Source organism: Curvibacter cyanobacteriorum (assembly GCF_028649475.1).
Lineage (GTDB): Bacteria > Pseudomonadota > Gammaproteobacteria > Burkholderiales > Burkholderiaceae_C > Curvibacter > Curvibacter cyanobacteriorum.
Genome location: NZ_JAQSIP010000006.1, coordinates 227,337 through 312,276 on the forward strand (window position 1 = coordinate 227,337; position 84,940 = coordinate 312,276).

At 67.5% G+C, this 84,940-nt stretch carries 69 protein-coding genes, 1 tRNA gene and 1 pseudogene (1 of these 71 running past the window's edge); 39 read left to right on the plus strand and 32 right to left on the minus strand.

Annotated features, from left to right (window positions below):
- Positions 1–467: the 3' portion of a chemotaxis protein CheW gene (locus PSQ40_RS14365; protein WP_273952273.1), read on the plus strand. The gene continues 2,137 nt to the left of window position 1, outside the view; only the last 467 of its 2,604 coding nucleotides appear in the window; its start codon lies beyond the left edge, outside the window; it ends in the stop codon at positions 465–467.
- A gap of 49 nt (positions 468–516) precedes the next feature.
- Here the strand turns inward: PSQ40_RS14365 and PSQ40_RS14370 are convergent, their stop codons facing one another.
- Entirely contained in the window at positions 517–1,392 is an 876-nt protein-coding gene (locus tag PSQ40_RS14370) for an MOSC domain-containing protein (RefSeq protein WP_273952275.1), read from the minus strand.
- A 121-nt stretch (positions 1,393–1,513) separates the two neighbouring features.
- On the opposite strand from PSQ40_RS14370, the gene PSQ40_RS14375 reads away from it, so the two are divergent.
- The 4 genes from PSQ40_RS14375 to PSQ40_RS14390 all read left to right on the plus strand — a co-directional run bounded on the left by PSQ40_RS14375 (position 1,514) and on the right by PSQ40_RS14390 (position 6,191).
- A complete protein-coding gene (locus PSQ40_RS14375) occupies positions 1,514–2,668 on the plus strand; it encodes an FAD-dependent monooxygenase (RefSeq protein WP_273952276.1) in 1,155 nt (384 codons plus the stop codon).
- A 55-nt stretch (positions 2,669–2,723) separates the two neighbouring features.
- Complete coding sequence (locus PSQ40_RS14380; RefSeq protein WP_273952277.1) at positions 2,724–3,473, plus strand: DsbC family protein; 750 nt, start codon at positions 2,724–2,726, stop codon at positions 3,471–3,473.
- Between the two features lie 100 nt (positions 3,474–3,573).
- Positions 3,574–4,038 carry a DUF3429 domain-containing protein gene (locus PSQ40_RS14385; protein ID WP_273952278.1) on the plus strand — a complete coding sequence of 155 codons (465 nt, stop codon included), beginning with the start codon at positions 3,574–3,576 and terminating at the stop codon, positions 4,036–4,038.
- A gap of 209 nt (positions 4,039–4,247) precedes the next feature.
- Entirely contained in the window at positions 4,248–6,191 is a 1,944-nt protein-coding gene (locus PSQ40_RS14390) for a M61 family metallopeptidase (RefSeq protein WP_273952280.1), read from the plus strand.
- On the opposite strand, the gene PSQ40_RS14395 is transcribed toward PSQ40_RS14390, so the two are convergent.
- Entirely contained in the window at positions 6,131–6,955 is an 825-nt protein-coding gene (locus tag PSQ40_RS14395; RefSeq protein WP_273952281.1) for an enoyl-CoA hydratase-related protein, read from the minus strand. The genes PSQ40_RS14390 and PSQ40_RS14395 overlap by 61 nt on opposite strands.
- A gap of 224 nt (positions 6,956–7,179) precedes the next feature.
- Here PSQ40_RS14395 and PSQ40_RS14400 point away from each other — a divergent pair, with 224 nt between their 5' ends.
- Positions 7,180–7,959, plus strand: a complete 780-nt coding sequence (locus tag PSQ40_RS14400; RefSeq protein WP_273952282.1) for an enoyl-CoA hydratase — start codon at positions 7,180–7,182, stop codon at positions 7,957–7,959.
- 92 nt (positions 7,960–8,051) lie between these two features.
- Positions 8,052–8,128, plus strand: a tRNA-Met gene (locus tag PSQ40_RS14405).
- A gap of 234 nt (positions 8,129–8,362) precedes the next feature.
- Here PSQ40_RS14405 and PSQ40_RS21375 read toward each other — a convergent pair.
- Positions 8,363–8,596, minus strand: a complete 234-nt coding sequence (locus PSQ40_RS21375; protein WP_409338595.1) for a DUF3732 domain-containing protein — start codon at positions 8,594–8,596, stop codon at positions 8,363–8,365.
- 347 nt (positions 8,597–8,943) lie between these two features.
- Between PSQ40_RS21375 and PSQ40_RS14410 the strand changes: the two genes are divergently transcribed.
- Positions 8,944–9,774: a DUF4198 domain-containing protein gene (locus PSQ40_RS14410; RefSeq protein ID WP_273952285.1), complete on the plus strand. Its 831-nt coding sequence runs from the start codon at positions 8,944–8,946 to the stop codon at positions 9,772–9,774.
- Between the two features lie 42 nt (positions 9,775–9,816).
- Here PSQ40_RS14410 and PSQ40_RS14415 read toward each other — a convergent pair whose 3' ends face one another.
- From PSQ40_RS14415 to PSQ40_RS14470, 11 genes and pseudogenes are all read right to left on the minus strand, one after another.
- Positions 9,817–11,364: a PepSY domain-containing protein gene (locus tag PSQ40_RS14415; protein ID WP_273952286.1), complete on the minus strand. Its 1,548-nt coding sequence runs from the start codon at positions 11,362–11,364 to the stop codon at positions 9,817–9,819.
- Between the two features lie 12 nt (positions 11,365–11,376).
- Positions 11,377–13,593 (minus strand): TonB-dependent receptor, encoded by a 2,217-nt coding sequence (locus tag PSQ40_RS14420; protein ID WP_273952288.1) that lies wholly within the window; start codon positions 13,591–13,593, stop codon positions 11,377–11,379.
- 1,144 nt (positions 13,594–14,737) lie between these two features.
- Positions 14,738–15,901 (minus strand): PepSY-associated TM helix domain-containing protein, encoded by a 1,164-nt coding sequence (locus PSQ40_RS14430; RefSeq protein ID WP_273952290.1) that lies wholly within the window; start codon positions 15,899–15,901, stop codon positions 14,738–14,740.
- A gap of 4 nt (positions 15,902–15,905) precedes the next feature.
- Positions 15,906–18,119, minus strand: a complete 2,214-nt coding sequence (locus tag PSQ40_RS14435) for a TonB-dependent receptor (RefSeq protein ID WP_273952292.1) — start codon at positions 18,117–18,119, stop codon at positions 15,906–15,908.
- Positions 18,120–18,381: 262 nt separating this feature from the next.
- Positions 18,382–18,750, minus strand: a complete 369-nt coding sequence (locus PSQ40_RS14440; protein WP_337961832.1) for a DUF2946 family protein — start codon at positions 18,748–18,750, stop codon at positions 18,382–18,384.
- A gap of 81 nt (positions 18,751–18,831) precedes the next feature.
- The gene (locus PSQ40_RS14445; RefSeq protein ID WP_273952295.1) at positions 18,832–19,044 is read right to left on the minus strand and encodes a hypothetical protein; all 213 of its coding nucleotides are present in this window, start codon (positions 19,042–19,044) and stop codon (positions 18,832–18,834) included.
- 49 nt (positions 19,045–19,093) lie between these two features.
- A pseudogene (locus tag PSQ40_RS14450) lies at positions 19,094–20,477 on the minus strand (tyrosine-type recombinase/integrase).
- 314 nt (positions 20,478–20,791) lie between these two features.
- The gene (locus PSQ40_RS14455; RefSeq protein ID WP_273952297.1) at positions 20,792–21,931 is read right to left on the minus strand and encodes an FIST signal transduction protein; all 1,140 of its coding nucleotides are present in this window, start codon (positions 21,929–21,931) and stop codon (positions 20,792–20,794) included.
- 194 nt (positions 21,932–22,125) lie between these two features.
- A complete protein-coding gene (gene bioB, locus PSQ40_RS14460) occupies positions 22,126–23,190 on the minus strand; it encodes a biotin synthase BioB (RefSeq protein WP_273952299.1) in 1,065 nt (354 codons plus the stop codon).
- A 300-nt stretch (positions 23,191–23,490) separates the two neighbouring features.
- Positions 23,491–24,756, minus strand: coding sequence for a methyl-accepting chemotaxis protein (locus tag PSQ40_RS14465; protein WP_273952300.1), 1,266 nt, complete (start codon positions 24,754–24,756; stop codon positions 23,491–23,493).
- 8 nt (positions 24,757–24,764) lie between these two features.
- The gene (locus PSQ40_RS14470) at positions 24,765–25,130 is read right to left on the minus strand and encodes a response regulator (protein WP_273952302.1); all 366 of its coding nucleotides are present in this window, start codon (positions 25,128–25,130) and stop codon (positions 24,765–24,767) included.
- Positions 25,131–25,661: 531 nt separating this feature from the next.
- On the opposite strand from PSQ40_RS14470, the gene PSQ40_RS14475 reads away from it, so the two are divergent.
- From PSQ40_RS14475 to PSQ40_RS14545, 15 genes are all read left to right on the plus strand, one after another.
- Positions 25,662–26,093 (plus strand): response regulator transcription factor, encoded by a 432-nt coding sequence (locus PSQ40_RS14475; RefSeq protein WP_273952304.1) that lies wholly within the window; start codon positions 25,662–25,664, stop codon positions 26,091–26,093.
- Positions 26,094–26,155: 62 nt separating this feature from the next.
- Positions 26,156–28,078, plus strand: a complete 1,923-nt coding sequence (locus PSQ40_RS14480; RefSeq protein WP_273952306.1) for a methyl-accepting chemotaxis protein — start codon at positions 26,156–26,158, stop codon at positions 28,076–28,078.
- 14 nt (positions 28,079–28,092) lie between these two features.
- Positions 28,093–29,658 (plus strand): chemotaxis protein CheW, encoded by a 1,566-nt coding sequence (locus PSQ40_RS14485; RefSeq protein WP_273952308.1) that lies wholly within the window; start codon positions 28,093–28,095, stop codon positions 29,656–29,658.
- Between the two features lie 23 nt (positions 29,659–29,681).
- Positions 29,682–30,752, plus strand: a complete 1,071-nt coding sequence (gene cheB, locus PSQ40_RS14490; protein ID WP_273952310.1) for a chemotaxis-specific protein-glutamate methyltransferase CheB — start codon at positions 29,682–29,684, stop codon at positions 30,750–30,752.
- Positions 30,753–30,764: 12 nt separating this feature from the next.
- Positions 30,765–31,388 carry a HEAT repeat domain-containing protein gene (locus PSQ40_RS14495; protein WP_273952311.1) on the plus strand — a complete coding sequence of 208 codons (624 nt, stop codon included), beginning with the start codon at positions 30,765–30,767 and terminating at the stop codon, positions 31,386–31,388.
- Positions 31,389–31,394: 6 nt separating this feature from the next.
- Complete coding sequence (locus PSQ40_RS14500) at positions 31,395–32,228, plus strand: CheR family methyltransferase (RefSeq protein ID WP_273952313.1); 834 nt, start codon at positions 31,395–31,397, stop codon at positions 32,226–32,228.
- 3 nt (positions 32,229–32,231) lie between these two features.
- The gene (locus tag PSQ40_RS14505) at positions 32,232–32,603 is read left to right on the plus strand and encodes a response regulator (RefSeq protein WP_273952315.1); all 372 of its coding nucleotides are present in this window, start codon (positions 32,232–32,234) and stop codon (positions 32,601–32,603) included.
- Positions 32,600–35,416, plus strand: a complete 2,817-nt coding sequence (locus PSQ40_RS14510; protein WP_273952317.1) for a chemotaxis protein CheA — start codon at positions 32,600–32,602, stop codon at positions 35,414–35,416. Before PSQ40_RS14505 ends, PSQ40_RS14510 begins: the two co-directional genes overlap by 4 nt.
- The gene (locus PSQ40_RS14515; RefSeq protein ID WP_273952318.1) at positions 35,416–35,673 is read left to right on the plus strand and encodes a hypothetical protein; all 258 of its coding nucleotides are present in this window, start codon (positions 35,416–35,418) and stop codon (positions 35,671–35,673) included. The genes PSQ40_RS14510 and PSQ40_RS14515 overlap by 1 nt, the downstream gene beginning before the upstream one ends.
- Before the next feature lie 2 nt (positions 35,674–35,675).
- The gene (locus tag PSQ40_RS14520; protein WP_273952320.1) at positions 35,676–36,050 is read left to right on the plus strand and encodes a response regulator; all 375 of its coding nucleotides are present in this window, start codon (positions 35,676–35,678) and stop codon (positions 36,048–36,050) included.
- 15 nt (positions 36,051–36,065) lie between these two features.
- The gene (locus PSQ40_RS14525; RefSeq protein WP_273952322.1) at positions 36,066–37,331 is read left to right on the plus strand and encodes a methyl-accepting chemotaxis protein; all 1,266 of its coding nucleotides are present in this window, start codon (positions 36,066–36,068) and stop codon (positions 37,329–37,331) included.
- Between the two features lie 3 nt (positions 37,332–37,334).
- Positions 37,335–38,090: a ParA family protein gene (locus PSQ40_RS14530; RefSeq protein WP_273952324.1), complete on the plus strand. Its 756-nt coding sequence runs from the start codon at positions 37,335–37,337 to the stop codon at positions 38,088–38,090.
- 57 nt (positions 38,091–38,147) lie between these two features.
- Positions 38,148–38,789 (plus strand): response regulator, encoded by a 642-nt coding sequence (locus PSQ40_RS14535; RefSeq protein ID WP_273952325.1) that lies wholly within the window; start codon positions 38,148–38,150, stop codon positions 38,787–38,789.
- On the plus strand, positions 38,786–40,996 hold the full coding sequence (locus PSQ40_RS14540) for an ATP-binding protein (protein WP_273952327.1): 2,211 nt from the start codon (positions 38,786–38,788) through the stop codon (positions 40,994–40,996). The genes PSQ40_RS14535 and PSQ40_RS14540 overlap by 4 nt, the downstream gene beginning before the upstream one ends.
- A gap of 12 nt (positions 40,997–41,008) precedes the next feature.
- Entirely contained in the window at positions 41,009–43,879 is a 2,871-nt protein-coding gene (locus tag PSQ40_RS14545; protein ID WP_273952330.1) for a CHASE domain-containing protein, read from the plus strand.
- 9 nt (positions 43,880–43,888) lie between these two features.
- On the opposite strand, the gene PSQ40_RS14550 is transcribed toward PSQ40_RS14545, so the two are convergent.
- Positions 43,889–45,388, minus strand: coding sequence for a putative bifunctional diguanylate cyclase/phosphodiesterase (locus PSQ40_RS14550; RefSeq protein WP_273952331.1), 1,500 nt, complete (start codon positions 45,386–45,388; stop codon positions 43,889–43,891).
- A gap of 225 nt (positions 45,389–45,613) precedes the next feature.
- On the opposite strand from PSQ40_RS14550, the gene PSQ40_RS14555 reads away from it, so the two are divergent.
- Together PSQ40_RS14555 and PSQ40_RS14560 are read left to right on the plus strand one after the other, a co-directional pair.
- On the plus strand, positions 45,614–46,075 hold the full coding sequence (locus PSQ40_RS14555) for a hypothetical protein (protein WP_273952333.1): 462 nt from the start codon (positions 45,614–45,616) through the stop codon (positions 46,073–46,075).
- Between the two features lie 164 nt (positions 46,076–46,239).
- Positions 46,240–47,187: a DUF2145 domain-containing protein gene (locus tag PSQ40_RS14560; protein ID WP_409338598.1), complete on the plus strand. Its 948-nt coding sequence runs from the start codon at positions 46,240–46,242 to the stop codon at positions 47,185–47,187.
- A gap of 20 nt (positions 47,188–47,207) precedes the next feature.
- Here the strand turns inward: PSQ40_RS14560 and PSQ40_RS14565 are convergent, their stop codons facing one another.
- The 5 genes from PSQ40_RS14565 to PSQ40_RS14585 all read right to left on the minus strand — a co-directional run bounded on the left by PSQ40_RS14565 (position 47,208) and on the right by PSQ40_RS14585 (position 52,502).
- Complete coding sequence (locus tag PSQ40_RS14565; RefSeq protein ID WP_273952336.1) at positions 47,208–47,744, minus strand: cytochrome b/b6 domain-containing protein; 537 nt, start codon at positions 47,742–47,744, stop codon at positions 47,208–47,210.
- A gap of 4 nt (positions 47,745–47,748) precedes the next feature.
- Positions 47,749–48,042, minus strand: coding sequence for a PepSY domain-containing protein (locus tag PSQ40_RS14570; protein ID WP_273952337.1), 294 nt, complete (start codon positions 48,040–48,042; stop codon positions 47,749–47,751).
- Positions 48,043–48,051: 9 nt separating this feature from the next.
- The gene (locus tag PSQ40_RS14575) at positions 48,052–48,744 is read right to left on the minus strand and encodes a Fe2+-dependent dioxygenase (RefSeq protein ID WP_273952339.1); all 693 of its coding nucleotides are present in this window, start codon (positions 48,742–48,744) and stop codon (positions 48,052–48,054) included.
- 26 nt (positions 48,745–48,770) lie between these two features.
- Positions 48,771–51,011, minus strand: coding sequence for a TonB-dependent receptor (locus tag PSQ40_RS14580; RefSeq protein WP_273952340.1), 2,241 nt, complete (start codon positions 51,009–51,011; stop codon positions 48,771–48,773).
- A 207-nt stretch (positions 51,012–51,218) separates the two neighbouring features.
- A complete protein-coding gene (locus PSQ40_RS14585; protein WP_273952341.1) occupies positions 51,219–52,502 on the minus strand; it encodes a gallate dioxygenase in 1,284 nt (427 codons plus the stop codon).
- 209 nt (positions 52,503–52,711) lie between these two features.
- Between PSQ40_RS14585 and PSQ40_RS14590 the strand changes: the two genes are divergently transcribed.
- From PSQ40_RS14590 to PSQ40_RS14600, 3 genes are all read left to right on the plus strand, one after another.
- Positions 52,712–53,647 (plus strand): LysR substrate-binding domain-containing protein, encoded by a 936-nt coding sequence (locus PSQ40_RS14590; protein ID WP_273952343.1) that lies wholly within the window; start codon positions 52,712–52,714, stop codon positions 53,645–53,647.
- A 195-nt stretch (positions 53,648–53,842) separates the two neighbouring features.
- Complete coding sequence (locus tag PSQ40_RS14595) at positions 53,843–54,940, plus strand: porin (RefSeq protein ID WP_409338599.1); 1,098 nt, start codon at positions 53,843–53,845, stop codon at positions 54,938–54,940.
- Between the two features lie 310 nt (positions 54,941–55,250).
- The gene (locus tag PSQ40_RS14600) at positions 55,251–56,246 is read left to right on the plus strand and encodes a Bug family tripartite tricarboxylate transporter substrate binding protein (RefSeq protein ID WP_273952345.1); all 996 of its coding nucleotides are present in this window, start codon (positions 55,251–55,253) and stop codon (positions 56,244–56,246) included.
- A 191-nt stretch (positions 56,247–56,437) separates the two neighbouring features.
- Here PSQ40_RS14600 and PSQ40_RS14605 read toward each other — a convergent pair whose 3' ends face one another.
- Positions 56,438–56,800 carry a peptidoglycan-binding domain-containing protein gene (locus PSQ40_RS14605; RefSeq protein WP_273952347.1) on the minus strand — a complete coding sequence of 121 codons (363 nt, stop codon included), beginning with the start codon at positions 56,798–56,800 and terminating at the stop codon, positions 56,438–56,440.
- A 91-nt stretch (positions 56,801–56,891) separates the two neighbouring features.
- Positions 56,892–59,342, minus strand: a complete 2,451-nt coding sequence (locus tag PSQ40_RS14610; RefSeq protein WP_273952349.1) for a sensor domain-containing protein — start codon at positions 59,340–59,342, stop codon at positions 56,892–56,894.
- 426 nt (positions 59,343–59,768) lie between these two features.
- Here PSQ40_RS14610 and PSQ40_RS14615 point away from each other — a divergent pair, with 426 nt between their 5' ends.
- The 7 genes from PSQ40_RS14615 to PSQ40_RS14645 all read left to right on the plus strand — a co-directional run bounded on the left by PSQ40_RS14615 (position 59,769) and on the right by PSQ40_RS14645 (position 69,084).
- The gene (locus PSQ40_RS14615; RefSeq protein WP_273952350.1) at positions 59,769–62,216 is read left to right on the plus strand and encodes a methyl-accepting chemotaxis protein; all 2,448 of its coding nucleotides are present in this window, start codon (positions 59,769–59,771) and stop codon (positions 62,214–62,216) included.
- 13 nt (positions 62,217–62,229) lie between these two features.
- The gene (locus PSQ40_RS14620; protein ID WP_273952352.1) at positions 62,230–63,717 is read left to right on the plus strand and encodes a chemotaxis protein CheW; all 1,488 of its coding nucleotides are present in this window, start codon (positions 62,230–62,232) and stop codon (positions 63,715–63,717) included.
- 159 nt (positions 63,718–63,876) lie between these two features.
- Positions 63,877–64,473 (plus strand): malonic semialdehyde reductase, encoded by a 597-nt coding sequence (locus PSQ40_RS14625; RefSeq protein WP_273952353.1) that lies wholly within the window; start codon positions 63,877–63,879, stop codon positions 64,471–64,473.
- A 72-nt stretch (positions 64,474–64,545) separates the two neighbouring features.
- On the plus strand, positions 64,546–64,761 hold the full coding sequence (locus tag PSQ40_RS14630) for a TOBE domain-containing protein (RefSeq protein WP_273927701.1): 216 nt from the start codon (positions 64,546–64,548) through the stop codon (positions 64,759–64,761).
- 549 nt (positions 64,762–65,310) lie between these two features.
- Positions 65,311–65,757 carry a hypothetical protein gene (locus PSQ40_RS14635; protein WP_273952354.1) on the plus strand — a complete coding sequence of 149 codons (447 nt, stop codon included), beginning with the start codon at positions 65,311–65,313 and terminating at the stop codon, positions 65,755–65,757.
- A 122-nt stretch (positions 65,758–65,879) separates the two neighbouring features.
- Positions 65,880–66,569: a hypothetical protein gene (locus tag PSQ40_RS14640; protein ID WP_273952355.1), complete on the plus strand. Its 690-nt coding sequence runs from the start codon at positions 65,880–65,882 to the stop codon at positions 66,567–66,569.
- 22 nt (positions 66,570–66,591) lie between these two features.
- Complete coding sequence (locus PSQ40_RS14645; RefSeq protein ID WP_273952356.1) at positions 66,592–69,084, plus strand: hypothetical protein; 2,493 nt, start codon at positions 66,592–66,594, stop codon at positions 69,082–69,084.
- A gap of 129 nt (positions 69,085–69,213) precedes the next feature.
- On the opposite strand, the gene PSQ40_RS14650 is transcribed toward PSQ40_RS14645, so the two are convergent.
- The gene (locus PSQ40_RS14650; RefSeq protein WP_273952357.1) at positions 69,214–70,239 is read right to left on the minus strand and encodes an ABC transporter substrate-binding protein; all 1,026 of its coding nucleotides are present in this window, start codon (positions 70,237–70,239) and stop codon (positions 69,214–69,216) included.
- Positions 70,240–70,364: 125 nt separating this feature from the next.
- On the minus strand, positions 70,365–71,756 hold the full coding sequence (locus PSQ40_RS14655) for an LLM class flavin-dependent oxidoreductase (protein ID WP_273952359.1): 1,392 nt from the start codon (positions 71,754–71,756) through the stop codon (positions 70,365–70,367).
- Between the two features lie 235 nt (positions 71,757–71,991).
- Here PSQ40_RS14655 and PSQ40_RS14660 point away from each other — a divergent pair, with 235 nt between their 5' ends.
- A complete protein-coding gene (locus PSQ40_RS14660; RefSeq protein WP_273952360.1) occupies positions 71,992–73,002 on the plus strand; it encodes an aliphatic sulfonate ABC transporter substrate-binding protein in 1,011 nt (336 codons plus the stop codon).
- A 70-nt stretch (positions 73,003–73,072) separates the two neighbouring features.
- Here PSQ40_RS14660 and PSQ40_RS14665 read toward each other — a convergent pair whose 3' ends face one another.
- The 7 genes from PSQ40_RS14665 to PSQ40_RS14695 form a co-directional block, all read right to left on the minus strand.
- Entirely contained in the window at positions 73,073–74,218 is a 1,146-nt protein-coding gene (locus PSQ40_RS14665; protein WP_273952362.1) for an acyl-CoA dehydrogenase family protein, read from the minus strand.
- Complete coding sequence (locus PSQ40_RS14670) at positions 74,215–75,027, minus strand: class II aldolase/adducin family protein (protein ID WP_273952364.1); 813 nt, start codon at positions 75,025–75,027, stop codon at positions 74,215–74,217. The genes PSQ40_RS14665 and PSQ40_RS14670 overlap by 4 nt, the downstream gene beginning before the upstream one ends.
- A gap of 21 nt (positions 75,028–75,048) precedes the next feature.
- Positions 75,049–76,152: an LLM class flavin-dependent oxidoreductase gene (locus tag PSQ40_RS14675; RefSeq protein WP_273952366.1), complete on the minus strand. Its 1,104-nt coding sequence runs from the start codon at positions 76,150–76,152 to the stop codon at positions 75,049–75,051.
- Between the two features lie 319 nt (positions 76,153–76,471).
- Positions 76,472–77,659, minus strand: a complete 1,188-nt coding sequence (locus PSQ40_RS14680) for a c-type cytochrome (protein WP_273952368.1) — start codon at positions 77,657–77,659, stop codon at positions 76,472–76,474.
- A 10-nt stretch (positions 77,660–77,669) separates the two neighbouring features.
- Complete coding sequence (locus PSQ40_RS14685; protein ID WP_273952371.1) at positions 77,670–78,476, minus strand: ABC transporter ATP-binding protein; 807 nt, start codon at positions 78,474–78,476, stop codon at positions 77,670–77,672.
- Positions 78,470–79,546, minus strand: a complete 1,077-nt coding sequence (locus PSQ40_RS14690) for an ABC transporter permease (RefSeq protein ID WP_273952372.1) — start codon at positions 79,544–79,546, stop codon at positions 78,470–78,472. Before PSQ40_RS14690 ends, PSQ40_RS14685 begins: the two co-directional genes overlap by 7 nt.
- Before the next feature lie 15 nt (positions 79,547–79,561).
- Positions 79,562–80,584, minus strand: coding sequence for an ABC transporter substrate-binding protein (locus tag PSQ40_RS14695; protein ID WP_273952374.1), 1,023 nt, complete (start codon positions 80,582–80,584; stop codon positions 79,562–79,564).
- 254 nt (positions 80,585–80,838) lie between these two features.
- Here PSQ40_RS14695 and PSQ40_RS14700 point away from each other — a divergent pair, with 254 nt between their 5' ends.
- Positions 80,839–81,456: a cysteine dioxygenase family protein gene (locus PSQ40_RS14700; protein ID WP_273952376.1), complete on the plus strand. Its 618-nt coding sequence runs from the start codon at positions 80,839–80,841 to the stop codon at positions 81,454–81,456.
- A 190-nt stretch (positions 81,457–81,646) separates the two neighbouring features.
- Positions 81,647–83,254: a rhodanese-related sulfurtransferase gene (locus tag PSQ40_RS14705; RefSeq protein ID WP_273952378.1), complete on the plus strand. Its 1,608-nt coding sequence runs from the start codon at positions 81,647–81,649 to the stop codon at positions 83,252–83,254.
- A gap of 163 nt (positions 83,255–83,417) precedes the next feature.
- Here the strand turns inward: PSQ40_RS14705 and PSQ40_RS14710 are convergent, their stop codons facing one another.
- On the minus strand, positions 83,418–84,374 hold the full coding sequence (locus tag PSQ40_RS14710) for an ABC transporter substrate-binding protein (RefSeq protein WP_457851495.1): 957 nt from the start codon (positions 84,372–84,374) through the stop codon (positions 83,418–83,420).
- A 326-nt stretch (positions 84,375–84,700) separates the two neighbouring features.
- On the opposite strand from PSQ40_RS14710, the gene flhD reads away from it, so the two are divergent.
- A partial coding sequence (gene flhD / locus PSQ40_RS14715) for a flagellar transcriptional regulator FlhD (protein WP_273952381.1) occupies positions 84,701–84,940 on the plus strand: 240 nt, incomplete at its 3' end.

The window sequence follows — 84,940 nt, forward strand, 5'->3', positions numbered from 1 at the left end:
CGGTGTCCTTCCGCGAGGTGCGCACCACCTCGATGGGCTTGCACGCGGGCCAGGTCGGCATCCTGGGGCTGCGCGACAGCCAAAGCCCGCAGGGCAAAGCCAGCTTCATCTGGGTGTTTGACCTGGGCCAGTTGCTGCACGGCCGGCGCTCCGAGATCAGCAGCAACAGCCAGGTGATGATCCTGCGCCACGGCACCCAGGCCCTGGGCCTGCTGGTGGACGAGCTGCACGCCGTGACGCCATTCGAAGCCAGCGCACTCGAGCCCAGCCCGCTCGCATTGCAGAGCCAGTCGATGCTGACGCGCCAGGTGATCAAGGCCAACGAGGGACGCCTGTTGATTCAGGCCGTCGACGCGGACCGCCTGTTCAGCTGGCTGATGGATGGCATCGACCCGAACGGCGCGGAACCAACCGACGCCCCCGCGGGCGACCTGGCGGACGACCCAGCCGTGTCCGTGGTGGCCTGAGTCAGGGCCCCGGCCGGGCCAGGCCCGGCCCGCCCCAGGCCAAGGGGGCTCAGTCGAAGCGGTAACGCCCCCACACCGGCTGCCCCACCCGGACCCGGCGCTCGGCGCCTTCGGTGACGATGGCGTTCATGCCGAAGGTGATGGCGCCCCCCACGCGCTCGTCGCGGCGAAAGCCCATCAGCGTGTCGCCGACCTCGGGGCTGCTTTCCGCGCTCAGCGGGTCGATGTTGGGGATCGGGCAGCGCGCGCAGGGCTTGACCGGGCGCAGCACCAGTGGGCCGTCGTCGGTGCCGATGTGGATGTCTTCCAGCCGGTCTTCATCAAACGCCTCGACCCCACCCAGCACCACATTGGCACGAAAGCGCTCCACGCCCACCGGCGCATGGCCCGCGGCCACCAGGCGCTGGTTGAGGTCGGCCACCGAGGCCTCGCTGCTGACCAGCACCGGGTAACCGTCGCTGAACTGGTTGGGCGCCTCCAGCCCGCCGGTCCAGCGCAGGCTGGACAGGCGCTTTTGCTCGGGGTCAAAGCGCACCAGGCGCAGCGGGCGCCCCAGAAAATCGGTGAACCACTGGGCCGCCACCGCGCCCATGTCGTAGGCCTTGACCTGGTCGTCCCAGACCCGCACGCTGACCGGCGCCTCGACCTCGTCGATCGCCACATGCAGGGCCAGCATGCCCGGGGCGCGCAAGATCATTTCGTAGGTTTTGAGCTGGGGCCGGATCAGCGCCATGCGGGGCAGTTCGCGCTGGCTGACAAATACACCATCGGCGTCGACCACCATCCAGGCGCGGTCCAACTCGAGCCCGGTGTCCAGCACCCAGGCCTCTTGCACCTCGACCGCCGCACACGACTTCACCGGGTGCACAAACAAACGGGCGACCACGCCCTGCACATCGCCCTCAGCGGGCGTCCAATCAGCCATGCTCCCCTTCCCGGGCGCCCCGGCCCTCTGACAAGTGGCCCCGACCCCATGCCCCTTGAAGGCGATGAAGTGTTGGCGCAGGTTAAAACGCCATTGTGCCTGGCTCCTACAATCCCAACCCATGACGCAAGCCTTTGATGTGTGTATCCGTGGTGCCGGCGTGGTCGGCCAGACGCTGGCCCTGCTGTTGGCCCGCGAACGCCTGCGCGTGGCCCTGGTGGCCCCGCCCCGCCCCGCCGACGCCGCGCCGCCGGCCGCCGATGTGCGCGCCTATGCGCTGAACAGCGCCTCGCAAAAGCTGCTGGCCTCGCTGCGCTGCTGGCCCGAGTCCGACGCCGCGACCCCGGTGACCGACATGCGGGTCTATGGCGACCAGGGGGGCAGCGTCCACTTTTCGGCCCAGGCCCAGCAGACCGAGGCCCTGACCTGGATCGTCGACGTGCCCGCGCTGGAGGCCCGGCTGGCCGACGCGGTGGGGTTTCAGCCCCAGATCGAACGCGTGGACAGCCCCCAGAACGCGGCGCTGACCGTGGTCTGCGAGGGCCGCGCCAGCCGCACCCGCGAGGAGTTTGGCGTCAACTACCAGACCACGCCCTACCCGCACACCGCGATTGCGGCCCGCCTGGAGCTGCCCGCGCCGCACCAGCAATGCGCCCAGCAGTGGTTCCTGCCGGGCCAAGTGATGGCTTTTTTGCCGATTTCGGGCCCGCAGGGGAACTCTGTGGCGCTGGTGTGGTCAGTGCCTCATCACGAAGTGCCCGAACTGATGTCCCTGTCCCCAGCTGACTTTGCCAACCGCGTCGCCGCGGGTGCCGGCCTGCCTGCCGATTCGCTGCGCCTGAGCAGCGAACGCGCGAGCTGGCCGCTGCAGCAAAGCCGCGCCGACCACTGGACCGGCACGGTGCCGACGCCAGAAGGTCAGGCCGCCCCCCAGACGACACGCCGCTGGGCCCTGGCCGGTGATGCCGCGCACGCCGTGCACCCACTGGCAGGCCAAGGCCTGAACCTGGGGCTGGGCGATGTGGCCGCGCTGGCCCGCATCCTGCGCGAGCGCGACTACTGGCGCAGCGTGTCCGACCCCAAGCTGCTGCGCCGCTACGAGCGCGAGCGCAAGGCCGGCATCTGGGCCTTGGGCCTGGCCAGCGACGGTCTGCAGTGGCTGTTTGACCACCCGCTGACCCCGCTGCCCACCGCACGCAACTGGGGCATGAACCAGTTCGACCGCAGCGGCCCCCTCAAAAACTGGGTCACCCGCCTCGCGATGGGCCTGAACTGAGCCGGTCCACCGGCCCACCCAACGCGCCTCTCCCCCACCCCTCCCGACCCACACCATGACCTTTTCTCCCTTGTCCCGCCGGCTGCTGACCTCGCTGGCCCTGGCTGCAGCCTGCGTCGGCGCGCAGGCGCAGGACGCCGTGATCCGCAAGAACCTGGCCGCGCGCCTGCCCCAGCTGCAGAACATCGAGGCCATCCGCAAGACGCCCATGGCCGGGCTGTACGAGGTGCAGGTGGGCAACGACCTGTTCTACACCGACGCCAAGGGCAATTACCTGATCCAGGGCGAGCTGATTGACACCGTCCAGCAGCGCAACCTCACCGAGGAGCGCGTTGCCAAGATCACCGCGGTCGACTTCAGTGCACTGCCCCTGGCGGACGCCTTCACCATCGTGCGCGGCAACGGCCAGCGCAAAATTGCGGTGTTTGAAGACCCCAACTGCGGTTACTGCAAACGCTTTGAAAAAGACCTGGCCAAGGTCGACAACGTGACGGTCTACCTGTTCCTGTACCCGATCCTGGGCCCGGACTCGGCCGACCGCTCGCGCAACCTGTGGTGCGCCAAGGACAAAGCCGCCGCCTGGCTGGACTGGATGGTGCGTGACAAGGCCGCGCCCGCTGCCGGCAACGGCTGCGACGTGACCGCGCTGGGCCGCAACGTCGAGTTCGGCCGCAAATACAAGATCACCGGCACCCCCACCGTGATCTTCAGCGATGGCAGCCGCGTGCCGGGGGCCCTGAACACCCAGCAGATCGAGCAACGCCTGGCCCAGGCCAGCAACCCCGGCGCCCCCAGCAAGGAATGAGCGCCGCGCGCGGGCGGACTGAGTCCGCCACGCAACACCCCTGAGGCCAGAAAGCCCCGGCGCCGCGTGGGCGTGGCCAAACGCGGCCACAATTCAGGCCATGAACACCTCTGTCCCGACTCCCCATCCGGCGGGCGCGACCCCGCTGTCAGTCACCATCGAGCGCCTGGGCTACGCCGGCCTGCTGCCTTTTGTGCTGCTGGCCTTGCTGATGTGGCTGGTGACCCCCGATCTGATGCCCTTCGTGGCGCTGGCCTTGATGGGCTACACCGCCACCGTGACCTCTTTTTTGGGGGGCATCCACTGGGGCATCGCCTTCCAGCAAGGCGAAGACGCGCCGCGCTTCCATGTGCTGTGGGGCGTGGTGCCGTCGATCGTGGCCTGGATCGCGGTGGTGATGCCGGTCTATGCGGGCCTGCCCTTGCTGGGCTTGCTGCTGATCGTGTGCTACCTGGTGGACCGCAAGACCTGGACCTCGGCCCAGCTGCGCCCCTGGCTGACCCTGCGCTTTCGCCTGACCGTGGTGGCCACGCTGAGCTGCCTGCTGGCCGCCGCCAACACCTGAGCCCCGCCGCGCGTGGACAAGCACGGCCCGCCCGCGGCCCCCGCCCCGGCCGCCCCCACAGCGGCAACGCCGCCGCATCATCGCCTGAAGCGGCTCGATCGCCGGGGCCATGCCCCAGCGCGGCGTGACCTCGCCCCTGCGGCCTGCGGGCGCCTGGCGGCCCGCCCAGCCCCCTTTTCTCCCGGGCGCCGACCACGCCCCACCTGCCCATGAAACGCACCACCCCCACCGCCCTGCTCTACCGCATTGACGCCAGCGAGCCCAAAGCCCACCTGTTCCAGGTCACCTTGACCATCGCCCAGCCCGCGGACCAGCAAACCGTGTCGCTGCCGGTGTGGATCCCGGGCAGCTACCTGGTGCGTGAATTTGCCAAGCACCTGCAAAAGCTGGAGGCACGCCAGAACGGCCGCCGGCTCGCGGTGCAGCAACTCGACAAATGCCGCTGGCAAGTCGCGAGCCAAGCCGGCCAGCCGCTGGAACTGCGCTACGAGGTGTATGCCTTCGACAACTCGGTGCGCACCGCCTGGCTGGACGAACAGCGCGGCTTCTTCAACGGCACCAGCCTGTGCCTGCGCGTGCACGGGCAAGAAGAGCAGCCGCACCACCTGGCGCTGGTGGCGCCCGAGGCCACCACCGGCCCCGCCTGGCGGGCCGCCACGGCGCTGACGCCGGTCAAGGTCAACCGGCGTGGCTTTGGCCTGTACCAAGCGGCGAACTACGACGAACTGGTGGACCACCCGGTGGAGCTGGGCGACTTCTGGCAGGGCGAATTCCAGGCCTGCGGCATCACCCACCAGTGGGTGGTGGCGGGCGCCACGGCCTCGTTTGACCGCGAACGCCTGCTGCGCGACAGCCAGCAGATCTGCGAGACCGTGATCCGCTTCTGGCACCCCGACATCGACCAGAACCCCCAGGCCGCGCCGATGCAACGCTATGTGTTCATGCTCAACGCCGTGGACGACAGCTATGGCGGCCTGGAACACCGTGCCAGCACCGCGCTGATCTGTGGCCGACGCGACCTGCCACGGTTGGGCGAAGCCCGCAGCAGCGAGGGCTACACCACCCTGCTGGGCCTGATCAGCCACGAGTACTTCCACACCTGGAACGTCAAGCGCCTGCGCCCCGCCGAACTGGCCCGCTACGACTACAGCCAGGAGAACTACACCGAACTGCTGTGGTTCTTTGAGGGCTTCACCAGCTACTACGACGACTTGCTGCTGCGCCGCGCCGGCCTGCTGGACGATGCGGCTTACCTGAAGCTGCTCAACAAGACCTTGAACCAGGTGCTGCAAACCCCTGGCCGCGAGGTGCAGAGCGTGGCCCAGGCCAGCCATGACGCCTGGGTCAAGTACTACCGCCAAGACGAGAACACCGCCAACGCCACGGTCAGCTACTACACCAAGGGGTCGCTGGTGGCCCTGGCCCTGGACCTGAGCCTGCGCCAGCAAGGCCACCACCTGGACGAGGCGATGCGCCGCGTCTGGCAGCGCTGCCAGGGCGGCCCGATGAGCGAGGCCGACTTTGCCAGCGTGCTGCACGAGCTGAGCGGCCGCAGCTGGGGCCCCGAACTGCAGGCCTGGGTGCACAGCACCCGCGAACTGCCACTGCAAGCCCTGCTGCAACACCATGGCGTGGCCTGGCACGACGACCCGGCCCAACTGGCGCAACGCCTGGGCTTGCGCGTGGCCGAGAAGAACGGCAGCGTGCAGATCAAAACCGTGATGCGCGGCGGCGCGGCCGAGAAAGCCGGCCTGGCGGCCAACGACGAGTGGCTGGGCATCGAGGTGGGCGCCCAAGGCTGGCGCCTGGGCAAGCTCGACGACGTGGTGTTCTACGCGGGCCAGGCCAAGCGCGTCACCGCGCTGGTGGCGCGCGACCAGCGCCTGCTGCGCCTGCCGCTGACGCTGCCCGCCGCCAACACCAGCACCACGGTGCGCCTGGCCATTGCGCAGGCCGACGCGGTGGCCGCCTGGCTGAAAGCGCCGCCGGTGGCGCCCCCAGTGGCCAATGCCGATGCCGATGCCGCGGGCACGGGCACGGGCGACAACGCCAACGCCAAGGCCCAGCCCGTCGCCAGCGCGCGCCAGCCGCGTCAACGCCCCTTGAAAACCGGCGCCCGCTTGGTCAAGAAGGCTTCCACGCCCTCGAAGTAATCGTCGGTGGCGCCCATGGCCGACTGGGCGTCGCGCTCGGCCGCCAGCTGGGCGTCCAGCTCGCGCGTGGTGGCGTCACGCAGCAGGCGCCGCGTCTGCACCAGGGCCGCGGTGGGCATGGCGGCCAGGCGGCGGGCCAGCGCCAGGGTGCTGGCCAGACAGTCGTCGGCCACATCCCAGATCAGCCCCCAGTCGCGGGCCTGTGCGGCCCCCAGCTTGTCGCCAGTCAGCGCCAGCCCCAGGGCCCGGGTCAGGCCCACCCGGCGCGGCAACAACCAGGTGCTGCCCGCATCGGGGATCAGCCCGATCTTGCTGAAGGCCTGGATGAAGCTGGCCTGCGGCGAGGCAATTGCCACATCGCAACTCATCACCAGCGACATGCCCGCTCCGGCCGCCACCCCGTTGACGGCCGCCAGCACCGGCATGCGCAGCGCCTGCATGCGGCGCGCCGTAGGGTTGAAGGACTGGTCAATCAGCGGCCCCGGGTCGGCCCGCTTGACGCGGTCGGGCCCGGGCGAAAAATCAAAACCTGCCAGGTCGGCGCCCGCACAAAAGCCCCGCCCGGCCCCGGTCAGCACCACGGCCCGCACCGTCGCGCTGGCCTCGGCCTGGTCCAGCGCGGCCCACAGGGCCCGGTGCATCTCGGGCGTGAAGCTGTTCAGGGACTGGGGCCGGTTGAGGGTGATCACGGCCACGGCCCCGCCGCTGGTCTCGTCGAGGGCATACAACACAGAGGGTTCGGCACTGGCGCTGGGCTCGGTCATGAAACGGTCTCCTGGTGGTGATTCAAACAAAGGGGCACGGGGCCCGGTCTGCGCCGGCTCGGGGCCTGGGTGGCCGATGCCCTGGGCCATTCTGCCCGCAGCCCCGGCCGCTGGCACGTCCTGCACGCGACGGTTGCAGGCATTGCAACCCCGGTGTCAGCGGGCGCCGGGTCGGCTTGGGTATAGTGCGCCCAGCCCCCTTTTTGACGATGGAGATAAGAGACATGGCCTACGAAACCATTGAAGTGCGCACCGAAGCCGAGAAAGTCGGCATCATCACGCTGAACCGCCCCAAGCAGCTCAATGCACTGAACGACCAGCTGATGACCGAGCTGGGCCAGGCCCTGCGCGCCTTCGAGGCCGACGACGCCATCGGCTGCATCATCATCACTGGCAGCGAACGGGCTTTTGCCGCCGGCGCCGACATCGCGGCCATGGCCAAGTACAGCTTCCAGGACGTCTACAAGGGTGACTTCATCACCCGCAACTGGGAAACCATCCGCAGCATCCGCAAGCCCGTGATCGGCGCCGTGGCCGGCTTTGCACTGGGCGGCGGCTGCGAGCTGGCGATGATGTGTGACTTCATCATCGCCGCGGACAACGCCAAGTTCGGTCAGCCTGAGATCAAGATCGGCGTCATCCCCGGCGCCGGTGGCACGCAGCGCCTGCCGCGTGCGATTGGCAAGTCCAAGGCCATGGACATGGCCCTGACCGCCCGCATGATGGACGCGACCGAGGCCGAACGCGCGGGCCTGGTCAGCCGCGTGGTGCCGCTGGACAAGCTGATGGAAGAAACCCTGGCAGCCGCGCTGGTGATCTGCTCGTTCTCGCCCATCGCCGTGATGGCCGCCAAGGAGACCGTCAACCGCTCCTTCGAGAGCGGCCTGTCGGACGGCCTGATGTACGAGCGCCGCGTGTTCCACGCGCTGTTCGCCACCCAGGACCAGAAGGAAGGCATGGACGCCTTCCTGAACAAAAGAACGCCAAATTTCACGGCCCAGTGAAAAAACTCGAAAAAATGTGGCTATAATCGTGGGCTCAGACAGCGACGTTGTCTGAGACAACACCTCAATCGCAAGGTGTTGCGACCCAAGTTGGCGCTTTAGCTCAGTCGGTTAGAGCGATGGAATCATAATCCACAGGTCCGCGGTTCGAATCCGTGAAGCGCCACCAAAATTTCTTCAAGTGCGACAAGCACTTGGACGCGAAAGCCACCTTCGGGTGGCTTTTTTGTTTCTAAGCCTTACATCCGATGTAACGGCGGATGTAAGTGGATTTTTGAGATCGGCCCGTCCGCGCCGATCCAAATCTGAGCCACCAGGGGTTAGTGGGTCACTTCTGCGTGGAAATCCACAACGATTGATTGTGGCGGGAATCGCGGGAACGCGTCACCGCACGTCTGAGGGTTCAAGGACTGGCCGCGACGACTCGGACTCGGGGAGTTGCACCATCGCCGTTGTCTGAAAGCCACTTCATCGGCACAAGCTTGACGCCCTCACGCCACTCCCTGAGGCCAACAACGCCGGGAATCTCTCCCCAAACATCACGTCCTGCATGGTCCAGCACGATGACTTGCAGCTTGCCGTGCGCCTGCAACACTACCTTGCCCAGAGTCTCGAAGACCTTCCGAACCGCGTCCAACTCCAGACAGCGCCCATGTGTCGGAAAATCCGGTGCTCCTGGTGCCCCGTTGACGATGCTTAGGGTGAGTCACCTTCTCCCTCTTTGACCATGACCGCCCGGGGAATGGCGGCCCCGAGCGGTGGGTCGCCAGAGCGGCCCGTCGCGCTCGGATGGTGCCGTCGAACGTCGGTTGACCAAAGGGGCTGGCGCTGAGCGCGGACTGGCCTCGCGGCGCAACCGCCGCCAATGGCCACCTGAAAAGGAATCACCGTCCAAGGCGGAGCAGGTCGCTGGTGACGGCACAATCCATGATGGCCCTGACGCGTCCAAAGCCGTGGTCCAGCGCTTGCTCGCAGCCCCAACACATGCCTACATTTGCCTTAACCTGCCGCTCCCTCACCTGGTTGACTACCCTGTCGCTGGCGGCTTCCGTCTCCGCCCATGAAACCTGGCTCACGCCGCAAAGCGAGCCGCCGCAACAGGGCAAGCCCTTTGTCCTCACCATGACGTCGGGGGATCGATTTCCCGCGCTGAGCCTGGGCATCGCGCGCGAGCGCGTGGGCCTCGCCGAATGCAGGGAAGCCGGCGCTGCATTGCCTCTGCTGCCACAGAAGCGATCATCGAACGCCTTGCAACTCACGGTGCAGCGCGGCGCCCCAGCCCCGTTGATGTGCTGGGTCACGCTGCATCCACGCGAATTGGTGTTGACGGCGAACAAGATCAATCTGTACTTGGACGAGATCGATGCCACACCAGCCCTCCGGCAAGCCTGGGCCGAGGTGCCAGCGCCAAGGGTTTGGCAGGAAACCTACGCCAAACATGCCAAGGTGATCGTGCCTTCGCCTCGCACGCCCGCAGACACCACCCTGTCTCAACCAGTGGGCATGCCGCTGGAGGTGGTCCCCGAGACAGATCTGTCAACAGGCAGGCTCGATGGGCCGCTTCGTGTCAGGGTGCTGGCCCAGGGGCGACCGGTCCCAGACCTTTCAGTGGTGCTGCACGGCGAGCGCCGAGGCCCCCCCGCGCGCCGACGGACAGATGAGGAGGGACGGGTCACCTTCGCTGCGCCTGCCGCCGGGCGCTGGATGCTCAGCACGACCGATTTGCGTCTGGCCGATGCGAAGACCGGTCAATGGACGAGCCAGTTCGCGACCTTGACCTTCGAGGTGTTCAAGGCGGCGCAGCCCTCTCACTGACGTCAGCCAGCCACCCGCCCCCGCAGGTGGCTGGACGCCCACTCAATGGCGCGCGGCCCACTGGCTGGTCTTGCGTCCCAGCCGTCGCCACCCGATCACCACCCCGGTCAGGCTCAGCGCAGCACCTCCCGCACTCAGCAGTACCAGCAAGAGGTCCCACAGCGGTCGGCGCTCCAGCAGCGGCAGCCAATCCCAGCTGTGCAGCATGGCGAACAGCCAGCGACCGATCCGACGCGTCCTGTCGGTCCGGCCCAGCACGGCGCCGGTGGCTGGGTCCACGTGCACCCAGGTTTCGTAGGGATCGTCGAACACGAGGCGCAGCACCGGCAGGGGCTTGTCGCCGCCGCCTGACATGGTGTGCGCCTCCCGCTGGTAGTAGTAGAGGTCGTAGGCGGCCAAGGTCTCGACGCGTTTGACAGGGGCCTCGACCAACCGGCTGGCGGCGGCCACCGTGTGGGCCGGGTCCAAGGTCCGGGCAGTGGCGGTGGCCGCGTCCAACACGGCAGGCCGGCCCGCCGGGCGGCTGGCCAGCACCAGGTCCTGACCGGTCGCACGGGTCCATCGCAACTCGCGCACCGAGCTGCCGGCTGCCGCCAGCAGGGCTGCAGGCGAAGCCGCCGTGGGCGCGATCCGCAACGGCCCGTCATCCATGGCCTGGGTGCGCAAGGGCGGGGCACCGCTGTCGAGCACTTTCCAAGGGTTCATGGACATCAGCCCGCTGAAGATCCAGGTCAGCGTGATCAGCGCAAACAGCAGCCCCGTGATGTGGTGCCAGCGCATCATGAAGCCCTGGTAAGGCGATCGTGAACCGCTTTTGTAGCGACCGTTGAAGCGCCACCGCCACAGGCCGACGACGGTGCCCGTCAGGGTGAGCGCGATGCCAGCGATGGACAGCCAGTTGACGATGTCGGTCCACCAGGCGTCAAAGACATTGCCCCGGAAGGGGTAGAGCCAGTGGATCCAGGCACCGACGTAGTTCCACCAGCGCTCTGCCCTGGGCGCATCCCGCACCACTTCGCCGGTCTTGCCCGAGATGTAGAGCAGGGTATGTTGCGGGTCTTGCAACTGCACCCGATGCAGCGGTCGGTGCGCGTCGAGGCCGCGAGAGTGCGTGAATGCATCCTCGTTGATCGTGCCCTCATACTGCATGGGCACCGGCTGCGTGCCAGCGTAGGCTGCGGCACTGGCCAGGGCCTCCGTTGGCCCAACTTCGCGCAAGACCGTGCCGGTGAGTGCATCGATGACGACGGTGCCCGCACCGGGCGGTGGACGGCGTTTACCGCCCCCCGCCGCGCTGGCGCCCCCCGCGGGCACGGCCAGGTAAACAGGCTGTCCTGCCCGCGAAGCCAGTAAGCGCAAGTCTTTCAGCGGCCCTGCGATGCCAGCCCGGTCCAGCGCCTCCCGGGGGCTGAGGTAAGCCGCCCCGCGCTCCAGTGCAGGCAGGTGCTCGAGCCGTTCCGACGCTGTGAGCTTGGGGTAGCCCACATACATCATCACGACGCCGGACACGAACCACATCGCGAAGAACGCGCACAACACGACCCCGAGCCAACGGTGGATCAGGAACAAGCAGCGTTTGGCGCTGTGCATGGCGTGCCGAGGTCAGAAGGACGCGCGCAGCGTGATGTCCGCGGTGCGCGGCGCCCCCAGGTAGACCTGGGTGCTGCCTGCATTGGCCGCATAGATCTTGTCCGTGGCGTTGCGCAGGCGCCCCACCACCGACACCGACTTGTTGACCTGGTAGCTCAGACCCAAATCCAGCAAGGTGTAGCTGGGCCAGGTCAGGGTGTTCGCCGCATTGGCGTAGACCTGCCCCACATGCCGCATGCCCACGATGGCCGACCACTGCGGGGTAAAACGGTACGAACTCCACAGGTTGGCCACCCGCGACGGCGTGTTGGTCGGCGTTTTGCCGGCCAGGGAGACACCGCTTTGCACGAACTGCTCATATTGGGCATCCACCAAGCTCACATTGCCCTGTACCGACCAGCGCTGCGTGGGCTGCAGTCCAACGGCCAACTCCACCCCCTTGGACGATTGCTCGCCCACCAACACCGTCAATGCTGAGTTGTTTGGGTCCTGTGAGGCGATGTTTTTACGTGTGATGTTGTAGACCGCCAGCGTGGCGCTGCCCTTCTTGCCCCAGAAGTCAACCTTGCTGCCCACTTCGATCTGGCGGCCCGTGGTCAGGCTGCTGTTGTTCGCAACGTCAGCGAAGGAGGCCGTTGACAGGATGCCGGACGGCGGGTCGGCTGCGGTTGCAAACTGGGCGTAAAGGTTCGCATCGGGCGAGAAGTCCCACACCAGGCCGATGCGGCCAGTCGTCGGGCTGTAGCCGCGGCTGAAGCTGGCCGGTGTGGTGGCGGTCACGGCTCGGCGATTGGTCAGATCGAGATCGATGCGTTCATGCCGCAACGCCGTCACCAGGTTGAGCTGGGGTACGAGGGTGGTGCGGTTCTCCAGGTAGGCGGCGATGGTGGTGACCTTGTTATCGCGATCCGGATTGAAGTTGGGCGAAGTCCCTGCGATGGAGAAAAAATTCTCGGTCGTGAAGTTGTACGGGTTGACCGTGCTCACGGTGCTGGAGATGCTGTTCGGGAACCGAGTCTGGCGGTTGCGGCTGATGTCAACCCCAGCGGCCCAGTCACTATTTCTGCCGGCCAGCTGGCCCTTGTAGACGGCTTCCAGGCGATTGCCGACCATCTCTTGGTCGTGACGCTGCAGCAGCGTGCTGGAGCGGATCACCCCCGTGTTGGTGGCGTTGAAGCGGTAGGCCTCGACGTTGCGGTAGTCCCGCAGCGCGTCGTACACGTAGAAGGTGTTCTTGAGTTGCAGCGCATCGCTCACGCGCCAGTCTGCCACCGACCGCAGCCACTGTACTTTCTGGGCATAGATACCATCAGCGGAGTTGTAGTTCTTGAAGCGGGTGCCCGGATCGATGCGAAGTTGTCCGGCGACGGGATTAAGGACCGGCGTGCCCCAGTAGGGCCGATCGACGTGCTCGTCCTGGTTCTCGTAGGCCAGCAAATGAGAGAAGCCCCCCCCCAGGTCCGACAGCAGCGACGCAGCAAGCTGCGTCGAGCGTGATTGGGTGCCATCGGTCCAGCCATGGGTGTTGCGGTGGTTCACATCCAGACGCACGTAGTGGCTGCCGGCCTGGATGCCATCGCCCACGATCCGCCGGTTGATGCCAAACGAGGCCTCCTTCAGGCCATAGCTGCCCAGGCGCAACTGGGCTTCAGTGAAGTCGTTGCGCTCTGCCACTTTGGTGATGTAGTTGATCGTGCCACCCACCGCACCCGCGCCATAGAGGAAGCTTGAGGCACCGCCAATGGCTTCCACGCGGTCGTAGATCCAGCTGTCGACGGGACGCGCCGCGATCGTGTACTGGACGTTGATGCCATTGAACAGTTGACTCAGCGAGGCCCCACTGAAACCTCGGTAGCTCACGCCGATGCTGCCGGGCGCGTTGTGCGCGGTCACGCCGGGGATGGCGCGCAGGATCTCCTGCGTGTCCTGGGCGCCCCGGGCGTCGATGGTGGCGCGGTCCACCACAGTCACGGCCGCCGGGGTTTCGCGCGCGGTGAGTCCCAGTTTGCTGGCGGTCTCGGAGGGCGCGTCCAGGTTCAGGCGCCCGGTCGGGGTGTGGCGGTCGCCCAGCACACTGACCTCAGAAAGTGAGGGGGCTGCTGGGGTCTGGGCCTGAGCCGGTGCAGCCTGCAACAGCGAGGCCAGCAAGGCGGTGGTCAAGGCGGAAAAGACGAATGGAGGCGTGGTCCCAGCGCGTGCTGCGCTGAGGCCGACAAAAAAATCAGACATGAAAATAACCGTGCGAATGCACCCGCACACCCACCCCGCACCTAGCAGTGGCAGGTGGATCAGGCGCGTTGAATGAAGGGTCGCCCGAACGCCAATCGCGTTCAAGCGCTAGGTGGCTTCGTTCAAGAGTGCACGGGGGGACCGCGCGCGGGCAATGGCGCAGCAGTCGCTGCCGCGATTCGGGCTGCCGGTATGGACTGTGCAGCGTAAGCCAGAGGCGATGGGGCCGCAGCCGAAGGCCACAGCGGATGGGGCGGCGGAGCCCCGGTTGGCATGCACAGCGCGCAATACATGGCGGTCGTGTCCAGCTCGACCATGCCTTCATCAGTAGACTGAACCAGCTTGATGATGGTGCCGCCGCCGCAGATCATCTCCACCCTCTGTGGGTGGACCAGGGGCGCGGCGCTGACGACGCCAATGGACAGCACGAACCACACCAACGCCAGCCAGGGCAGAGCGGTAATGGTTCGTAACTTATCCATCCAAAGATTATCTACCAAGGCGATAGGTCCGCAAGGCTGTTTGGTGGTGGATGGTTTGGGTGGCGGTCACTGCACCAAAGCCAAACGGGTGCCTGACGGACCGGGACCACGGCCCCCCCGGCCCAGCCCCCCTGAAGACGGCGCAACATCGCTCGCACCGACGCAACGCAGGGCCATTCAGAGCCGTCGCGGGTGGTCCCAACCACCGAAGTTCACTCGGCCAATAGGTGGGTTGGTCACAGCCAAAAGAGGCCGCCCATGGTGGGCCTCGCCCGCGCGAAAGTCCGCGTTCACACGCCTGGCGAAGCTGACGACTTGGGGGGCCGACGGTGTGACCGATGCACTGAGGCCTGCGAACGGCGGGCGGGCATGGAGAACTCAGGTGGCACAGACCGCCCGGGCGCTGACGACCGCCAAGTGACCACCCAGAACGCTCCGACAGCAGCTCGGAGGAGCGGCATGCCAACCGCCCCAGGGAAGCGGGCGGGTTTCCAGAGGGGTTCTGTCGGCATTGCCGGTGGCGGTGCGAGCGACCTCCCGTCCGTTGGTCGAGATAAAAGACCTGCCTCACTGTCGGGTTCATGCGCTGACACCCTGGAGAAACTGAAAAACGAGGTGGCGGGAGCATGCAGTGAGGCAGGCGAAAAACCAGGCGATCGGCGCTAGCCAGGGTGCGAAAGTTGAGGCCGCCCCCCGGCAGTAGCCGCGCCCCGGGCAGCGGCTCGCCGCACCAGCCGCCACCGCCAAAGGCCGGTGAACCACAGCAGCGCCGGCACGAAACCCAGGCCACAGACCAGCAGCCGGCCGGCCAGTCCGCCAGCTGATCCATCGTGCAGCGGGTGCAGCCAATTGAGGACCCGATTGGAGACCCCGAACTGAGACTGGTCTTGCTGCGCCAGCAAACCACCCGTCGAGGGATCGAAGTAAAGGTAACTGTGCGGAAACCGGTAACTTGGATCCCCGGGCTGCTGGAGCCGCACCATGTAGCGCCCCTCGGTCCCCGCGGGCACTTCAAACCACGCTAGGCGCGCCAGGGGCATCTGCACACGGGCCTGCTGCAGAATGCGGTCCAGAGGCACCCTGGTGGCGGGAGAAGCAGGGGCCAGTGCCGATGGTGGACGCAAAGTGGCCACAGGGTCCAACACCGCCGTCAGCAGGTTGCGCGTCTCGGTCGGCCAAGCGAGCATCCAACCGGTCACCGTCAGCAGCAGGAGCAAGGCCAAGCTGCCCAAGCCCAGCAGCTTGTGCACGTCGCGCCAAGTGCGAATCGGATGCGCCCCCGCCTTGAACTGAAAGGCATGGCGCCAGGCTCCCTGCGGCCACCAGGCGGCCAGGCCGCTGAGCAACAAGACCGTGCAAAGGAGCCCAGCCCAGCCCACCCAGCGCCGCCCCCCATCTCCCAATTGCAAGGCCATGTGCAAGTCGTACACCCAGGTCATCAGGTAGGCACCCCAAGGGTCCTCACGCAGGACACGTTGGCCGTCGGCACTCAGCCACACCATGATGCGCTGGGTCGCGTGCCCCCCATGGGTCTCCTGGTAGCGCACGGCCAGCGGGCCCGGCTCACCACTGACTTCAAAGCGCCAGAGGCCCTGCCGCTCGGGCCACTGGCGCTTCAGCGTGCCGAGCGCGACGTTCCAGACCGGCGAATCCCAGCCCGGCGCCTCGCCCTGCGCGGGCTCGGCGATCTCCGGGTGCAGGGCCCGATCGATTGCCTGGTAGAACACCAGCGCTGAGCCAGTCAGGCCAAAGACCAGCAACAAGGCCCCCACCCCCAGTCCAAGCCAGAGGTGGCATTGACGCAGCAACACCCGCGGACGCAGCATGGGCTCAGAACTGAGAACGCAGCGACAGCTCGACGCTGCGCGGTGCCCCGATGTAAATGTTGGTCGTCGGGTAGCCGGAGTACTCACCATAGAACGCATTGGTGAGGTTGCGACCGCGCAGCGTCAGTGTCGATTGTTTGTTCAACGACCAAGAGACCGCTGCATCCAGGGTCGAGTGGCCCCGCACAAATATGGTGTTGGCCGTGTCGGTGTAGAAGCCCGACACGTGACGCAGGACCGCGCTCACCGTCACCGGGGTGTTGGGCACCTGGTAGCTGGTGTGGGCGCTGGCCGTGGTGGTCGGCGTGTTGATGGGCCGGTTGCCGGTGCGCACCGCGCCGCCAGCCTCGATCAACTGGTCGTACTTGGCGTCCACCAGCCCCAGGTTGGCCCCCAGCAACCACTGGCGCGTGACGGCGGCCCCAACGCTGAGCTCCAGCCCCCTCGACGACTGGCTGCCGCCCTGCACCGTCAGCGAGGCATTGGCGGGGTCACGGGTCAGGATGTTGTCTTGTTTGATGTAGAAGGCCGACGCTGTGAGCGTCAGACGCTTGTCCAGCGCGTTCATCTTCACACCGGCCTCCACCGAATGACCCGTGGTCAGCTTGAAGCTGGTGTTAACAATCGACTGCACCAACATCGACGACACCGGGGTGGCCGCGGTGGTGTAGAGCGCGTACAGCGTCGTGTCGGGGTTCAGGTCGTAGGTGCTGCCCAGGCGCCACGATGTGGGCCGGTACCGTGGGTTGGCCGTCTGCACGCTGTTGGGGGTGACGTTGTAGTTGGTGACACTGCGCTGCAGGTCGATGTCGTCGTAACGCAGGCCGCCCACCAACAACCAGTGGGGTGCCAGGTTCAGTGCGTCTTCGACAAACACCGAGGTGGTCTGCTGCTTCGAGTCAAAGTTGACGTTGCCAGCACTGTAGGCACTGGCCGCCGTTGGGATGGTCCCCACCACCGGGTTGTAGGGGTCCACGGCAGTCACCGCCGTGCTCGAGGAGGTCTGACGCAGGCTGGCGAAACGGGTCTGGTTGTACTCAGCGCCGACCGTGAAGCGGTTCTTCAGGCCCCACCAGGTGCCTTCGTGGGACAGGGCTGTGCGAGCGTTCCAAAATTGGTGATCGTGATAGAAGCGCTGCACCGTGCGCAGCAGACGGCCGTTGGGGAAGGCCGTGGTCGGCGCCGCGAAAGTCTGGGTGTCGCTGAGCACAAAGTCGCGTTGTGCGGTGTAGGCCGTCAAATCGGTGGCCAATGACCAGCCTGGCTGAAACTGCCAATCCACCTTGGCCCGCAAAGTGGTCTCCTCTGCCCCGGAGTAAGAGCCCTCTGGGTTGTAGTTGATCCGGCGCAACGCTTCGTCTACCACCAAACCATTGCCGGTGCTGACGATGTTGCTGGGGTTCTTGGCCACCGCCGACGAGACCAGCGGAATCCCCTGGTAGGTGCCGTTGTAGCGGTCGCGGTAGTAGTCCAGGCCGACCAGCACAGACAGATCACGGTGGGGCTTGAGCAGGATGCTTCCTGTCAGACCTTGAGATTTGGTCGCGTTGCTGTTGACGTCGTAGAGGCTGTTGGACTGCAGGCTGCTGGCATCCAGTCGGAGGGCCGCAGTGTCATTCAGTTGCAGGTTCAAGCCCCCCGCTGCCATCGTGGTACCAAAGCTGCCGATGCTGAGCAAGGTCTCGCCGTGGTGGCCATCCAGACTGGGTTTCTTACTGACCTTGTTGACCACGCCGCCCAACGCCCCTTCGCCATACAGGACGGAGGCCGGGCCCTTGATGACCTCGATGCGGTCGAAATGCCAGGTGTTGGTGTCGCGCTGAACGATGGTCGAGGTGGAGACCCGCACACCGTCCTGCAGGATGGACACGGCGTTGCCCGAGAACCCCCGCATCATCAAGGTCGCGGGGTTGCCTGGCACATTGCCAGCCACCACCCCAGGGATGTCGGCAAAGGCCTCGCGGGCAGTGCGCAGGCCACGCTGCTGCATGTCCTCCTGGGTGATGACCTGGACCGTGGCCGGGGTCTCGCGCGCAGTCAGACCCAGCCGGCTGCCCGTGGTGCTGGGCTCATCCAAGGCCAGTTGGTCCTGGCGCGCGTTGACGTCCACCGACTTCAGGGTGGGGGTGGGGTGGGCGTTCTGGGCCCACACCGCGGCCGTAGCCGACAGGGAGGTCACGGCCAGTGCGATGACAGACAAAGAGAAAGAAGGCGTCATGGTGAATCAAAAAACAAAAGAGGTCCGCAGGCCCGGTGACCAGGGCGCCTGGGTGACAACGCACAGGCCATCAACCGCGGCACGCTCGTGGACGAGCAACGTCCCAACAGGGACGTCCCTGGTTGCGGAGGAAACAGATCGAATGAGCCGCGGCAATGCGCTGGCTACCGTTGCCAGGCTGAGGTACCAACCACCACGACGACCCGGGGGCTGGCAAACGACGCAACGGTTCAGAACGACGGGGTGATGAGCGCCGAAGAGCTCAGCGCAAGGCGTGAGGCGGGCCGCGTGAAGGCAGGGGTGGGGCCGTGAGCACCGCAATGCGAGCGGCCGGAATGGCGCGCAGAGCGTGGGCCAATGGCGCCGGAACAGGCGCGGTGTCAGACAGCAGCGGTGGTGGTGGCGCGCCGACGTTGACGCAGAGCGAGCAGTCCATGGTGCCATGCTCGGCACTGAGCATCGGGCCGTCGTTGTCGGGCAGCGGCACCAACTCGATGGCGCCGGCACCAGAGCAAATCAACGTCATGGCTTTGGGGGCCACCAACGGTGAGGCCACAGCACAGCCCAAAGTCAACGCGAACCAGAGCAGCACAAGCTGCACAAATGTTCTGGACGGTTTGGTACTCTGCATGGGCGGCATTATGCGGTAGAAAGAAACCCGCTTCATCCGATAGACACCCAGTTGCCCAACACCGTCGCCATGGGCCCAAGATCACCGCAGGCGGACACCATGCTTGAGGCGGTCGATCTGACCACTGCAGCCACCGACGGCCCAGGCCTCAAGATTCCCCAAGACATGACAGGCATCGATCAAAGGCCGAAAGAGCTCATGAATGCTTGATTTCTTGTCTTTCAGCGCTGAACCTAACGACAAAAAGAACAGGTCAGAACCACGCGGTAGCATCATTGAGCGATGAGGATTCATGCAATCGAGGTGGCTGGGGCTCACCCATTTCTCACATCCTTTGAACTGGTCAGAACCGCACCTTACCTTGCTCAAGAATCCAGGACTCGATCCGCTCATGATGGAGGCGCAGCAGGTCCAGCGGCCGCACGGTGGAATGCTTCTCGGCCGTGGCGCTCGGCTTGTGGCCCATGATCTGCGCCACCACGCCAGCCGGACAGTCCAGCCACTCGGTCAGCGACTTGAACGACCGGCGAAGGCCATGCAGGGTGAGGCCGTCAATGCCCGCCACAGAGCAGGCGCACCCATGGTGGCTGCGGGGTTCGTTGATGTGGCCCGACTCGCTGGCCTGTACCACCTCGCCCAACTGGAGCGACTCGCCCTTTTCGTTGGCCCGGCGCTCACGCCGGCGGATGTTCTTTTCGTCCAGGCTCACAGTGCGAGTACTGGCGAACACCCACTCATTGCGGCGCGGCAGCGCGGCCAGCAACTGGGCGACGTAGGGAGTCAAGGGAATGACACGTTCGCCCTCCACCTTGTCGCGGATGGTCAGGCCTCGCCATTGGGTGTTCAAGTCCTCCCATCGCATCGCAAGAATCTCACCAGGCCGCGCGCCGGTCAGCAGGACAGTTTGCAGGTAGGCCGCCACGGTCTGATTTTGGATGTTGCGGACGGCAGCGAACCACGCGGGCAACTGCTCCCGCAGCAAGGCGTCTTGCTTCACCCTGGGCTTGCCCAATACCTCGCGGGCCTTGCGGGTGGCAGCCACGTTCTTCGGCGCCAGGAGGTGGGCATATTCCGGCTGCTCGGCGCACCAGTTCAAGAACACCTTGAGCAGGCGCCAGGCCAAGCGGGCCGACGTGGGCCGGGTCTTGGCCTGCTCTGCCGCCCATGCCTCCACGGTGGGGGCGTCCAGGCTGCCCAACGGGCGGCCCATCAGCGGGTACAGCGGCATGTCGATGGTCGTAGCCCTGCCCCGCGTGCCCCGGGTGGCCTTCTCGCCCCCTGCCCGCGCCAGCTTCACATGGTCCTTGTAGTGGGTCTCCCCCCAAGAACGGACGACGGGCCTCAAGGTAGACGGCCCAGACTTCACCCACGGTGACGGCCTCGGCAATGGCGGCGGCGGCCTGGGCTGCCTCTTCGGCTTTCCGCTCATCAACTGCAGCGACAGCATCGCGCTTCAGGTCACGGGGGTCTTTGCCTTCGTCAATCAGGCGCTGCAGTTCTCTGGCCTTGGCCTGGGCGTCCGAGATGCTCCAGGCGGTCGGGCTGCCAATCGTGATGCGGACGGATCGGCCCTGGTAGGCACCTTGAAAGATGCAGGCCGGCTTGCCGTTGGGCGTTGCGCGCAATGCCAGGCCGGGAGCGGTCGCATCCCACAGGAAAGCCTGCTGCTTGCCCGCCGGGCACTTGAACCCTGCGACGCGCCCTGCGGTGAACGATACCTTTGCCATGCCTGCCCCTGGTGAGACTGACATCGGCCAGGATGTAATGGCGGATGTCAGAGAATTTCCTGAAAGCGGATGAACTCAGATCAACACAGCGGCTCATGAAATTTGCCTAAGTTGTTGATTTTCATGGATTGCACCAACATCAATCAACACAGGGAAATACAAAAAAGGTGGAATCATGATCCACAGGTCCGCGGTTCGAATCCGTGAAGCGCCACCAAAATTTCTTCAAGTGCGACAAGCACTTGGACGCAAAGCCACCTTCGGGTGGCTTTTTTGTTTTGCGACCGCGCTGACTGCGCCAGGCCGCCAGCCGCTCAGCCCAGCACCAACACACAGGCGTTGTGGAACCGCGGCACGGCCGGGAAGCCTTCAGACTGCAGCGTGTCGATCTCACCCAAGGAGAGCGCACCGATCAAGCCGCCCTGGCCTGACAGCGCGTTCAAGGCCTGCAGTTCCTGGGCGGCCTGCTCGCCCAAATGCATGCGCCGGCCGGCGCAATAAAAGGTCAGCCAGGGTTCGGGCGGGCGCGCGTGCTGCTGCACCAGCATGAACTCCACCAACTCGGGCAGGGCGGCGCCCTCCCCCACATGAGGCGCGCGCAGCACCCGCATCAGGTTGCCTGGCGGGATCTCGCCCACGCACAGCAAGGAGCCGTCTTCGTTGAGCGCCACCGGGATGCGCACCAGCACATCCACCACGGTCACCAGACCAAACGGAAAATGCACGGCATAGTCGTAGAAGTTCTCGCGGGTCAGCACAACCCCGAACTCGCGCTGGATCAACTCCTGGTAGACCTCGAACGCGGGCCGGTGATCGATGGTGTCGATGCGGTTTCCATGGCCCGAGGTGGCGGTCAGCAAGGCCCGGCTGACGGGGTAGCCGTGGCGCGTGCAGGCGTCCACCCCGGCCGGCGCCAGCCACGACATCACGCCGCCGCGCACGCAGCGCTGGCCGTCGAACAGGCAGTCCATGGGTTGGAACGATTCGCTGCCCGCATTGACCCCGCTGTAGCGCAGGGGCGAAGGCAAGGTGGCGTAAAGCTCGTCCATCAAGGCCCCGACATTGGGCACCATCGCATCGAAAATACTGAACAGCAGGGGGGGCTTGGGGGCCGGCGCGGCGCGCGACTGCATGGCTTGCACGGCGGCTTGCCAGGCCTGCACGCCGGCCTCGTCAAGCTCGGCCTGCAACACCCACTCGGGCATGTGTTCAAAGCACAGCAAGGCGATGTGGTCGTCCACAAAGCCCTGCTCGGTCAGCAACTGGGGAAAGATGGCCCCGATCAGCGGACAGGCCACGCGGGCACAGCCCTGCTGCAAGGCGGGCACCTGGGCCGCCAAGGCCTCCGGCACCAGGGCCAGCACCCCCGCCTTGGGCCAGCGCTGGCGCCAGTCAGACAGGGTGGTGGACAACTCGGACAAGTCCGCACTGAGGAGGCGTTGGGCAATGAACATGGGGCAGGTCGATGCGGCGTTGAGGCTTCACTGTAGCGGCAGCCGGCGCCCATCACTTGACGCAAGTCAAGCAAGGCCGGAGCACGGCGGCGGGGGCTGCCCAGCGCGGGGGGCCCGTCGGGCACGCGGCCAGACCACCTGGGCCCTGCCGGGGTCGTCGGCGGTCTGACTGCGTCCCCATGCGCGGCCCTGCCTCAGGCCGCCACGGGCACGGCGCCCTGCGCGGCATGGGCGCCCGAGCCCGCGTCCACCGGGGGGCGCTGGGTCTGCGATTCGGGGGCGCAGTGCATGCCCAGGCGCTGCAACAGATCACGGTCTTTTTGCGCCTGCGGGTTGCTGGTGGTCAGCAGCTTGTCGCCATAAAACATGCTGTTGGCGCCAGCCAGGAAGCACAGCGACTGCAAGGACTCGGGCATCTCTTCGCGCCCGGCCGACAGGCGCACCATGGCGCGCGGCATGCAGATGCGGGCCACCGCGATCATGCGCACAAACTCGAACGGGTCCAGCGCCTGGGTCCCGGCCAGCGGCGTGCCCTCGACCTGCACCAGGTTGTTGATGGGCACCGACTCCGGGTACGGGGCCAGGTTGGCCAGTTGCACGATCAGGCCCGCACGCTCGCGCCGCGACTCCCCCATGCCCACAATGCCGCCCGAGCACACCTTGAGGCCCACATCGCGCACCCGCTCCAGGGTGTCGAGCCGGTCCTGGTAGGTGCGGGTGGTGATGATCTGGCCGTAGAACTCGGGCGAGGTGTCGAGGTTGTGGTTGTAGTAATCGAGGCCGGCGTCGCGCAGCTGCTCGGCCTGGCCGTCGTCGAGCATGCCCGCGGTCAGGCAGGTTTCCAGCCCCAAGGCCTTGACCTCGCTGATCATGTCGCCGATTTGCGCCAGGTGGCGTGGCTTGGGCGAGCGCCAGGCCGCGCCCATGCAAAAGCGGGTGGCGCCGTTGGCCTTGGCAGCGCGCGCAGCCTCCAGCACCTCGGCCAGCGGCAACAGCCTGTCGGCCTTCAGACCGGTGTCAAAGTGGGCTGATTGCGGGCAGTATTTGCAATCCTCCTCGCAACCACCGGTCTTGATTGACAGCAGCGACGACAGCTGGATCGCGTTCGGGTCGAAGTGCTCACGGTGCACCGACTGCGCCCGGAACATCAAGTCGTTGAACGGCAACTCGAGCAAGCTCAGGACCTCGGCCACCGTCCAGGGCTTGGCGTTGACACGCTGGGCGTCCAGGGTCGGGGTGCGGGTCTGATTCGGGTTCATGGGCTCTCCACCGCCTGGCCCATCGGGCCCAGGCGCAAAACAGCGGCCAGGGCCGCGGGACCTGGGTGGCACCCGTCTGGCGACGGCCCACCCAACGGGGGGCGCCAGCCTATCACCAGCCGCCACCCGGGGCCGGCAAAGCCCCCGCGATCCGTTGGGCCACCCGAGCGGCCGGTCCCAGGCCGTGGCGGACACCGCGCCCCAGGTCCCCCACGCCAGCCCCGCCACCCCGCGGCAGACCCAGCGCCGCGACAGGGGCCTGCGCCCAGGGCGCGTCGGCGATCCCGACCCGGGCCTGACTCAGAACAACTCGATGCGGGGGCCGTTGGCCGTGGCCAACTCCAGGCCCCGCGGCTCGTGCTCGCTGGCCTGCGACGAGAGGCCCAGGGTCTCGGTGCCGGTGCCGTGCGCGTGCGCCACGCGCTGGGAATGCATCACGTAATCACTGGTCCAGCGGCGCAGCAGGTCCTCCAGCAGCTGTGGCGGCGGTGGGGCGCGCCCATCGATCAACTGGTAGAGCTGCGAGAAGTGCTTGGACAGGCTGGCCAGCGCGCTGTTGATCTGCTCCAGCAGCTGCCGGTTGATGTCCTGGAACTGCATGTCACCGAGCGTCTCCACGATGTCGGCGGTGACCTGCTGCATGCTGACTTCCATGTGGTTGGACAGGCCCGCGAGGTAGGGCACCACCTCGCCCAGGGTGTTGCTGAGCAAGCGCATGTGCTCGGCGATCTCGTGCATCTGCACCGCCGAGGTTTCGACCAGGCCTTCTTCGAGCCGCTGCAACTCGGCGTCCACGCCCTCGGCCGCCATTGCGATGCCGTGCGAGATCTTCAACGCCGCCTCGGAGGTCTGGGCCGACAGCCGACGCACCTCGGTGGCCACCACCTTGAAGCCGGCCCCGGCCTCGCCGGCGCGCGCGGCTTCGATCGAGGCGTTGACTGAGATCAGGTTGGTCTGGCGCGAGATGTCAGTGATCAACTGCGCCAGCGGCGTCAACTCACGCACCTGCGCGGCCACGGCACGCACGCGGTCCAGGCTGCCCTGGCGCAGCGTCTCGAACTCGCGCTGGTGGTCGGCCAGGTGTTCCAGCGCCTGGCTGTGGCGCGCCGCCTGCGCCAGCGAGTCCTCGGACAACGCTTGAGAGCGCCCCACCGCTTCGCCGATGCGGTCGCGCAACTGCATGGTGTTGCCATGCACGCGGGTCATGCGCTCCATCATCGAAAACACCGCGGTCTCCGAGGTCTGGATGGTGGCGCTGACCTGCTGACGCAGCACCGCAAAAGCCTGCTGCGAGGTGTTGATGTCCTGCGCGATCACCTCGTTGGTGGCCGGCGCGTGGCGTGCGCCCGCGCGCCCCAGCCAAAGCTGCAAACCACTGCCAGCCACCAGGCCCAGCATCAGGCCCAGCACCATCTCGGGGGCCAGCCACTGGGTCATCACGGCCAAGGTGACGGCCATCGTCAGCAACACGCGCTCATGGGCGCGCCAGCCGCGCCACCAGAGTTGCAGCCAGGCCCGCAGCGACAGCCTGGAGGACGCGGAATCGTTGATCGGGTCAGTGTCCATGTTTCACCTCACACACCAGGCAACACCTGCTTGATCACTTTCAGAAGATCGGCCCCACCCACCGGTTTGACCAGCCAACCCGTGGCCCCGATGCGCTTGGCTTCCTCGCGTTTGGCCTGCTGACTTTCGGTGGTCAGGGCAAGGATGGGGGTGAAGCGCAGCAGCTTGCGCACCTCGCGGATCAGACCGATGCCGTCGAGCTTGGGCATGTTGATGTCCGTGATGATGAGGTCGGGCTTCAAGCCCGCCTTCACCTTTTGCAAGGCGGCCTCGCCATCGGCGGCGACCTCCACCTGGAATCCGCTGATCTCCAGCGTGTTTTTCAGACTCATCAGCATCGTGGCGGAATCGTCAACAAGAAAGATGCTTTTCATGGGGCAAGGCTCCTCGCGGTTTCGGGCCGACGGCCTCCCTGGGCAGACCCCCGAGCCCGGCGGGCCCAGCGGTCGGCCAGGACAACCGACAACGGACAGGTTAGTGCCTCAATAGTCGCACAAATGATTCAAAAGATAAAGAGCAACGCGCAAATTTGATTAAATTTGATCAAACGAAGGGGTGAGAGTCGCCTGCAGGGCGGCGCGTCTCAGCCCGTAACAGAGCCTCCTCCCTCTGAAAAGCCAGATTCCAACGCCATATCTGAGCATTTGGCACGCAAAAGCCCCCAAAAAATGCTCAAGCAATGGCGCCAGAACGGTCGCATCCCCGATCAGCAAATTGCATCAAATTATCAATTTTCTCAAAATTCAAAGCCAAACTGCCGGGAAAGTTCTAATTTAGAACAAATTCAACCCAATTGGCGGCAAATTTGCTCACAAATCAGATTAATGAATCACTTAATTTGCTTTTTTTGATTGTTTTGATAGCATTTGTGACGAATTTGATCAGACGCATCCCGAGAGGGCCCCATGAAAAAAACCATCCTCACCATCGACGATCAGGCCGACATCCGGCGCCTGGTGCGCATGACCTTGGAGTACGACGGCTACACCGTGCTGGAGGCCAGTGAAGGCGCCGAAGGCCTGGCCCTGGCACGCAGCCGCCGCCCCGACTTGATCCTGCTCGACGTGATGATGCCGGGCGTCGATGGCCTGATGGTTGGCAAGACCCTGCAAGCCGACCCGGTGCTGAGCCGCATCCCCGTGATCATGCTGACCGCCCTGGACCGCGACGCCGACATCGACGCGGGCTTGGAAGTGGGCGTGCGCGCCTACCTCTGCAAGCCCTTTGGCCCGGTCGAGCTGCTGCAGATGATCGAGTCCTTCATCCAGGAAGCCGACGGCGCCGCCACGGCGCCCTCGGCCACCGCCCCGACCACCCCCCATTTCCCGTCCCGCTGACCCCGTTCGGGCCAGCTTTTTTGTACCGCAGTCAAGTCCATTACTTCCCTGAGGAATCCGCCATGGCACTCGTGAAAAAAGCCCCTACCCCCTCCGTCAGCGCCGAACCCGCTGCCGCCACCCGCAGCTCGGCCAGTGCCGCACGCGAAGCCGAAGTCCAGCGCAAGCGCGCCCGCACGCTGGCCAAACAACAGCAGGCCGCCGAGCGCATTGCCGCCGCCACCGGCCAGATGTCCTCGGGCATCGCTGAAGCCGCCTCCGCGGCCGAAGAACTGCGCCGCGCGGCCGACCAGATCGCCACCGGCGCCGAAGAAGCCTCTGGCGCCGCCCAGGAATCGCTGGCCGCCTTCAAGCAAGTCGAGGCCTCGGTGACACGCCAGATGCAGAACGCCGAACTCAGCCGCGTGCGCACCGACGCCATCCAGACCCTGGTGCAGCGCACCAGCGCCGAGGTCAGTGGTCTGGTCAGCAATGTGGGCGTCTCGGCACAACGCCAGATCGCCTCGGTCGGCATGGTGGCCGAGCTGGAGAAGCAAGCCGCCAACATCGGAGACATCGTCAAGGCCGTGGCCCGCATCGCTGACCAGACCAATTTGCTGGCCCTGAATGCCGCCATTGAAGCGGCCCGCGCCGGTCAACACGGCAAGGGCTTTGCCGTGGTGGCCGACGAAGTGCGCACCCTGGCCGAGACCTCGGAGAAGAGCGCCAAGCAGATCCAGGACCTGGTGGGCCAGATCCAGCAAGAGGTCAAGGTCATTGCCGAAGGCATCGGGGCCTCGGCCAAGACCGTGGAAGGCGAAGTCGAAAACGGCCGCCTGATCACCCAGCAGCTGGAGCAAGTGCGCCGCGACACGCTGGAGATCGTCAAGGGCGTGCAGGAGATCTCGGCCGGGGCCCAGCAATCCGCCGCCGCCACCAAGCAAGCGCTCAAAGGCTCGGAAGACATCGCCGCCGCGGCCGAAGAACAGTCTGCCGCCGCCGAAGAGTCCGCCAAGACCGTGGCCGAGCAAGCCCAGGCCCTGTCGCAAAGCGAGCAGACCGCGGCCAGCCTGTCCGAGCTGTCCGAGGACCTGAAGAACTCGACCGACGTCGCCAAGAGCGCCGAAGAGGTGGCCTCGGCCGCCGAGGAGCTGTCCGCCGCGGTGCAGGAGATCAGTCGCTCGGGGGCCCAGATCATGGCCGCCATCGACCAGATTCGCAAAGGCGCCGAAGTGCAGTCGGCCGGCACCGAAGAGGCGTCCGCCGCCATCAACCAGATTGAGCGCGGCGCTCAACTGGCCATTGAGCGCGGCAAGGTCAGCGCCGAGAAGGTGACCGCCATCCGCCAGCTGCTGGCCACCAACAAGGCCGCGGTGGACAGCCTGATCGCCAATGTGTCGACGTCGGCCGAGGCGTCGCGCAACAGCATCCGCCAGGTCAAGGAACTGGAACTGGTGTCGCGCCGCATCGACAAGATCGTCGACGCCATCACCACGGTGTCGATCCAGACCAACATGCTGGCCGTCAATGGCTCGATCGAAGCGGCCCGCGCGGGCGAGTTCGGCAAGGGCTTCGTGGTGGTCGCCACCGACATCCGCAACCTGGCCCAGGACTCGGCCGAGAACGCCGACCGCATCAAGGACCTGGTCAAGTCGGTGCAGGACCAGATCGGTGTGGTGGGGCGCGACCTCGACGAGATCGTCGGCATCGCGTCGGCCGAAGTCGAGAAGGCCAAGTCCACCACCGAGAACCTGAACCAGATCGAAAGCGACATCCAGGAGGTGGCACGCAGCTCGGACGAAATCCTCAGCGCCTCGACCGAGATCGGCGCCGCGGTGGCCCAGGTCAAGCGCGGCGTCGAACAGATCGCAGCGGCCGCTCAGGAGGCGGTCAAGGCTTCGGAGGAAGCGGCCGCAGCGGCCCGCCAGCAAGCCCAGGGGGCCGAAGAGCTGTCCGCCGCCATCGAGGAGATCTCCTCGCTGGCCGATGAACTGCAAAGCGCCTGACCCAGGAGCGTGCCATGAGCAGCGAATCCAACAAGGAACTCGGCCTGGCCGAGCCCGGCCCGGAGACCGCCGAGGCGTCGGACACCCGCCAGTACGTGACCTTCACGTGCGGCGACGAGGTGTTCGCCGTCGAGATGGCCCCGGTGCAGGAAATCATCCGTGTGCCCGAGGTGGTGCGCGTGCCCCTGTCCCCCCCGACGCTGGAAGGCCTGGCCAACCTGCGCGGCAAGGTGTTGCCCATTGTCTCGCTGCGCCGGGCGCTGGGCTTTGACGAGCGCGACACCGACGACAGCTCGCGGGCCGTGGTGATCGACATCTGCCAACCCATGGGCTTTGTGGTCGACCGCGTGGCCAGCGTGGTGGGGGTCGATGTGGCGCAGATCGAAGGCGTCGACGGCATTGGCGGCACGGTCAACACCGAGCTGCTGTCGGGCCTCATCAAGGACATTGGCGGCCACGCCATGGTGATGGTGCTGAACTTCGAAAAGCTCATCGAGCAAGAGTTCGCCCAGCTCAACGACCTGCAGGCCCAGCGCAGCCAGCTGGGCGCGCAGGCCCTGCTGGGCAGCGGTGCCGCCAGCAGCGACAGCGCCCGCCAAGGCAGCGAAGAGGAGCTGCACCTGGTCAGCTTCGACGTGGCAGAGCAGGAGTACGCGATCGCCATCGAGGACGTGCAGGAGATCGTGCAGGTGCCCGATCAGATCGTGCAGGTGCCGCATGCCCAGTCCCATGTGCTGGGCGTGATGACGCTGCGCAACCGCCTGCTGCCTCTGGTGGCGCTGCGCCGCATGTTCGCCCTGCCCGAGCGCTCGGCCGACGAGCAGAGCCGCATCGTGGTGGTGGCCCTGGGCGGGGCCTCGGTGGGCATCGTGGTCGACAACGTCAATGAGGTGCTGCGCGTGCCGCGGCGCGGCGTCGAGACCATGCCCAGCCTGCTGGCACGCCAGAACGACATGGCCGACATCACCGACATCTGCCGCCTCGACGGTGGCAAGCGGCTGGTCTCGGTCATCTCCACCCACAACCTCTTCCGCCAATCTTCGATCAGGGAGGCCTTGAACACCGTGAACCAGCAGGACGACCGCGCCCACCCGACCGAGCGTCACCACGACCACGGCGGCGACGACGAGCAAGTGGTGGTGTTCCGCCTGGGCACCGAAGAGTTTGGTGTGCCCATCGACAGCGTGCAGGAAATCGTGCGCGTGCCCGAGGTGCTGACCCATGTGCCCAAGGCGCCGGCCGCCGTGGAGGGCGTGATCAACCTGCGTGGCTCGGTGCTGCCGGTGATTGACCTGCGCCGCCGCCTGGGCCTGGCCACGGTGGCGCGCAACGATGGCCAACGCATCGTGGTGTTCCTGATCCGCGGCGTGCGCACCGGCTTCATTGTCGATGCCGTGGCCGAGGTGCTGAAGGTGCCCCGCCAGGCCATCGAACCGGCCCCCCACCTGTCGGCAGAACAGGCCACGCTGCTGGCCCGCATGGCCAACCTGGAGAAGCAAAAGCGCATGTTGCAGCTGATCGAACCCGACCACCTGCTGCTCGACAGCGACCTCCACTCGCTTGCCGGCATGAACGCCTGAGCAGGCTGCGCAGAGACACGACCATGATCAAGCTCCTGATTGTTGATGACTCGGCGCTCATGCGGCGCCAACTGACCCAACTGTTCCAGGCGGCGGGTGGCTTTGAAGTCCGCCAGGCGCGCAACGGCGTCGAGGCAGTGACCGAGAACCGCGAGTTCCAGCCCGACGTCGTGACACTGGACATCAACATGCCCGAAATGGATGGCATCACGGCCCTGTCCCTGATCATGGCCGAGCGCCCAGTGCCCGTGATCATGGTGTCGTCGCTGACCGAGAAAGGGGCCCTGGCCACCTTCGAGGCGCTCAACCTGGGGGCGGTCGACTATGTGGCCAAACCCGGCGGCACCATCTCGCTGTCGCTGGACGTGGTCAAAGCCGACCTCCTGGCCAAGGTGCGCGCGGCCGCCAAGTCGCGCCCCGCCAAATACCGCAGCCTGGGCCTGGGCAGCAGCCGCCCGACCCGCACCAGCCCCGACCTGCAGCCGGTCAAGACGCTGCCCAGCCGCAGCGGCCCGGCCTCGGACGGCTTGCTGCTGATCGGCGTCTCCACCGGTGGGCCGCGGGCGCTGGAACAGGTGCTGCCCTTGCTGCCAGCCGACTTCCCATGGCCGGTGCTGGTGGCCCAGCACATGCCCGCCAGCTTCACCGCCCCGTTCGCGGCCCGCCTGAACGGGAGCTGCGAGCTGGAGGTGGTGGAGGCCGCCTCCCCCATGCCGGTGCAGGCCGGCCGGGTCTACATCGGCAAAGGGGGGGCGGACATGGTGCTGACGCGGCGCGCCAATGTGCTGACCGTGCTGCCCAAGCCCGAGGACAGCCAGCAACTGTGGCACCCCTCGGTCGAGTTGCTGGGCCGCAGCGCCCTGCAGCACTGTGCCCCGCGCCACCTGGTGGGCGTGATGCTCACCGGCATGGGCTACGACGGGGCCGAGGCCTTCAGCGACATCAAGCGCCTGGGCGGCCGAACCATCGCGGAGGCGGAGTCCACCGCCGTGGTGTTCGGCATGCCCGCCGAGTTGATTGCGCGCGGCGGTGCCAGCCTGGTGCTGCCGCTGGACAAGATCGCCGCCCAGGTCAAAGCCTGGGCCCAACGTTGACAAGGAACCGACATGGCTCTCATCAAACCCCAGTCCAGCGCGCCCGTCCCGGACCTTGACACCGCCTCGGCGCCGCGCAGCGCCGAGCTGCTGCAACAGCTGGGCTCGGCCTCGGCCGAGGACCGCCGCTGGGCCGCCCGCGACCTGGTCGACTGCCCGGGTGTGAGCGCCGAGCTGGTGCGGCACCTGCAAACCGAAACCGAAAGCTCGGTGCGCGAGGTCATCCTGACCACCCTGGTGCGCCTGGGCGACGCGCAGGCGGTGTCGGGCCTGGTGGACTGCATGCGCAGCGAAGAAGCGTCGCTGCGCAACGAAGCCATCGAGGCCCTGAAACAACTGCCCACCGAGGTGGCGCCCATCATGCGCCAGCTGCTCAGCGACGCCGACAGCGACATGCGCATCTTTGCCGTCAACGTGCTCGAATCGCTGCGCCATCCGCTGGTGGAGTCGTGGCTGGCCGAGGTGATCGAGAAGGACCCGCATGTGAACGTCTGCGCCACCGCCGTGGACCTGCTCGGCGAGGTCGGTTCGCGCGAGGTGCTCGAACCCCTGCTGCGGCTGAAGAACCGCTTTGCCCGCGAACCCTACATCCAGTTTGCGGCCGACCTGGCCATCAAACGCATCCTGGAAGGATGAGTCGCCATGCCCTCCATCATCACCGACGAAGACTTCCAGAAGTTCCGGGAGTTCTTCTACCGCAAGACCGGGATCCAGTTTGAGAACACCAAGCGCTACTTTGTCGACAAGCGCCTGCTGGAACGCATGGAAGCCACGGACAACAAGCTGTTCCGCAACTACTTCACCATGCTGCGCTTTCAGGCCTCGGGCGAGGAGCTGCAGACGCTGACCAACCTGATGACGGTCAACGAGACCTACTTCTTTCGCGAAGAGTACCAGTTCAAGTGCCTGGTCGATTCGATCCTGCCCGAACTGGTGTCCCGCCGCCGCAACGACAAACCGCTGCGCATCTGGGTCATCCCCTCGTCCTCGGGCGAAGAGCCGTACTCGATCGCCATCTACCTGCTGGAACGTTGGGCCGACATCAACCGCTACGACGTCGAGATCATTGCCTCCGACATCGACACCCGCATCCTCGAGTCGGCCCGCGCCGGCCTGTATGGCGACCGCGCGGTGTCCCACCTGCCCGAGGCCTACCGCCAGAAGTACTTCAAGCGCAGCGCTGCGGGCTACCAGTTGATCGACGACGTGCGCCACGCGGTGGAGTTCTCCCGCGTCAACCTGTCGGACCGCGCCGACACCCGCGCGTTCCGCCACTTTGACGTGGTGTTCTGCCGCAACCTGCTGATCTATTTTGACGACGTCTCCCGCAAGGCCGCGGCCGAGACCTTCTTCGACGCCCTCAACCCAGGCGGCTTCATCTGCCTGGGGCACTCCGAGTCCATGAGCCGGATCTCCTCACTCTACCGAGTCCGCAAATTCCCGGAGGCCATCGTTTACCAGAAACCCACGGAGTGACCCATGAAACGGATTCTCATCATTGACGACGCTGCCACCGTGCGCATGTTTCACCGGGGCATCCTGGAAGGGGCCGGCTACCAGGTCGAAGAGGCCGTCAACGGCGTCGAGGCCCTGGAAAAAGCCTTGCTGACGCCGTTTGACCTCTACATCGTGGACGTCAACATGCCCAAGCTCGACGGCTACGGCTTCCTGCGCGAACTGCGCAACCAGAACCTGCCCCAGGTGCCGGCCATCATGGTGTCCACCGAGGCCACCGCCGACGACCGCCGCCGCGCCTATGCGGCCGGGGCCAACCTGTACCTGGTGAAGCCCACCCGGCCCGATCAGCTGGTGGCCCCGATCGCCTTGTTGTTGGGAGAGGTCAGCCCATGAACCCCTTGCTCGAGCAATTCCTGTCCGAAGCCCGCGACACGCTGGAGGCCATTGGCGTCCAGTTGATGGAGCTGGAGAACGCCCCCGACGACACCGAGCTGATGACCCAGCTGTTCCGGCTGGTGCACACGCTCAAGGGCAACTCGGGTCTGTTCGAAGTGCCCGAGATGACCCGTGTGCTGCACGCGGGTGAAGACCTGATGGACGCCGTGCGCCACCAGGAGATCGCCTTCTCGGACGCGCTGGCCGACCGCCTGCTCGACGCCATGGACTATGTGGCCCGCCTGTGCGACGACATGGAAGCCGAGCGCCCCTGCCAGGCCGACACCGTCAGCGAAGCCCAGCGCCTGGTGGATGCCCTGCGCGCCCTCATGCCGCAGCGCCCGAGCGAGGAAGAGGCGGTCGCCGACGCCCCCACCCAAGCCCCGCTGGCGGCCCCGCGCGCCGAGCAACTGCTGGCCTTGCCAGAGGCCCTGCGCATGGGCGTCTGGCGGGCCGCCCAGTCGCCGGCCCCGGGCCTGCAATTGCTGTGGGGCGAGTACCAGCCCGACGAGCAATGCTTCTTCCAGGGCGAAGACCCGCTGTACCTGGTGCGCCAACTGCCCGGCCTGGTGTGGGCCGAGGTGCAGTCGCGCCAGCCCTGGCCCGAGCTCGCCAGCCTGGACGCTTACCAATGCCAGCTGGCCTTCCACTGGCTGGCCCTCAGCGATGTGGACACGGTGGCCAGTCACTTCCGCTACGTGCCCGACCAGGTGCGCTGGCGCGCCCTGCCGCCGCTGTGCCTGGCCCTGCCGCAGGGCGACCCCAATGGCGGCCCGGTGTACGAGGACTTCGTCACCGACGCCTTGAACCTGCTCAACGCCGGGGACACCGCGTCCCTGGCCCGCGCCGTGCGGTCGATGCTCGAGCTGTCGAACGGCCAGCTCTGGCTGTCCTCGGCCCTGCGCTGGCTGCAGCTGCTGCTGGACAGCCCGGACACCCCGCCGGCGGCCCTGCGCCAGCTGGTGCTGTCGCTGCGCCAGCTGCAAGTGCCCGACTGGGCGGTCGACACACCCACCCCGCGGCCCCCCGCCAATCTCGCCGAAGCCGAAGCCGACGCCAGTGACGCGGCCGCCAGCACGCCCCCCGACGCCGCCCCCGCCACCGCGGTGGCGCCCGTGGACGACTCGCCCGAAGCCCAGGCCTTTCGCGACCTGCTCGCCGTGCAGCGCGAAGTGCTCGCCATGCCCGACGACGCGCAGTGGCTGGCCGGCCGCATCAAGGCCGCCTCGGGCGCCCTGGCCGCCTGCCTGCGCGCCAACCAGCGCGAAGACGAGCTGCCCCAGTTGGCCGCCGTCACCGCCGAGGCACTGGCCAGTGGCCGCGCCGCCCCGCTGGCCGAGTGGCTGGACCTGGCCTTCGCAGGCGCCCAGGGGGAGCTGATCCGCCCCGCCGCGCCCCCGGCCGACGAGACCGCCCCGGCCACTGGCACCGAGCCCGCCACCGCCGCGACCAGCGGCACGGTCGGTAACGCCGTCACGGCCGCCACGGCCGCCCCGCTGCCCGCCCCTGCGGCGCTCGCGCCCGCGGCCCAGGCGGCCACCGCGGCGGGCCCCGACACCGAAGCCCGTGCCGACCGCCGCACCGACGACCACGTCAGCGCCAAGAGCCTCAAGGTGGACCAGGTCAAGATCGACCGCCTGATGAACCTGATCGGCGAGATGGTGGTGGCCAAGAACGCGATCCCCTACCTGGCCAACCGCGCCGAAACCCTGTACGGCATGCGCGAACTGTCGCGCGAGATCAAGGCCCAGTACGCGGTCATCAACCGCATCTCCGAGGAGATGCAGGACGCCATCATGCAGGTGCGCATGATGCCGGTGTCCTTCGTGTTCCAGCGCTTTCCGCGCCTGGTGCGCGACCTGTCGCGCCGCCTGGGCAAGGAGGTGCACCTGGTGCTCGAGGGCGAGGACACCGCGGCCGACAAGAACATCATCGAGTCGATCAGCGACCCGCTGGTGCACATGGTGCGCAACAGCCTGGACCACGGCCTGGAAACCCCCGAGCAACGCCTGGCCGCCGGCAAGCCGGCCCAGGGCCAGCTGCGCATCGCAGCGCGCCAGGAGGCCGACCGCGTGGTGATCGAGATCAGCGACGACGGCGCCGGCATCGACCCCGAGGTCATCAAGTTCAAGGCCTACGAGAAGGGCCTGATCGACGAAGCCACGCTGGAGCGCATCACGCCCCAGGAGGCCATCAACCTGGTGTTCCTGCCGGGCTTCTCGACCGCCGAAGCCGTGTCCGACCTGTCGGGCCGCGGCGTGGGCATGGACGTGGTGCGCACCGCCATCGAGCGCGTCAACGGCAGCCTGGCGCTGGACAGCGTCAAGGGCCGAGGCACCACGGTGCGCCTGTCGCTGCCGCTGTCGATGGCCGTGACCCATGTGATGACCATCGAGACCGATGGCCAGACCTTCGGCATCCCGATCGACATGGTGATGGAAACCGTGCGGGTGCCCCGCAGCGCCGTGCGCGGCATCAAGGACAACCTCGTGACCGTGCTGCGCGGCCGCGTGGTGCCCCTCAAGTCACTCAACCGCCTGCTGGGCCTGTCGGCCCCGCCGCTGTGCAACGACAACGACGAACTGGCGGTGCTGGTGGTGCGCATCGGCGACGAGGTGCTGGGCCTGCTGGTCGACGCCTTCAAAGAGTCCACCGACATCATCCTCAAGCCCCTGGCCGGGGTGCTGGGGGGCCTGAGCCTGTACAGCGGCTCGGCCCTGCTCGGCGACGGCTCGGTGCTGATGGTGCTCAACGTCAAGGAGATGGTGTGATGGGCCTCGAATACCAAAAAAAGCAAGTCGTCTTCAGCGGCTTGGTCGGCGTCGAAGAAGCCGAGAACCTGCTCGCCTGGCTGCAAAAAAAGCCCAGCGCCAGCGCCGACCTGTCGGCCTGTGAACACCTGCACCCGGCCAACCTGCAGGTGCTGATGGCGGCCCGCACCCCCATCAAAGCCTGGCCAGCCGATCCGCTGCTGGCCCTGATCCTTCAATCGGCGCTGAGCGCTTCCCCGTCCTCTTTGGAGCAATGAACATGGCTAAAAACATCCTGGTGGTCGACGACTCCGCGACCATGACCCTGAGTCTCAAATCCAGCCTGGAACTCAATGGCTTCAAGGTGGACAGCGCCTCCGATGGCTTCGCCGCGCTGGACAAGCTCAAGCGGGGCTTCAAACCCGACCTGATCATCACCGACATCAACATGCCGCGCATGGATGGCATGGAGCTGATCCGCCAGGTCAAGGCGCTGCCCGGCATGCGCTTCACCCCGATCCTGACGCTCACCACCGAGAGCGATGCGCGCAAACGCGACGAGTGCAAGAAGCTCGGCGCCACCGGCTGGCTGGTCAAGCCGGTGTCGGGCCCAGACCTGGTGAAGATCGTCAAACAGGTCGTGATCGGCGCCTGACCCCAAGGAGCCCCCATGAACGCGGATTCCACCCTCACGCCACCCCGCCCGCCCCGGGCCAGCGCAGGTCGCCCGGCCTGGCTGGGCCAGCTGGTGTTGTGTGGCGCCAGCGCCGCGGGCACGCTGGGCGTGCTGCTGTCGCAGGGAACCCCCATGCCCTGGAGCACCGTGGCCCTCTGCGGGCTGGTGGCCGGGGCGGTCGTGCTGCTGGCTCAGCTGGGTGCCCGCCTGCGGGGTTCGGACCCGCACGCCCCGTCACGCGGTCGCCTGCCCGTGACCGAGGCAGTGGCCGAGGTGCGCGAGGTCGCGCCCTACCTGCGCGTCATCAGCGGCCAGCTCGACGGCGCCTTGCAGCAAACCGAAGAGGGTGTGTTGTCGCTGATCCGCCTGCTCAACCAGATGGAGCAGGCCTCCTCGCAGCAGATGCACAGCATCCAGGACTCGCAGCGCAACGGCGAAGAACTGCTGACCGTGATCCGCGAGAAACTGCTGATCGACAAGCAGCTGGGCGCCATCCTGCAGATGTTTGTGGACCGCCAGGAGGAAGAGATCGACGCCAACCTGCACCGCATCCAGCGCCTGCAGGAGGTCAAGGCCCTGGGCCCGCTGGTGGACGTGATCGCCAGCGTGGCGCAGCAGACCAACTTCCTGGCCATCAACGCGGCCATCGAGGCGGCGCGCGCCGGCCCCCTGGGGCGGGGCTTTGCGGTGGTGGCCACCGAGGTGCGCCAGCTCTCCACCCGCACCGCCGCGGCCGCGCAGGAGATCGCCAGCCGCATCAACGCGGCCACCGCCAACATCGACGTCGAACTGCGGCGCGCCAATGAGGCCTCGGAGCGCAACGCGTCGACCGGCAACATGCGCAACGTGCTGGCCGACATCCGCGCCATGCAGTCGCGCTTCGAGGACGCCTCCACCGGCAACCGCATGCAGGAGATGATCGATGCCGTGGACGCCGGCCACCGCCACATGTCCGACCTGCTGACCCAGGCGCTGGGGCACATCCAGTTCCATGACGTGATGCGTCAGCGCGTCGAACAGTCGCAGGAGGCCATGCTGGAACTCGACGAACACCTGCAGGCCATGGCCAACCAGATGCACGACCAGCCCTGGGACCCGGCCAGCCTGCAGTCGCTGCGCCAGCGCCTGGAGTCGCAGATCGAGCGCTACGTCATGCACAGCCAGATCGAGACCCATGTCGCCGCCACGGGCGCCTGCGGCGACGCCGCACCGGCCGAGGCCACCACCTCCCAAGACCGCCCCAAGATCGAACTGTTCTGACCCATGGCACGCACCCTCGTCATCAGCAACCGCAAAGGCGGCTCCGGCAAAACCGCCACGGCCGTCAACCTGGCCGCCGAACTCGCCGCCCGGGGCCAGCGCGTGCTGCTGGTGGACCTGGACAGCCAGGGCCACTGCGCGCTGGGGCTGGGCCTGAAGCTGACGCGTGACACCGCCACGCTGCATGGCTTCATGGCGGGCCGGCACACGCTGGGCAGCGCGGTGCAGCCCAGCGCCTGGCCCGGGCTGGACCTGGTGCCCGGCGACCCCTTGTTTGACCACGGTTCGGGGCGCAGCGGCGAGCTGCTGCTGCGCGAAGCCCTGGCCAGCGAGGGCCTGCTCGAACGCTACGACTGGGTCGTGCTGGACACACCGCCCTCGCTGGACGCCCTGCTGCTCAACGCACTGAGCGCGGCCGACCGCATCCTGGTGCCCTTTGTGCCGCACTTCCTCGCTGGCGAAGGCGTGCGGCAACTGGCCCGTGTGCTGTTCCGGGTGGCGAGCCGGGGCGGCAACGAAGGCCTGCGCGTGCTGGGCTTTCTGCCGGTGATGCAGGACAGCCGCATCGGCCTGCACCGGCAGGTCAGCCAGGGCCTGGGCCAGCAGTTTGGCCAGGCCCGCCTGCTGCCCGGCATCCGCAACGACATCCGGGTGGCCGAGGCCTTTGCCGCGGGCTGCCCGCTGCGCGTCCACGCCCCCCACAGCCGCGCCACCGCCGACTACACGGTGGCCGTCAACGAATTGTTGGCGCGCTGGTGAACCTGTTCAACACGACGTTTTTTCTCCCACGGCCCCTGAACCCACCTCCACCTCACCATGCCACCGCGCCCGCCCAAAGATGTTCTGACCACCCGTGAGGCCGCCCGGCTGCTGGGCTTGTCCGTGAGCTCCGTGCAACGCCTGGTGATGGACCAGTCGCTGGAGGCCTGGCTCACGCCCGGCGGTCACCGGCGCATTTCGCGCCGCGCCGTCGAACGCCTCAAAGGCCAGACCCCATCGGTCCCCGTGGCGCGGTCCCTGCCGCCCGAGGGGCTCAAGGTGCTGCTGGTGGACGACGATGAAATGCAACGCGCCTACCTGCAGGCCTGCCTCAGCGATGCCAGGGCCCCGCTGGCGCTGAGCTGGGCCAACGATGCCTCGCAGGCGCTGATCCAGATCGAGCGCCACCGCCCGGACCTCGTCATCACCGACCTGCTGATGTCGCCGTTTGATGGCTTCCACCTGGTCAATGCCCTGGCCGCCGAGCCCGAGTACGCGGACATCGCGGTGCTGGTGGTCACCGGCCTGCAAGCGGCCGAGGCCCACCAGCACGGCCAGTTGCCAGCCTGGGCCACGGTCTATGCCAAGCCGGTGGCGCCCCTGCGCATCGCCGGTTATGTCGACGCCCTGCACAGCCGCCTGCTGCGCGCAGCCCACCACGCCCCGCCACGCGCCCCCGGGCGTGGAGACTGCCCATGAGCCCCTCGCCCGTCCACCCCGCCAGCTGCGTGCTGCGCCTGGCCCCCCAAGGGGGGCAGTACCAGGTCTTGCTGAGTTGCACGGCCTGGCGCCAGGCGCTGCCAGTGCCCCCGCAAGGCGAACTGTTGCCGGACTGGAGCGCGGCCGGCCTGCCCCCGCTGTGCGCGGCCCGGCTGTTGCAGGTGGTGCGCAGCGGTCGCGCCGCGACCTGGCCCATCGAACTGCCCGGCGCACAGCCCGAGGCGCCGCTGCGGGGCTACCTGCTGAGCGTCAGCCCGATGGCGCCCGACGACGGGGCCCCCGGCCAGGCATGCATCGTGACCCTGACCCCCAACCACGTGGCGTGGCCGGCCCTGAACCTGCGCAACAACGCCCACGCCAACGGCCTGACGGTGGGCCTGACGCTGGACCCCAGCCTGCGCCTGCAGGCGCTCGAGCCCGCCTGGACCTTGCTCACCGGACACCCGACCGAGGCCTGCCTGGGGCAGTCGCTGCTGGACTACCTGCACCCCCAGGCGCGCGAGCGCTTTCGCCAGGACCTCGACCGACCGGTGGTGCCCTGGCTGGACTTCGAGGCCCCGCGCCTGCGCCTGCCGCTGCAACACCGCAACGGCAACCTGGTGTGGGTCGAAGTCGACTTCGAGCCACTGGCCGCGCCCGCCGGTGCCCCGCTGGCGGGGGGCTGGCTGGCCCAGCTCGAGGACGTCTCGGACAATGTGCGCACCTGGCACCTCGATCAGGTGCGCGAGCAGGCGCTGGACCAAAGCAACTGCGGCGTGGTGATCACCGACGCCACGCTGACCCACCAGCCCATCGTCTATGTGAACCAGCGCTTCACCGAGATCACGGGCTACACCCTGCACGAGGTGCTGGGGCGGCCGTGCAATTTCCTGCAAGGCAGCGACAACCAGCAGGCCGACATCGGACCGCTGCGCGACGCCATCCGGCAAGGCGCCCGCGCCTCGGCGCTGCTGCGCAATTACCGCAAGAGCGGCGAGATGTTCTGGAACCAGCTGCATGTGGCGCCCATCCTGGACGAGCCCACGGGCATCCTGACGCACCATTTCGGCATCCTCACCGACGTCACCGAAACGCGCCACCTGCTGGCCCAGCTGTCGCGTCAGGCCGAGCAGCTGCACTCGCTGCACCACGACAACCCCAACGGCCTGATCGCCTTCAGCGACGAAGACGTGGTGCAACTGGACAACCAGGCCTTTGTCGGGCTGACCGGCCTGCAAGCCACCGGCCTGAGCCGCGAGGCTTTCTATGCCACCCTGCAATCGATGGCCGCCCCCGGGCAAGCCCCCTTGGCCACGGCCCTGGCCGGTGGCGAGGCGGTACAGTGGTCGCTCAAGAAGCCCCGGGAGCGGGTGCTGGAAATCCGCGGCTCGCAGCCCAACGCCGCGGGCGCCCCGGGCTTGCTGGTGTTCCGCGATGTCAGCGCCGACGTGCAGCTCTACCGCATGCAAAAGCAGTTCCTGGCCACCGCCGCGCATGAGATGCGGGCGCCCATGGGCAGCATCCGGGGCTTCTCGGAGCTGATGCTGACACGGCAGTTTCCAGCCGAGGTGCAGCGCGACCTGCTGGAACGCATCCACCGCCAGTCCGGGCGCCTCAGCGACCTGCTCAACGACCTGCTGAACCTGGCCCGCATCGAGGCCCAGGCCCCGGGCAGCCTGAAGCTGGAAGCGGTCGAGCTGCAGCCGCTGCTGCACGAGGTGGTGCGCAACTTCGAGCGCCCCGGCGTTGACTCCCGCCTGACCTTGCGCCCGGCCCCCGCCCCCGCTTGGGTGCAAGGCCAACGCGCCAAGCTGGAGCAGGTGCTGATCAACATCGTGAGCAACGCGCTGAAGTATTCCAGCGCGCGCGGCCTGCCTGTCGAGCTGGACCTGCAGCCCGGCCACGACCCCCTGCACTGGCAGGTGCAAGTGCGCGACCAGGGCGTGGGCATGAGTGCCCAAACGCTGGAACGCCTGTTCACCAAGTTCTTCCGGGTCGACCCGAACGGCGACATCGAAGGCACCGGCCTGGGCCTGTGCATTGCCAAGGAGCTGACCGAGCGCATGGGCGGCACCATCGGGGTCGAGAGCCAGCTGGGCCAGGGCTCGGTGTTCACGCTGAACCTGCTCAAAAGTGACCCTGCCACGTCGGAACAGGCGGGGGCTCGCGCACCGGCCGCAGGAGGCCACCCACCCAGTTGCTGTTGAGCTTGCCTTGCCATGAACGCCCTGCTTTCTTTCTGGAATGGCCGCGCCGCCCCGCCCCTGGGCGGCCCCCGGCTCGGACCTGCACTGGCCACCGTGCTGCTCACTGCGCTGGTCTACGCACTGGCCTGCAGCCTGGGCAGCCAGCTGGGTCGCCTGCCCAACACCGGCGACTTCGCCAGTTTCTGGCCGGCCGCGGCCATCGGGCTGGTCGCCGTGCTGTGGCGTGGGCTGCCGGCGCTGCCGGGGCTGGTGCTCGGGCGCCTGCTGTTCGACGCCTTGCCCGACACGCTGGCCGGGTCGCTGGCGCTGGGACCGGGCCTGGCCAGCGCGGCGCAAGCGGGCCTGGCCGCCCTGCAGGCCGGACTGGGGGCGGGGGCCATCCGGCGCTGGGTGCGCGGCCCGCTGAGCCTGGTGGAGCCCGGCCCGACGCTGCGCTGGCTGGCCCTGGCGGGGGCATCGGCCTTGCTCAGTGGCAGCCTCAACCTGGGGTTCCACACACCGCCCAGCTGGAGCCTGGCCTGGGCCTGGTTGTGGCTGACCGCGGTGACCGGCGACCTGCTCGGCGTGCTGCTGCTGGCCCCGGTGCTGTGGCTGAGCCTGCCCGGGCAACGCGCCCCTGGACGCCGGGCCACCTGGCTGTGGCTGCTGACCAGCCTGGGTTGCCTGCTCAGCGGCCTGGCCTGCGCCTGGGTCATCGCGCTGGAACACCAGCAAGTGGCGCGCCGCTGGGAAGCCCTGCAGCAGCGCCAGCAACAGGCGCTGAAAAACGAACTGCAGCGCCATGAACAGGTGCTGGACAGCCTGGCCAGCGTGCTCAGCCAGACCCGGCAGATCGACCGCCACAGCTTTGCGCAAAGCGCACAGCCCCTGCTGGGGCTGGCCGAAGGCCTGTCAGCCCTGGCCTGGACCCCGGTGGTGCCGCAGGCCCAGCGCAGCGCCTTCGAGGCCGGGCTGGGCCGCCAGCTGGGCCACCCCCAGCCCATCACCGAACGCCAAGGGGATCACACCGTCCCGGCGCGCGCCCGGGCCCGCCATCTGCCGGTGCAGGCCATCGAGCCCTGGGCGCCGCACCACCGGCTCCTGGGCCTGGATGTGGCGTCCGAACCCCTGCGCGCGGCGGCCGTGGACGCGGCCTTGAGCCAGGGGCGCCCGGCGGCCACGCCGGGGCTGACCCGGGCCCCCGAGAACCGCGACCCCGGCCTCAGCGTGCAGCTGTTCCGCCCGGTGGCGGGCCAGGCCGAGCGCGGCGGCGCCGCGCCGCCGCACGGGCCACCACGCGGGCTGGTCAGCGCCCTGGTGCAGATTGACTGGCTGGCGGCGCGGCAACTCGAGGTCGGCGACGCCGCCCTGCCGGTGGCGCAGGCGCCCGGCCGCCTTGAGCCCCCGAGCGACATCCTGCCCGACACCGTGGCCTACCAATGGCTGGACCTGGACGCCCCGGCGGCGGCGCAGACCCTGTGGTCCCACCAATGGCCAGCCACCACCACGCCAACCCAGGCGCCGCCCGAACCGCGTTGGTGGCTGGGCCAGAGGTCGCTGCCCGCACCGCAACGCAGCGAGTGGCAGTTTGCCGGGCGCCACTACCAACTGACGTCGCAGGCGCTGCCTCACTTCTGGTCGGGCAACACCAGCCTGTGGCCCTACCTGGTGTTCACCGCAGGCCTGTGGATGACGGTGGCGGCCAGCCTGATCCTGCTGCTGTTCACGGGCTACCAGCAGTCGCTGGCGCACGAGGTCGAAGACCGCACGGTGGACCTGCTGCAAGTCCAGTACTCGCTGCAGGACGCGATGGGCCATGTGGCCGCCAAGTCGGGCCAGCTGGAGTTCTTGCTGCAGCAGACGCCCGTGGGCTTCCTGGGCTTTGACGAGGGCGGCACTTACCTGCTGGGCAACCAGGCCATGGTGCGCATGCTGGGCATCCGGTCGCTGGCGGAGATCCCGAACATCAATGTGTTCATCAGCCTGCTGGTGCAGCGCCTGCCCGGCATCAGCCTGCACCGCTTGTTCGCGCTGGGCCAATCACAGCCGACCGACCCAGACCCGCCGCTGCAGCTGAACCGGGTGCGCCTGGTGACGCTCAACGGCCAGACCAAACACATCACGCTGCAGGCCATGAAGTACGGCGTGGGGCCCGTCCGCCACCTGTTCACGGTGGTGGACCTGAGCTCGGATGTGGCGCTGGAAAGCTCCAAGTCAGAGTTCCTGTCCCTGATGGCGCACGAGATCCGCACCCCGCTGACCAGCGTGATGGGCTACGCCGAACTGCTGCGCACCCGCCCCGACCAACCCGAGCCGATGCGCCGCGAGCTGGCCACCCTGATCACCGCGCAGGCGCGGCAGATCCAGACCTTGCTGAGCAAGATGCTGAACCTGGCCGAGCTCGAGGTGGGGGGCGCCGACGCCCTCAAGCCGCGCCTGCAAGACCTGTCGCAGTGGCTGCCGGGCGCCCTGCAACGCAGCCCCGTGCCCAGTGGCCGCACGCCGCCCCAGTGGACCGGCACCGATGAAGCGCTGCACGCGATGATCGACCCGCGCAAACTCGAGCGGGCGCTGCACGAACTGCTTGGCAACGCCTATGCCTTCTCGGGCCCCGAGCAGGCCGTGCTGGTGCGGCTGCAGCGCAGCCGCAGCGCCGACCATGGTCCGGCGGTGACGCTGTCGGTGATCGACGAAGGCCTGGGCATGGACGAGCAGCAGCGCGCCCAGGCCTGCGACAAGTTCTACCGGGTCGACAAGTCGGGCGAAAAGCCCGGCTGCGGCCTGGGCCTGCCGCTGGTGAAGCTGATCGCTGAACTGCACCACGGCCAGCTCAGCCTGACCCCCAACCCGGCGGGCACGGGCCTGATCGCCGCCATCACCCTGCCGCTCAGCGGGCCGATGTGAAGCGCAGTGTCAACGCGAGGGCAGGTCGTTGAGGTCGGCCACCACGGTGGCGTTGAAGAGCGAATCGCTGAAGCCGGGGCCGCTGTGCTCGCTGGGTTCGGCCAGGGCCAGGCGCTCCATCTCGGCGGCCGGGATGGGGCGTGAGAACAGGTAGCCCTGCAGCTCGTCGCAGCCCATGCGCATCAGCAGGTCGCACTGCTGCTGGGTTTCGACGCCCTCGGCCACCACCTTGAAGTTGAGCGCCTTGGCCAGGCCGATGATGGACGCCGCGATCGAGCGCGCGTCCTCGCTCTCGGCCAGGTCGGACACGAAAGCCCGGTCCACCTTCAGCTCCGAGGCGGGCAGGCTGCGCAGCGTGGCCAGGCTCGAGTAGCCGGTGCCAAAGTCATCGATCGACACGTGCAGGCCCATGGCGCGCATCTGGTCGAAGGCGCGCTGGGTGCCCTTGGTGTCCTCCATCGCCACCGACTCGGTGATCTCGCAGGTGAAGCGCGCCGGTTGCAGCTGGTGCCGCGTCAGCGCGGCTTCGATGCGGGGCACCAGGTCGTCCTGGCGCATCTGGTAGCCCGAAATGTTCACGGCCACGCGCATGCGCAGACCCAGCGCGCGCCAGTGACCGGCCACGCGGCAGGCTTCGTCGATGACCCAGTTGCCGATGGCCCCGATCAGGCCATTGCGCTCGGCCAGCGGAATGAAGACCGCGGGGCTGACGTAGCCGCGCTCGGGGTGGTGCCAGCGCAGCAAGGCCTCGGCCGCGGTGATGTGCAGGGTTTTGGCGTCGACCTTGGGCTGGAAGTAAAGCTCCAGCTGACCCTTGTCGATGGCTTGGCGCAGGTCGGCCACCAGCAGGGTCTGCTCGCGCAGGTCGGCGCTCATTTGCGGGTCGTAAAGGCAGTAGTCGCCGCCGCCCTGGCGGCTGACCAGGCGCGCGGCGATGGACGCATTGACCAGCAGGCGCGAGCGAGCGCCGTGTTCGGGGTACACGGCCACGCCCATCGAGCAGGTCAGCACCGTGCTGCCATGCTGGTGCTGCAGCGGCTCGGCGAGCCGTCTCAACAACTGGCGGGCCGCGTCCAGGCCGACGCTGCTGTTGCCCGACAGCAGCAGCACAAATTCACCGTCGTTGACGCAGCTGAGGTCCGAGCCTTCGGGCAGCAAGGCCTCCAGGCGCTGGCCGGTCAGTTTGAGCAGGCGGTCCCCGAACTCCTGGCCAAAGGCCTGGTTGTGGGACTTGAATTCGTCAATCGCCAGGAACAGCGCGCAGAAGGCGCTGCCATCGGCATCGGCCCGGTCGACCCAGTGACGCAGCGCGGTTTCGATGCCATTGCGGCTCAGCAGGCCGGTGTTGGCGTCGTACAGCGACAAAGCATCTTTTTCTTCCGACACCGTGACCAATTTGGCCTTGATGCGCCGGGACGCCCAGCGCTCCCGGAGCAGCAGGCCCAGGGCAATGAAGGTGCACAGCAGACTGATACCGAGGATTTCTAATGAGATCTGAAAATCTGCCATAAGCCAGATGATGTTGCAAAAGCAAGCCTTTAGAAAACAACAGCTGCTAAAAAATGCACAAATTTGTGTGTAATTTGCGGTGGATCGGGTCAGCCTGTGGCGTGAACCCCCACAGGGTGCGGCGCGCCACGGCGGCCTGGGCAGGGATGGCCGTGGGCCGGTCCATCGCTGTCAAAATGGCATTTTGTCGCCGGTCGCGGCGCCGACCCCTTTTCTGGAGTGCCCATGACGCTTGTCCGTTTGATCCGATCCACTGCCCTGCTCTGCGGGCTGCTGGGTGCTGTGCAACTGCCGGCCGGCGCCGAGAGCCTCGCGTCGTCGGCGGCCAGCGCTGGCTCGGCCGCCAGTGGCAGCGTGTCGGACTCGCTGCAAGGCTCCAGCCACAGTTCCAGCGGCGGTGACCGCGTGGCGAAGGGCGACTACCGCATCATCGACCTGGCCCAGGCCCCCGAGCGCCCCGACCGGGTGCGCCTGACCTTGCAGGCCGAGGCCACGGGCGAGCGCCTGCTGCTTGAGCTGCCGCAGGCGGTGACGCAGGCCGAAGGCCTGCAAGCCCAGCACCGCGTGCACGCCCAACAGCGCGAGTACGGCTACGAGTTCTCGCACAGCCACAACCGTGCGCTGTTCTATTTGGTGCTGGCCGACCACTGGCAACAAGCCCTGCCCGCGCGCCCTGTGGCCCTGTGAGCGTGAGCGGCCCAGCGCCCCGGCCTGCCTGGCGCGACCGGCACGGGCCAGCGCCGCGGTTGGGGCGAGCGCCACACGCCAGCGCCCCCCGGGCGGCCCACGCCATGCTGCGCGCCTTGACGCAGTCCATGTTCATGAAGCAGGCCATTTTCGTGAAGCAGGCCATGTTCGTGAAGCAGGCCGTGCTCGTGACCCTGGCCGCCGTGCTGGCCTTGGTGCGCCCGGCGGTGGCCCAGGCACCTGCCGACACCGCCCCCGGCCCCAGCACCGCCTGGGGCGCGGCCTGGTGCAGCCGCACCCCGGCCATGACGGTCGAACAGCAGGCCCGGCTGTTGCGCTTTGCGGCGCGGGTGCAAGCCGAATTGCAGCACAGCCCGCCCGGCAGCAGCACGCTGATCAGCCGCTCGGGGCTGGACCTGGAGCGCTTTGGCCTGCGCTATTCGCACGCGGCCCTGGCCTGGCAAAACGGGGCCGGCGAGTGGCTGACCCGCCAGCTGTACTACGCCTGCGACGAGGGCCGCCCGCGCCTGTACGACCAGGGCGTGGCGGGGTTCACCCTGGGCGGCAATGACCCCGAACTCACCTACCTGTCCCTGGTCAAGCTGCCTGCCGGCCCAGGCCACGCGCTGCGCGAGGCGGCCCTTGACCGCCCCCGCGCGCTGCGCCTGCTGGCCGCGCGCTACAGCGCCAACGCCTACGCCTTCAGCACCCAGTACCAGAACTGCAACCAGTGGCTGGCCGAACTGCTGGCGGTGGCCTGGGCGCCCCTGCACGCCGACCGTGGGGCTTTGCGCGAGCAGGCCCAGCAGTGGCTGGCCCAGGCGGGCTACGCGCCGGAACCGGTGCCGGTGGGCTCGCACTGGCTGATGCTGGCCAGTGCCTTCGTGCCCCTGGTGCACCTGCACGACCACCCTGAAGACGACCGCTACGCGCTGCAACTGCGCGTCAGCTTGCCCCGCTCGCTGGAGGCTTTTGTGCGCCAGCAAGTGCCCGACAGCGAACGCGTGGAAATGTGCCTGAAGGGCCGCCAGATGGTCATCCACCGCGGTTGGAGCCCGGTGGCCGAGGGCTGCCAAGCCGGCCCCGGGGACGAGGTGGTGTGGCTGGACTGAGCCCGTCCTGAGCCGCGGGCTCAGCGGCGGTCGCGGCCCAGGCGCTTGCGGCCCGTGACCATGGCGCGCACCAGGTTTTCGCGGTGCCGCAAGCTGGTGAACACGACACCGGCCAAGTGCATGGGCACGGCCACCACAAAGCTCCAGGCCAGCGCCTGGTGCAACTGGTCGAGCCAGGCCATGCCCCAGAAGGCGTCGGTGGTGTAGAGCCAGCCCGTGAAGCCGGTCAGGCCGACCAGGCTCCAGAGCAGCAGCGCCATCCAGCCGCCCAGCGGGTTGTGGCTGAGGTAGCGGCGCTCACGGCCGGCCCGCAGGGCCTGCAGGTACTGCCAGGTGGCGCGGGGCCCCTGGACAAAATAACGCGGTTGACCGGCGCGGTTGCTGCGCCAGCACCACAGGGTGCGCAGCGCCAGCGCGGTCAGGGCGGCATAGCCGGCGCGCTCGTGCCAGGCGTGCCCCCACCAGATGGTGGTCCAGGCGGCGATCACCGACAGCGCCAAGCCCCAGTGCAGCAGGCGCACCGGCCCGTCCCAGACCCGGATGGAGCGAGGCGGCATGGCCTCAGTCCGGCTTCGCTTCGGCAACCTTGTCAAAGGTCTTGGGGTTGAAGAACACCTCGGCGCGCGTGCCGTCGGGCTTGAACCCATAGACCTCGTAGCAGTCGTTCCAGGTCTTGACCTGGCGCACCTTCCAGCCTTCGGCCGCCAGCTTGCGCTGCAGCTCCATCTGCTGACGCCACTCGGCCTTGGGGCCACTGTCACAACGCACGTTGCCGTGGGCGGCCGCAGCGCCCGCCATCAAAAGCGCCGACAGCGCCAGCACGCTGCGACCCAGGGTTGGGGAAATTTTGATCATGGTCAATTATCAAAGATCGAGCCACATGCGCAGCAGGTTGTGGTACGTCGAGGTGAGGCCGATCACCGATGGATCGGTCTCGCCCGGGCCGCTCTGGCCGCGCAGTTGGCGCAGGTGGTGGTCCATGTCGAACAGCAGGCGGCGCTGCTCATCGCTGCGCACCATGCTTTGAATCCAGAAGTAGCTGGCCACGCGGTAACCGCGCGTGACCGGTTGCACACGGTGCACGCTGGTGCCCGGGTACAGCACCAGGTCACCGGCCGGCAACTTGACGCGGTGCTCACCGAAGGTGTCTTCCACCATCAGCTCGCCGCCGTCGTACTCGTCCGGGTCCGACAGGAACAGGGTGCAGGAGATGTCGGTGCGGATACCGCCCTTGCCATCGCGCAGGTAACGCACCGCGCTGTCCACATGGTTGCCAAAGCTGTTCGCCGTGCCGCCATAGCGGTTGAACAAGGGCGGTGAGATCTGCTTGGGCAGCGCAGCGGAGAAAAACAGCGAATGCCGCTCCAGGCCGCGCAGCAGCAGCTGCTGCACCTCGCGGGTGGCATCGCAATCTTCGGGCAATTGCTCGTTGTTTTTGGCTTGGGCTGACTGGCTGCCGGCGGTGATGCGGCCATCGCCCCAGGGGGCGGCGGCCAGCACCTCGCGGGCATGGGCCACTTCCTGTGGCGTCAGCACCTGGCGGACATGCAAGAGCATGGCGGTGGTTCCTGTTCAGTTGAAAATCAGAAGCGCATCCCCAGCGTCATCAGAGTGGTGCGGGGGGCGCCGGTGATGACGAACGCTGGATAGAGCTGATCGCCATACACCTTGTTGGTGAGGTTGGACACGTTGATTTGGCCATACACGTCCGGGGTGAAGTTGTACTCCACCATGGCGTCGGCGACCATGTAGCCCGGCGCACGGGCGGTGGTCGAAGCCGCACCCGAGGTGCCTTGCAGCGGCCGGTTGACCGACGCGCCCCGCACGCCACCGGCGATGCGCAGCTTGGGCATGGCCTGGTAGCTGACCCAGGCGGCGCCCGTCTGGGTGGGGGTCAGGCCAACGCGCGAACCGACCACATTGGCCTGGGCGCTGCCGGCCTGGTCGATGGTGGCGACCGGGATCCAGCTGTACGACAGGTAGACCTCGAGCTTGGGGGTGATGCGACCGACCACGTCCATCTCAAGACCGGCCGAGTGGCGCTTGCCCGACAGCACATAGGCCGAACCGGCGAAGTCGGCGTCGGTGGTGCGTTCGTTGTACTTCTCGGTGCGGAAGGCCGCGAAGCGGGTCGACAGCTTGCCTTCCAGCCAGTCCAGCTTGGCCCCGATTTCAAAGTTGCGGCTCTTCTCGGGCGGCGTGTTCGCGGTTTGCTGCGTCACGTACTGGTAGGTGTCACCCGAGGTGTTGAACGAGGTGCCGTAGGAGATGTGGTAGGACTGGTCCGGCGCCGGCTGGTACAGCAGGCCGGTGCGGTAGCTCCAGACCGAGTTGGACAGGCGGGTGGTGCTGGTGCCGGTGTAGGCGCCGTTGGCCCCGGTGGCGTAGCTCAGCTGGCTGAAGTCGCCGCTGAAGTTGTCATGGCGTGCGCCGACCAGGAACTTCCAGGCCGGTGCGAACTGCACCAGGTCCTGAGCGTAGAAGCCAAATGCCTTGGCCGAGTAGTTGCTCGAAGGCCGGTAGATGGGGGACACCGACAGCATGCGACCGTCGTTGGGCGTGCCCACCGTGGTGTTGCCCTTGTTGTAGTTGGTGCCCACCACGCCGTTGGACTGGAAGCGGTCGGCCTGCTCGTGTGCCGCGTCCACACCGGCCAGCAGGTTGTGCTTCATGCCCCAAGCGTCGTAGCTGTTGCTGTAGTCGCTTTGCACATAGGTGGTCTTGTAGCGGTCCTTGCGCGCGGCCAAGCCGGAGCGGGTCAGGATGGTCGAGCCGCTCAGGTTCGACTGCGTGGTGGTGACGCCATTGGTGGTGCCAAAGCCGGCCACCGTGCCCCACTGGGCGCGGTCGAACACGCCGCTGCGCAACTGGGTTCGCAGTTCGCCACCATTGTCCAAGCGGCGGGTCCACGAGGCGTGGACAAAGGTCGCTTCACCCGTCAGGTAGTCGCTGCGGGTGCCATAGAAGTTGCCGGCCGCGATGTTGGGCACCGTGCCGTTCAGGTAGCGGATGCCGGCCTGGGGCACGTTGTCCACGTTCAGGTGCGACAGGCCCACCGTGAACTCGTCACGGCTGCCGATGCCCCAGCTGTAGGTGGGTGCAATGCCGTACTTGTCGACCGTGGCGCCGCCGTTGTTGGCCTTGGTCATCATGACGTTCATGCGCAGCGCGGCGTCTTCGTCGGTGCGGATGTTGAAGTCACCCGTGGTGCGCAGGTAACCGCGCGAACCCACCGTGGCGGCGATGTCGCTCTGGTCGGCCAGCAAAGGCTTCTTGGTGACCTGGTTGATCACACCGCCCGTGGAGCCGCGGCCAAACAGCATCGAGGCCGAGCCGCGCATCACTTCGATGCGGTCCAGGTTGAAGGTGTCACGGTCGTACTGCGACGGGTCACGCATGCCATCGATCAGCAGGTCGCCGGTGGTGGCCACCGGGAAGCCGCGCATGCGGATGTCTTGGTCGGTGCCGTTTTCGGTCGCGGCAAAGGTGATGCCGGCGGTGTAATGCAGGGCGTCCTTCAGGGTGTCGAGCTTCACGTCGTCGATCAGCTTCTCGGTCATCACGGTGAGCGACTGGGGGATGTCGCGGATGTCCTGCTTGCCCTTGCCGATGGTGGTCTGCTTGGTCTGGATCGCGTCCTTGCCCTGCACCACTTCGGCCTTGTCGACGACCTTGACTTCCTTCAGCGCGCCGTCGGCGTGGGCCAGGCCGGCCCAGGACGAAACCGACAGCGCCAACATCAAAGAGCCCAGGGACACGCCGCTGGGCTCATCGAGGGCAGACAAAGTGGAACGGACGGGCGGCGCAGCGCTGGTGGATTTCATGGCGATGGTTGAGGAGGTTTGGAAAACAAGGTCAACCGAACCCGCAAGAGCAGGGCGCTCGACGGTAAAGCGTTGGTTGACGGCTGGTGTTGATTTTAGTCACAAATGCGAATCACTTTTATTCGCATGTTTGTTATTAACAACAGTCCAGTCACCACCCCGGACGCCGGCGTGCCGGCCATCCGCGCAGAACACCAGCCCCCGAACTCAGCGGTTCCAGTCCTGCTTGGCCGCTTCCTTGCCCGCCACCGAGTACAGCGCCCCCGGGGCGTTGCGGGTCTGCATGAAAGCCTCGAGTGATTCGCCGCGCATGGCCGCATACAGGTGCAGGTTGGACACGCCCACCACGGCGCCCAGCTTCTCCAGCATGAAGAAGATCACGCCATAGTGGATCAGGCCACGCCAGTCGCGCGCGCGCACCAAGGCGCGTTCTTCGTCGGTCAGGCCCGCGGCCTCGAAGGCGCCCTCCTCGTCGGCCCGGAAACGCTCGCGCTGCGCTGGCACGATCAGCCCATGCAGGAAGCGGTTCAGGCGGTAGGCCTTGACGCTGCGGGCCAGGTCGAAAGGGTAGGTGCCGGTCAAGGCCTCGGCGCCTTGCAACTGGGTGCCGACATGGGCCTGGTGGCGCGCCCGCTCAGCGCCCACCGGGGCGCTGGCCTGGTTCTCGTAGATGGCGGTGGCAATGCCCGTCATCGACGGCAGGTAGTAGCTCTGGTGCACCTTGTTGACGCGCGCCGACAGCGCCCCGCGCATGACCAGCCACATGATGACCTCGGCCCCCTCCAGCCCGCCCAACTGGGCGTACTCGGCCTGGGTCAGCTCGGTCAGGCGCTCGGGGTCGTTTTCGATCAGCGCCAGAAAGCGCTCATCCCAGGCCGGGTTGTTGAAGCCCGCGCGTTCGCCATGCACCTGGTGCGACAGCCCCCCGGTGGCCACCAGGGCCACCTTGAGGTCTTCGGGGTAGCTCTCGATGGCGCGGCGCAGGGCCTGGCCGAGTCGGTAGCAGCGCCGCGCCGACGGCACCGGAAACTGCAGCACCCCCACCTGCAAGGGCACGATCTGCACCGGCCAGGCCGGTTCGTGCGGGCACAGCATCGACAGTGGCGAGAAGCAGCCGTGGTCGAGCGCCTTGTCCTGGAAGAACGACATGTCAAATTCATCGGCCACCAGCGACTGCCCGATGTGGCGCGCCAGCGCCGAGTGCCCGGTCACCGGGGGCAGGTCGCGCGCGCCCCCGCCCTCGTCGGCCACCTCGTAGCGCTCGCCAATGCCCAGCGCAAAGGCCGAATAGTGGTCAAAGAAGAAGGAGGTGACGTGGTCGTTGTAGATGAAGAACAGGACATCGGGCTGTTGCTCCGCGATCCAGGCCTGCACCGGTTGGAAGGCCTCGAAGATCGGGGCCCAGACCGGGTCATGCTGCTTGTTCTGGTCGAAAGCAAAGCCGATGGTGGGGGTGTGGGAGGTGGCGATGGCGCCAACGATTCGAGCCATGTCGGGTCTCTTTGAGTCAGTGAGGGGAAGGTGCGCTGCCCTGCAGGGCAGCCCGGGACCGGCCATTCTGGGCAGCCCCCGGCGGCCGCACCAGATCCCAGTTCACCGTGCGCGATAACCCAGCGTGATTGGTAAAGTCAGCTTAGTTCTCACCCTTTGACGCCCTGCCTTGGGCCATTGACCGGCATCGCCCCCCCCTCGCCCGCCCCATGAAACTCGCCACACTCAACGCCCTGGTGGCCGCCATCGAAGAAGGCAGCCTGCGCGGCGCCGCCCGCCGCGTCGGGGTCTCCCAGCCCGCCCTGACCAAGATGATCCGAGAACTGGAGCTTGAGCTGGCAGCCCCCTTGCTGATGCGCACCTCGCGCGGCGTGCAGCCCACCGCCCAGGGCAAGGTGCTTTACGAACGCTCGGTCAAAGCCAACCGCGAATTGCGCGCGGCGGTCGAGGAAATCAACCAGATGGACGGCCGCCTGATCGGCGAGTTGCACCTGGGCGCCGTGCCCTTGGCCGTGATGCTGCTGATCCCCGAGACGCTGCGCACCTTCGGGCGCGACTTCCCCCACATCCGCCTGCGCGTCAGCGAGGAGCTGTACGTGGCCCAGTTGCACAAGCTGCGCTCGGGCGAGGTCGATGTGACGGTGGGCGGCGTGCCCGATGACCTGTCGACCGGCGAGTTCTTTGTCGAGCCGCTGATGAACACGGTGATGGTGCCCACCGTGCGCCGTGGCAGCCCCTGGCTCAAGGCCAAGTGCCTGGCCGACCTGCAGACCGCGCGCTGGGTCTACACCGGTGCCAACAGCGAGTCGGGTTACGCCAAGTTGTTTTTCGAGCGCCACCAGCTGCAGCCGCCCGCCATCGGGGCGGTGGTCAACTCGACCCTGGCCTTGCTGTCCCTGGTGTGCTCGGGCGACTACGTGGCCTTGATGCCGGTGCAGATCGCGCGCCTGCCCATCGTGGCGGCGTTCATCGACGTCATCGAGCTGGCCGAAGGGGGTTACCCGCTCGAAGTCGGAGCCATCCTGCGCAGCGACTCGGTGCCCTCGCCGGTGCTGCGCCACCTGCTGACGCACCTGCACCGCGCCGCCCACCAGTTGAGCCAGGGCCGCGCTCCCGACCTGGGCCTGGGCCATAACCTGGCGTGATCGCGCCTCCCAGACTGGCATCTGGGCGAGGTGTTTGATTTTTCGCAGACTCCTGGTCGCAGGGGGCGACGCGGCCCAAGCGACGCCCTCGCGATGAACGCACATCAACAGGAGACACTTTTGAACCCCACCCACACCGCCCCAGGGCGAGCGCGCCCCGCCGGCCGCGCCACCTGCCCCGCCTCTGCGCTGACCCTGGCCCTGCTGGCCAGTTGCGGCGCCAGCGCCCAGGCGCAAAGCTCGAGCGTGTCGATCTACGGCAGCATCGACCAGTACTTCAACCACATGAGCAGCTCCAGTGGCGCCAAGCTCAACACGCTGCAAGACGGCAAGGACCTGCGCAGCCGACTGGGCTTTCGCGGCGTCGAAGACCTCGGTGGCGGGCTGCAGGCGAAGTTCCTGCTCGAAATGGGTCTGAGCGCCAACAGCGGTGCCAGCGCCGACAGCACGCGCGCCTTTGACCGCCAGAGCTGGGTCGGTCTGGCCCATGCCCAGTACGGCGAGCTGCGCCTGGGCCGTCAGAACTCGGCCCCCTTCACCAAGGGCGACTACACCGACTTCACGGCGCGCACCCTGGGCTCGATCATCAACAACTTTGGCGTGCCGGCCCGCTTCGACAACGACCTGGCCTACATGTCGCCCCGCTGGGCCGGCCTGCAGATCGAGGGGCATTTTGCCCAGCAACAGGCCAGCGCCTCGGGCACCCAGGTGTCCACCCCCATCGTGCAGCTGGCCGCCGACTACCTGAACGGCCCGACCCGCGTTGGCTATGCCGGTCTGGTGGCCAAGGCGCCGCAGAACGCGGCGCTGAACGCCAATGTGTTCTACCACTACACCTATGCCAACCACGACTACGGTCAGGGCAAGCTGTACGCGGCCTATGTGCGCTCGAACAACGTGGCCGCCACCGCCAATGGCAACAACGCCGGCAGCGTGCTGAGCAACGTCGGTGGCGTGGTGAGCTGGACCTCGACCTCGGTCAACCGCACCTTTGACATCGTGCAACTCTCGGCCGACTACAAGGTGAGCCCGGTGCTGCGCGTCGGGGCCCTGTGGGGTCGCATCCACGACAGCTCGGGCGCCGGCCAGAACGCCAGCGGCGGCGCCATCGGGGCCTACTACAGCCTGTCCAAGCGCACCACGCTGTCGGCCCTGTACGAAACCATGAAGAACGACCCCAACGCGGGCTTCCGCCCGGCCGGGTCGGCGGGCCTGAGCCCCAACTTCACGGGCAGCGATGTGAACGGCCGCACCCTCAAGGGCTTCCAGTTCGGGGTGCTGCACCGCTTCTGAGTCCAGCCTGGATCCGCGAGTCTTCTCCAGGGGCCTGAGGGTCTCCGGGGCTTCAGGCGTGGCGCCTTGGTGCCACGCCTTTTTTGCGTCTGCCGCGGGTGGCGCAATAACCGGGGGTTTTCACGCCACCGCAACTGCCATCTCCCGGCCCGGGGCACCGCTTCGCAGAATCCGAGCAGCTGTTGCCCCAGATCAAACCGGGCACAGCGTTGTCGCCCCCAGCCGGCCCACACCGTGGCGGCTCGGCGCCAACGCCGCCCCGGGGCAACCGATGGCTTGACCCTGATCCCATGACCTGTTCGGAGACAAAATGAACCGCTCGACCCTTCGCCTGCCCCGCCGTCACTGGCTTGCCCTGGCCGCCACGGCCAGCCTGGGCGCCCTCGCCGGCCCGGCCCTGGCGCAAGACTTTCCGCAGCGCCCGGTGCGCATCATCACGCCCTTCCCGGTGGGCAGCGGCCCCGAAGGCGTGGCCCGCTTGCTGGCCGACAAACTGTCGCGGGCCTGGGGCAAGGCGGTGCTGGTGGAGAACCGCCCCGGCGGCAATGGCTTTGTGGCGATCGACGCCTTCAAGCGCGGCGCCACCGATGGACACGACCTGATCCAACTGGACAACGTGCACCTGACGGCCTACCCGCACCTGATGAAGAAGCTGCCCTACGACCCGGCCAAGGACTTTGAGCCGGTGCTGCCGCTGTTCAAGGCCTACTTCATGGTGACCACGGCCAAGACCAGCCCGTACCGCGACTTCAAGGACCTGCTGGCCGACGCCAAGGCGCGCCCCGGTCAGCTCAACTACGGTTCCTGGTCGGTGGGCAACCCAGTGCACCTGGGCTCGGCCCGGCTGGCGGCCGCCACCGGGGTTGAGATGACCCACGTCATCTTCAAGGAAACCACCCAGCTCTACACCTCGGTGGCGAACGGGGACCTGTCGTTCGCGCTGGGCTCCAGCGGCAGCACCGGCCCGCTGTACCGCGCCGGCAAGATCAAGTACCTGGCGGTGGCCGCGCCCAAACGCCTGGCCGCCTTCCCCGACGTGCCCACCCTGGCCGAAGCGGGTGGCCCCAAAGATCTGGAGGTGAGTGGCTGGACCACCCTGGCCCTGCCGCCAGGCCTGCCGCGGCCGCTGGTCGAGCGCCTGCGCCGCGACCTGCAAAAGGCCTTGGCCGAGCCCGACATGCAAGAGAAGTTCACGGCCTTCGGCTACGAGGCCTTCCCCCTGCAGGGCAGCTTCACCCAGTACGTCAACGATGAGTCCAAGGTGATGGCCGACGTGATCCGCGCCACCCGATCGTCGCTGGACTGAGCGCCCGCACGACCCGGCCCACCACGTTGACAGGGGGCGGGCACGCGGCCAGAGCGGCATCGGGGTCGGGTCAGCGCCGCTTGGGCGCACGGCCTGGACCTGACCTCAGCGCCATCTCAGCGCCATCTCAGCGCTTTCTCGGCGCCATCTCAGCGCCGTGCACGCGCCAGTGCCGCCCGGTCAGCGCCCGATCAGCGGGCGTTGAGCTTGTCGGCGGTGGCGCTGTCCAGCACGCCCGTGACCTTGAGGCCTTTTTCCTGCTGGAAGCGGCGCAGGGCCGCACGCGTCTTGGGCCCCACCAGGCCATCGGGCGTGCCGGCGGCATAACCGAGTTGGTTCAGGCGCTCCTGCGCCTGGCGCACGGCGCTCAGCGGGTCCTGGGCCACGGGCGCGGGGGCCGGCGGCGGGGCCACCACCGGCGCGGGCGGCACGGGCGCCGGTGCGGGCGCCGGAACCACCGCGGGCGCAGGGGCCGGGGCGGGCGGGGTGGGGGTGGAACAGGCGGCCAGGGTGGCGGCCGCGAGCAGAGTGGGGATCAGGCAGAACGGTTTCATGGTGCTCAGGCAAACAACCGCGTCCTCAACAACGCGGCCAAACGCATAGCGTAACGGATGACGCCGCCCCCCTGCGCGGTGGCCTCACCACTCAGGCGCGCAGCCAGGCCTCGCAAGGCCGCCATTGGGCGCACCAGGCCATCAGCTCATCGGCCCGCATGGGTCGGGCAATCGCATGCCCCTGCGCCAACTCGCAGCCCATGGCCAACAGCTGGGTGCCTTGGGCCTGGGTTTCGACCCCCTCGGCCACCACCTCGCGGCGGAAGGCCTGGGCCAGGCCGATGACGCCCTGCACGATGGCCAGGTCCTCGGCGTCATCGAGCATGTCGCGCACAAAGCTCTGGTCGATCTTCAGGGTTTCGGCCGGCAGTCGCCGCAGGTAGGTCAGCGACGAATACCCCGTGCCGAAGTCGTCGACCGCAAAGCGCAGCCCCATCTGGTGGCACTCGCGCATGATGCGCGACACCTGCTCGATGTCATCGAGCGCGTTGCTCTCCAGCACCTCGAGCTCGATGCGGCCCGGTGGCACGTTGGGGTAGGACGCCAGGCACGCGGCCAGGTGGGCCGTGAAGCCGGGCCGCTGGATCTGGCGCGCGCCGATGTTGATGCTGAGCTGCAGGTCCAGCCCCTGGCGCTGCCAGGTGCTGGCTTGGCGCAGGCCCTGCTCGAGCACCCAGTCGCCCAGCAGTTCTTCGAGCAGGTGCCCATTGATCAGCGGCAAGAACGCCGCCGGCAACAGCAGGCCCCGCTCGGGGTGGTTCCAGCGGATCAGCGCCTCGGCGCCCACCACGCGGCCCTCGCGCATGTGGACCTTGGGCTGGTAATACAGCTCGAACTCGCCCGCGTTCAGGGCCTGGCGCAGCTCGGCCAGCGAACCGGCGCGGCTCTTGAGCTCGGCGTCCTGCACCGGGTCAAAAATGTGCAGCCGGTTCTTGCCCGACTGCTTGGCCTCGTACATGGCCTGGTCGGCGTGGCGCAGCAGTTGGTCGGCGTCCACATCGTCCTGCGGGAACAGGGTCACGCCGATGCTGGCCGAGGCCTGCAGGCACAGCCCCGCCACAGGCAGCGGCGTGGCGCAGGCATGCAGGATGCGCTCGACCAGTTGCCCGCACGCTTCGGCACTGCTGACATCGCTGAGCACCGCGACAAACTCGTCCCCGCCCATGCGGGCCAGCGTGTCGCACTCGCGCAGTGCCTGTTTCATCTGCTGGGCCACCGCGATCAGGTAGGCGTCGCCCACATCGTGGCCATGGCGGTCGTTGATGGCCTTGAAGCCATCCAGGTCCAGGTACACCACGGCCAGCGACTGCTGGCTGCGGCGGCACTGCACCATGGCCTGGCGCAGGCGGTCGGACAACAGCAGGCGGTTGGGCAGGTTGGTCAGGGCGTCGAAGTGGGCGATGTGCTCCAGCCGCTCCTGCTGCACCCGGATCGAGGTCACGTCGGCAAACAAGGCCACGTAGTTCTGCACCTGCCCCTGCGCGTCGCACACCTGGCTCACGGTCAGCAGGCCGGCATAGGCTTCGCCGTTCTTGCGCCGGCTCCAGATCTCGCCCTGGCAACGACCCTGCGCCCGCAGGTCGCGCAGCAGGGGCACAAACACCTCGGGGCCATCGCGACCGGATCGGAAGAACAGGGGCGTCTTGCCCAGCACCTCATCGCGTGCATAGCCGGTGATGTCGCTGAAGGCCTGGTTGACGTCCACCAACTGGCCTTGCGGGTCGGTGATGGCGATGCCTTCATTGGCATGGGTGAAGACGCTGGCGGTCAGGCGCAACCGGGCCTCGAGGGCCTTCTGGGTCGAAATGTCGCGCACGATCTTGGACGCCCCCTGCACCTGCCCCTGGGCGTCGTGGATCGGCGAAATGCAGACCGACACCGGCACCAACTGCCCCGCTTTGGTCTGGCGCACGGTCTCGAAATGCTGGATGCGCTGGCCGGCCCGGATCTTGGCCAGGATCTCGTCCTCCTCATGCCCCCGGTCGGGCGGGATCAGGCGCAGCAGGGGCTGACCCAGCATCTCCTCGGGGCGGTAGCCAAACAAGCGCTCGGCCGCCGCGTTCCAGCTGGTGACGATGCCTTCGGTCGTCTTGCTGATGACCGCGTCCGAGGTCGAATCGACCAGCGCCTTGAAGTAGCGCAGGTGCTCAAGCAACTGCATGTGTTCGGTGATGTCGCGCGCGATCTTGGACGCGCCCACCACCTGCCCAAACTCGTCGCGGATGGGCGAGATCGTCACCGACACATGGATCGGCAAACCGTCTTTGCGCAGGCGCACCGTCTCGAAATGGTCCACCAGCTCGCCCAACATCACCTTCTCGATGATGAAGCGCTCTTCGTTGAGCCGGTCCTTGGGAAACAGCACCAACAGCGACTGGCCCACCATCTCCGCTTCGGTGTAACCAAAGATGCGTTCTGCGGCCGGGTTCCAACTGGTCACCACCCCGTCGAGTGACTTGGTGATGATCGCGTCGTCACAACCGCGCAGCACGGACTCGAAGAAGCTGATGGCCATTGGCGACTCTTTGAGTGACATTTTCATGGGCCTTCCCATCCAGACGTTGCGGTCCTCGGTGGTGTCGGTGGGGTGCCGCGCGGGGCGTGCGCAGCGCGGCCCACCGGACCTGTGGACCTCGTTGGTTTGACCTCGGCCGCGCGCTCTGTCGGCGTCCTCCCTTCCGAGATCCACTGCCATTGTGCCCAGAAGTGTGACTTTTTGTAGGGATTCCTGCGCCCGCCCATGCCGCCGCCATCCCTCGTCCGGCGCACGCCCCACAGGCGAACTCAGGCCCCCGCGGCCACACCGGGCAAAAATCCGCTTGCAAATGACATAAATATCAATTCCAATGTGAATCCCTGTGATTAAAATCAAATTCAACTGATTTTTTTGTTTGAAACTGTGCAATTTCTTGCCTAGCCCACCGGCCAAGCCCTGTCTGCACGGTCTGTCGCCCACCCGGAGACCCCGATGAATTCCCCCCTGCGCCCTGAACCGACCACTGCTTTCACCCCCGATGCCGGGGTCTGGGACGCCCTGAACCGGCGCCAGGCGCTGGCGGAGTTGACACCCGAGGGCGGCTGGGTCAAAAGCAACGCGCTGTTCCAGAAGTGGCTGGGCTACAGCCACGCCGAGCTGCAGGGGCGCCACTACACCAGCCTGCTGGACCCTGAATTCGCGGCCAGTTTCGAACCCGACGCCCTGTGGCAGCGCTTGCGCAGCGGGCAGTCGGAGGCCCACGAACTGAAGTTCCTGACGCGCGACGGGCCCGTGCTGTGGATGCTGATGTCCTTCAACCCGATCGTTGACGACAACGGCCAAATCAGGCGCATCGTCATGCTGGGCGTCAACATCACCCAGGCCAAACTGAAGAACGCGGATTTCGAGGGCAAGATCCAGGCCATCAACCGGGTCCAAGCCGTGGTCGAGTTCGATCTCAGCGGCCACGTGATCAATGCCAATCGGCTCTTCCTCGACGCCTTCGGCTACAGCCTGCCCGAGATCCTGGGCAAGCACCACCGCTTGTTCGTGCCCCCGGTCGAGGCGCAGGGCCCGGCCTATCGGGCCCTTTGGCAGCAACTGGCACAGGGGGCCTGTGCCGCCGGTGAGTACAAACGCCTGGCCAAGGATGGACGCGAAGTCTGGCTGCAAGCCTCCTACAACCCGATCTTCGACGTCGAAGGCAAACCGGTGAAGGTGGTCAAGTACGCCACGGACATCACAGCCAGCAAACTGCGCCAGGCCGACGAGCACAGCATGATCGAGGCCATTCACCGCATGCAAGCCGTGGTGGAGTTTGACCTCGAAGGTCGCATCCTGAAGGCCAACTCTCGGTTTCTTGACTTGATGGGTTACACCGAGGCTGAACTGCAGGGGCAACCGCAGGGCCTGCTGTGCGACCCCAGTTACGCCAGTTCCCCCGGATATCAGGAGTTCTGGCAGCGTGTCGCCCGGGGCGAATGCCAGATGGGCGAGTTCAAGCGCTTGAGCAAGGACGGACGCACCGTCTGGCTACAAGCCAGCTTCAACCCGGTGCTGGACCCCGAGGGTCGCCCAGTGAAGGTGGTCAAGTTGGCCTCGGACATCTCCGAGTCCAAGCTGCGTCAGGCCCAATGCGAGGGTCAGTCCCAGGCCATCAACCGCTCCCAGGCCGTGATCGAATTCGATCTGAATGGCCATGTGCTGGCCGCCAATCAGAACTTCTTGCAAACCTTCGGCTACCAGTTTGACGAGGTGGCGGGACAACACCACCGTTTGTTTTGCGACCCCGAGTACGCACGCTCCGGCGAGTACCAGACTTTCTGGGAACGACTGGGTCAAGGGAAGTTCCACAGCGGTGAGTTTCGACGCCTGGCCCGCGACGGTCACCCTGTTTGGATTCACGCCACCTACAACCCCATCCTCGACGCCGAAGGCCGCCCCTTCAAGGTGGTCAAGTTCGCCACCGACATCAGTGCCGAGAAACTCAAGAGCAGCGAGGTGGCCGGCAAGCTCGACGCCATCGGCCGCTCGCAGGCGGTGATCGAGTTCGATCTGCAAGGCCGGGTGCTGGCCGCCAACCCGAACTTCCTGCGCACCATGGGCTACACCGCCCAAGAGGTGATCGGTCAGCACCACAGCATGTTCTGTGAGCCGGCCTTGATTGTCTCGGCCGAGTACCGCCACTTCTGGGCCGACCTGGGCGAAGGCAAGTTCAAGTCGGACCGCTTCCGGCGCGTGGGCAAGCACGGCGCGGAGGTCTGGATCCAGGCCACTTACAACCCGATCCTGGACACCAACGGACAGCCCTACAAGGTCGTCAAGTACGCCGTCGATGTGACCGAACAGGTGGCTCGGGAACAAACCATCGTGACCAAGGTGCAAGCCATGTCCGAAGTGCTGCACGCCCTGAACGGGTCGATCCAGGGCGTGGCCCAAAGCACCCGCCACTCCACCGATCTGGCCCAGCAGACCCAGACCGAAGCCGCTCAGGGCAACCAACTGCTGGGACGCTCGCGCGAGGCCATCACGGCCATCCAGAACGCCTCCTCCTCGGTGCACGAGATCATCGAAACCATCGGCGACATCGCCAGCCAGACCCATTTGCTGGCCTTCAATGCCGCCATCGAGGCCGCCCGCGCGGGCGAGCACGGGGTGGGCTTCTCGGTGGTCGCCGATGAGGTGCGCAAGCTGGCCGAGAAGTCGGCCCTGGCGGCCCGGGAGATCGCCAAGCTGATCCATGAAACCGTCAGCCGCGTCAACGAAGGCAGTCGCCTGTCCAATGAGGTGGAGCAGGCTTTCACGCTGATCGTGGATTCGGTGCGCAACACCAGCGCCTCGATCGCGTCGATCTCCAATGTGACGGCCGAACAGGCCGAGGCCACCCACCAGGTCGGGGCCCTGCTGAACGAGTTGGTGGCCGCCACCGAGCGGCGCTGAGCCACCCGCCCCCATGCAGGCCCCCGCCATGACCCCGTGCGCGCCCGAGGCGACCGACCCCGCCTCCCTGGAGCTGGCCCTGGTCCAGATCGGCCAGCTCACGGTGGGCATCCCGATCGAGCAGCTGCAGCACGCCCTGCCCCGGCCCGCCGACCTGACCCCGCTGCCGCGCCGTGACCACGCGCTGATGGGGCTGCTGGCCCTCGGCGCCCAGTGCCTGCCCGTGGTGGACCTGAGCCGGTGGGTGGACATCCCGTCGGCCACCCAGCCCGACCCCGCCAGCGAGCGCATCGTGGTGCTGGGCGACGGCGGTCGCCAGCTGGGCCTGCTGGTGCAGGCCGTGCTGGGTGTGCGGCGGGTGAATCGCAGCGCCTTGCGCACCGTGCAGCACCAAGCCCGACCCGACGAGGTGTTTGAGACCGTGGCCCAGATCGAAGGCCTGACCGGCTGGGTGTCCCTGCTCGAAACCCAACGCCTGATGGCCCTGGCCCAGGTCTGGAGCGAAGAGCCCGAGTGCCAGCAGCCCGGCAACGCGCCCTCCCTGGCGCGCACCACCGCGGCCGAACTGGGGCCCACACCGCCCCCCCCGGCCGACTCGGCGACCCGGTACGCCGTGCTGCGCCTGGGCGAGCGGCTGCTGGGTTTTCCAGCCGTGGCGCTGGGTGAACTGCTGCCGCGCCCGCCGCTGCAGGCCCTGGGGGGCAGCGACCACAGCGGCATCGCCAGTTGGCGCGGCAGGCACCTGCCAGTGGTCGACCTGGACCGGCGCTGGCCACCCGCGGCCTCCGCCCCGGTGGCCCCTCCGGCCTGGTTGCTGGTGTTGTGCCACGGCGAACTGGCCCTGGGCCTGCTGATGCACGAACTGTGCGATCTGGTGACCTGGAGCCCCGGGCAAATCGATTCGCCGCCCCACGCGCTCGCGGATCTGGGCTGGGTCCAGGGACTGGCCCAGGACGCCCAGGGCGAACCCGTTTACCTGATCGATGTCGAGGCCCTGCTGGCCCAGCACCCCGAAGCCTTGATCAGCCGCGTCGACGGTGCGACCCCGGCAGAGGGCCCACAACGCGCCCGCCGGGGCAGCCCCCCGGCGCAGCGCAACGAGCAACCCTACCTGGTGTTTGAAGCCGGCGCCTTGCTGTGCACACCGGTGGCAGCCGTGCAGGAGATCCTGGCGCTGGCACCGGAAGACATCCCGCCCGCCGGGGAGATCGCCGCGCCACTGGCCTGGCGGGGCCAATGGCTGGACTTGATCGACCTGCCCAGCCGCCTGCGCCCCAAGGGGCGCCCGGTGCGGCCCCCAAGCCATGTGCTGGTGGTGCAGCAGAGCCAAGGCCTGCAGGGCTTTCTGATCGACGGCATCCACGCCATCGTGCCCACCGGGCGAGCCCCGTTGAGCCAGGTGAGCCTGGGCCATGGCCTGGTCTGTGACGTGCTGACCCTGGGCGACGCCGACCAGCAACGCAGCGTGCGCCGCATCGACCTGAGCGTCGAACTCGCCTGAGCCCGGCCTGCCACCGCCTGGCAACACTTCCTCGAAATTCAAATAAGAAGACAACTTCTTATTCGTTCACGGCCGGACAGCGGCTTTTGACAATGGCGTCACCCCCAAGCAGCCCCTCAGGTCTGCCGGGCCAACTCCACGTCAACTGCGAGACCTGTCATGCCCCAACGCCCAGCCCTGCCCGATGTCGCTCTGGACCAGCTGTTCCGCTCGGCCCGCACCGTGCACGCCTTCCAGCCGGAGCCCGTGTCCGACGAGACCCTGCATGCGCTTTATGACCTGCTCAAATGGGGCCCGACCGCCTTCAACGCGCAACCGGCTCGTTTTGTCTTTGTGCGCAGCCCCGAAGCCAAGGCGCGACTGAAGCCCGCGCTGTCGAGCGGCAACCAGGCCCAGACCGAGGCGGCCGCCGTGAGCGTGATCGTGGCCCAGGACAAGCGCTTTCAGGAGCACCTGCCGACCCAGTTTCCGGTCTACGACGCCAAGCCGCTGTTTGACGGCAACGCCGATCTGGCGCAGGCCACCGCGTTTCGCAACAGCAGCCTGCAAGGGGCCTACCTGATCCTGGCGGCGCGCGCCCTGGGGCTGGACGCGGGTCCGCAATCGGGTTTCAACCCGGCCGCCGTCGAGGCTGCTTTCTTTCCCGACGGCCGCTACAGCGTCAACTTCATCGTCAACCTCGGCGTGGCCGACCCGGCGGGCATCCACCCGCGCGGCCCGCGCCTGAGCTTCGAGCAAGTGGCCGAAATCGTCTGAGCGCGTGACGCCAGGGCTCTTGCTTTCTGATTTCCGTTTTCTGTCACCTTCAACACCAAGGAAAAACCAACCATGTCCATCCAAGCCATCAACGTTCGCAACCAATTCAAGGGCAAGGTGCGCGAAATCATCCGCGGCGATGTGGTCTCTGAAATTGACGTCGAAACCCCCTGGGGCATCGTCACCTCCGTCATCACCACCCGCTCGGTCGACGACCTGGGCCTGGTGGTGGGTTCGGACGTCGTGGCCCTGGTGAAGTCCACCGAAGTCTCGATCGCCAAGCTCTGACGCCCCGGCGTTCAGTGAATGGTGTGGCCAACCGACCCGCCCGGCGGCTGGCAGGCACGCCCCTCGCGGCGGCCGGCAGGATTCGCATCCGACGGGCGTCGCGGGGCCAACACTGACCAGCCCCATCCCACCCATGCCCGGAGGGCACCGCACGCCGCCACCTGCGCTGCGCTGCGGGCCCCAGGCCCCTTTCGGCTCGCGGGGGTGAGCTGCTGCCTGACCGGGGTCAGGCATTGCCAAAGGCCGCTGACAGGGTCTCGTCAGCGGCCATTTTTTTTGCGCGCCGCCACGGACTGCAATGTTGTGCAATGTTGCGCCAACCCGCTGCGATAAGGTTCGGCCGGCAGAAGCGTCCGCACACGGATCCAAGCCCCCTGAGCGCAGCGACATCGCCCCGCCCCGGTCTGCACCAGCCCAGCGGCATGGAAGGTCGCCGCCGCCAGGCCATTGGACAGGTTCACGGGCCTGACGCCAGGGGACGCTTTCTGGATTGCCAAGTCACGCCTGCCCAGGGATCTCAAAAACAACCCTTTCGCTGAGGATTGCGCCATGAAATTTCGTCTTTTTTTGATTCTGCTGAGCATTTTCGGTCTGAGCGCCTGCGCCACTTACAAAGAAAACTGGATCCCGCCCACGACCCCCAACGGCTCGATGTGCGTGGCCCAGTGCAACCAGAGCAAGCAAAGCTGCCAGTTCTCCAAACAGCTGCTGCAACAGCGCTGCGAGTCGGACTACAACCGCGCGATGGCGGACTACCAGAGCTGCAAGGCCAGAAACCCGCAGACCAGTTACTGCAGCAGCTACCGCAGCAAGACCGAAGTCATCAACGGCCAAAGCGTGACCCGGCAGGAATGCACCGCCACCCGCTACGAATCGCCGTGCAAAGAACCGGTCAAGTCATGCGGCAATGCCGGCAATGACAGCCAGTGCGAAAGCAATTACCGCAGCTGCTTTGTCAGCTGTGGCGGCGTGATTGACCGGTACGAGGTCAAGTAAATCCAGACAATCGGCAAATTGCGACTTGCCGGATGATTGAAAGCATGGCCAGCCGACCCGCCGGGCCCACCCGCTGAGCGCATTTTGGGCGCCGTGCGGGGCCGCAACACGCGAGATTCCACGTGAGCATGTCTCAATTGAATGCCGCCGAGGGCCCGCCCGACTCGGCCGTGCAAAACCGCCTGACCGCCGCGGCCGCGGTGCTGGCCACGCTATTTTTTGGCGGCTCGTTCGCCATGCAGCTGCATGCGCAGTCGCGCACCGGGCGCACCTTTGCCGAGAGCTTCGCCTACCTGGAGGTGACGATCGTGGTCGGCGCGCTGCTGGCCTTTGTGTCGATCGCCTGCCTGCTGCTGTGCCAGCACTGCGTGGCGTCGGACCGGGGCTGGGCCCAATCGAAGCGGGGCTGGTTCATCGTGGCCAACACCGCGCAGTACCTCTCCATTGCCCAGGGCATGAGCGCCGGTCTGACCGAGTTGGTGTTTGGCATCAAGCACACTTTCGATGCGGCCGTGCTGGCCCTGGTGCTGGCCCTGAGCGCCACCCTGGTGTGGTGGCTGCTGCTGTTTGTCGCACCGCTGCATGCGCTGCGCCGCTGGTGGCCCCACCTGGCCCGGGGCGAGCGCGCCCTGGTCAGCGTGAGCTACGGCCTGATGCTCGCCTTTGTGCTGCTGAGCAACGGCACGATCTACATGATCCAAGACGGTGCCCCCGACACCCTGGGCTCACTGGCCCAAGCGGTCGGCCGCCAGTTGGTGCAACCCATGACCTGGCTCGACACCTGGGCCCACCCACCACGGGCCACCCCGTGAGCCCAGCCCCCAAGGACACCCCATGAAGACCACGACCCCATGGTTCGGCCTGCTGGCCTTGACGCTGAGCACCCTGCTTTCGGCGTGCGGCGGCCCCACCCCGGTGGACCACTCGACACAGAAGCGCGTCGTGGTGGGCACGGCCGAACACATGCAGGCACGGCGCGACAGCACACGCTTGTCAAGCAAGCCCTTGCCCACCGGGGTCAGCCACAGCCGCCACCGCAGCCACTTGCTGCAGGCCGCCGATGCGCCCCACCCTTTCACACGGTCCAGCGGCATGGTGTTCCTGCACGCCAAGCCCAATGCCCTGGCCCAGGTGGCGTTCCATGAGAACGCCGCAGGCACCGTGTCGAGCGAGGTGCCCAGCCGCTTTGCCATCAGTGACGCGTCGGTGGTGGCGCGGGCCGAGGCCGACCCCTCGCACCCCAATGGGGTCAGCCTGACCCTGACCGGCAAGAAGGGCAACAGCTACATCACCGCCCTGAACGAGCGCGGCGACGCCCTGTCCAAGTTCATGGTGCTGGCCGCGGTCCCCCGAGGCGACGTGCTGGTGGTCAGCGACCCCGACATCCACCCGGTGCTGTGCGGCGTGGTGAACCGCACCGACTACGGCCCGGCCTGTGACCTCAACAACGCCAGCCCCTTTGACCAAGGCCGCAACGGTGCGGGCTTCGACATCAACAACTTCGTCAAGACCGACACGCGCACCCAGAAGGCCTTGCTGTTCGATCGCGCGGGCTACGCCAAGCTCGCGCAGCTCAACGGTGACCCACGCGGCACCCAGCCGTTCAAGCAGCGCGCCATTTACTTCGAGGCCATCGACACGCTGGTGGTGCTCAACGATGGCGAAACCAAGGCCACCGACATGGCCGCGGTCAACATCGACATCACGGGCCAAGCCGTTCCTGCCCAATGGATGACGGCGCTGACCATCCACCATGTCGCCACGCAAGAGGAGTTCAACGACTACATCGACTACGGCAACCAGCTCTCGGCCAGCCCGCTGCGCCACGCCGACCAGACCGACACCGTGGTCCATGAGGTGACGCCCGACAGCCCCTTGAGCGCGACCCTGGTCGGTGTGCAACTGAGCGATGGCAACGAACTGCCCGCCAGCGCCAGCAACGTGCAGCAGGTGATGCTCGGCGCCACCGCACCGGTCAAGGCTCGCATCTACCGACTGCAGCGCAGTGGGGCGCTGACTGGCGACAGCCCCGTCAAGTGCTACATCACGGGCCAGTTCGGACTGATCGAGCCCAAGTTCTCGCTCAAGTCCTTCAAGTCCAAAGTCACCACCAGTGTGGGCGGCGACTTCAACTGGAACCGAGGCAAACCCGAACTGGGGGTCAAGATGCAGCCCCTGGTGGACATTGGCGGCCAGGTGGAAGCCCAGATGAGCGGCGGCATCGGGGTGCAATGCAGCGCTGAATTGGTGGACCTGCACCTGGCCGAGTTTGGTGTACCCATCCTGGGCCACGTCGGGGTGGTGATGCCGCTGGAGGCCAAGGCGGAGTTCTCGATCGATGGCTCGGTGAACGGCAAGGCCGTGATGGTCACGCCGCACTTCACCCTCAGCAACGCCCAGCAGTCAGACCAGGCCGGCGAGGTCGGGTTTTCGTACTCGCCCAGCGGCGGACTGCAAAAGGTATTCAACATGAAGCCCAGCCTGGCACGGCGCGGTCTGGGCTTTGCCGACGGCACGGAGCTGAAGGGCAATTTGGTTCAGTCTTTCGGGGCTGGTTACAAGATGGGGATCGCCGCCGGCCTGCTGCTGCGCGCCGAAGTCAAGGCCTGGCTGTTCTCGCTCAAGGTGGACGCCAACGTGGCCGAAGCCCTGCTGGGCGTGCAGGTGGAAAGCAACTACACCATCAACCAGGCCCGCAAAAGCTACGCCAAGGGCGAGGCCAAGACCGAGGGCGGCATCGGTCTGTTCTTCACGGCGCACCCCTCGATCAGTGTGCACAGCAAGTTCTTCAACATGAGCTTCAACCTGTTCGACCTGGGCAAGCAGGACCTGTACTTCAGCAAGTTCCCGTTCGAGGCGGAGGCCGAGACCGCGCTGGAACCTTCGGAGGAACTGATGCAGATGAGCTTCTCGGAATGCGTCATCAACCACGCGATTGGCTATGGCAGCAACACCTGCGACAGCTTCCAGGCGGGCGTCGATTCGCGTGAGCTGACCTACGGCAGCCAGCAGCTGTCCTTTCCCTTCCGCCCGATGCCGCCCGAGGGCTTCAATTACTACCACCGCTACGTGATCCGGGACAAGGAAAGCAACGCGATCAAGGTGGTCACCACCCGCGCGGCCCCAGCCGACAACCCGTCGGGGGCCCTGCCGCCCAACACCGACAAGGTGGTGTTCAACAAGTATGGCCTGACGGACATCCTGGCCGAAGCCATCAGCACGGAATGGGCCAGTCGACGGGGTCTGCCCAACACGGCCTGCTGGGTTTGGGTGAAGGGCAACGCGGAGTTCACCCCGCTGCTCAAAAGCTGCCCCCTGCGGCAGTGAGCGCACCAGGCGCCCCCGCCCCGCCCCGCCCCGCTCCCGCCCCCGCACGCCGCGCGGCAAGGGGCTGCGGCGCCGCACCGCACCGCACTGCGCCCGGCCCAGCCCCCAGGCCCCCGAGGCCCTGGCGCCTCACGCCGGCCGCAGCACCTTGTCAAAGCGGCGGTCCCACAGGGGCGCCACCTGGGCGGGGCCGTCGAGCACCCCCAGCTTCTGGAAGGTGTCCGCCACGTCCTGGTGCCCCGTCACCACCTTGTCACTGACCGGGCGCAGGTCAAAGTCTTCGCTGCGGTTGTTCCACAGCTCGATCAGGTCCCCCACGGGAATGCGGGTCTCATCCGAGATGGCCCGTGCGTAGTCCAGGTAGTTCTGGTTGGCCCACAGGTAGGCCCGGCGCAGGCGTTGCAGGTAGTCGGTGATGGCCAGCTGGGTCAGCGGGTCGGACACCGACTTGGGGTTGGCATAGATCGGGAAATTGCCCGACAGGTAACCCACCCCGGTCTTCAGCACGCGGGCGCCGTACTTGAGGCGGGCGATCTGACCGTTGTAGCCATAGATGGCCCAGGCATCGAGGTCCCCCCGGTCAAATGCCGACAGGCCGTCGGCCGGGCTCAGGTTGATGGCGTTGATGTCCGAGAAGCCCAGCCCGGCCTCGGCCAGTTGTTTGCTCAAGAAGTAATGCGCGGTGGTGGCGCGCACATAGCCCACGCGCTTGCCCTTGAGGTCGGCGATGGTCCTGATGCCGCTGTCCTTGCGCGCCACGGTGACCTGGTTGTTGAGGTCCTCGCGGACCACGGCAATGAAGCGCACCTGGGCCTTCTGGCGCGCGGCAAACAGGGCGGGGATCTCGCTGCCCGAGCCCAGGTCCAGCGCGTCGCCATTCAAGGCCTCGATGTGCAGCACCCCGTTGTTGAGCTCGCGCCATTCGATCTTGTAGGGGGTCTGGGTCAGCTTGGCGGCGGTGAGCAGGGCCCGCCAGTTGCCTTTGTAAGTGCCGATGCGCAGCGTGACCTTGGACAGGTCCTCGCCGGCCGCCAAGGCCGCGGGCGCGGCCGCGCCCAGCCAGGGGGCGGCCAGGGCGGCACCCAGGAATTGGCGGCGCGGCCAGGTCGAGGCCGTGAGAGAGGCCTTGGCGGGCCAGGTGGGGGCAGACGTCATGGTGATCAGATCTCCAGAAAATGGGATGAAGAAGCGAAGTGCGCCCCAGGCGGCCAAGTGCCCCGAGGGCGCCCTGCTGGGGGCTGGAAACGGGCGTGATGGCGCGCGCCCGGCAGGTGGCGGAGTCAGGCCGCGACGACGGTGTTCACGGGCGCCTGGCGTGAGCCTGTCTGCGCACGCAGACGGGCTTCGGTGTGCCGGTTGATCGGGAAAGGCAGGTTCAGCAGATCACGGAACGTGGCCTGCTCCTGGTAGGCGTGGCGCAACAGGCCGCGCGCCTGCAACAGGGGCACGACCAGCTCGACAAAGTCCTTCAGCGAGGTGTTGGGCAGGGCCTCAAAGAAATTGAAACCATCGGCGGCCCCTTGCTCGAACCAGCGCTGCAGCTCGTCGGCCACCTGCTCAGCGGTGCCGACAAAGGCGCGCTTGGGTCGGGCATACCAGAGTGCCACCTCGCGCAACGTCCAGCCCGTTTCGGCCGCGATCTGCTTGATGCGGTCGCTGGCCGCCTGTTGGCTGTTGCGGCCCAGGTCGCCCACGTCGGGGAAAGGCGCATCCAACGGGTACTGCGAAAAATCGTGGTCATTGAAGGGGCGCGCGAGGGCCGCGATGGCGTTCTCGATCGGCACCAGGGCGGCCAGGGTTTCGTACTTCTCCTCGGCCTCCTGCGCGGTGCGGCCGACAATGGGCCGGATGCCCGGCAGCAGGAACACCTGTTCCGGGTCACGGCCCGCAGCCACCACCCGGGCCTTGACGTCGCGGTAGTAGGCCTGGGCCTCCTCGAGGGTGTCCGCGTGGAAGAAGATCGCGTCGGCACGCTGTGCGGCAAAGGTCTTACCATCCTCCGACGCCCCAGCCTGGAAGATCACCGGTTGCCCCTGACGCGAGCGCGCGATGTTGAGCGGGCCCTCGACCTGAAAGAACTCGCCCTGATGGTCCAGGCGGTGGAGTTTGGCCGGGTCGAAGAACTGACCTGTGGCCTTGTTGCGCGTCAGGGCGTCGTCCTCCCACGAGTCCCACAGGCCCTGCACCACGTTGAGGTGCTCATGGGCCAGGCGGTAGCGCACATCGTGGGCGTAGTGCGCTTGGCGGCTGTAGTTGCGGGCGCTGCCGTCCAGCCACGAGGTCACCACGTTCCAGCCTGCGCGGCCGCCACTGATGTGGTCCAGCGACGCGAACTGCCGCGCCACGGTGAAGGGCTCGCTGTAGCTGGCCGTGACGGTGCCCACCAGACCGATGTGCCGGGTCACCGCGGCCAGGGCCGACAGAATGGTCAGCGGCTCGAAACGGTTGAGGTAATGCGGGCTCGAGCGCTCCGTGATGTGCACGCTGTCGGCGACGAACAGAAAGTCAAAGCACCCTTTTTCAGCCAGTTGCGCCTGCTCGGTGTAGAAGCGGAAATTGACGCTGCCATCGGCCACGGCAGCCTCGTGGCGCCAGTCACCCCAGCCGGCACCGACGCCGTGCAGGACGAAGCCGAGTTTGAGTGTTGGGTTGCGGGAGGTGGAAGGGGACATGGAGCATCTTTCAAAAGGGGGCCAAAACAAGGAGTCAACGCGGCCCGGGCGTGGCGGCAGGGCCGATCCAGGGCCTCCACGGTAGGCACCTCGGAGGCCCAAGCCAACGAAGAAATCAGTCCATGCATATGCGGGCTTTGGGGGCTGCCGAGACCAGGCGCTTCATGCGCAAAACGCCCTTGCTAACGCGTTTTTCGCAGCACGCGCAGCGGCCGCACGGGCTAGCCTCGCACCCATGACCCAACCCCCTCGCCCCCACCCCATCACCCCACGCCAGAACGCCTGGGCCCCCCGCCTCTCGCGCCGCCAACTGGTGCTGACCTCCCTGACCGCCCTGCCCGCCTTCAACAGCCTGGCCGCAGACCCGGAACGCCTGCGCATCGGCTACCAGAAGTCGTCCACGCTGATGATCTTCTTGAAGTCGCGCGGCCTGCTTGAAAAGGCCCTGGCCCCCTTGCAAGTCAATGTGCAATGGCACGAATTCAACTCGGGTCTGCCGCTGCTGGAGGCCCTCAACGTGGGCGCCATCGACGCCAGCGCCGACGTGGCCGACGCGGTGCCACCGTTTGCCCTGGCGGCCGGGGCCCGCCTGACCTATTACGCGATCGAGACGCCCTCACCGCAAGCCCAGGCCATCGTGGTGCGCAAGGATTCCCCGCTGACCAGCGTGGCCCAGCTCAAGGGCCAGAAGGTCGCGTTCGCCAAAGGCGCCGGGGCCCACTACCTGTTGCTCGAAGCCCTGGCCCAGCAGGGGCTGAGCATCAAGGACATCGAGCCCGCCTACCTGAGCCCAGCCGACGCGCGCGCCGCTTTTGAAAACGGCAGTGTCGCCGCCTGGGTGATCTGGGACCCGTTCCTGGCCGCGGTGCAGCGCCAGTCGGGGGCCCGCATCCTGCAAGACGGCGCCAAGCTGTCCAGCTACCGCCGCTTCTACCTGGCCGCCACCCCCTACGCCCAGCGTCGCCCCGACGTGTTGGCCGCGCTTTACGCCCAACTGCAGGCGGCGGGCGACTGGATCAAAAAGAACCCCAGCCAGGCCGCCGAATGGCACGCCCAGGTGATTGGCCTGGACACGGCCACCGTTGAGGCGGCCAACCAGCGCCGCAGCTACCGCGTGCAGCCCGTGGATGCCGAGGCGCTGGCGGAGCAACAGCGCATCGCCGACGCCTTCAGTCAGGCGCACATCATCCCGCGCCGGGTGCAGGTGAACGAATCGCCCGTGTGGCAACCCAGCGCCACGCGCTGAATGGCTGAAGCGTTGAACCGCTGGTCTCCCAAGCCAGCGCGGCACAGCGCCAGGGCCACAGTTGCCCGGGTCACAGGCCCAGCGCGCGGCGCCCGGCGGCGATCTTGACGCTGTCGTCCTGCGGCGTGTGCACCACGCCACAGAGCACGTCGCGCAACAGGCGCTCCAGCGGGTTGCGTCGGCTCAAGCCATGGTTGCTGCTCAGGGCCACCGCCTCCTGCACGGCCTTGACGGCGTTCTGGGTGGTGACGGATTTGACAATGCCGCTGTCCACCCCGCTGGGCTCCAGGCCGGACTCGAGGTCACAGACCAGGCTGCCAATCAGGCGCACATTGACCTGCAACAGGCTCTCGATGCCGCCCACCAGTTCCTGCGCACGCGGCAGGCTGGACAAGGGAGCGCCCAGGCTGGTGGGGACGCGCTCATGCAGGAAGCGCAGCAACCAGTCCCGCGCGGACAGGGCCACGCCGGTGTAGAGGGCGCCAAAGAAGGCACTCATCTCGGCTTGCATCAGGGGGTCGCCACGGGCCCAGTCGGCGGGCGCGCGCAGGTCGATGGCCGCGTCGGCCTCGATCAGCACGTCCTCAAACACCACGTCGTGGCTGCCGCTGGCGCGCAGGCCCAGGTGGTCCCAGGTGGGGTCAATTCGGGTGCCAGGCAAGCCGGCCGGCACCAGGAAAGTCCCGACCCGGGGCTCGGCCTCATCGGTGCGGGCCCACACGGCATACCACCTCAGGATCGGCGAGCCAGTGGAGTAGATCTTGCGACCCGACAGGCGCCAGCCCTCGGCGGTGCGGCGCGCCGTGGTGGCGGGCAAGCCGCCACGGGCGGGGGTGCCCAGCTCGGGTTCGACGCGCAAGGCATTGATCAGGCTGACCTCGCGCAGCGATTCGGTCACCAGGCGCTGCGCCAGCGCCTCGGGCCATGCCGTGTGACGCCGCCCCAGGCCACGGTGCTGCATGTACTGCATGGTCAGGACCAAGGCGGTGGCGGCATCGCCCTGGGCCACGGCGCCCACCACATCGACCAACTGGCCGACGGTGGCACCCTGCCCACCCAGGCGCTGCGGTGCCGCCAGGGTCAGCAGTCCCGCCGTGTGCAGGTCCTGGAAGTTCTGGAACGGAAAGCTGCCGTCGCGGTCGTGCTGCGGCGCGCGCGCCGCAAACTCCACCGCCAAGGTGCGTGCGGTCTGACCCCAGCTCAGCGGGGCGTTCACTGCAACACCTCGGGCTGCTCCCGCACGATGATGTCGTAGAAGCTCTTGAAGGCAAACTCGGCCCCGCCGACGCGGCCCACCTGGCTGTGGGTCAGCTCGGCCACTGCGTGCGGGATCGGCTGCGGTGTGCCTGCGGCCTCGGCCAACAACTGGGTGTGGCAGGCGTTGTCGAGGGCGATGTACCACCAGGCGGCGGACTCGACCGAGGGGCCGGCCGTCAAGATGCCATGGTTCTTCAGGATCACCGCCTTCTTGTTGCCCAGGGCCTTGGCAATGCGGAAACCTTCGTCGGTTTCGAGCACCACGCCACTGAAGGTGTCGAACACGGCGTGGTCCTGGTAGAAGGCGCAACCGTCCTGGGTCAGCGGGTCGAGCGGGCGGCCAATGGCAGACCAGGCCTTGCCATAGGTGGAATGGGTGTGGGCGGCGGCGGTGATGTCGGGACGGGCCTCGTGCAAGGCCGCGTGGATGGCAAACGCGGCGCGGTTCAGCGGACCCTCGCCGACCACGATCTCGCCCTTGGCATTGACCAGCAGCAGGTCGGACACCTTGATCTGCGAGAAATGCAGGCCAAAGGGATTGACCCAGAAGTGGTCGTGCAGTTCGGGGTCGCGCGCGGTGATGTGTCCCGCCAGGCCATGGTCAAAGCCGAAGCGCGAGAACAAGCGAAAAGCCACCGCCAGGCGTTGCTTGCGGTACAGGCGCTCGGCCTCCACCGTGGGGCGGGCGGGGACTTCGTCAAACCAGTCCTTGCGTTGCGGGTGGGCGTTCTTGACCAGGGTCAGCGGGGTGTTCAAAACAGCAGACATGGGGTTCTCCAGGAAAGGGGTTCAGGCGGCCTTCAGGCTGGCGGCCTGGGCTTTGGCTTGTTCACGTTCGGCGACCTTGCGGCGCACCAGGGGCAGCAGTTCGCGGCCGTACTCGATGGCGTCGGGCAGCGGGTCAAAACCACGGATCAGGAAGGTGGTGATGCCCAGGTCGTAGTACTGGAGCAAGGCGTCCGCCACCTGCTCGGCCGTGCCGACCAGGGCCGTGGAGTTGGAGCGCGCACCGGTCTCGCGGGCAATCGCCGTCCACAGGCGCTCGTCCACGCGGTCGCCCTTGGCCGCGTCGGCCAGCAGACGGCGCGCCCCCTCGCTTTGCTGCGGGCCACCGCGCGAGAAGCCCTGCTCCACCCGCAGGGCGCGGGCGTCTTCCAGGATGCGCTCGGCCCGGGCCCAAGCCTCGTCCTCGGTGCGACCCAGGATGGGGCGGAAGGAGATGCTGAAGTCGATGTGGCGGCCATGCTGGGCCGCTTCGGCACGCACCTTGCGCACCAGCTCGCCGGCCTGGGCCAGGGACTCGCCCCACAGCGCGTACACCTGGGCATGGCGACCCGCCACCTTCAAGGCGGGTTCGGAGGCGCCCCCGAAATAGATCGGCACATGCGGCTGCTGCACTGGCTTGACCTCGGACCAGGCGCCTTTGACCCGGTAGTAGCGGCCTTCGTGGTCGAAGGGCTTGTCCGCGGTCCAGACCTGGCGCAGCACGCTCAGGTACTCGTCGGTGCGCTCGTAGCGCTCGTCATGGCCGAGGAAGTCGCCGTCGCGCTGCTGGTCCTCGTCCGAGCCCCCGGTGATGTAGTGCACCGCCACGCGGCCCTGGGTGTACTGGTCCAGCGTGGCCAGTTGTCGGGCGGCCAGGGTGGGCGCCACAAAGCCGGGGCGATGGGCCAACAGGAAATGGATGCGCTGCGTGACCGACGCGGCATAGGTGACGGTCAGCAGGGTGTCCGGGCTGCTGGAGCTGGCGGGCACCAGGATGCGGTCAAAGCCGGCGTGCTCATGCGCCTGCGCAAACACCCGCACATAGGCCGGGTCCACCACCGGTCCACGGCGGGAAAAGGTTTCAGAGACTTCGTGCGGCTGAATCATGCCGATGAACTGGACACTCATGCGGGGCTCCTGCGGTAGGGGGGCGGAAAGAACAAGAACCGCCGACACGCCCCAGCCCATCGAGAGTCATCGAGGATGGGGGCTTGAGGCGAGGTGCGATGCCACAGGCCGTACCCGCGGTACGACAAGGCAAAGCAACAACGCATCAAGGGTGGGGTCAGCGGTTCCAAGAGGGGTCAACGGCCCTGAGGCCTGGATGACGGGGTCATGGGTGGACGATAGGCCCAGCCCCCCCGCGCACCAAGGAAGCAAATCGCCTGAGAACATGCGAATTCGGCATGTGCGCCGCCCCGCCCCACCCAAGCGGGGGGCGCGCGGCTCAGTGCGGGAAGCCACCGCGCAGCAGTTGCACCGGCTCGGCGTCCATCTGGGCAATCAGCGCTGCCAGCCCGTCGACCGCGGGCGGGGCCTGGGCACCCGGTGCGGCCGGAGCGGCCGGTGCCGCGGTGTCGGCGCGGCACACCAAGTCGGCCGCGGACCAGCCTGCGGCGCCGGGCGCACTGCGGGCGCGCAACCAGCCCTGGCGATCGGCAAGCAGCTGGTAGCCGCCCAGCTGCGACGGCGCCACGCCCAGCACCAGCCCCAGCGCCTCGGCCAGTCCGGCGGTGTCCGCCACACAGTCGGCCGTGCTGCTGCTGGCCGACGCCGTCAGCGGCAGCGCCACCGTGACCAGGCGGGGGTCCACGGGCGTGGCGCCCGCGTCCCGGCCCGAGGGGGCCAGCAGGACGCGTTGGGGCTGCAACTCGTGCAACCAACGCGCCTGGCCCCGGGCGCACCGGACGGGCGCATCGGGCAGGCGCAGGGGCTGCTCCCAACGGCCGGTCTGGGCCAGGGTGCGGCCCGACGCCTGGGCCTGCAGGAAGTCAAGCACCTGCCAGGTCTGCTCGTCGTTCAGCTGTGACGCGAAGCCCGGCATGGTGCGCTGACCTCGGTGGTCCTGCAAGCCATGCTGCACGTGCCAGAACAACTCGCCTTCCAGGCGTTGCCAGAGCAAGCGCCCGTTGAGGTTGGGCGGCCACATCGGCAGCGAGGGGGCGTCCGGGCCCTCCCCGCGGCCGTCGGCGCCATGGCACCGCACGCAGTGTTGCTGGTAGTGGCCCTGCCCCTGCACGATCGACTGGGCCGTGAAGCCGGTCGGCGAACGGTGAAAACTGGTCGGCGTCGCCGGCACCAGCCACACCGACGCCGAGCCCCAGGGTGCGGCCCACAGCACCAGGCCGCTGAGCCAAAGGGCTGGCCAACGGGCACGGCGCCACCACAACGCCAGCGCCAGGCCCAACAGGGCCAAGCCCAGCGCCAGTGCGCACCACAGCAGGCGGCGCGCCTGGCCGGGCTCGAACACCAGCACCTCGGCCGACAGTCGCCAGGCCAACGGCCACTCGGGCTGACCGGCCACCGTGCCGCTCCAGCCCAGGGCCTGCAAGGCTTCGCGCAGCCAGGCCTGCAGGCCCAGCAACACGCCGAGCAGGGTGTTGAGCTGCTCGGGCGTCAACACCCAATCGTTCATGCCGTCGCGCTCACCAGCTGTCGTCCAGCCCCAGGTGGGCCAAGGCCTGGTGGCGCAGCTCGGCCAGTTGCGGGTCCCCGCGCCGGCGCGGGTAGGGGGCGGGGTTGGCAATGTCGGCCACGATGCGCGCCGGCCGGTCCGACAACACCAGCACCCGCTGGGCCAGGAAGAAGGCCTCCTCGACGTCGTGGGTCACCAGCAAGGCCGAAAAACCCGACCGCTGCCACAGGTCCACCAATTCTGTCTGCATGCTCAGGCGGGTCAGCGAATCCAGCTTGCCCAGCGGCTCGTCGAGCACCAGCAGGCTGGGGTCGTTGACGATGGCCCGGGCCAGCGCCACGCGCTGCGCCATGCCGCCCGACAACTGGTGCGGGAAGGCCTTGGCAAAACTGCTCAGGCCCACCAGTTCAAGCGCCGCATCCACACGGGCCTGGTGCGCCTTGAGCGTGCCGCGCGCCTGCGGCCCCAGGGCCACGTTGTCGCGCACGGTGCGCCACGGAAACAAGGTGGGGTCCTGGAACACCACGATGCGCGACGGGTCTGGCCCCTCGACCGCGCGGCTGTCGTGGTCGATGTGCCCCACGGTCGGCGGCTCCAGGCCCGCCACCAGGCGCAGCAAGGTGCTCTTGCCGCAGCCACTGGGGCCCAGCAAGGCGACAAACTCGCCCGGCTGGATGCGCAGGTCGATCTGGTCGATCACCTGCAACGGCCCGGCCGGCAGGTCGAACCAATGGCTCACGCCCTGGATCGCGATGTCGGCGCCGCGCACGCGGGCGGCTTCGATGCGGGGGGCTTCGGGGGCCACAGCACTCACCATTTGACGGTTCCTTTTTGCCAAGACAGGAGGCGGTCACGCAGCGCAAACAACAGGCTGATGACCCCGGAGAACAGCAGCGCCATGACCAACAAGGCGCCATACATATTGGGGTAGCTGGCCCAGCCCTGGGCCCAGGTCAGGTACCAGCCCAGGCCCGACTTGACGCCCAGCATCTCGGCCACCACCAGGGTGGCAAAGGCGTGGCCCAGGCCCATGAACAGGCCCACGAACACCTGCGGCAGCGCGGCCGGAATGGCCACCCGCAACACCAGGAAGGTGTTGGACGCCCCCAGCGTGCGCGCCACGTCGTAGTAGTTGCGGTTCACGCTGGCCACGCCGGACCAGGTCAACACCGCCACCGGGAAGCCCGTGCCCAGCGCGATCAAGAAGACCGCCGTCGACCAGCTCGACGGAAAGAAATAGAACGTGATGGGCAACAGGGCCGTGGTCGGCACCGGGCCCAGCACGCGCAGCACCGGGTGGATCCAGTAGTTGGCGCGGCGAGACCAGCCGATCAGCACCCCCACCACAAAGCCCACCGCGGCACCGGCACTGATGCCGGAGGCCAGCAGGATCAGCGAATTGCCCGCGCTGTCGCTGAGCCGGCGCCAGTCGCTGACATACACCTCGGCCAGGCTTTGCGGCGGCGCAAAGAAGGGCGTTGGCAACCAGGCCAATTTGGCGGTCACCAGTTCCCACACCGCCAACCCCAGCGCCAGGGCCACCAGCCACGGCCCCAGGGGCCGGACCCGCGCGCGCGGCTGGGCCAGCCAGGGCCCGCCCAGCGACAACACCAGCAGCGCCAGGGCCACCGCCCCGGTGCCGTAGGCGAACTCGGCGGTGTAGGCCCAGTCGCTGAACCCCACCTGCTGGTTCGGCCAGGCGTAGGTCAGCACACCCAGCGCCGCCCAGGCCAGCGCCGCCACCACGCCCAGGCCCCACCAACGGGGGGCCGCGGCGCGCACAGGCGGGGCCACCGGTGCCCGCGCGGGGGCAGCCACGGATTCGGCTCGGGGCTCAGGCCGGGTTTCGAAACCCGGTGCGAGCGGGGCATCCAGAAGGGCGGACATGGTGGTGCCTCCCGATCAGGACAGCACGTCAGCGTGCACAAAGTCGGCGAAGCGCGCCGGGTCGGTGGTGGGCTTGAGCACGCCCACCAGGCGGAAGTCGCGGGCGAAGAACTCGATCTCCTTCTTCAGCGCCAAACCGCTCGGGTGGTGCTTGTGGGTCAGCGTGCCGAGCACGGCGCGCAGGTCCTCGACCGGCACCTTGGAGTAGGGGCTGAAGATCTTGGCCGCTTCATTGGGGTTGTTGGCCACGAAGTCGGAGGCTTCATTGATCGATCGGGCCAGCGCGGCGGCCGTGGGGCGGTCGTTGCGCACCAGCTTGCCGCTGACGCCGAGCACGCAGCAGGTTTTGTCGGCGTACTCGCCCGTCAGGTTGGTGGCCAGTTCGACCAGGCCCTTGGTCTTGCGCTCGATCAGGAACAGGTTCGGGTCGCCGTCGGCAATCGCATGCGCCTCCCCCTTCTCGACCGCCACGCCCAGCAGGTCGCCGGGGAACTGGCGCCAGCTGACGTCTTTTTCGGGATCGAGCCCCGACTTGGTCAGCAGCACCGAGAAGAAGTTCTTGCCCGGGCTGTTGAGGTCGGACACCGCAATGGTCTTGCCCTTGAGCTTGGCCAGCGAGGTCACGCCCGCCGGGCCGTAACCCACCAGGCGGGTGCAACCGCCGTGCGAGCTGCTGACCAGTTTGACGTCAAAGCCCGACTCCAGCGGCTTGATCCAGCGGTGGATCATGCCCACACCGGCGTCGGCCTTGGTGGTGGCGATCGACTCCAGCAGCTGGTCCGTGGAGCCGGTGTAGTTGATCAGTTCGACGTTCAGCCCGTGCTTCTCGAAGATGCCGCGGGTGATGGCCACCGGGATCGGCGACAGGCAGACGGCATTGGCGTTCCAGGCCAGCTTGATGTCGCGCAGCTTGCCGGCGGCCAGCACGCCGCTGGCGCCGACACCGGCGGCGGCACTCAGGCCCAGGGCACCCGCCCCACGCAGCAGTTGACGGCGCGACAGCGGGCCCGCAGATCGGTTCAGAGAGAGCAAAGACATGGTCGATTCCTTTCGTTGGAGACGGTGGCGCGGGGCGCCCTGGGGCTCGCCCGCTTGTGCGCAAACTGGCCCTGTGCCAGCATTTGACGGAAGTCATTCGGTTTTTGGAAATGAGAAAAACGGCCGTCCTTATGACAAAGTCAGCCAGCGCCCCCGCGCGCTTTGCAGTGCAATAGCGTCCATGGGCAGCCGCCTGGTCCCGGGTTCGCGGGGCCGCCGCTGCCCCCACATCACGCTGTTCAACCACCCCGCCCATGACCCAGCCTCAACACCCCGAACGCCTGCGCGACTTTGTGCAGCAGTTCACCGCCCTGCTCGACCGCCGCCCCGACGAAGCCACCGTGCTGCAACAAGGGGGCGCCCTGCTCGCCGCCCTGGTGGCCCAGGACGACTGGCTGCCCGACGACTTCGCCCAGCCCCACCCCGACCGCTACCAGCAGTACCTGCTGCACGCCGACCCGCGCGAGCACTTCTCGGTGGTCAGCTTTGTCTGGGGCCCGGGTCAGGCCACGCCCATCCACAACCACACCGTGTGGGGCCTGATCGGCATGTTGCGCGGCGCGGAGCGTGCCCAACCCTACGCCCAGGACCAGGCCGGTCATTGGCTGCCCACCGGCGCGGCGCAAGAGTTGCGCCCGGGTCAGATCGAAGCCGTCTCGCCCACCGTCGGCGATGTGCACCTGGTGAGCAATGCGCTGAGCGATCAGACCTCGATCAGCATCCACGTCTACGGCGCCAACATCGGCGCGGTGCAGCGCTCGGTGTTCTTGCCCGACGGCGGCGAAAAGCCTTTCGTCTCGGGCTACAGCAACACGCGCCTGCCCAACCTGTGGGACCGCTCGGCCGAACTCAACGCGGCCCTGCGCCGATGACCCCACCGGCCCACCCGTCCGCCCCCAGCCCCACTCTCGTCCACCGACCACCACGCACCCGCCATCGCGCCGGGCCCGGCCCAGGCCCTGACCAGGGGCCGCGCATGCCCACCGGCCACCGGGTGCCTGGGGCGCTGAGCCGGCTTGGACGGCCCGCTTCGTTTTCATTTTTTGTTTGGATTGCCCTGCTGTGACCACTGCCCTGCCCACCACCGCCTACGCTGACGTCCGCGCCCACCTGTTGGCCGGCCACGAGATCGCCCTGCTCGACGTGCGCGAAGAAGACCCCTTTGCCCAGGCCCACCCGCTGTGGGCCGCCAACCTGCCGCTGGGCCGCATCGAACTGGACGCCTGGACCCGCATCCCGCGCCGAGACACCCCCGTGGTGGTCTATGACGACGGCGAGGGCCTGGCCGCCGAGGCCGCCCAGCGCCTGATCGCACTGGGCTACACCCGGGTCAGCTTGCTCGACGGCGGTCTGGCCGGCTGGCGCGCCGCCGGGGGTGAGCTGTTCCGCGACGTCAACGTGCCGAGCAAGTCATTTGGCGAGCTGGTGGAAGCCGAGCGACACACCCCGTCGCTGGCGGCCGAGGAGGTCAAGGCCCTGATCGACCAGAAGGCGAATGTGGTGGTGCTGGACGCGCGCCGCTTCGAGGAATACCAGACCATGAGCATCCCCAGCGGCATCAGCGTGCCCGGCGCCGAACTGGTGCTGCGCGCCCGCGCGCTGGCCCCCGACCCGTCCACCCACATCGTGGTCAATTGCGCGGGCCGCACGCGCAGCATCATCGGCACCCAGTCGCTGGTGAACGCGGGCCTGCCCAACCGCATCACGGCCCTGCGCAACGGCACCATCGGCTGGCTGCTGGCCGGCCAGACCCTGGACCACGGCGCCAGCCGGCGCTTTGGCGAGGTGAGCCCCGAGCAGCAGGCCGAGGCCAGCGCCCGGGCCCGCGCGGTGGCCGACCGTGCCGGGGTGCGGCGGGCCCAACTCGGGCAATTGCCCGTCTGGCTGGCCGAGGCGGGCCGCAGCACCTACCGACTGGACGTGCGCACCCCGGAAGAATTTGCCCGCGGCCACCTGCCCGGCTTCCGCAGCGCCCCCGGTGGCCAGCTGGTGCAAGAGACCGACCACAGCGTGCCCGTGCGCGGCGCCCGCATCGTGCTCAGTGACGACGACGGCGTGCGCGCCAACATGAGCGCCTCCTGGCTGGCCCAGATGGGCTGGGAGGTGCATGTGCTCGACGACGTGCCCGCCAGCGCCTTCAGCGAGCGCGGCAACGCGCCCACCCAGGTGCCGCCGCCCGAAGAGCCGATCCCGCTGACCTCGGTGGCCACGCTGCAGGCCTGGCTGGCCGACGGCCCTGGGACCGTGGTGCTGGACTTCACCCCCAGCGTCAACTACGTGAAACGCCACATCCCCGGGGCCTGGTGGGCACTGCGCTCGCAACTGCGCGAGGGCCTGGCCCGCGTGCGCGCCGCCCACCCCGAGGCCACTCGCCTGGTGCTGACCTGTGGCAGCTCGGCCTTGGCCGCCTACGCGGTGGCCGAAACGGCCCGCCTGAGCCCCGACCTCAGCGTGTCGCTGCTGGACGGCGGCACGCAGGCCTGGATCGATGCCGGCGGGGCCCTGGAGAGCGGCGAAACCCGCCTGGCCGCGCCCCGCATCGACCGCTACCGCCGCCCCTACGAAGGCACGGACGCCCCGCGCGAAGCCATGCAGGGCTACCTGGACTGGGAGTTCGGCTTGGTCGAGCAACTGGGCCGCGACGGCACGCACGGCTTCAAGGTGATCTGAAGCCCCGCCCCCAGCCCTGACACGGCGCGGGGGCGCAGGCCCCACCAAGGCCAAGCCCTGGTCATGAAAGGCCCAGCAATGGCTCAACCAAGGCCTGCCAAAGGGCCCCGCCGGGGTCTGCCGCCAAGGACGGCCCCAGGCCGCCCCCGAGGCGGCCATGGCCTCAGGCCGGTGCGCTGAAGCCGGTGTCGAAGGTGGCGCGCACGTCCAGGCGCTGCTTGATCAGGCCCGCGTCGAGGTAGAAGTCGGCGGTGCGCTGCTGCTCGGCAATCACCTCGGCATCGATCGCCTGCCAGCGCGTCTGGCGGCGCTCAAACTGCAGCTTGGCGGCCTCGACCGGGATGCCGATGATGCGCGCCAGCGTGCCACCAAACTCGGTCGGGTGTTGCCGCGCCCATTGCTGCGCGCGGGCGGCGCGCTGGGCAAAGTCCTGCAGCACGCTGCGCTTGTCACGCAGGGCGGTGTCGGTGGCGGCCAGGTAGCTCAGACCGCTCCACAGTCCGCGCCCGCTGACCAGCACACGGGCATGGCCGCCGGTCTCGGCCAGCGCGGTGTAGGGCTCCCAGGTGGCCCAGGCATCGACCGAACCCTGCGTCAGCGCCAGCTTGGCGTCGGCCGGTGGCAGGAAGCGCAGCTGCACATCCTCGGCCTTGAGGCCCACCGAGGCCAGCGCCTTGAGGGTCACAAAGTGGCCGATCGACCCCCGGTTGGTGGCCACGCTTTTGCCCTTGAGGTCTTTGGCCGACTTGAGCGGTGAATTCGGGGCCACCAGCACCGCGGTGCCGTAGGCGTCCGAGCGGTTGACCGCGAAGGCTTTGACACGGCTGCCAGCCGCCAGCGTGAAGATCAGCGGCGCGTCGCCAATCGGCCCCAGGTCCACGGCCTGGGCGTTGAGGGCCTCGGCCAGCGGCGCGGCCGCGGGGAACTCGGTCCATTGGATGTCGTAGGCCAGCCCTTTGAGCTCGCCAGCCGCTTCCAGCAAGGCCTGCAAGCCCCCCTTCTGGTCCCCGGCCTTGAGCAGCGGGCGAGCCTGGGCCTGGGCCTGCAGTGCGGGCACGGCCAGGGCAGAAGCCGACAAGCCTCCCAGCCATTGGTTGAAACGACGGCGTTGCATGGTCAAAACTCCTGATGCGATGTGGTCAAAACCGCATTGCAGCAGGGCCGCCCCTGGCCGACCACCAAGGTTTTTGCAGATGCTTAGTTGCCCAGCGAGGCTGGGGCCCACCGCCCCCCATGCCGGAACACAGCAGGCCCGCCCCAGCGAAGCCCCCGACAAACCCTGCGGGCCGTGTCAGAAAAAACCTGACAAGCGCCACCCCCAAAGGAGACACAGCGCACAGGCAGCGGCCGACTTAATTTCTGATTGGCGGGTATTCACAATCCATTTCAACAGATCGAAACAGCCCACCGGCCTTGTCGGCGGCTCAGCAACCGAAGGAACAGACCATGACCAGCGAACAAATGCTTGCCGAAATCCGCGAAGCCAACCTGACCTACCTCATGCTGGCCCAATCCCTCATCCGCCACGACAAGGCCGAAGCCATCTTCCGCCTCGGCCTCAACGAAGAGTCCGCCGACATCCTCGCCGCCCTCTCCCCCTCCCAGGTCATGAAGCTGGCCTCGCGCAACACCCTGCTGGCCCGCTTCCGCGTCGACGACGAACTCGTCTGGAGCTTGCTCACCAAC

What these genes read in the sequence shown, in the direction of transcription:
- PSQ40_RS14545 (WP_273952330.1), top strand. Translation starts at nt 41,009, where the DNA reads ATGAACGCCCTGCTTTCTTTCTGGAATGGCCGCGCCGCCCCGCCCCTG.
- PSQ40_RS14370 (WP_273952275.1), bottom strand. Translation starts at nt 1,392, where the DNA reads ATGGCTGATTGGACGCCCGCTGAGGGCGATGTGCAGGGCGTGGTCGCC.
- PSQ40_RS14390 (WP_273952280.1), top strand. Translation starts at nt 4,248, where the DNA reads ATGAAACGCACCACCCCCACCGCCCTGCTCTACCGCATTGACGCCAGC.
- PSQ40_RS14610 (WP_273952349.1), bottom strand. Translation starts at nt 59,342, where the DNA reads ATGAAAATGTCACTCAAAGAGTCGCCAATGGCCATCAGCTTCTTCGAG.
- PSQ40_RS14500 (WP_273952313.1), top strand. Translation starts at nt 31,395, where the DNA reads ATGCCCTCCATCATCACCGACGAAGACTTCCAGAAGTTCCGGGAGTTC.
- PSQ40_RS14680 (WP_273952368.1), bottom strand. Translation starts at nt 77,659, where the DNA reads ATGAACGATTGGGTGTTGACGCCCGAGCAGCTCAACACCCTGCTCGGC.
- PSQ40_RS14530 (WP_273952324.1), top strand. Translation starts at nt 37,335, where the DNA reads ATGGCACGCACCCTCGTCATCAGCAACCGCAAAGGCGGCTCCGGCAAA.
- PSQ40_RS14415 (WP_273952286.1), bottom strand. Translation starts at nt 11,364, where the DNA reads ATGCACAGCGCCAAACGCTGCTTGTTCCTGATCCACCGTTGGCTCGGG.
- PSQ40_RS14600 (WP_273952345.1), top strand. Translation starts at nt 55,251, where the DNA reads ATGAACCGCTCGACCCTTCGCCTGCCCCGCCGTCACTGGCTTGCCCTG.
- PSQ40_RS14495 (WP_273952311.1), top strand. Translation starts at nt 30,765, where the DNA reads ATGGCTCTCATCAAACCCCAGTCCAGCGCGCCCGTCCCGGACCTTGAC.
- PSQ40_RS14440 (WP_337961832.1), bottom strand. Translation starts at nt 18,750, where the DNA reads ATGCAGAGTACCAAACCGTCCAGAACATTTGTGCAGCTTGTGCTGCTC.
- PSQ40_RS14625 (WP_273952353.1), top strand. Translation starts at nt 63,877, where the DNA reads ATGCCCCAACGCCCAGCCCTGCCCGATGTCGCTCTGGACCAGCTGTTC.
- PSQ40_RS14695 (WP_273952374.1), bottom strand. Translation starts at nt 80,584, where the DNA reads ATGTCTTTGCTCTCTCTGAACCGATCTGCGGGCCCGCTGTCGCGCCGT.
- PSQ40_RS14685 (WP_273952371.1), bottom strand. Translation starts at nt 78,476, where the DNA reads ATGGTGAGTGCTGTGGCCCCCGAAGCCCCCCGCATCGAAGCCGCCCGC.
- PSQ40_RS14455 (WP_273952297.1), bottom strand. Translation starts at nt 21,931, where the DNA reads ATGTTCATTGCCCAACGCCTCCTCAGTGCGGACTTGTCCGAGTTGTCC.
- PSQ40_RS14485 (WP_273952308.1), top strand. Translation starts at nt 28,093, where the DNA reads ATGAGCAGCGAATCCAACAAGGAACTCGGCCTGGCCGAGCCCGGCCCG.
- PSQ40_RS14590 (WP_273952343.1), top strand. Translation starts at nt 52,712, where the DNA reads ATGAAACTCGCCACACTCAACGCCCTGGTGGCCGCCATCGAAGAAGGC.
- PSQ40_RS14470 (WP_273952302.1), bottom strand. Translation starts at nt 25,130, where the DNA reads ATGAAAAGCATCTTTCTTGTTGACGATTCCGCCACGATGCTGATGAGT.
- PSQ40_RS14430 (WP_273952290.1), bottom strand. Translation starts at nt 15,901, where the DNA reads ATGCTGCGTCCGCGGGTGTTGCTGCGTCAATGCCACCTCTGGCTTGGA.
- PSQ40_RS14400 (WP_273952282.1), top strand. Translation starts at nt 7,180, where the DNA reads ATGGCCTACGAAACCATTGAAGTGCGCACCGAAGCCGAGAAAGTCGGC.
- PSQ40_RS14510 (WP_273952317.1), top strand. Translation starts at nt 32,600, where the DNA reads ATGAACCCCTTGCTCGAGCAATTCCTGTCCGAAGCCCGCGACACGCTG.
- PSQ40_RS14380 (WP_273952277.1), top strand. Translation starts at nt 2,724, where the DNA reads ATGACCTTTTCTCCCTTGTCCCGCCGGCTGCTGACCTCGCTGGCCCTG.
- PSQ40_RS14670 (WP_273952364.1), bottom strand. Translation starts at nt 75,027, where the DNA reads ATGTCTGCTGTTTTGAACACCCCGCTGACCCTGGTCAAGAACGCCCAC.
- PSQ40_RS14620 (WP_273952352.1), top strand. Translation starts at nt 62,230, where the DNA reads ATGCAGGCCCCCGCCATGACCCCGTGCGCGCCCGAGGCGACCGACCCC.
- PSQ40_RS14515 (WP_273952318.1), top strand. Translation starts at nt 35,416, where the DNA reads ATGGGCCTCGAATACCAAAAAAAGCAAGTCGTCTTCAGCGGCTTGGTC.
- PSQ40_RS14540 (WP_273952327.1), top strand. Translation starts at nt 38,786, where the DNA reads ATGAGCCCCTCGCCCGTCCACCCCGCCAGCTGCGTGCTGCGCCTGGCC.
- PSQ40_RS14385 (WP_273952278.1), top strand. Translation starts at nt 3,574, where the DNA reads ATGAACACCTCTGTCCCGACTCCCCATCCGGCGGGCGCGACCCCGCTG.
- PSQ40_RS14535 (WP_273952325.1), top strand. Translation starts at nt 38,148, where the DNA reads ATGCCACCGCGCCCGCCCAAAGATGTTCTGACCACCCGTGAGGCCGCC.
- PSQ40_RS14660 (WP_273952360.1), top strand. Translation starts at nt 71,992, where the DNA reads ATGACCCAACCCCCTCGCCCCCACCCCATCACCCCACGCCAGAACGCC.
- PSQ40_RS14420 (WP_273952288.1), bottom strand. Translation starts at nt 13,593, where the DNA reads ATGTCTGATTTTTTTGTCGGCCTCAGCGCAGCACGCGCTGGGACCACG.
- PSQ40_RS14645 (WP_273952356.1), top strand. Translation starts at nt 66,592, where the DNA reads ATGAAGACCACGACCCCATGGTTCGGCCTGCTGGCCTTGACGCTGAGC.
- bioB (WP_273952299.1), bottom strand. Translation starts at nt 23,190, where the DNA reads ATGAACCCGAATCAGACCCGCACCCCGACCCTGGACGCCCAGCGTGTC.
- PSQ40_RS14445 (WP_273952295.1), bottom strand. Translation starts at nt 19,044, where the DNA reads ATGAATCCTCATCGCTCAATGATGCTACCGCGTGGTTCTGACCTGTTC.
- PSQ40_RS14570 (WP_273952337.1), bottom strand. Translation starts at nt 48,042, where the DNA reads ATGATCAAAATTTCCCCAACCCTGGGTCGCAGCGTGCTGGCGCTGTCG.
- PSQ40_RS14475 (WP_273952304.1), top strand. Translation starts at nt 25,662, where the DNA reads ATGAAAAAAACCATCCTCACCATCGACGATCAGGCCGACATCCGGCGC.
- PSQ40_RS14575 (WP_273952339.1), bottom strand. Translation starts at nt 48,744, where the DNA reads ATGCTCTTGCATGTCCGCCAGGTGCTGACGCCACAGGAAGTGGCCCAT.
- PSQ40_RS14675 (WP_273952366.1), bottom strand. Translation starts at nt 76,152, where the DNA reads ATGAGTGTCCAGTTCATCGGCATGATTCAGCCGCACGAAGTCTCTGAA.
- PSQ40_RS14520 (WP_273952320.1), top strand. Translation starts at nt 35,676, where the DNA reads ATGGCTAAAAACATCCTGGTGGTCGACGACTCCGCGACCATGACCCTG.
- PSQ40_RS14410 (WP_273952285.1), top strand. Translation starts at nt 8,944, where the DNA reads ATGCCTACATTTGCCTTAACCTGCCGCTCCCTCACCTGGTTGACTACC.
- PSQ40_RS14580 (WP_273952340.1), bottom strand. Translation starts at nt 51,011, where the DNA reads ATGAAATCCACCAGCGCTGCGCCGCCCGTCCGTTCCACTTTGTCTGCC.
- PSQ40_RS14605 (WP_273952347.1), bottom strand. Translation starts at nt 56,800, where the DNA reads ATGAAACCGTTCTGCCTGATCCCCACTCTGCTCGCGGCCGCCACCCTG.
- PSQ40_RS14560 (WP_409338598.1), top strand. Translation starts at nt 46,240, where the DNA reads ATGTTCGTGAAGCAGGCCGTGCTCGTGACCCTGGCCGCCGTGCTGGCC.
- PSQ40_RS14550 (WP_273952331.1), bottom strand. Translation starts at nt 45,388, where the DNA reads ATGGCAGATTTTCAGATCTCATTAGAAATCCTCGGTATCAGTCTGCTG.
- PSQ40_RS14565 (WP_273952336.1), bottom strand. Translation starts at nt 47,744, where the DNA reads ATGCCGCCTCGCTCCATCCGGGTCTGGGACGGGCCGGTGCGCCTGCTG.
- PSQ40_RS14635 (WP_273952354.1), top strand. Translation starts at nt 65,311, where the DNA reads ATGAAATTTCGTCTTTTTTTGATTCTGCTGAGCATTTTCGGTCTGAGC.
- cheB (WP_273952310.1), top strand. Translation starts at nt 29,682, where the DNA reads ATGATCAAGCTCCTGATTGTTGATGACTCGGCGCTCATGCGGCGCCAA.
- PSQ40_RS14615 (WP_273952350.1), top strand. Translation starts at nt 59,769, where the DNA reads ATGAATTCCCCCCTGCGCCCTGAACCGACCACTGCTTTCACCCCCGAT.
- PSQ40_RS14630 (WP_273927701.1), top strand. Translation starts at nt 64,546, where the DNA reads ATGTCCATCCAAGCCATCAACGTTCGCAACCAATTCAAGGGCAAGGTG.
- PSQ40_RS14585 (WP_273952341.1), bottom strand. Translation starts at nt 52,502, where the DNA reads ATGGCTCGAATCGTTGGCGCCATCGCCACCTCCCACACCCCCACCATC.
- PSQ40_RS14525 (WP_273952322.1), top strand. Translation starts at nt 36,066, where the DNA reads ATGAACGCGGATTCCACCCTCACGCCACCCCGCCCGCCCCGGGCCAGC.
- PSQ40_RS14655 (WP_273952359.1), bottom strand. Translation starts at nt 71,756, where the DNA reads ATGTCCCCTTCCACCTCCCGCAACCCAACACTCAAACTCGGCTTCGTC.
- PSQ40_RS14555 (WP_273952333.1), top strand. Translation starts at nt 45,614, where the DNA reads ATGACGCTTGTCCGTTTGATCCGATCCACTGCCCTGCTCTGCGGGCTG.
- PSQ40_RS14650 (WP_273952357.1), bottom strand. Translation starts at nt 70,239, where the DNA reads ATGACGTCTGCCCCCACCTGGCCCGCCAAGGCCTCTCTCACGGCCTCG.
- PSQ40_RS14700 (WP_273952376.1), top strand. Translation starts at nt 80,839, where the DNA reads ATGACCCAGCCTCAACACCCCGAACGCCTGCGCGACTTTGTGCAGCAG.
- PSQ40_RS14480 (WP_273952306.1), top strand. Translation starts at nt 26,156, where the DNA reads ATGGCACTCGTGAAAAAAGCCCCTACCCCCTCCGTCAGCGCCGAACCC.
- PSQ40_RS14465 (WP_273952300.1), bottom strand. Translation starts at nt 24,756, where the DNA reads ATGGACACTGACCCGATCAACGATTCCGCGTCCTCCAGGCTGTCGCTG.
- PSQ40_RS14375 (WP_273952276.1), top strand. Translation starts at nt 1,514, where the DNA reads ATGACGCAAGCCTTTGATGTGTGTATCCGTGGTGCCGGCGTGGTCGGC.
- PSQ40_RS14435 (WP_273952292.1), bottom strand. Translation starts at nt 18,119, where the DNA reads ATGACGCCTTCTTTCTCTTTGTCTGTCATCGCACTGGCCGTGACCTCC.
- PSQ40_RS14690 (WP_273952372.1), bottom strand. Translation starts at nt 79,546, where the DNA reads ATGTCCGCCCTTCTGGATGCCCCGCTCGCACCGGGTTTCGAAACCCGG.
- PSQ40_RS14505 (WP_273952315.1), top strand. Translation starts at nt 32,232, where the DNA reads ATGAAACGGATTCTCATCATTGACGACGCTGCCACCGTGCGCATGTTT.
- PSQ40_RS14395 (WP_273952281.1), bottom strand. Translation starts at nt 6,955, where the DNA reads ATGACCGAGCCCAGCGCCAGTGCCGAACCCTCTGTGTTGTATGCCCTC.